The sequence below is a fragment of the Nocardioides cynanchi genome, assembly GCF_008761635.1.
Classification (GTDB): domain Bacteria; phylum Actinomycetota; class Actinomycetes; order Propionibacteriales; family Nocardioidaceae; genus Nocardioides; species Nocardioides cynanchi.
Genome location: NZ_CP044344.1, coordinates 1,970,881 through 2,083,211 on the forward strand (window position 1 = coordinate 1,970,881; position 112,331 = coordinate 2,083,211).

The following is a 112,331-nucleotide window of genomic DNA, read 5'->3' on the forward strand; positions in this document are numbered from 1 at the left end:
GCCCCGGGCAATGGGTCGGAGCGGGGCGCTGCAGCATCTGATGTACCGGTCAGCCGATGGTTCGCTCACCGGGTCGGGGATCTGGTCGCTCGCGGTCGGCACTCTCTTGGTGCTGAGCGCCATCGGCAATCTGGCAGGACGCGGGCCGCTGGGAAGACGCGCGGCGCAGAACTACCCGCGGTCCCTGGTGGTCGCCGGAGGCATCTTCGGGTTGCTTGTCGGCAGCTTCTTCCTCCTGGAACCTTTCCTGGCTAAGCCCGGCGTTCTGTACTGACCAGTTGAGCCCCGGACGGGGCTTGGTCTTTCGTTTTTCCTCGCGGGTCGCGGCCGGGACCGAGGGCTCAGCTGTAGGCCTTGATGAAGGCGTGCACGGCGTCGGCCACCAGCTGGACCGCGATCGCGCTCAGCAGCAGCCCGGCGATCCGGGTGACCAGCAGGATCCCGGACTCGCGCAGCAGCCGCAGGATCGGGATCGAGAACGTCATCGCCAGCCAGATACACAGGTGTACGGCGACCACGGCCGCGCCGACCGCCAGGAAGTCGCCGACGTTGTGAACGTGCTTGGAGAACACCATCGTCGCGACGATCGCGCCGGGCCCGGCCAGCAACGGCGTGCCGAGCGGCACCAGCGCGACGTTGGTGTCGCCCTGCGCCATCGGCTCGTCGCCGCGGCCGGTGAGGAGCTCGAGCGCGACCAGCAGCAGGAGGAGACCCCCGGCGCACTGGAGCGCGGGCAGCGAGACGTGCAGGTAGTCCAGGATGCTCTGGCCGAAGAAGGCGAACACCAGGATCACGACCAGCGAGACCAGGACGGCCTGCCGGGCCGCGCGCCGTACTCGCCGGGGCTCGTAGCCGCCGGTCAGCGACAGGAAGATCGGCACCGTGCCGACCGGGTCCATGATCACGAACAGCGTGACGAAGGCGCTGGTGAAGATCGAGGCGTCGAAGATCCGGTCCACGACGGCAGGCTAGCGACGTGTCGGGCCCGGGGCTCAGATCAGGTGTGGGCCACCGCCAGCGCGGGCCGGACCCGGGTGCCGCCGCGCCCGTCGACCAGCTCCGCGATGTCGCCCAGCGAGCCGATCACGGCCTCGTGACCGGTCTCCCGCACGAAGCGGCACGCGGCGCGGACCTTGGGACCCATCGAGCCGGCCGGCAACGCCATCGGCTCGAGCTCGTCGGGCGTGACCTGCTCCAGCCGACGCTGCCCCGGCGTGCCCCAGTAGGCGTAGACACCGTCGACGTCGGTCGCGATCACCAGCAGGTCGGCACCGAGCTCGCGCGCCAGCAGTCCGGAGGCGAGATCCTTGTCGATCACGGCCTCGACCCCGTGCAGGTGCCCGTGCTCGTCGTACACCGTCGGGATGCCGCCGCCACCGGCACAGATCACCACCGTGCCCATCTCGAGCAGCTGCCGGATCGGCCGCAGCTCGAAGACCCGGCGCGGCTCCGGGCTGGCCACCACGCGCCTGAAGTCGGCGCCGTCCGGGGCGATCGCCCACCCGTCGTCGCGGGCGTGCTTCTCCGCCGTCCAGCGGTCGTAGACCGGCCCGATCGGCTTGGTCGGGTGCGCGAACGCCGGGTCGCGCGGGTCCACCTCGATCATCGTGAGCACGGTCGCCAGGGGCGTCTCCACCGGCAGCAGGTTGCCGAGCTCCTGCTCGATCACATAGCCGATCATCGCCTCGGTCTCGGCGCCCAGCACGTCGAGGGGGTACGGCGCGACGTCGTGGTACGCCTCCGCCTGGAGGGCCAGCAACCCGACCTGCGGCCCGTTCCCGTGCGCGATCACCACCTCGTTGCCCGGCACCACCTGCGCGATCCGATCGGCGGCGGTCCGGATGTTGGCCCGCTGGTTGGCCGCCGTCATCGGCTGGCCACGCTGGAGCAGGGCGTTGCCGCCCAGGGCGATCACGATCCGCATCGACACCGCCCCCTCAGCCCAGCGCCGCGACGAGCAGCGCCTTGATCGTGTGCATCCGGTTCTCGGCCTGCTCGAAGGCGATGTTGGCCGGCGACTCGAAGACGTCCTCGGTGACCTCGATCCCGTTCTTCAGCAGGGGGTACTGCTCGGCCACCCGCGCCCCGACCACCGTCTCGGAGTTGTGGAAGGCGGGCAGGCAGTGCATGAACCGCACCCGCGGGTTGCCGGCGGCGGCCATCAGCTCGGCGTTGACCTGGAAGGGCAGCAGCAGGTCGACCCGCTCGCCCCAGCTCTCGACCGGCTCGCCCATCGACACCCACACGTCGGTGTGCACGAAGTCGACCCCGGAGACCGCGGCGACGGGGTCGTCGGTGACCGTGATCCGGGCACCCGACAGCTCAGCGAAGCCGCGGCACATCGCCACGTGCTCCTCGCTCGGCCACAGCTCGCGCGGTGCCCCGATCCGCACGTCCATGCCCAGCTTGGAGCCCACCAGCAGCAGCGAGTTCGCCACGTTGTTGCGGCCGTCGCCCACGAACGCGTAGGAGATCTGGTGGATCGGCTTGTCGGAGTGCTCGGTCATGGTCAGCACGTCGGCGAGCATCTGCGTCGGGTGGAACTCGTCGGTCAGCCCGTTGAAGACCGGCACCCCGGAGAACTCCGCCAGCGTCTCGACGTTGGCCTGGCTGGACCCGCGGTACTCGATCGCGTCGTACATCCGCCCCAGCACCCGGGCGGTGTCCTTCATGGACTCCTTGTGGCCGATCTGCGAGGACGACGGGTCGATGTAGGTGACGTGCGCCCCCTCGTCGTACGCCGCCACCTCGAACGCGCAACGGGTCCGCGTGGAGGTCTTCTCGAAGATCAGGGCGATGTTCTTGCCGCGCAGGTGCTGGTGCTCCACCCCGGCGTACTTCGCCCGCTTGAGGTCACGCGCCAGGTCGAGCAGGTAGTGCAGGTCCCGCTCGGAGTGGTGCACGAGGCTGAGCAGGTCGCGGTTGCGGTTGTTGAACGGCATCGGGGGTTCCTTCTCGTGAGGGGCGGGTCAGTAGACGGGGTCGCGCAGGATCGGGCAGGTCATGCATCGGCCGCCACCGCGACCGCGGCCGAGCTCGCCGGCCGGGATGGTGATCACCTCGACCCCGGCCTTGCGGAGCAGGGTGTTGGTGAAGGTGTTGCGGTCGTAGCCGACGACGACGCCGGGTTCGAGAGCGACGACGTTGTTGCCGTCGTCCCACTGCTCGCGCTCTGCGCCGAAGCGGTCGCCGCCGGTGTTGACGACCCGCAGGTCGATCCCGAGGGCCGCCGAGAGCGTTGGCACGAAACCGGACTTCTCCCGCCGGATGTCCAGCCCCGACGGGGACCCGTCGTCGGGCCGCAGCGTGAACGGCACGATCGCGTCCGTCATCGGGGCGAACGTCGTGACCAGGTCCGCGTCGCAGAAGGTGAACACCGTGTCGAGATGCATGGCCGACCGGGTGCGCGGCAGGCTGGCCACGATCACCTGCTCGGCCGCCCCCGCCTTGAACAGCCGCCGCGCGACCTGGGTGATCGCCTGCTGCGAGGTCCGCTCCCCCATGCCGATCGCCACGATCCCCTTGCCGATCGGCATCACGTCGCCGCCCTCGAGGGTGGCGAGTCCGTGGTCGTGGGGGTTCCCGTCCAGATCGCCGAGCCACACGTCGTACGCCGTGTCGGCGAAGGCCGGGTGGAACCGGTAGATCGCCGTGGTCAGCAGCGTCTCCTGGCGCCGCGCCGGCCAGTACATCGGGTTCAGCGTGACGCCACCGAAGATCCACGACGTGTTGTCGCGGGCGAACAGCGTGTTCGGCAGCGGCGGGAGCACGAACGCGGCCTGGTCGGTGCCGTCACGCAACGCGGTGACGAACGGCCCGCCGAGGTCGTCGGGCACGTCCCGCCAGGCCACGCCGCCGACCAGCAGGTCCGCGAGCCGGGCAGACGGGACCCCGTCGAGCCAGGCCCGGATCTCGTGGGTCAGCCCGGGGCCCACGAGGTCGTCGGTGATCTTGCGGTCCAGCACCCAGGAGCGGCCCTCCGGCGTCGCGACGACGTCGGAGAGCAGCTCGTGGGTCTCGAGGACCTCGACCCCGCGGTCGCGCATCTTCGTGACGAACTCAAAGTGGTCCCGCTTGGCGCGGTCCACCCAGATCACGTCGTCGAAGAGCAGGTCGTCGCACGTGTCCGGGGTGAGCCTCTGGTGCGCCAGTCCGGGCGCACACACGAGCACTCGCCGCAGGCGGCCGGCTTCCGACCACACACCGACACGGGGTCGTAGGTCCTCGATCATCGTCCTCACTCCCCTCAGACCGACACGTAGCCCTGGATGAAGCCGACGATCGCGGCCACGGACCCGATCGCGACCACACCGACCAGGACCTTCTCGATCGAGGTGAACACCAGCTCGCGGCTCTCCTTGCGGGCCCAGACGAAGAACGCCGTGCCCACGAGGTAGAACAGCGCCGCTACGAGCACGTACTGCCAGCCACCCGCGTAGACCAGCCACACGGCGTACGCGAGGCCGAGCGAACCGACGAGCAGGTCACGGGTCCGGCCCGCGCCGTGCTCGTAGGTCTCACCACGCAGGGCGAGCATGACCTGGTACGCCGCGGACCACAGGTAGGGCAGCAGGATCAGCGAGGTCGCGAGGTAGATCAGGTCGGTGTAGGTGCTGGAGTTGAACAGAGTCCAGACCAGCATCAGCTGGACACAGGCGTTGGTCAGCCACAGTGCGACGTGAGGCGCACCGTGGGTGTTCTCCTGGGCCAGCACCTTCGGGAGCACGTGCTCGTTGGCCGGCAGGCGCAGGATCTCCACGCTGAGCAGGATCCAGGCCAGCAGGGCTCCGAGCAGCGAGACCAGCAGCCCGATCGAGATGAAGCCGGCACCCCAGCTACCGACCTGGTCCTTCATCAGGGCCGCCATCGACGGGTCGGAGAGACCCGCGATCTTCGCCTGGGCCATCAGCCCGTAGGACAGCAGGTTGACCATGAGGAGCAGGGCGAGGACGCCCACGAAGCCCAAGATCGTCGCGCGTCCGACCTCGCTGCGCTTGGCCGCGCGCTGGGAGTAGACCGCCGCACCCTCGATGCCGATGAACACCCAGACGGTGACCAGCATCATGTTCTTGACCTGGTCGAGGGTGCTGCCGAGCGAGGCGCCGTCGATCTGGGTCGAGTGGCCCCAGATGTCGGCGTTGAAGATGCCGGCCTTGAAGCCGACGGCCGCGATCGCGATGAAGGTGACGATCGGGACGACCTTGGCGATGGTGACCACGGTGTTGACCAGGGCCGCGCTGTGCACGCCGCGCAGGGTCAGGGCATGGACCACCCACAGGACCACCGACGCCAGCAGGATCGGCCGCCAGGTGTTGCCGCCCTCGAACGACGGCCAGAAGTAGCCCAGCGTGGAGCCCATCAGGACCAGGTAGCCGACGTTGCCGACCCAGGCACTGACCCAGTACCCCCACGCGGAGGTGAAGCCGACGTAGTTGCCGAAACCGGCGCGGGCGTAGCCGTACACCCCGCCGTCGACGTCGGGCTTGCGGCTGACCAGGGTCTGGAAGACGAAGGCCAGCATCAACATCCCGAGTCCCGTGATGCCCCACCCGATGACCAGGGGCCCGGGGGCGGCGCTACCCGCCATCTGGGACGGCAGCGCGAAGATCCCGCTGCCGATCATGGATCCGACCACGAGGGCGGTCAGGGCCGCGAGACCCAGGCCGACGCGACGCTGCGGAGGCTGCTCTCCGGACGATGCCTGCTCGACATGCCGGGTGAGAACGTGACTCATCTCCAGCTCCTTAGACACTGCCGGACCGGAAGTCCGGCACTTCCGACGCTAAGGAGCGCCTGCGGGTGCGGTCAGAGTCGCTCGTCCCACCCGGGCCGCCACAGGTCACCGGGTCGTGTGATCCCGCTCACGCGGGGGTCACCACGTGGGCCGGGGGCCTCCGAACCCCAGCTCGACCAGCGGTGGACCGATGCCGGAGACGTCGCGCAGGATCCACTCGTCGCGGAGCAGCAGCATCGCCGGGGCCGGACGCAGGACCACCCACAGCCACCGGCCCCCGGCCTCGCCGACGAAGACCGAGCGGTCGAGCTCGGTGTCGGCGGACGCCGTCGACACCGGCCAGAGGGGTACCGCCTGGGTGCCGATCCGGACCCGCGCCTGAGGCGGCCCGGCGCCGACCTCCGGACCGGGATCCAGCTCCCGGATCCCCGCGCATCGCGCGCCGAGGCCCACGCCCGACTCCTCGCTGACCACGAACACGTCCACCGGGCCGTCGAGGGCGCTGGTGCCCGAGCTGCAGGTCATCGTGGCGCGGGCCGGCTGCTCACCGACGACCGCGAAGTCGCTGACGACCCAGCCCGGGCTCATCGGCCAGGGCAGCAGGGTGGGAAAGTCACCCGCGTCGGCGAGCATCACCACGAACTCGTCGTACGACGACTCGACCGGGCGGCGCAGCGCCGGCGTGGGGCCGTGCTCGGGGCAGGCCCAGCCGCCGCCCGGCACGGGTGCGACCGGAGCGGGGCAACGCGGGCACTCCGTCGGGAGCGGCATGGGGTCCACGGTCGCGGGCCGGCGCCACCGAGGTCAAGAGTTCCAGCGCTGGACCACCGGCGTCTCGCGCTCCCAGGCGAGCACCGAGACGGTGGCCGTGTCGAGCCGCAGGTGGCGGCCGTCGGTGACCGGCAGCTCCAGCCACCGCGCCGCCAGGGCCCGGAGCGAGTGTCCGTGCCCGAAGACCAGGACCCGCCCCTCCGCGGCCCGGCACCGGGCCACCACCCGGTCGAGCCGGACGCTGACGTCGTCGGCCGTCTCGCCGCCGGGCACCGGCCCGGACCAGATCGTCCAGCCCGGGTAGGTCGTCCGGATCTCCGGGGTGGTCTCTCCCTCGAGGTCGCCGTAGTCCCACTCCGCGAGGTCCGGGTCCACCTCGGCCTCGGGGTGCCCGGCCAGCCGGGCGGTCTCACGCGCCCGTCGCCGCGGCGAGGTGAGCACGAGGGAGAACTGGTCGTCGTCGAGCCGGTCACGCAGGCCCGTCGCCACGGCCTCGCCGTCCTCGGTGAGGGGGAGGTCGGTGGTCGAGGTGTGCCGCCCGTCGCGGCTCCACTCGGTCTCACCGTGCCGGATCAGCCACACCTCGTCGCATGCCATGGAGCCAACCTAAGCCAGCCTCCCGGCCGGTCGTGCCACGATGCCGGTCATGGTGTCGACCTCCGAGACGAGCACCGCCGAGGACCGGCGCGCCCGCTCCGCCGGCGCTGCCGGCTTCTTCACCCAGGGCTTCGTCTTCATCAGCCTGACCACCCGGCTGCCCACGGTGCAGGACCACTGGGGCTACAGCGACACCACGTTGTCGCTGCTGCTCCTGATGATGGTGCTGCTCGCGGGTCTGGGCACGGTCCTCGCCGAGACCGCCTGCAAGCGCGTCGACAGCGCCGTGATCCTGCGGGCCGGCCTGCTCGGCATCGCGGTCACCGTGCCGGTCTTCGCGCTCGCCGGCGACCAGGTGGTCTTCATCGCCTCGATGGCCGGGTACGGCGTGGCGCTGGGCGCCGTGGACGCCACCACCAACATGCAGGCGGTCGCGGTGGAGCACCTGTACGGCCGGCCGATCCTGCCGTCGTTCCACGGCGCGTGGACCCTCGGCGGCGCCACCGGCGCCGCGGTGGCGCTGGCGATGGGTCACCTGCCGCTCTCCGCGACCGCGGCCGTCGCCGTCGTACCCCTGGTGGTCTCCTTCGCCCCGTTCCTGCGGCGGGCGGAGCTCTCGGTCCAGCAGTCGGCCGGCGTCGAGGTGCCGTGGCGACCGATCATCCTGGTCGGGCTGGCGATGGTGCTCTTCTACATGGTCGACACGGCTGCGTTCACCTGGGGACCGCAGTTCCTCGACAAGGTGTTCACCACGCCGCACCAGCTGGTCGCCCTGGCCGTCTTCCCCTACCTCCTGGCCAGCGGCGCGTGCCGGCTGGCGGGCGACACCGTGGTCGCCCGGTTCGGCGCCGTGCCGGTGCTGCGCATCGGCGCCGTCGTGGCCAGCCTCGGCCTGGCCGTGACCGTCTTCTCGCCCTCGTGGCCGGTCGCGGTGGCCGGCTTCACGGTGATGGGCGCCGGCGTCGCCGTCGTCGCGCCCCTGAGCTTCTCGGCCGCGGCCCGGATCGCGGGCACCGGTTTCGAGGGCGAGGACGACCCGGCGCTCCGGCACGCGCGGGTCGACGCGGTGATCGCGCGGTTCAACCAGTTCAACTACGTCGGCGCACTGCTCGGCGCGGTGATGACCGGCCTGGTCGGTGCCGGCAACCTGCGGCTCGGCTTTGCCGTGCCCATGGTGCTGATCCTCGCCCTGATCCCCTTGGCCCGGGCCTTCGCACCGGTCAGGCCGGGCTAGTCCCCGGCCAGTTCTTGTCCGGCTGCGGAACCGGGCGACCGGGCTGCTCGCCGCCTCGTGCCTCGAGGTAGCTGTCCTTGGGCACCATCACCTTGCGGCGGAAGATGCAGACGACCTTGCCGTCCTGGTTGTAGCCGATCGTCTCGACGTGGACGACCCCGCGATCGTCCTTGCTGGTCGACTCCCACTTGTCGAGCACCGTGGTCTCGCCGTACAGCGTGTCGCCGTGGAACGTCGGTGCGACGTGGCGCAGCGACTCGATCTCGAGATTGGCGATCGCCTTGCCCGAGACGTCCGGGACGCTCATGCCGAGCAGGATCGAGTAGACGTAGTTGCCGACCACGACGTTCTTGCCGAACTGCGTGGTCTCCTCGGCGTAGTGCGCGTCGAGGTGCAAAGGGTGGTGGTTCATGGTGAGCAGGCAGAACAGGTGGTCGTCGTACTCCGTGACCGTCTTGCCCGGCCAGTGCCGGTACGTCGCGCCGACCTCGAACTCCTCATAGCTGCGTCCGAACTGCATGGCCCACATCCTGCCGCAGGCCAGGGCCGGGCTCGACCACGGCTGCCGTGGGATACCTCACGGCTCGGCCAGGGTCAGGACCCTCCGCCACCGGCCTTGCGGCGGTGCATCTTCGGGCCGGTGCCGCCGTGCACCTCGGAGCCGTGCGCCTTCTCCTTGAGCGGAGCATCCTCGGCGACGCCCTTGGCCTTGGCGTTCTTGCGGTCCAGGGCCTCGCGCATCTTGGCCTTCAGGTCGTCGTTGGCGTGGTTGTCCTGGTTCATGCCACCCACCATGCCACCCGACCGGTCGCGGGTCGAGCGGGTTCCCCGCGACGCCCTACTGGACGGGCTGACCGCCGCCGTAGGGGTCCTGCTGCGGCGCCTGCTGGGCGGGCTGCCCGGCCGGCTGGCCGTAGCCGAGGCGCTGCGCCGTCTCGCGGGCCGCGTCGGTGACGGGTACGGCGACCACGGCGGTGCCGTAGGCGCAGATCTCGGTCCAGGTGTCGCCCATCTCGGAGGTGTCGAAACGCATCGCGATCACCGCGTTGGCACCGCGGTTGCGGGCCTCGTCGATCATCCGCCCCATCACCTCGTTGCGGCTGTTCACGAGGTTGGACGTCATCCCCTTGAGCTCACCGCCGACCAGCGACTTGAAGCCCGCCCCCATCTGCGAGAAGGCGTTGCGCGACCGGACGGTCAGTCCGAACACCTCGCCACAGACCTGGCGGATCTCCCAACCTGGGATGTCGTTGCTGGTGACCACCAACATCGTGGACGCTCCTTCTGCGGGCCGGCCGCGCTCGCGGGCCCCCTTCGGGGCCGATCACGACAGAGCGTAGGGGACCCGGCAAGCGCTCACAGAAGGACGCGTCAGCCCGCTCACGATGGCGTATCCTCCGACCATGGGTATGCAGCGCACGCCGGCCCGGGCCCGACTGGCCGGACTCACGGCCGTGGCCGCGCTCGCGCTGTCCGCGTGCGGGTCCGCCAGCAGCACCACCGCCACCGACCCCGGCGCCGGCTCCGGCACCCCGACCGCCCCTGTCACCCACAGCCCGTCCCTCGACGTGGCACCCGCGAGCGGCCCGGTGCTCAGCGCCGGTCGCTTCTCGTTCCACGCCCCGCAGGGCTGGGCCGACGTCACCGACCGGGCCGAGACCGGCGTCGTGCTCTCCGCCGCGAACCCCACCGACGACAACCCCCTGATGATCATCGTCCGCCACCGCGCCCAGGCGCCGGGCTCCGTCACCGCCGCGGCGAAGGCCGCGGCCCGGCTGTTGGCGGCCGCCGGCGGCACCGACATCCGGACCCGCCCGGCCACGAACGTCGGCGGCAACCGAGCGGCCCACGTCGTGGCCACCCAGACCAAGCCCGGCAGCCACTACCAGCTCGACGCCTACTACGTGCTCACCGGCAAGGACGCGTGGGTGATCACGTTCGCGACCAACCAGTACACGACGCCCTCGCACCGCGACGCGATGCTCGCCTCCGTGCTGGCCACCTGCCACTGGGCCGGCGCCTGACCGAGGGCCACGTCACTCCACGGTGACCGGAAGTCCGTGCGGCGCCATCGTCCCAAGGATCCTGCGCCGGCCGCCCCCGGGCCAGCTGTGCGCACAGACGAGGAACTCGTGCGGCGAGTCCGGCGTCCGTCGGGTGGGCTCGGCGAACAGGTGGAGCAACGGCGAGTCCTCGTCGGCCGCGGCCCCGAGCTCGTCGAGGCGGGCCAGGATCCGCGCCCGCTCCTCGACCGCGACGTACTGCCACAGCACGCTGTGCCACAGGACCGTGGTCGTCCCGGCTTGAAGGGTCAGCGCGTCGACGAAGTCCCCGGCCGCCTGGCGTCGTACGTCGTACGCCGTGCCGGACGCGATCCGGAAGGCGCCGCGGAGCCGCTCGAAGCGGGCCACCTGGTCGGGCCAGACGTAGGCCGTCAGGGCCAGCCGACCCTCGGTGGACCGGACGTCGATCGGCATCACGTCGCTGCCCAGCCGCTCCACGACCCGGGGGACGACCCCCGGAGGAGGCGCGCCGGCCCAGGCCGGGTCGAGCACCACCGGCGCGTCGTCCGGCCCCAGCGCGCCGCCCTTCCCGACGTACCGGAACCGGTCGACGAGCAGGTTCAGGCCGCCGGACGAGCCGATCTCGAACAGTCGCACCGGCAGCGGCCGGCGCCTCCCGGCCTCGAGCAGACCGGTCATCAGCGCCGCGGACCGGCCCACGTCGTTGGTCTGGGGTGGGCGGTCGAGCCACTCGCGGACCGCCTCGGGCTGCTCGGCGAGGAGCTCCCGGAACACCGGCCAGCCGTGTTCGGGATCCCAGGTGCCGCCGACCGTCGGGTAGAACGCCGCCAGCGCACCGGCGCGACGCTCGAGCACCAGACGGTGCACGCTGCCCAGCAGCCGCAGCGCCAGCCCGGACGGACCCGGGTCGTGCTCGTGGCCGGAGAGCACCGCCACCGAGGGCCCACCGGCGTCGAGGTCGTCGGCGAGCCGGCGCAGGAGCCCGTCGTACATCCGCGAGCCGAGGTTGCGACAGCCGCGGGCCTGCTCCCGGAAGCGTTCGGCCTGGGGATGGCTCACGCTGCGACCCTCCCCCTCAGAGGCGGTAGTCCTCGAGCAGGCGGCGGCCGATGATCATCCGCTGGATGTCTGCGGTGCCTTCGCCGATCAGGAGCATCGGCGCCTCGCGGTAGAGCCGCTCGATCTCGTACTCCTTGGAGAAGCCGTAGCCGCCGTGGATCCGGAACGAGTCCTCCACGACCTCCTTGCAGTACTCGCTGGCGAGGTACTTCGCCATCCCGGCCTCGAGGTCGTTGCGCTCGCCCTTGTCCTTGGTCCGTGCGGCCCGGACCATCATCTGGTGCGCGGCCTCGACCTTGGTCGCCATCTCGGCCAGCCGGAACAGCACGGCCTGGTGCTCGGCGATCTTCTTGCCGAACGTCTCGCGCTGCTGGGCGTAGGCGACACCCAGCTCGAAGGCGCGGTTGGCGACGCCGCAGCCGCGGGCCGCGACGTTGACCCGGCCGACCTCGACGCCGTCCATCATCTGGTAGAAGCCCTTGCCGGGCGCACCACCCAGGATCTGGTCGGCGGAGATCCGGTGTCCCTCGAAGACCATCTCGGTGGTGTCGACGCCCTTGTAGCCCATCTTGTCGATCTTGCCGGGGATGGTGACGCCCTGGGCGGTCTCCCCGAAGCCCGGCTCCTTCTCCACGAGGAACGTCGTCATATTCCTGTACACCGAGTCGGCGCCCTCGTCGGTCTTGACGAGCACGGCGACCAGGTTGGCCGAGCCGCCGTTGGTCAGCCACATCTTCTGACCGTCGATGACGTAGTCCTCGCCGTCCCGCACCGCCTTGGTCGTGATCGCGCTGACGTCGGACCCGCAACCCGGCTCGCTCATCGAGAAGGCGCCACGCACCTCGCCGGCCGCCATCCGCGGCAGGTACTTCTGCTTCTGCTCCTCGGTGCCGTGCTGCAGGAGCATCCAGGCCACGATGAAGTGGGTGTTGATGATGCCGCTGACACTCATCCAGCCACGGGCGATCTCCTCCACCGCCAGGGCGTAGGTGAGCAGCGACTCCCCCAGGCCGTCGTACTCCTCGGGGATCATCAGACCGAACAGGCCCAGCTCCTTGAGCCCCTCGACGATCTCGGTGGGGTACTCGTCGGCGTGCTCGAGCTCGGTCGCGACGGGCAGGATCTCCTTCTCGACGAAGGTGCGCACCGCCTTGAGGATCTCCGTCTGGTCGTCGGTGAGCCCATCGGTGTGGCAGAGGCGACCCATGGCGTCGTCGCGTCCTTTCGGTCGGGAGCGTGGCGGCGACCAGTATGTCCGCGCCCGGGCGGGGGGCGGAACCGACTGTGACTTATTCGTGAAGGCGCGGGATCCGCCGGTCGTCGGTATGATCGGCCCCCTGAGAAGGCGCCTCTGGCGCGCGTCGACGGCTGGAGGCTCTCGTGGGACGGCATGCGGGATCCCGCAACACCGCGACCCCGGCCCCACGAGCCGCAACGCAGGGCAGGGCGACCGGGGGCCATGCCGACGGCCAGGCCCGCACCCCGGTCTGGCCCTTCGCGCTCCTCGCCACGATCGCCCTGGTCGCCTGCTCCCTGGCGCTCGTGCTCCGGGCCGGAGACCAGCCGGCGATGCCGAAGGTCGACCGCGCGGCCTCGTTGACGGGCATCAACCGTCCGGCCGCCGACACCGCCCGTGGCGCCGACCGCACCGCCGGTCGCTCGTACGCCGTACGCCACGGGGTGCGGCTGGCGCCGGTGCACCCGGCGTTCTACGCGATGAAGACCAAGATGGCCGCCCGAGGCTACGTCCTGCGCACGTCGGCGTCGGGCGCCACCGCGACCTTCGGGGTCAGCTCGTTCAACCTGCTCGGCGCCGGGCACACCGCCGGGGCGGGCGGCTACGCACCGGGTCCGGCCCGGATGGGCGGGGCGGTCAGCCTCCTGCGCGCCCACGACGTCAGCGTGGCCGGCCTCCAGGAGTTCCAGGCGGAGCAGTTCCACGCCTTCGAGGCGATGCTCGGCGGCACGTACGACGCCTACCCCGGCCTGTCGCTGGGCGTGCAGCCCGTGCAGAACTCCATCGTCTGGCGCCGCGCCGACTGGACCCTCGTCGAGGCCCACACGATCTCGATCCCCTACTTCCACGGCAACCGCGTGCCGATGCCCTACGTGCTGCTCCGCAACGTGCACTCCGGCCAGGACGTGTGGTTCTACAACTCCCACAACCCCGCCGACGCCCACGGCCCGGCCGGGCACTGGCGGGCCATCGCCACCTCGATCGAGGTCAACCTCGCCCGGCAGCTCACCGCCGACGGCACCCCGATGATCGTCACCGGCGACATGAACGACCGGGAGCCCTTCGCCTGCCCGTTCGCCGCAGGCTCGGGCTTCCACTCCGCCGACGGCGTCTACTCCGACGGGGCCGGTTGCCACTACGTCTCGCGGACCAACGTCGACTGGGTGTTCGGCTCACCCACCCTCGACTTCTCCGGCTTCGTCACCGACCGCTCCAGCCAGACCCGGCGGATCAGCGACCACCCCTTCGTCAGCGCCCGCGTCACCGTGCCGGCCACCGTCGACCCCCGCTGCCGCAAGGCACCCGGGTTCGGCTGGTTCTGCCCCCAGCACTGACCGGGACCATCCACCGACCGAGCGCACCGGACAAGGGACATTCATGGCACAACGCGTGGTCTTTCACATCGGCCTGATGAAGTCGGGCACGACCTTCATCCAGGGCCGGCTCAACGCCAACCGGGCCCGGCTGGCCGACCAGGGCATCCTCTTCCCCGGCCCGAGCTGGGCACGCCACGTCCGCGCCGTCTCGGACCTGATGCAGGCCAAGAACCGCAAGCCCGGCTCCTGGGCCAGCCTGACCGAGGAGATCAACGACCACCCCGGCACGGCCATCGTCTCGATGGAGTACCTCGCCCCGATGGGCGGGCCGCGGATCGCCGCCCTGCGCCGGGCCTTCCCCGACACCGAGGTCCGGGTCGCCGTCACCGTCCGCGACCTCGGCCGCAGCGTGCCTGCCATGTGGCAGGAGGCGATCAAGAACCGGCGTACCTGGGAGTGGCCGGAGTACGTCCGCTCGATCGAGACCGGCGGTGACGCGGGCGACCGCTTCTGGCGCCAGCAGCACTCCGCCAGGATCGTCCGTCGCTGGGCCTCCGGCGTCGGCGCGGAGAACGTCCACATCGTCACGGTCCCGCCGCCGGGTGCGCCCGGGGAGACCCTCTGGAACCGGTTCGGCGAGGTCGCCGGCATCACGCCCGACTCGTGGGACGAGGCGCCCCGGGCCAACGAGTCGCTCGGCGCGGCGTCCACCCTGGTGCTGCGCGAGCTCAATCTCGCCACCGAGGACCTCCCCCTGGCCGCCTACAAGAAGAAGGTCAAGGCCCTCGGGAAGCACGTCATGGGCAAGCGTCGCCGCGAGGAGGACCCGATCGGGTTCGTCGTCCCCGACTGGCTGCGCCAGGAGTCCCAGAAGATCCGCAACCAGCTCGAGCGCAGCGGGGCGCCCGTCGTGGGCGACCTCGACGACCTGCAGCCGCTCGACGTGGCCGGCATCGACCCGACCCAGGTCGACGACCGGGCCCAGCGGGACGCCGCCGTGGCCGCCCTCGCCGGTGCCCTGCGCCAGGTGCGCCGGATCAGCTGATCAGTCGTTCTCCCAGGCCGGTCCGCCGGCCTTCGGCTCGGCGGTCACCGTCGACTCCGGCTCGGTCGGCACGAGCACGCGCGCCCCGGGCCGGACCGTCGTGGTGGTCGGCGGCGGCGGCGAGGGTGGCCGGTTGGGGTAGGGGATGTAGGCGACCAGCTTGGAGTGCTTGGCCCACATGCTGTCGAAGTCGTTGATGTACTGGGCGTACGCGCGGGCCCGGCGCATCTCGAAGATCTCCTCGTCGCCCCGCAGGCCGTCGATGTTCCAGTTGCTGGAGCCGGTGACCACCATCTTGGTGCCGCGGTTCTTGCCGAAGTTCCCCGAGATCAGCAGTTCCTTCTGGTGGGTGTACAGGTCGATGAAGCCGTCCAGGTTGGTGTCGTATCCCGTGGTGTGCACCGGGATGTAGCCCCGCTGGGTCGAGTTCTTGAAGACGGCGCGCACCGAGGCACCCGAGATGCCGTACATCAGCTTCACGTCGCAGCCCGCGGCGTACAGCGCCCGGATCTTGCGCGCGAGGTAGGTGCCGCGCGGGTCGTTCCACGCGTGCATCACGACGCGTACGACGGTGTGGTGCACGGCGTTCCCGGTCCCCGGAGCAGCGTTGAGGCAGTGCACGTTGTCGAGGATCTTGATGATCGGGTCGTGGTGTGGCCCGCCGTTGGGGTACGGCGTCGCCTCCAGCTTGTAGTCCTTGCCGATGTTCTGGACCAGGAACGCGGGGTGCGCGGGCTTGTCACGGCGCATCTGCTTGAAGAGCAGCCGGAACGCCTTGGTCAGGCCACGGGTGTCGTTGCGCACCCACAGGTCGTTGTACTGGTTGATCGCCGAGTTGCCGGTCAGGTTCACCGAGCCGGTCATCACCGTCTGGTGGGCGGCACCGGTGTGGGAGAACAGGTAGAACTTGGTGTGGAGGTTCTCGCCGTGCGAGCGGCAGCCGTGGCTGCACTCGTAGGCGAAGCTCTTCTTGAAGCGGTTGGTGCCCAATGCCTTGTGCAGCATCCGCTGGGCCGGGGTCACCTGGTGGTCGTTGAGCAGCACCTGGACGTGCACGCCGCGGGCGTGGGCCTGGATCAGCTTCGACGCGACGTACTTGCGGTCGAAGGAGAACAGCGCGATCCGGATGAAGGACGTCGGCTTGGCGTGCTCGATCGCCGCCACGATCTGCCGGTGGAGGACCCACTCCTTGGAGCCGGCCCGCGGGGTGTTGAAGAACGCACCCTCGGCCGGCTTCCACTTCGGCTTCGGCTTCGGCTTCGCGGCCGCGGCCGTCACCGATGACTTCGTCGTGTCGGCGTGGGTCGGCACCGTGAGGCCGCCCGCCAGGACGACCGCCACGATGAGTATCAGAACCCGCTTCACGTTGGGCTGTCCTTCCTGACCTTCGACGCCACTCCCCGGGCAAACCGCGCCACGCTAACACGCGACCCTGAGGCTTCCATCTCTTTGCGCAGCGCGTTGCGCTGCCGTGTGAGCGTCCTCACCTGCACCATCAACGCGGCGATCACCCGGACCGCCGAGTCCAGCTGCTCGGCGTCGCTGACCTCGGACGGGTGGCGACGATCGCTGACGTCCGGCTGCTCGAGCAGGGCGAGGTCTCCGACCACGTCGTACTCGCCGGTGCGCAGCATCGCCAGGGCCTGCTCGCCGCGGGTGGTGAGCTCCTCGATCGTCTCGGCGTCCGGGCGGAACCTCTCGCCGCTGGTCGCCATGATCTGCGGTCCGGCCAGGAAGCCACGGATCCAGGTGCCGCGGTCGGTGGGCGCCGTGAAGCCGGTGAGCAACGGGTTGATCCGGCGCAGCAGCTCGGTCTCGACGATGCCCAGGGAGGTGTTGACCTTCTGCTGTGGCATCTCGACCGCCACGCCGGCGTGGCCGACGACGGTGAGGAGCCGGGTCAGGAGCTCGGTCGGGTCCGGGCCGCCGGGCGTCATCGGCAGCACGTGGATGCGCTCGTGTGGCACCACGGAGCCCCAGCGCGCCAGCACGTCCGCGAGGTCGAAGCTGGCCCAGCCCCACTCGTCGGCCGGGTCGTAGCGCTTGCGCGGAGGGTAGTCGTCGATCGGCTTGCGGCCGCCGTTGCGGACCCACTCCTGCCAGCGCGAGATGCCGAGGTCGAGCATCGCGCGCGCGGTGACGATGACGTGCACCTCTGCATCGGGGAACGACCCGACCGCGCGCCGCACCTGTCGGCGCGAGGCGGAGCCGAAGAACTCGTGGGTGATCAGTACGTCGCCGGGCCAGGCCCGTGACTCCGTGACCAGGTCGTCCCACGGAGAGTCGGTGTCGCCCGGGCGCTCGCTCAGGGTGGAGTGTCCCAAGATGTCGAGCGAGGCCAGGAGGTGGCGCCGCTGGTGACGACCCGGCAGCAGCAGCCCGGCGTCACCGAGCACGCCCTTGTTCAGCCACAGCGCCTTCTGGAGGTACGTCGTGCCGGTCTTGGGCAGGCCGATGTGCAAGAAGACCTTTCCGGTCACTGCTCAGTCACCGGTTCTCCAGCGCAGCGGCTCGTTCACGTCGGCACGGTAACGCGCCAGGATCGCCTCCACCGCCTCGTCGTCCCGGTCGGCCGCCGGCAGCAGCAGCTCCATCATCACGTCGCACAGCTCGGCCAGCCTCAGGTTGACCTGCCGGCACTCCTGAATCTCGGCCTCCATCTCGGCCAGCCGGTCGCCCAGCCGGGACAGGTCGCGGTAGTGCTTGGAGAGCTTGCTCATCGGTCCCATGTGACCACCCATCTGGAGAACGGCGTCGCGTCGGCGTGGCCCGCGACCGGTTGTTCGTGCTGGTCGAGCTGCTGCTCCTCGACGACCGTCCCGCCGAGCCGCTGCACCTGCTCGCGGAAGCGGTCGAGGGCCAGTGGGGGCAGCCCGGCTCGCCGGGACTCGGGGTCCGAGCTGCGCATCTGGAGGTAGAGCCGACCGGACCCACGGGTCACCATCTTGGCGAGCCTCAGGAGGTTGTCCCGGCCGACCGCGTCCGTGGCCTCGAGCACGTGCCGGGCCAGCACGACCCGGGGTCCCGGGGTGCGGCTCAAGGTCGCGCCGGTCAGCAGCACGGACCGGAGCTCGTCGAGGTTCAGCCACTCGAACGACGCAGTGAGTCCCTTGTTCCGGGCGCGCCGGTCGGCGGCGCGGAAGTCGCGCGGGAAGTAGTCGAGCCCCCAGGCGTCGACCCCGCGCCGGGCCAGCCACATCACGTCTCGTCCGGACCCGCAGCCGACGTCGACCGCGGTCCGGACGTCCGGCTCGCGCTCCAGCATCCACTTCACCAGAGCACTCGGCTCACGGTCGGGCACCTGCCCGCCGGTGCGCCGGAACCTCTCCCAGCGGGCGTCGAGACCGACCCGCGTGCCCCGGAACCAGCCGGTCAGGCGCCGGCGTACGGCCTCCGGGGTCTCGAACTTGTACGCCGGGTCGGGGACCCGCCAGCCGGGACCGTACATCGCCTCGAGGAGGTGCTCGGGGGCGTGCGGTGCCGGGAAGACCCGGCCGGCCAGGGTCACCTCGGAGCGCGGCTCGAGCCACTCCTCGGAGAACGGATGGCCCACCTCGCCCATCAGGTAGAGGGTGCCTTCCCGGATCAGGCCGCCGAAGACGTCCAGCCCCCGCGGCGAACCGTCGGACTCGCGGACGATCACCTTGAACGCCAGGCCGCTGTGCCGGACGACCTCGTAGCCCATCGCCAGCAGCCGGCGGTGCAGCCGGAACGACTCGAGGATCGCGTCGACCGGGTGCTGGTGGGCGCTCACGTAGGCGAGGTCGGCATCGGAGTCGTGCCCGATGAAGGTGCCGTCGCGGACCGCGCCGAGCAGTGTCCCGTAGGCCAGGAAGGGCTTCACGCCCGCCTCTTCGAGGGCGGACAGAACCGTGCCGATCGCATCGAGGAGAGGTTCGAGGTGCTCGGCGCTGCGGCTGGTGAACAGCCGGCTCAGCCGCATGCTCTTGTCCAGGCCCATCGGGTTGCCCTGGGGGTCCGCAACGGTGATCCGGCCGTCGCCCGAGCCGAGCCGGACGGTCTCGACGTACAGCGGATGGCCGCTCACGTGGTCGACCAGGGACAGCTCGGTGGTGCCGTCGAGGAAGCGGCGCAGGACCGGCGGCCAGGGGTGGACGACGTCAGCACCGCGCACCTCGGTGTCGCGCTGGAGCCAGAAGGAGAAGATCCGGCGGTCGTCGAACATCACGTCGATCGGGAAGTCCCCATCACCGCGCAGGGTCATTCCCTCGTCGGTGACCGTGACCGAGGTCAGGGCGTGCGGGGTCGTCGCGCCACCCTGCTCCGTCCCGCCCACGCGGACAGGTTAGCGACCCCAACGGTAGGCACGACGCAGCAGCCTGGCGCTGTCGGCCACGAGGTCGTCGAGGCCCTGGGGCGCCTGCCGCACGTCCTTTCCGAGCATCCGGGCGGCGTGCTCACGGGTGCACTCGGCAGCGCGACGGACCAGCTCGCTGGCGGGTGCTGCGGCCTGCTCGGGGTGGTCGAGCTCGACCGGGACCGGCAGGTCGTCGAGCGTGCCGACGACGTCGTACCCGCCGGTCCTCACCGCGTCGCGGATCCGCTGGTTCAGCCCGCGGGCGAACGCCGCACCCCTGCGGTCGAGCTCGGGCCGGCCCTCGGTCTCGCGCAGGGGCGCCAGCACGTCCCTCGCCAGTGGCCGCATGCCCTTGCGGTAGAGGCGGGGCTTGACGTCCTCGAGCAGGGGGTTGAGCCGGCGCAGGAAGTCGCACGACGCGTAGCCGAGCGACGTGTTCTCCTTCGCCTCCTCGAGCACCGCGTCGCCGACCGGCACCCGGGCAGCGGTGCAGAACCGGTGCCACAGCTCCTCGCGCGGAGCCTCCGGTCCGGGCAGCGTCACCACGGTCAGGCTGCCGACGCGCGGGTCCGCGGACCACCGGTCCAGCACTCCCACGACGTCCTGGGCCCGGGAGAAGGTGCGGGCCGCGCGGGACTTGCGGTCGGGGCTCCAGGGGGCGTGGTCGATCCGGCGCAGGTACGTCGCCCAGTCGTCGGTCCCGAAGTTCCGGGTGAAGGTCTGCCACTGGGCCGGGATCGCCCGGAACTGGTCGCGCACGGTCAGGACGACGTCGACCGGCAGGCCGGCGAACGGGTCGAGGAACAAGGAGAGCTGGTCGTCGGAGGCGAAGCCGAGGAACTCCATCGAGATGATGCCGGCCTCACCGTCGAAGTCGCGCGCCTCGTCCACCAGAGCCTGCCAGCGCTGGTGGCGTCGCGGTCGTGTCGGCCTGCGGTAGACGTCACGCACGGCCTTGGCCTGGCGGCCGAAGGTGCCACCGAGGTAGCGGGCGCCCGCCCGGTCGAGCACCTCCGGGCTCGACATCAGCGCGGACTGGACGAAGCTGGTGCCCGACTTCATGGTGCCGATGTGGAGAACGACCCGCTCGGCCACGCGCCGCCCCTCCTGACCTGGTGCCTTCGCTGACTTTCCGGTGCGAAGCGTCTGCGCGGACCGGACTGCCGGGTCATGCTAGCGGGAGGCACCACGGCCCCCGACGACCTGCGGCAAGCCGGAGCGTCGTGTTGCGTGAAGACGACACGCGGCGATCTCGGTAACGATCCGGTAACGGTTGGCCCACCCCGGGGTCAGTCCCGCCGACCCCACCTAGCGTGGGGCTGCTGTGACTTGCGTGACCAGTGTGATCCACCGGACCAGCCGTCGCCGAGCGAAGGACCCCCTCCCGTGCTTCCCCTTGCCACTCCCCCCCGACCCTGGACCCGCGCCCTGCGCTGGACCCTGGCCGGCGCGGTCGCCCTCGGGGTCGCTGCGACCCTGACGCCGGCGGCGGCCGGGCGGACGACCGTGACCGTGCCCACCGACGTCCCGACCCACGTCCGGTTGAGCAGCTTCAACCTCCTCGGCTACGGACACACCGCCCCCGGAGGCGACCGCAACGGCTGGGCGGACGGCGTGACCCGGATGAACTGGGCGGTCCGGATCATCACCAGCAACCACGCGCAGGTGATCGGCTTCCAGGAGATGCAGAAGCCGCAGTACCAGCGGTTCCACCAGCTCCTCGGCAGCCAGTACGGCACCTACCCCGGCAACCAGCTGACCACGGCCGCGATGGCCAACACGATCGCCTGGCAGCGCAGCACCTGGGAGCTGGTCGATGCGCGCACCATCCAGATCCCCTACTTCCACGGCAACCTGATCCGGATGCCCTACGTCCTCCTGCGCAACCGGCTGACTGGCCGTGAGGCGTGGTTCTACAACTCGCACAACCCCGCCGACGCGCACGGCCCTGCGCAGCGCTGGCGCAACGCCGCCGTCCGCATCGAGATCGGGCTGTTCAACCAGCTCCGCACCGACTACCCGACGACCCCGGTGATCAGCACCGGGGACGAGAACGACAAGGCGCAGTACTTCTGCCCGGTCGCCACCCAGACCGACATGCGCGCCAGCAACGGCGGCGGCGTGCTCGCGGGCACCTGCGTCGCACCGGCCGCCATGCACGTCGACTGGGTGATGGGCAGTACCGGGGTCTCGTTCACCTGGCACGACGCCCTGCACACCGCCCTGGTCCGCAAGACCACCGACCACTTCGTGGTGATGGCCGACGCGGTCCTGCCCTCCGACCCGGTGCTGACGACCCAGACCACGCACGCGGTCGTCCTGACGCTCGACGGGCTCACGTCCCGCGCCGTCAAGGGCGCCCTGGCCGGCGGTACGGCGCCGCACCTCGCAGCCCTGGCGGCCGGTGGCGCCTCGACCCTCAACGCCCGCACCGAGGCCGAGGGCACCGGGCTGCTGTCGACGCTGGGCGGCATCCTCACCGGCCGTCCGGTCGACCCGACCGTCGGCGGCACCGGTGTCGGCTGGCCCGGCGACCCGGGCGGCACCGTCGCGAACGCGGCCGGTCACTACGTGTCCAGCGTGTTCGACATCGTGCACAACGCCGGTAGGCACACAGCGCTCTACAGCAGCCGGAGCGCGGTCGGCCGGCTCGCGACCAGCTGGGACGCCGCCAACGGCGGCGTCGACCCGGTCGGCCTCGACAACGGGACCGCGAAGATCGGCCGGTACGTGCCGACCCGGACCGACGCCGAGCTCGTCGACTCGCTGGTCGCCCAGCTGTCGACCAAGCCGCCCACGCTCGCGGTCGCCCAGCTCTCCGCACTGAGCAACGCCGGCATCCACCACGGCTTCCGCAGCCCGGAGTACGCCGCGTCCCTGGCCGCGACGGACCGGCTCGTCGGGCGGGTCGTCGACGCGATCGCCGCGAATCCGGCACTGGCCGGTCACACCCTCCTGGTGGTCACCGCCAACCGCGGCGGCAGCCGCAAGACCAGCGACCCGACCACCCTGCCGTCGGTCTACCGCGTGCCGCTGCTGGTCTCCGGCCCCGGCGTCCTGCCGGGCGGCGACCTCTACGCCATGAACCCGCAGTACACCGACCCCGGCAGCGCCAACCCCGGGTACGACCTGCCGGCGCCGATCCGCAACACGCTGGTCGCCGACCTGGTCACCAAGCAGCTCGGACTGCCGCCGGTGCCGGGGTCGACCATGGGCTGGAGCCAGGACTTCACGGTCCTGGCGCCACCGGCACCGCCGCTGCCTCCGACCCCGTGAGCGAGGGCGGGTGGAGCTCCGGGTGACCGGTGCCGGGTGCTCCGGATGAGCGCGGGCCCCGACCTATACTGACCCGGACCTCCCCCGCCCGAACAGGACCTCCTCCATGCCGCTCGCCTCACTGGGCACGCGAGCGCTCGCCGTGGCAGCAGTGGTCAGTGCGGCCGGGCTCGGCCTCGGCGCCTGCGACAGCCAGGGCAAGCCGTCGGCCCACCACCGGCCGCACTACACCGCGCCGAGCGGCAAGGCACCGGTCGCCGGGCCGGGCGGGCACGGGCTGGGGCTCGGCAAGCCGCTGTCGCCCACGCCGTTCCACCAGCCGGTCGCCCGCCCCAACCTGTTGATGATCACCGCCGACGACGCGGCCTGGAACGACATGAAGTACATGCCCCACCTCCAGGCCCTGATGGCCGAGCAGGGCATCACCCTGCGCAACGGCATGGCCCCGACCCCGATCTGCGTCCCGGCCCGGGCCTCGTTGCTCTCGGGGCAGTACGCCCACAACCACGGTGCAGTCACCATCAACGGCACCGGCGGCGGCGTCTCGGCGTTCCCCGACACCCAGACCCTCCCGGTCTGGCTGCGCAGCTCCGGCTACCGCACGATGTTCGTCGGCAAGTACCTCAACGGGTACGGCGAGGCCGACGCGCCGACCTACGTGCCGCCCGGCTGGAGCGACTGGCACGGCACGGTCGACCCCTCGACGTACAACTACGTGATGCCGACGGTGAACAACAACGGTCATCTGACGCAGTACCACCGCTACAACTCCACCGTGATCAGCGACATCTCCAACCGGCTGCTCGCGCAGCCGCGGACCGCGCGCAAGCCCTGGTACATGTGGGTCAACTACGTGGCGCCGCACGTCGGCGGACCGACCGGCCCCGACGACCCGGCCCGCACCTTCCCGAACGACCCGCACCCGCTGAGCACCACGACCCCGGCGGCGCGGGACGCCGGCACGTTCTCGCAGCTGAAGCTGCCGACCAAGCCGGACATGTTCGAGAACACCGACGACAAGACCCTGATCCGGGTGATCCACCAGACGTGGTCCGCGGACCGCCGCCAGGAGCTGCTCGAGGCCTTCCAGCAGCGGGTCGAGGCCCTGCAGTCGGTGGATCGCGCCCTGGGCCGCACCATCCGCACGCTGCGGCGCACCCACCAGCTCAAGGACACCTACGTCGTGTTCACCTCCGACAACGGGTTCGTCCTCGGCGAGCACAACCTGACCGGCAAGCTGTGGTACTTCCGCGAGATCATCGGCGTGCCGATGTACATCCGCGGCCCCGGGCTGCCCGCGGGGCGCGTCAGCCGGGCCCCGGTGACCAACGCCGACTGGGCTCCGACGTTCGCGAAGCTGGCCGGCGCCACCCCGACCGACACCGTCGACGGGGTCGACGTGATGCCGTGGCTGACCTCGAAGGCGGCCGCCCGGATCGTCCCGGTGGAGGGCTATCCGGTCAAGGGCGGGCTCACGCCCCTCTACACCGGAGTGGTGGACGGACCGTGGACCTTCGTCGAGGGAAGGGGTGGCCGTGGCGAGCTTTACCGCCGCACCGTGGACCCCTGGCAGAACTCCAACCTGATCCGCGATCCGCGCTACCACGACCAGAAGGTGAAGCTGCGCCGACTGACCCATCGGTACGCCGACTGTGCCGGCGCGACGTGCCCCACGGACTTCTACCGGTGATCGGACGCTCCGGCCGGTAGCGTTGGGGGTTGTGAGCACCGCCCAGCCAGGGCCGGGCAAGCCCGGCCGCGTCTACGCCGCCCGGCTGGTCGGCCTGCCGATCTTCGACCCCCAGGGTGACCAGGTGGGCAAGGTCCGCGACCTCGTCGTCGCGATCCGGTCCGAGACCAGCCAGCCGCGCGTGCTCGGACTGGTGGCCGAGGTGTTCGGGCGACGCCGGATCTTCGTGCCGATGACCCGCGTGACCAACATCGACAGCGGGCAGGTCTACACCACCGGGCTGCTCAACATGCGCCGCTTCGAGCAGCGCACCACCGAGACCCTGGTGATCGGGCAGATGCTCGACCGGACCGTGACGATCGCCTCGAGCGGGATCCGTGGCACCGTCTACGACGTCGCGATGGAGCAGGCCCGGACCCGCGACTGGGTGCTGTGCCGGGTCGCGGTCCAGGAGCCCGGCAAGGGACTGCGGCGCAAGGGCCAGACCCACGTCGTCGAGTGGCACGACGTGGTCGGCCTGGTCGGGCGTGAGCCCACCCAGGGCGCCACCCACCTGATCGCCGCGCTCAACGAGATGCGACCGGCTGACGCCGCCAGCGTGATCCACGACCTCCCGCCCGAGCGTCGTACCGCCGTGGTGGCCGCGATGGACGACGAGCGCCTCGCGGACGTGCTCGAGGAGCTCCCCGAGGAGGACCAGGTCGAGATCCTGGGCCACCTCGACAGCGAGCGGGCCGCCGACGTGCTCGAGGAGATGTCGCCCGACGACGCCGCGGACCTGATCGCCGACCTGCCGCCCGAGACCGCTGCGACGCTGCTGGGCCTGATGGAGCCCGACGAGGCCGAGGACGTGCGGCGCCTGATGTCGTACGCCGAGGAGACCGCCGGGGCGATGATGACCCCCGAGCCGGTGATCCTCGGTCCCGACGCCACGATCGCCGACGCCCTGGCCCAGATCCGCCAGGCCGAGCTCCCGGTCTCGCTGGCCGCCATGGTCTACGTCTGCCGGCAGCCGCTCGAGACCCCCACCGGGCGCCTGCTCGGGGTCGCCCACTTCCAGCGGCTGCTCCGCGAGCCGCCGTCGACCCTGGTCGCCGCAGCGCTCGACCAGACCATGGACCCGCTGCACCCCGAGGCGACGATCGACGAGGTGGCCTCGCACCTGGCGACGTACAACCTGGTCGCCGCCCCCGTCGTCGACGAGGAGGGCCGCCTGCTCGGCGCGGTCACCGTCGACGACCTGCTCGACCACATGCTGCCGGAGAACTGGCGCGACCAGCCGGTGCGCACCCAGGAGGCGAGCCATGGCTGAGCGCCGGCCCCGCCTCGACACGCCCAAGGAGCAGCGCCGCCAGCTGATCCGCACGCCGAGCTACGACCGCGACGCGTTCGGCGTCTTCGCCGAGCAGTTCGCCCGCTTCATGGGCACCGCCCGGTTCCTGATGTGGATGACCGTGTTCGTGCTGTTCTGGGTGGGCTGGAACACCGTGGCGCCCGACCACCTGCGCTTCGACAACTACCCCTTCATCTTCCTGACTCTGATCCTCAGCCTCCAGGCGTCGTACGCCGCCCCGCTGATCCTGCTCGCCCAGAACCGCCAGGAGTCGCGCGACAAGGTGGTCGGCGAGCAGGACCGGCAGGCCAACGCGCGGGCCCACGCCGACATGGAGTTCCTGGCCCGCGAGGTCGCCTCCCTCCGGATGGCCGTCGGCGAGGTCGCCACCCGCGACTTCCTGCGCTCCGAGCTGCGCACGCTGCGCGACGACCTGGTCGACGCCGACGAGGACGAGGTGTCCACCGCCTGAGAGCGGGAACCACCCGCAACCTAGGATGGGCCCGTCATGGACTCTCCCGATGTCGCCCAGCTGACCGCCGCCCTCGCCACCGTCATCGACCCCGAGATCAAGCGGCCGATCACCGAGCTCGGCATGGTCGAGCACCTCGAAGTCGACGCCGCCGGCGTGGTCGCGGTCACGGTGCTGCTCACCGTGTCCGGCTGCCCGATGAAGGACACCATCGACCGCGACGTACGCCGTGCCCTGGGCGGGGTCGCCGGTGTCACCGCCGTCGAGCTGACCCTCGGCGCGATGACCGACGAGCAGCGCGCCGAGCTCCAGACCATGCTCCGTGGCGGCAAGCCCGCCAAGGAGATCCCCTTCGCCCAGCCCGGGTCGCTGACCAAGGTCTTCGCGATCGCCAGCGGCAAGGGCGGGGTCGGCAAGTCGTCGGTCACCGTCAACCTCGCGCTCGCGATGGCCAAGACCGGCCGCGCGGTCGGCATCGTCGACGCCGACATCTACGGCCACTCGATCCCGGCGATGCTCGGCATCGCCGACTCCCGGCCCACCCAGGTCAACGAGATGATCATGCCGGTGCCGACGGCGTCCGGCGTCTCGGTGATCTCGATCGGGATGCTGAAGCCGCGGCGCGAGCAGGTCGTCGCCTGGCGTGGGCCGATGCTCGACCGGGCCCTGGTGCAGATGCTGGCCGACGTCTACTGGGGCGACCTCGACGTGCTCCTGCTCGACCTGCCGCCGGGCACCGGCGACATGGCGATCTCGCTGGGCCAGCACCTGCCCGGTGCCGAGATCGTGGTCGTGACCACCCCGCAGGAGGCCGCCGCCGAGGTGGCCGAGCGCGCGGGCACGATGGCCAACATGCTCCACCAGAAGGTCGTCGGGGTGGTGGAGAACATGAGCTACCTGGTCTGCCCCCACTGCGGCCCCGAGCACCGGCTGGAGCTGTTCGGCAGCGGCGGCGGAGACCGGGTCGCGGCCACCCTGACCAGCCGGTTCGGCTACGACGTACCCGTGCTCTCGCGGATCCCGATCGAGGAGACGCTGCGCGAGGGCGGCGACTCCGGCAAGCCGGTGGTCGACTCCGATCCCACCTCGGAGTCCGCCCGGGTGCTGGTCGACCTGGCACAGCAGCTCGACTCACGGGGACGGGGTTTGGCAGGACGCCAGCTCGGACTCACTCCGAGCAGTAGATTCTGACCCATGTTCGGAGTCGGACTGCCGGAGCTGGCGGTGATCGCGTTCGTCGCCGTGCTCGTGTTCGGGCCCGACAAGCTGCCGGAGTTCGCCCGCCAGGCCGGCCGGTTCGCCAAGCAGATGCGCCAGTTCGCGCGCGAGGCGCGCGACGAGCTGCGTGAGGAGCTGGGTCCGGAGTACGCCGACCTCGAGCTGCGCGACCTCGACCCGCGAACGATCGTCCGCAAGCACATCGCCGAGGCGATGAGCGAGGCCATGGCCGACCCGCCGAAGGCCCGGGTCCCGGCGCTCGACGTCGACGAGATCCCGCCGTACGACCTGGAAGCGACCTAGCCGGTCATCCCCCGCGGCTCTGGACGGCCGCCACGCCGTCGAGTCCGAGCAGCACCGAGCGACCCTCCCCGACCACCGCCTCGACGAAGTCGCGGCCGACCCGCGTCAGCACGACGTCGCGGCTGCTGCCGTCCACTCCGTGCACGAGGCAGCGCTCGCCGCTGTCGGCAAGCCGGCGCAGCGCCGACCCGACTCCGAGCCCGGCCACGGCCGACCAGGCGACCTCCGGGACCGAGCGCTCCGACGCGCCCTCGACGGCGAGCACAGCCCCGAGCCGGACCACCCAGTCCTGGGTCGGCCCGTGCAGCAGGCACCAGTCCGCGCCCATCCGCTGGAGCACGCCCACCACCCGACCGGGTCCGTGCACGTCCAGGACCACCGCCTCCCCGACCGAGGCCATCAGCCGGCTCGCCAGCGTGACCGTCGCGTACTCCGCCCGGCTCCGGTCAGCCAGCTCGTCGGCCCGCTCGGCCGCGTAGAGCGCCTCGGCCTGGCCCTCGAGATCGTCGAGCAGCGCGAACAGCTGGTCGTTCCAGTCCACGCCGCCACCCTGCCACGGCGCGACGCCTCGGTCGGCCGTGGTTGTCCACAGCCGCGACGGACCACCACTTGCGATCAGACGCCAGTCGTCTTTTACTGATGCAAACAGACGCAAACGAAAGGTTCTAGCGCGTGACTCTCGGGAGCCGCGGCGGCCGTGGTCGCTGCTTCGTCGTGTGGTGCGGCGCCAGCACCGCGCTGGTCGGCGCGTTCCTCCTGGCCCGGCGGGGTGTCGCCGATGCCTCGGCGGCGGTGACGCGGCACGGTCTCGGCCGGCTCCCGTTCGACCGGGCCGTGTCCGACCTCGCTGCGGCCCTGCTCCTGGCCTGCGCCCTGTGGCTGTGGCTGCTGACGTCGTACGTCGCCCTCGAGGCGGCCCGCGGACACACCGGCCCGGGGCCTCGCTGGGTGCCCGGCGGCCTGCGACGCCTGGTGCTGTCGGCGTGCGGGGTCGCAGTGGTGGGTGCCCTGTCCTCCCCGGCCGTCGCTGCCACCGGGTCCGGCCCCCACGCCGGCCCGCGGCACCACCCGGCGTACGCAGTCGCACACGTCCCCGTCACCGGGCTGCCGCTCCCGGAGCGTGCCGCTGTGTCCCGGCGATCCGCACCGGCCCCGGTCGGCGCCGGACCACGCGGGCCGGCCGACGCGACGGTGGTGGTCGCACCGGGCGACACCCTGTGGTCGATCGCGGCGCGACAGGTGCCGGACGACGCCCCGGACGCCGTCGTGGCCGATCGCTGGCACGCGATCTATGCCGCCAACCGGAGCCGGATCGGCCCGGACCCCGACCTGATCCTCCCCGGCCTCCTGCTGCACGTCCCCGGAAAGGAACGCCCATGACCGAGCCGCACAACGTGGTCACCCTCAGGCAGTGGGAGCCGGAGACCCCGGTGGCCAGCGTCCAGGGCACCCTGGCCCTGGACCTCGGGCCGCTGGTGGAGGTGCCCGAGCCGCACCCACGTCGGCGCGACGACGCGGCCCTGCTCGACGTCGTACCCGTCGACCTGGTCCGGCGCCGCCGCTTCGAGCAGCACGCCGCCCGGATCGGCGCCGCGCTCGTCGAGATCGTCGGTGGCGACCGACCGGTCTCGCAGGTGCTGCGCTGGACGACGCCGGAGGTCTACCAGGACCTCGCCCGTCGGGCCCACCTGGTGGCCCGTGCGGTCGGGCGCCGCCCGGGCACCGGCGGCCTCCAGGCGGTACGCCCGCAGCTCGTCGCCGCGCACACCAGCTTCGTCTCCGAGAGCTCGGCCGAGGTCAGCCTGCACGTGCGGTACGGCGAGCGGTCGCGCGCCGTCGCCGCCCGCTTCGAGCTGATCCAGGGCCGCTGGCAGGTCAGCGCCCTGGAGTTCGCGTGACCGGCCGGCCGGGCTAGCTGATCCGCGCGGTCAGGCCGGTGGGGCCGCCGGGCGCGCCGTGGCACCTCTTGTACTTCTTGCCGGACCCGCAGGGGCACAGCGCGTTGCGCCCGACCCCGGCGAACTCGTCGTCGGCGTTGGTCACCGTGCGGCCCGGCGTCGGTGCCGGCTCGTCGCTGACGCCGCCGAAGACCGAGGCATCCTCCGAGGGAGCCGAGTAGGACAGGTTGGCCGGCCGCCGCTCCGGCTCCAGGCCCTTGGCCTGGATGTGCGGACGGTGATCGTGGTCACCGGGTGCCGGTGCCGACGGCAGCACCCTCGCCATCGGCTCCTCAGCCTGGTCCTCGTCGGCCACCGGCTCGTCGTCGTCGGCCTCGACCAGCTCGACCTCGAGGTTGAAGAGGAAGCCGACGGACTCCTCCTTGATGCCGTCCATGACCGCGGCGAACATGTCGAAGCCCTCGCGCTGGTACTCCACGAGCGGGTCGCGCTGGGCGTAGCCGCGCAGGCCGATGCCCTCGCGCAGGTAGTCCATCTCGTAGAGGTGCTCGCGCCACTTGCGGTCGAGCACCGAGAGCACCACGCGTCGTTCGAGCTCGCGCATCGCCTCGGACCCGATCTCGTCCTCACGGGCCTGGTAGGCGGCGTGGGCGTCCTGCTTCAGCGCCTCGATCAGCTCGTCGCGGTCGAGGCCGTCGACGCCACCGACCTCGTCGGCCATCGCCTGGAGGTCCAGCGACACCGGCCAGATCTGCTTGAGCTGGACGGTGAGGTTGTCGAGGTCCCACTCCTCCGCGAAGTCCTCGGTCGCGCCGAGCACGAAGCCCTCGACGACGTCGTCGATGAAGGTGCTGATCTGCTCCTGGAGGTCGGCGCCCTCCAGGACGCTGCGACGCTCGGCGTAGATCACGTGACGCTGGCGGTCCATCACGTCGTCGTACTTCAGGACGTTCTTGCGGGACTCGAAGTTCTGCGACTCGATCTGGCCCTGGGCGTTGGCGATCGCGCCGGTGACCCGCTTGTTCTCGATCGGGACGTCGTCGGGGATCTTCAGCACCTGGAGGATGCGGTCGACCCAGTCGGACTTGAACAACCGCATCAGCTCGTCCTCGAGCGAGAGGTAGAACCGGGACTCGCCCGGGTCGCCCTGGCGGCCGGAGCGACCACGCAGCTGGTTGTCGATCCGGCGCGACTCGTGGCGCTCGGTCCCGACGACGTAGAGGCCGCCGACCGCGCGGACGGCGTCGTGCTCGGTGGCGACCTGGGCCTTGATCGTCTCCAGGGTGCCGGGCCAGGCTGCTTCGTACTCCTCGGCGGTCTCACCGGTCGGCTCGAGACCACGCTTGCGGAGCTCGGCGTCGGCGAGGAACTCCACGGACCCACCGAGCATGATGTCGGTGCCGCGGCCGGCCATGTTGGTGGCCACCGTGACCGCACCCTTGTGCCCGGCCATGGCCACGATCTTCGCCTCGTCGGCATGGACCTTGGCGTTCAGCACCGAGTGCGGGATGCCGCGCTTGCGCAGCTTGTTGGACAGGTGCTCGGACTTCTCGACCGAGACGGTGCCGACCAGGATCGGCTGGCCCTTGGCGTGGCGCTCGGCGATGTCGTCGACGACCGCGTCGTACTTCGCCTCCTCGGTGCGGTAGACGAGGTCGGGCTGGTCGACGCGGCCGACCGGCTCGTTGGTGGGGATCGGCACCACGCCGAGCTTGTAGATCTTGTCGAACTCGCTGGCCTCGGTCATCGCCGTCCCGGTCATCCCGGACAGCTTCGTGTAGAGGCGGAAGTAGTTCTGGAGGGTGACGGTCGCGAGCGTCTGGTACTCCTCCTGGACCTCCACCCCCTCCTTGGCCTCGATCGCCTGGTGCAGGCCGTCGTTGTAGCGGCGACCCGCCAGCATCCGGCCGGTGTGCTCGTCGACGATGAGCACCTCGCCGTCCATGACGACGTACTCCTTGTCGTTGCGGAACAGCTCCTTGGCCTTGATCGAGTTGTTGAGGAACGAGATCAGCGGCGTGTTCGCCGACTCGTAGAGGTTGTCGATGCCGAGGTGGTCCTCGACCTTGGTGATGCCCGGCTCGAGCACCGAGATAGTGCGCTTCTTCTCGTCGACCTCGTAGTCGACGTCGCGGGTCAGGTTGCGGGTCAGCTTGGCGAACTCGGCATACCAGCGGACCTCGTCCTGCGTGGGGCCGCTGATGATCAGCGGGGTGCGCGCCTCGTCGATCAGGATCGAGTCGACCTCGTCGACGATGGCGTAATGGTGGGTCCGCTGCACGCACTCCTCGATGGAGCCGGCCATGTTGTCGCGGAGGTAGTCGAAGCCGAGCTCGTTGTTGGTGCCGTAGGTGACGTCGCAGGCGTAGGCCTCGCGGCGCTCGTCGGGCTTCATCGACGGCAGGATCACCCCGGTGGTCAGGCCGAGGAAGTGGTGGATCCGGCCCATCCACTCCGCGTGGTACTTCGCGAGGTAGTCGTTGACGGTGACGACGTGGACGCCCTTGCCCTCCAGTGCGTTGAGGTACGCCGGGAGCGTGGCGACCAGCGTCTTGCCCTCACCGGTCTTCATCTCCGCGATGTTGCCGAGGTGGAGCGCGGCCCCACCCATGATCTGGACGTCGTAGTGGCGCTGGCCGATCACCCGCTTCGCGGCCTCGCGCACGGTGGCGAACGCCTCGGGCATCAGGTCGTCGAGCGACTCGCCCGCGGCCAGCCGCTCCTTGAACTCGACGGTCTGCGCACGCAGCTCGTCGTCGGTCATGGCCACGAAGTCGTCCTCGATGGCGTTGACCGCGCGCGAGATCGCCTCCAGCTGACGCAGGATCTTGCCCTCGCCGATGCGGAGGAGCTTGTCGATGATGGCAGGCACGGGCTCTTGGACTCCCCGGTTCGAGGTGGACGGCTGGAACGCGTCAACTCTACCCAGCGCGCCGAATGTGACCGATTCGCCGCAGGTCAGAGCCCTGCCGTCACCGCGGCGACGGTGAGTGTGGCCGCCAGGTCGCCGCGGGGCTCGACCACGACCCGGTCGAGGCCCAGCCAGCCGGCCAGCCGGCCGAGCTCGGCCGCCAGCTCGGTGGCGGTGCCGGGCGGGGCGCACGGCTCGGTGTAGGCCGCCTTCACCAGCAACCTCCCGGTCCCCCGGTCGGCCTTGAGGTCCACCCGGCCCACGATCTGGTCGCCGAGCAGGAACGGCAGCACGTAGTAGCCGTGGACGCGCTTCTCGGGCGGGGTGTAGATCTCGATCCGGTAGTGGAAGTCGAAGAGGTGCTCGGCGCGCTCGCGCTCCCAGACCACGGGGTCGAACGGGCTCAGGAGCGCCCGGGCCCCGACCCGCCGCGGCAGCCGGGCGTCGCGGTGGAGATAGGCCGGCCGGCGCCAGCCCTGGATCGTCACCGGCTCGAGCTCACCCTCGGCCACCAGCTCGTCGATCGCGTCCTGCGCCGCCATCGTGCCGTCGACGCCGGGCTGCAGCCGCATCCGGTAGTAGTCGGCCAGGCAGCGCCCGGTCGCGACCCCGTGGGAGCGGGCCGCGCGCAGCACCAGCTCGCGACGCGCGTCGGCCAGGCTCGGCGTCGGTGCGTCGACGTACTCCCGCGGGACGACCCGCTCGGGCAGGTCGTAGCGGATCTCGAACTGGCTGTTGCGCCCTGCGATGGCGACGTCGCCGGTGACGAAGAGGTAGTCGAGGGCACGCCGCGTCGCCGACCAGTTCCAGCCCCAGTGCTCCTTGGAGCGGGGCAGGCCGTCGTCCAGGTCGCGGGCGGTCGACGCCCCCCGGTCGGCGATCTCGGCCAGCAGTCCGGCGGTGAGGTCCTCGGTGACGACCGTGCCCCACCACTTGTGCCGCTGGGTGCGGTACGACGCCATCCGGTGCCGCATCACCGGCCACAGGTCGACCGGCATGAACGCCTGCACGTGCGCCCAGTACTCCACCATCCGCCGCGGGGCCTGCTCGGACGCCCGCCTGACCAGGTCGACGTCGTAGGCGCCCATCCGGGAGTAGAGCGGCATGTAGTGGGCGCGTTGGAGCACGTTGACGGAGTCCACCTGGAGCACGCCGGTGCGGGCGAGGGTGCGGGTCAGGGTGCGCATCGTCGGCGCCGCGTGCGGCGGGTCGAGGAAGCCCTGGGCGGCCAGGGCGATCCGGCGGGCCTGGGCCTGGGTCAGCGAGCGCACGGGGGCGAACCTAGCGGCCGACGCCGACAGTGCCTCACAATCTCCGCATGGAGAACCGGGGGAAGAACGTCCAGGCTGTCGTCTGCACCGTCGCCGTGGGCGCGGCGCTCCTGCTGCTGTCGACGACGACCCCCTCGGCAGCCCTCGCTCCGACGGCGGCCGGGCCGCCGACGCCCGCCGCGGCCGTGCCCACCGCGACGATCACGATCGCCAACTTCCAGTTCCAGCCGGCGGTGGTCGCCCTCGACCAGGGCGGCACCCTGACGGTCACCAACAACGACGGCTTCCCCCACTCGTTCACCTCCGACGCGGTCGACGGGGCGGACAACCCCTTGTTCGACGTCAAGATCCCGGCCGGGGCGAGCAGGACGATCACCGCCGTCTCCGCCCTGGGCAACGGCACCTACGGGTTCCACTGCCGCTTCCACCCGGAGATGACCGGCACGCTGACCGTCGGCACCGGTGGGCCGGTGCCGACCCACGTGCCGGCGTTCGAGCAGCCGCTCGTCCAGCCACCGCGACTCAGCGGCAAGCACCTGCGGATCGTGATGCGCAAGCAGAAGGTGCGGGTGCTGCCCCACGGACCACGCACGCCGATGTGGACCTACGGCGGCTCGTTCCCCGGCCCGACCATCGTCCGCAGGACCGGCCGCGACACCCGGGTCACCTTCGTCAACCACCTGCCTCGCAAGGTCGGCGCGGTCACCGTGCACCAGCACGGCGGCCACCAGGCGGCGAAGTACGACGGCCAGCCGATGGACCACCTGATTCGGCACGGTCACCGGATGACCTACGACTACCCCCTCGTGGACGCCGGCAAGCCGCTGCCCGCGGCGCTGCGGTTCTACCACGACCACCGGATGGGTCGGACCGCCCGCAACAACTGGTTCGGGCTGCAGGGCATGTTCCTGACCACCGACCCCGGTGACGCCCGACGCGGTCTGCCGCACGGCAGGTTCGACCTGCCCCTGATGTTCACCGACCGGAGCTTCACCCAGGACAACCGCCTGCGCAACCCGTTCCGGAAGATGTCGATGCCGATGCCGGCTGCCCGGTCGATGCCGCCGATGGCCGGCATGTCAGGCCTCGCTGCGACCGACCCGTCGACCCTGCCCAGCGTCGGCACCAAGGTGCTCGTGAACGGGCGCTACGCGCCGTACAAGTACGTCGAGCCCGGCCGCTACCGGCTGCAGATCCTCAACGCCTCACCCTTCTCCAGCTACGACTTCTCGCTGTCCGACGGTCGGCCGTTCGTGCAGATCGGGACCGGCTCCGGCCTGCTGCCCGCGCCGGTGACCCGGCAGGACATCCTGCTCGGGCCGGCCCAGCGGGCCGACGTGGTGGTCGACTTCCGGCACCTCGAGGGCACCGACGTCCTGCTCTCCTCGATCCCCCGCACCGACGGCTCCACGACCGGCATCGGCACCCGTGACGCGGCCCTCATGCAGTTCCGGGTGCGTGGCACCACCCGGCAGACCGCTCGCGTCCCCGCGACGCTGGCCACCATCGCCCCGATGCGGATCCCGCACCACGTCGCCATGACGTGGACGTTCGGGGTCAGCCACGACCGGCACGGCGCCTACTGGTCGATCAACGGCAAGCGCTACGACCCGACCCGCGTCGACCACCGGGTGACGCTGGGCTCGACCGAGCTGTGGAGGCTGCGCAACACCAGCGACCTCACCCACTACGTCCACCTGCACGAGGAGCTCTGGCGCACGGTCAGCCGCGACGGCAGGCGCCCGCCACCGTGGGAGCGTGGCTACGAGGACACCTGGCGCCTCGACCCCGGCGAGACCGTGCTCGTGGCCGCGAGGTTCACCGACTTCACCGGCGACTTCATGGTGCACTGCCACATGCTCGACCACGAGGACGACGCCATGATGGCGACGTTCCGGGTGGTCCCGAAGAAGGGCTGAGCGGACGCCTCGCCCTACGGCAGCTCGACCAGCTTCTCGCGGACGGCGTACAGCACGGCCTCCATGCGCGAGTGCAGCTGGAGCTTCTCCAGCAGGTTGCGCACGTGGTTCTTCACGGTGTTCTCGCTGATGAACAGCCGCTTGGCGATGTCCTTGTTGTTCAGGCCCTGCGCGACCAGGCGCAGCACCTCGAGCTCGCGCTCGGTGAGCCGGAACGTCGTGACCGGACCGCGGTCGGGCTGGGACATCTGCTTGAACTCGTCGATCAGCTTGACCGCCATCGACGGGCTGATCAGGGACTGGCCGTCGGCCACGACCCGAACCGCCTGCGCGACCTCCTCGATCGAGGAGTCCTTGAGGAGATAGCCGCTCGCCCCGCTCTTGACCGCCTCGTAGAGGTCGGACTCCTCGTCGGAGACCGTCAGCATCAGGATCTTGGCGGCCGGCACGGCCTCCTTGATCGCGACGCAGGCCTCGATGCCGGAGACCTTGGGCATCCGCACGTCGAGGAGCACGACGTCGGGTGCCACGCTGCTGGCCAGCTCGATGCCGGTGGCGCCGTCGCCGGCCTCGCCGACGACGTCCAGGCCGGGCTCGGAGTCCATCAGCATGGTCAGGCCACGCCGGAACAGCTCCTGGTCGTCGACGATGATGACGCGGATGGGCTCGGGCTCGCTGCCGGGGGGGACTGGCACCGGGCTAGCATGCCACGATCGTCAGCCGGTATGGGCCGAAGGGGCGATATCCACCGCCCCGGAGGTGACCCGATCGGGCCATGCCCGTCTGGTCAGTCCGCGTCGCCGACCTCGAGCGAGATCACGCCGTAGTCGTAGCCGCGCCGCCGGTAGACCACCGACGGCCGGTGGCTCTCCTGGTCGACGTAGAGGTAGAAGTCGTGCCCGACCAGCTCCATCTCGTAGAGCGCCTGGTCGAGCGACATCGGCTGCGCGGCATGGCTCTTCTCGCGGACCACGAGCGGGCCGTCGCCGGTGACCGCGATCGGGCCCGCCTGACGGTCGACGACGTGCTCCTCCTCGGCCGCCGTTGCCTCGAGGGTGGGCGGCACGCCGTTCGCGGCCTGGCGGTTGCGGTGCGAGCGCGTCTTGCGGTCGTTCGCCCGGCGCATCTGGGCGGCCATCTTGTCGACGGCGAGGTCGAGCGCACCCATCTTGTCGACCGCGGCGGCCTCCGCCCGGATCACGGGGCCCTTGGAGTAGGCGGTCAGCTCGATCCGGACGGCCCGGTCGGCCTGCCGTGGGTTGCGTTCGTTCTCCACCTCGACCTGAACCCGCATGATCCGGTGGTCGTGCTTCTCGAGCCGGCCGAGCTTGTCGGCGACATGATCTCGGAAGCGATCTGACAGCTCGCAGTGCCGTCCGGTGACCACCACGTCCATGGAATCCTCCTGTTGTGCCGATTGTCGGCCCGATCGATGGTGCCGTCCTGCTGGGTGGAGCCCGCCCGGCCGACCTGATCTTCGTCCCCACACCCGCCTGCTGAGGGTCTCGCAGCTTCTCGGCCGCACGTTGCCGTCGGCCTGCCACTACTCCCCTTCTCCTCCGACTCCCCGTGTAGGACGAGGGTCGAAAGGCAGGACTTACATCTAAGCCGCACCGTGATCAGCGGACGCGCCGGAGCCGGAGCCCCGACCCGTGACGCCTTACGTGGACCGCTTCGCCTGCGACTGGCATCGGCTTGCCGCGGTGCGCCACCGGTGACCCGGGGCGCACGTACGACGCAACCACGGACCCAGGCGGACTCCATGCACCGACGCTAGCCCGTGCCGGGTGATCGCGGTACCTCAGGGGGGAACCGGCGGCGTGTGGCGGCGACGACGGCCACGGCGAGCGGGGCCAGGCCGACCGCGCGCAGCGACCGTTGCGCCTCGGCCGCGGTCGCTCCGGTGGTCAGCACGTCGTCGCAGACGACGACGTGCACGGCACGGCCCTGACGCGCGAGTCGACCCAGGGCGCGCGGGTCGCAGCGCAGGGCACCGCCGAGGTTGGCGGCCCGGGCAACGGCGTCCAGCCCGGACTGGTCGGCGATGCCCGGTCGGGTCCGCAGCAGGGGCACGCAGAGCGCGCCGAGACCGCGGCGCCGCAGCACAGCCGCGGCGCAGCGCGTGAGGGCGGTGGTCGGCTCGTGACCCCGCTGCCGCACCGTCGAGGGTCGCGAGGGCACGGGGACCAGCAGGACCGGCGCCGACAGCGGCCCGAGGTCGTCGACGGCGGCCGCGACGGCAGCCGCCAGGAGCCCGCCCAGCGGACGGGCCAGGGCCAGCAGGCGATGCTCCTTGTGACCGATCACGAGGTCGCGCACGGTGCCGTCGTACGACGTCGCGGCCCACGGCGAGACCAGACCGGCGGGGATCGGGGTCGGCCACGCCGGTGCCGGCACGACGTCGAGACCGTCGCGGCAGGGGTCGCAGAGGAGCCGCCCCGCCCGGCCGCAGCCGAGGCAGGAGGAGCCCAGGATCAGGTCGCGGGCGGCATCGAGCACCCCGCGAGCCGACCACCCGCCGAGACGACCGGCAAGCACCGTCGGCCGTTCCTGTGGACGACCTACCCGGCGTAGGTGAACTGCCGCACGTGCGAGTAGCGGACGGCCGGGTCGACCTGGGCGAGGTCCAGCAGGTTGCCCGGGAGCACGGCGTACGACGTCTCGTTCTCGACCGGCGAGGTGGCCAGGCCCTTGGCGCGTCCCGCGAACGGCGTGGTGACCGCCTCGCTCGCCGGCGTCGAGCCGTCGATCGCCAGGTCACGGACCTCCGAGACGTCGCGGGTCAGCAGATGGAGCACGGCGATCGAGGTCGGCGACAGCCAGCCGATGTCGCGGACCCGTGCGGTGCCCCCGGCCTGCCAGGGCAGCCGCTGGGCCCGGGTCGCCCCGACCACGCGGCCCCGGGTGGCATAGCGCAGCCGGCTCACGACGATCCGGTCGGACGCCGCACCGTGGATCACCGCCACGAGCCTGGAGCCGTCGCGCGAGACCAGGAAGCGTCGGACGTCGTGCCCCGAGACGCCGGGCACCCGGACCCGGTGCCGCTTGCCGTTGGTGATCACGTCGACGATCGCACCGCCGGGTGCGGCCTCGATGTCCCACAGCCGCCCCGCGAAGTCCCAGGCCGGCCGCAGGAGCGGCCCGGCGCCCTCGAGCACGGTGGTCGCGGAGCCGTTGTTCTGGACCGGCCCCACGAGCAGCGTGTCGGGGGTCGTCGCGGCCACGTCGACGCCGTTCAGACTCACCGCGAACGACGCGATGCCCTGGACGGCGGTGCCGAACGGGCCGTCCAGCTTGGTCAGCCCCTTGGCCTGGCCCGACACCAGGAGGCCGCGCCGCAGGGCGTAGACCAGGGCGCTGCCGCGACTGACGGACGGGTCGGCCCGCGCCGGCACGCCCACCGGGAAGACGGTGGCGCCGGTGCCGTCCGAGACCGGGGCGCCGGCGATGGTGAGCCGGAACGTCGCGATCCCCGGCACCTGCGCGAGGGTCGCCGCGAACTGGGTGACCATGCCCGCGGTGGACTGCTCGCTCAGCGGAGCCGGGGCCGGCCCCCGCATCACGATGTCGGCCAGGCCCCCGCCCTGCAGGGTGACCGTGAGCCCGGAGGCCAGGCCCGGTGGGATGTAGCTGCGGATCGCCCCGGTCAGCGAACGGGACGGGCCGAGCACGAGGGCCCGGACCAGCGCCGTCGTGAACTGGTCACCCGTCGGCACGTGCACCAGCTCGGGCACCAGGATCCGGCCCAAGGGGTCGAAGAAGTACACCGACACGGTGGCGAAGTGCTGCTCGAACCACAGCGAGGGCACCAGCAGGGCATCGGGCGCGCGGTTGATCCGCCACTCGCCGTGCTCGAGCCTCATCGGGAACGCCGTCCGGTGGGTGCCGGGGGCCAGGGCTCCGCGCCACATGCTGCGACCGTCGATGCGCTGGGCGCCGCGCAGGGTGACCGACACCGTGCTGCTGCCGCGCGGCAGCGTGGTGTCGTCGTAGACCACCATCCCGCGCTTGGGCTGCCACCGCGCCCGGCCGGCCGCGGTGAGGTACTGACGGGCCACCTGCGTCTGCAGGGGTACGGCGGTCATCGCGTTGAGGAAGCCGGTCACGATCTGACCCGGCGTGGCGTGCGCCTGGGGCCGGCGGGGGTCGCTGTAGGGCCCCTCGACCGGGCTGGTCAGCCCCTGCTGGTTGCTCACCACCACCGGGCCGGTCTCCGGCAGCCGGACGCACGAGCTCAGCAGCATGGCGAGGGTGAGGGCGGCCAGCATCCCGGCGACCGACGAGGTGGTCCGGCCCGGCCTCATGCCACCACCTCCGCGGCGTCCTCGGGGACCAGCGGCAGCGGGCTGTGCCGCAGCGGGTGGCCGGCGCGGCGCGGCAGCGTCAGCCGGAACTGCGCTCCCTCGTGCGGCTTGCCCCATGCCTGCAGCCAACCACCGTGCAGGTGTGTGTCCTCCAACGCGATGGCCAGGCCGAGTCCGGTCCCCCCGCTGGTACGGGCCCGGGCCGGGTCCGCTCGCCAGAAGCGGTTGAAGACCATCGCCGACTCCCCGACGGCCAGCCCCACCCCGTGGTCGCGCACCGCGACCGCGGCGGCCTGCTCGTCGGCCGCCACGGTGACCACGATCTCGCGGCTCTCGGCGTGGTCGATGGCGTTGGTGACCAGGTTGCGCACGATCCGCTCGACCCGTCGGACGTCGGCCTCGGCGACGCAGGGGTGGTCGGGAGCGCGCACCAGCACCCGCGTCTGGCGCTGGTCGGCCAGGGGCCGGGTGCTGTCGATGACCCGTCGTACGACGTCGGTGAGGTTGACGTCGTCGAGGTCGAGGGCCGCGGCGCCGGCGTCGAAGCGGCTGATCTCCAGCAGGTCCACGAGCAGGGTCTCGAAGCGGTCCAGCTCGGTCTGCAGCAGCTCGGCGGCCCGACGGGTCTGTGGGTCGAAGTCCGATCTGGCGTCGTGGAGGACCGAGCCGGCCAGCCGGACCGTGGTCAGCGGGGTGCGCAGCTCGTGGGAGACGTCGGAGACGAAACGCCGCTGGACCCGGCTCAGCTCCTCCAGCTGCCGGATCTGGCGTTGCAGGTTGGTCGCCATCTGGTTGAACGACGTGGCGAGACGCGCGAGGTCGTCCTCGCCGGTGACCCGGAGCCGCTCCTGGAGCTGGCCCGCCGCCAGCCGTTCGGCGACTCGCCGGGCCAGCCGGATCGGGGTGACGATCTGCCGGGTGAGCAGCCAGGTCAGAGCCGCGATCAGGAGGAGCAGCAGCACGCCCGCAGTCAGCAGCGCGCGGGTGACCAGGCTCAGCGTCTGGTCGAGGTCGTCGAGCGGGAACAGGTAGTAGAGCGTGTAGTTCTTGCCGTCGGCGGGCAGGTGCAGCTGCGTGCCGACCACGATCCCCGGGCTCGACGAGCTGTGCCCCGACGCCGTGGTGGTGATCGTGGTGAAGGTCCAGGCCGCACCCTGGGCGCTCCCGAAGTGGTCGACCAGCGACTGGGGAACGCTCGACGGCTCCAGGCGCGGCGTGTAGAGCAGGGCACCGCGCTGCGCGAGCGTCGTACCGCTCGCGCCGGGGCCGACGAACACCACGTCGAAGCCGCGTGCCTGCCCGCTCTCGATGATCGGGTTCACCAGCTCCTGCGCCTGGGCGTCGGGATCGGTCTCGGTGCCCGGTGCCGAGCGGAGCCCGGTGCGCAGCTGCGAGGTCTCGTTGGACACGTCGGCCAGCACCGAGGCGACCCGGTGGTCGACCAGCCCCTGCTCGACCTGCCGGAGCAGGAACCAGCCGACCGCTGCCACGACCACGGCCGAGAGCAGGAGCGTGCTGACCACCACCCGGGCCTGGATCGACCGGCGCCAGAAGGTGAGGCCGCGGCGCAGGGCCTGCGGCACGGTGCGGCCTCCTCCGGTCGGATCGCCGGTCACGGCACCGTCATCTCACTGCTGGCCGGAGGCGCCGGCCTTGTAGCCCACGCCCCGCACGGTCAGCACGATCTCGGGGTTCTCGGGATCGGTCTCGACCTTGGAGCGCAGGCGCTGCACGTGGACGTTGACCAGGCGGGTGTCGGCGGCGTGGCGGTAGCCCCAGACCTGCTCGAGCAGCACCTCGCGGGTGAACACCTGCCAGGGCTTGCGGGCCAGGCACACGAGCAGGTCGAACTCGAGCGGGGTCAGGTTGACGGGTACGCCGTCGCGGGTCACCGAGTGACCCGCGACGTCGATCGCGAGCGGGCCGATCGCCAGTGCGTCGGCGCCGGGGGTCTCGTTGCGGCGTACCCGCGCCCGGATCCGCGCGACCAGCTCCTTGGGCTTGAACGGCTTGACGACGTAGTCGTCGGCCCCGGACTCGAGGCCGACGACGATGTCGACGGTGTCGCCCTTCGCGGTCAGCATCACGATCGGCACGCCGGACTCGGCCCGGATCTCCTTGCACACGTCGATCCCGCCCTTGCCCGGCAGCATCAGGTCGAGCAGCACGACGTCGGGACGGTAGGCGCGGAACGCCTCCATCGCGTGGTCGCCCCGGTCGACCAGGTGGGCGTCGAAGCCCTCCTGGCGCAGCACGATCGACAGCATCTCCGACAACGACGCGTCGTCATCGACGACCAGCACCCGCGCACGGGAGTCCTCGACCTGGGTCACGCCGCCCATAGTGCCAGCCGCGCGGCCGAAATACGGTCAGTAGCGGTACTGGTCGGGCTTGTAGGGCCCCTCCGTCGACACGCCGAGGTACGACGCCTGGTCGTCGGTGAGCGTCGTCAGCTTCACGCCCAGGGCGCCGAGGTGCAGCCGCGCGACCTCCTCGTCGAGGTGCTTGGGGAGCACGTAGACGCCGACCGGGTAGGCCTCGGGCTTGGTGAACAGCTCGATCTGGGCCAGCACCTGGTTGGTGAAGGAGTTGGACATCACGAAGCTCGGGTGGCCCGTCGCGTTGCCGAGGTTCATCAGCCGGCCCTCGGACAGGACGATGATCGACCTGCCGCCCTGGTCGGCGGGGAAGGTCCAGACGTCGACCTGCGGCTTGACGTTCTTCCGCTCGGCGACACCGGGGGCCTCGAGGCCGGCCATGTCGATCTCGTTGTCGAAGTGGCCGATGTTGCCCAGGATCGCCTGGTGCTTCATCCGCGCCATCTGCTCGACGGTCACGACGTCCTTGTTGCCGGTCGCGGTGATGATGATGTCGGCGACGTCGAGCACGTCGTCGAGGGTCGAGACCTGGTAGCCGTCCATCGCAGCCTGCAGCGCGCAGATCGGGTCGATCTCGGTGACCACGACGCGGGCGCCCTGGCCGCGCAGGCTCTCGGCGCAGCCCTTGCCCACGTCGCCGTAGCCGCACACGACCGCGACCTTGCCGCCGATCAGGACGTCCGTGGCGCGGTTGATGCCGTCGATCAGCGAGTGGCGGCAGCCGTACTTGTTGTCGAACTTGGACTTGGTCACCGAGTCGTTGACGTTGATGGCGGGGAAGAGCAGCGAGCCTTCCTTCATCATCTCGTAGAGACGGTGGACACCGGTCGTGGTCTCCTCGGTGACGCCCTTGATCTCGGCGGCGATCGGGGTCCAGCGGTCGTGGCTCTCCTTCAGGGAGGCCTGCAGGACGTCGAAGATGACCTTCTGCTCGTGGCTGGCGGCGGTGGCCGGGTCGGGCGCCTCGCCCTTCTTCTCGGCCTCGACGCCGAGGTGGACCAGCAGGGTGGCGTCGCCACCGTCGTCGAGGATCATGTTGGGCCGCGTGTCACCGGGCCACAGCAGGATCTGCTGGGTGCACCACCAGTACTCCTCGAGGCTCTCGCCCTTCCAGGCGAAGACCGGGACACCCTTCGGGTCGTCGGCGGTGCCGTCGCGGCCGACCGCCACGGCGGCAGCGGCGTGGTCCTGGGTGGAGAAGATGTTGCAGGAGGCCCAACGCACCTCGGCGCCGAGGTCGACGAGTGTCTCGATCAGGACGGCCGTCTGGATCGTCATGTGCAGGGAACCCGCGATCCGGGCGCCGGCAAGCGGCTTGCTCGCGCCGTAGCGCTCGCGCATCGCCATCAGGCCGGGCATCTCGTGCTCGGCGAGGGTGATCTCGGTGCGGCCGTAGTCGGCCAGCGAGAGGTCCTTGACCTTGTAGTCCATGAAGTTCTCCTCGGCAGAGGTGGTGCGGCCTGCGCTGCGCATCTGCGCATCGTCGGGGTCTCCCGGCGCTGACCGGTGAAGCGTAAAACGACCCGGCTCGGAATCAGGAATCGTCGCGGGCCCCCGGCAGCCAGCGCCAGACGGCGACCGCGACGAGCACGGCGGGGATACCGAACAGCGCCACCAGCGTCGGGAACCCGAGCCACCGCGCCCCGATCGCGAAGACGCCGAAGGCGACCAGCGCCACGACCTCCTCCAGGAGGCCGAGGACGCTGGTCACCGTGGCCCGGGCGGGACCGGTGATCGTGTCCTGGAGCCGGGTCTCGCCCACCAGCATCGCGTTGTTGGCCAGGCCGTAGCCCACCCCGATGGCGACGAACCCGATGTACGGCGAGACCAGCACGCCGATCGTGACCAGCACGGCGCCGAGACCGAGCACCGTGGCGATGGTGCGCCGGCCGAACCGCGCCGACCACCCGGTGAGGGCCGTGCCGACCACCTGTCCGGCCACCGTGATCGCGACCAGGAGGGGGACGGTAGCGGTCGCGACCCCGTGCGCCCGGGCCACCAGCGGGAAGTACTCGTCGTACGTCGTGAGCCCGACCATCACGGCGGCCAGCAGCAGCACCCGCCGGACGTCGGGGTGGTGTCGCGACTCCGCCAGCCCCGCCCGGAGCATCCGGACGTACTGCGAGGCCGCCTGCTCGGCCTCGACCAGCGCGGACCCGTCGTCGGCGAGGCCGGGGCGGTCGTGGGCGTGCCGGGCCCGGTACGACACCGGCAGGGTGGCGGCGAGCAGGCCCTGGCAGACGGCGAACCCCACCGAGGTCCAGCCCACGAGGCCGTAGCCGGCGACGTGGATCAGCACCGCCGCTGAGGCGGTGGCGACCAGGTTGGCCACCATCGCGGTCGAGTGCGCCCAGCCGATCAGGCCCGGGTAGCGAGCCTGGTCGCCCCGCTCGACCAGCTCGTCGTACACCAGGGACTCGAAGGTGCCCGACATCAAGGCGCTCGAGAGACCCCAGCAGACGAAACCGGCCGCGAAGCCGGCGAACGTCTGCCACACGGTCCAGGTGGCGAAGCCCAGGGCGTAGATCCCCGCGGAGAGCACCAGCAGCCGGCGCCGGTCGAAGGAGTCCGCCCAGGCACCCGAGGGCACCTCGCACACGAAGCCCGTGACCGACCAGATGATGAACAGCAGCGAGATCTGGCCGGGACCGACGCCGCGGTCGGAGAACAGCAGCGGGTACACCGCGTAGAGCGGCACGAAGTCGCGCGAGGCGTGATAGGCCAGCACGCGCGGCACGAAGCCGTCGCGCCGGCTCTTACGCATGAGTCAGATGTGTCCGGAGAAGTGGCGCATGACGGCAGGCTAGGCGGTGCGGCTCAGCCCCGCCAGATGTCGGGCTCGAGGTAGATCACCCGGGCCGTCGGCTCGGCCGCCCGCACGGCAGCCTCGGCGGCGTCGATGGCGGAGGCGATGTCGGTCGCGGCAGCCGACGCCGGGACCGCGATCTTGGCGGCGACGAGGAGCTCCTCGGGGCCGAGGTGGAGGGTCTTGAGATGCACGATCCGGTCGATGCCGTCGGTGCCCTCGATGCCCGCCACGATCCTCTGCTCGGCCGCGCTGGAGGCCGACTCACCGAGGAGGAGGCTCTTGGTCTCGACGGCCAGGACCACGGCCACCACGACGAGCAGGAGACCGATCAGCCCGGTGCCGATCACGTCGAACCACAGGTTGCCGGTCAGCAGCGACAGCGAGACGCCGAGGAGCGCGAACGCCAGTCCGCACAGGGCGGCGAGGTCCTCGAGCAGGATCACCGGCAGCTCGGGCTGCTTGGCGTGACGCACGAAGGAGACGTACGACGCCTCGCCCTTGACCGCCGCGGTCTCGCGGATCGCGGTGCGGAACGACAACGACTCCATCACGATCGCCGCGAGCAGCACCACGATCGGCACCCAGGCCCAGCGACTGTCCAGGATCGAGTCGTCGAGGTGTCCGTGGGCCGCGTGCAGCTCGTGGCCCTTGTGGTAGGCCTCGTAGAGCGCGAACAGGCCACCGACCGTGAACAGCACGATCGAGACGATGAAGGCGTAGATGTAGCGCTCGCGGCCGAAGCCGAACGGGTGGCGGGCGGTCGGGTCCCGCTGGGAGCGCCGGCCTCCGAGCAGCAGCAGGCCCTGGTTGCCGGAGTCGGCCAGCGAGTGGATCGCCTCGGCGAGCATCGACGAGGCACCGGTCAGCAGGAAGGCCAGGAACTTGGTGACCGCGATGCCGGTGTTGGCCAGGAGGGCCGCCACGACCGCCTTGGTGCTGCCTTCGGTGGACATGGCCGAAGGCTAGCGGGCGGTAGGTCGGCCGCTCAGTCCTCGACCAGACCGAGCCGGAGGTACTCCGCGGCATAGCGCCCGTTGAGTACCAGCGAGGCGTAGCGGGCGATCTCGGTGTCGGCCTCGGTGGTCACCGTCTCCACCCGTACGCCGTGCGAGACCGCGGCGGCACGGAGCCGGCCGACGTCCTCGCGGACGACCGGGTCGTCGGCACCGTCGTCGAAGACCAGCAGCATCGGGCGCAGCTCGGCGGCGCCTTCGGCGAACGGGTCGTCGAACACGTCGCGTGGACGCGCCGCCTCGAGCAGGGGCAGGAGGTGCTCGGCGTCGCCGGCGATCGCCGACTGGCCGGACGCACGGCGGATCGTCTCGGCCACACGGCGCGCGGCCCGGGCGGCCAGGACCGAGCCGCCCCACACGACCGGGATCGTGTCGGCCAGGGCGATCGCCAGCATCTTGGCGGGGTTGACCGCGAGGTCGCGGTTCGGCGAGCAGGACATCGCCACCCGGTCGAGGGCGTCTGCGACGTCGGCGTGGTCGGCGCGGGGTCCGAGCCCGACCTGCTCGAGGTACTCCAGAGCGACCACCGCGGTGGCCAGCTGGTCGCGGGTGACGATCGGCAGGATCGTCGACCAGCGACCCTCGGCGTGCTGGGCGACAAGCGAGCCGTCGGGGCACGCGACCACCACCCGGCAGCCACGTCGTACCGCCTCGGCCACCGCACCGGCGGTGCCGCGGTCGGCGCCGTCGGGGGCGAGCACCACGACCAGGTCGAGGGCACCTGCCCAGCCGGGAAGGCCGGGACCGGGCCAGGCCACGAACGGCACCGGGCACCACGGCTCGAGCACGGCGCGCAGCAGCCGCGAGTCGGGGCCGGCGGCGACGATCGCCCGCGGCCGGGTCTCGTCCGGTCCGTCCGCCGAGGCCAGGATCACCGCGGCCGAGGCCTCGGTCGCCTCGCGGCGCACCCGAGCCCCCGACTCCGCCAACGCACGCAGCCGCGCGTCGGCGGACTCCAGCGCGCGCTCGTCGTCCAACCGCGACTCGTCGAACCAGGTGGCCATCGGTCGGTCAGCCGGGCCGACGGGCCTCGTCGACCAGCAGCACGGGGATGTCGTCGCGCACCGGGTAGGCCAGCCCGCACTGCTGGCAGACCAGCTCCTCACCCTCGGCGGCCAGCTGTCCGTGACAGTCGGGGCACACGATGATCTCCATCAGCTTCGGGTCGAGGTTCATGCGGGGGCTCCTGGTCTGGTCGGGCACCGCCGCGCGGCGTCGGTCGTGCTCACGCTCCGAGCCTAACGGCCCGGGTCGGGACGCCGTTGGTCACTCGGAGGTGAGCACCCGGAGGTGGCCGCGGCGGCCGGTCTCGCGGCCGGCACCCACGACCGGCTGCGGGTCTCCGGGGGACCGCGTCGCCGAGACCATCGGCCGGCCGGCCTCGCGGACGGCGTCGGCGAGCGCGAGGAGGTCGTCGTTCGAGGGAGCCAGGGTGCTCGGGTCGGGGGCGAGCCGCAGCACCTCCCAGCCCCGGGGCGCGGAGAGCCGCTCGCCGTGGGCCTCGCACAGGTCGTAGGAGTGCGGCTCGGCGTAGGTCGCCAGGGGACCCACCACCGCCGTCGAGTCGGCGTACACGTAGGTCAGGGTGAGCACGGCCGGACGCCCGCAGGCGGTGCGCGAACAGCGGCGGGTGGGACTCACGTCGCGAACGGTACCGCCGAGCCGCGTCAACGGCGCTGAGGCTCGCGGGGTCCACTACGCTCGCCTGCGTGACCGCGCCGACGCCCCCCGACGCCGTCCCGGAGGCCGCCCCGGCTCCGCGCAGGCGCACCCGCGACCGGCGCGGCCGGGGCATGCGCGGCCCCGCGATCACCCCGTCGCTCCCCGGCCGCCCCGAGCTGCCGACCCGCGGCGAGCGCTTCGACGAGCTGGTGCTCGAGACGGTGCGCGACGTCGACGCGCGGTGGCAGGAACGCCTCGGCTTGGTCGAGTACGCCGTCGAGGACACGCCGCAGCTGCCCGACGACTGGTCGGGCGAGACGGTGCCGCTGGCCTCCCTGGTGCGCGGGCACGGTGGCGAGCCGACCCGGCTCGTGCTCTTCCGCCGACCGATCGAGCACCGTTGCGAGACCCGGGCCGACCTCGAGGCGATGGTGCTCACGGTGGTCGTCGAGCAGGTCGCGGAGCTGCTCGGCATCGAGCCCGACGACGTCGACCCGCGCTACACCGGGGGCGACTGAGCGCCTCGGGCCGGTCAGTCCTGGCCCGGTGAGATCTGCGGCACCAGGCCCTTGACCAGCAGCTCGTGCAGCGGGATCACCGTGGCGCCCTGGCCGGTGACCACCACCGAGCCGTTCACGGTCGTGCCCTTGGGTACGACGTCCACGAGCGCTGCACCCGTCGGCAGGGTGATCGAGGCGACGCGGCCCTTCTGGGTCCCGACCGTGCGCTGCAGGATGCGCGTGCCGGAGGCGTCGTACGCCGTGACCGTGACCGAGCCCGACGCGTCGGCCGCGAGCAGCACCCGGGCACTGACCTGGTGCTGCTTGGCACCCGCACCGGTCGCGACCGGCAGCAGAGTGGCCGCCTCCTGACCGACCACCTGGTCGGGCACGGTCAGCACGCGGTCGCCCGCCAGGGTGGTCCGCAGGGAGGCGGTGACCGCGCCGGTGGCGTGGATCGCGACCCCCACGGCGCCGTCCCCCAGCGCCTTGCCGAGCGCCTGGGTGAGCGAGACCGCCACCGTGGACCCGGGTGCGATGGTCACCGGCTTCATCCCGGCCGGCACGAAGCTGGTGTCACCGGTGACGATCCGGATCTCGGCGCGCACCACGTCGGCCGTCGGGTTGGCGAGCTGGAGGGTGCGGCTCCCGGACCCGGTCGGCAGACCGAGCAGGAGGCTGTCCGGCTCGGGGGCGAGCTGGCGCGGGAGCCACTCACGCTGGACCTGCTTGCCGCCGACGGCGCTGAACATGTCGAGCACGCCGACCGCGAGCCGGCCGCGGGAGACGACGACGTGGGCGGTCAGCAGAGGACGCCGGGGCACCACCGAGCCGAGCTCGAGGGTGACCGTCTTGTGCCCCGGGATCGTGATCCCGCGGAGCCGGCGGACGCTGAACGTCTTGTGCGCCAGCAGCGAGATGTCGGCCACGGCCGGCCCCGAGTCGGGGTTGGTCAGCTCGATCACGGAGTCGTGGTCGGAGCGGGCGCCCACCCCGGTGAACCACTGGTCCGAGGCCGGGTTGGGGCAGTCCAGACCCGTCACCGGAGACGTGCCGGCGCGGGCGGCCAGCAGCCCCGGCGCCAGGGCGTCGGACCCCTTGACCGTCAGCGTCCCGGTGCCGGTCACCGGCGTCGACGCCCAGGGCCGGACGGCGACGTCGCGGGACGTCGTACCGGCCAGGACGGTGACGTTGCCGGCCGTGCCGTTGGTGGTCGAGACGGCCGCGTCGGGCGAGCCGGGTGCGGCCGAGGGACACACCACCAGCGACCGGGTCAGCTGGGTGAGCGCCGGCGGCTGGTCGGTCGTGTGCGTGGGTGGCTGGCGGACCAGCGCCAGCACCCCCACGGTCAACAGCGGCAGGACCACCGCCAGCACCGTGGTCGCGTCGATCCTGCGGGTGCGCTGGCGACGCGCCACCTCGGGGATCCGGATCCGCCGTCCGGACCGGCTCATGAGTCGTCCCTCCGTCGGCCGGTGCGCCAGGTCGGCAGGCACAAGATCAGCACGAGCACCAGGGCGACGCCCTGCACGACGAGCAGCACCACGCGCGGCACTGACCGGGGGCCGTCCATGGCATGCGGGTCGACCGGTACGCCGACCCGCCAGGCCCGGGTCGTCCGGCTCTCGGCGCTGGCCTGCACGAGCCCGTCGGTGGCGTCCAGGCCGGCGGCGACGTCGCCGTCGGCCGGCGCGGGCAGCACGATGTAGTGGATGCCGGCACCGGCGAGGTCGGAGACGACGGTCGGGGTCGGCCGCGAGACCAGCGCCCGGACGTCCGCGGTGAACGCGGGGTCCGGCTTCGAGGCGTACTGGATCTCGTTCTCCCCCACGGTGTCGCCGGCCCCCCGTCGGACGGTGAAGCGCAGGCCATGGGCGGTGTCGCCGGTGATCAGCAGGATGCCGTTCGCCGGCTCGGCGACGGCGTCGTCGGTCATGTACGCCGGGATCCCCGAGTTGTCGCTGTTGGCGAGGTCACCGGGGCCCTGCACCACGAACCACGCCAGGCCGACGGCCGGGACGATCGCCGCGACCACCGCCAGGCCCACGAGCAGCACCTCGTGGTGCTCGGCGCGTGAGCGCCGCAGGATCGTCACCAGCCCCTGAGCACCGAGCAGCGCCGCGAGCACGAAGCAGCCGTGCAGCACCACCATGTCGAAGGCGATGCCCGGGCGCACCGAGCCGCCGGGCAGCGGGAGCCGGATCACCGACAGCACGGTGGCCGTCACCGCCGCCACGACCGCCACCAACCACGTGACCAGCACCGGGATCCGGGTCGCCCGCGGGATCAGGGCCAGCACCGCCAGCACGACCAGGAGGGCCCCGAGCCAGCCCGGCGCGCCGGTGCCCGCCCCGAACCGGCCGAGCAGCAGGTCACTGGTCGAGAGCGGCGGATAGGGCTGCCGGCCGGTCTCCAGGAGCAGCAGCGATCCGGCCCCGTGCCAGATCGCGGGCAGCCACCACGGCGCCAGCAGCAGGGGTACGACGCCCAGGGTCACCGCGGGCGGGCCCCAGACGTCGCGGCCGCGCGGCAGCGAGCGGGTGACGGCGTACGCGATGATGAGGACGACCAGTGCCAGCACGATCGCGAAGACCCACGCGACGGGGGTGCACGCCGCACAGAGCGCCAGCAGCAGGCCGGAGCGCCAGGCGGCCCGCCACCGCCGGTCGACCTCCGGGTCCGCGAAGCCCAGGGCCGCATGTGCCAGCCACGGCAGCAGCGCGGCGGCGACGACCACGCCGAGCCGTCCGTCACCCCACGCGCCGGAGGTCACCGGCACGAGCGCGTACGTCGCCGCGCCGAGCGCCACCAGCCAGCGCGGCGAGCCGCCGGGGTCGACCAGGCGGCCGACGACCCGCAGCAGGCGCCAGGCGCCCCAGAGCGCGAGGGGCACGGCCAGCAGCAGCAGCGCCGAGATCGCCGCGGCCGCGCTGCCGCCGAGCAGGAAGCCGAGGAGGGCCAGCGGCAAGGCGTAGGCCGGCGCCGGGACCGGCGTGCCGGTCCCGAGGGCGTGCCAGGACTCGGTCCAGAGACGCCACAGGGCGGCCGCCGAGGTCGGCGCCGGGGCCAGGCCGCCACCGGTGACGTGCCCGAACGCCTCGCGGGCGCCGAAGACCGAGAGCCCGACGACGAGCGTCATCGAGATCGCGAGCGGGTTGGTCAGGAAGCGCGCGACCAGCCCGGAGTCCTCCTCCGGAGCGTCCTCGTCGACCACGCTCGGTCGCCGGATCGGCACCGGGGTCGGGGCCTCGGCCTCCTTGGCCGCCCGACGACGGTCGGCGACGTCCTGGGCCTGGTTGGTCGCCGCGGCGGCGATGTCGCCGACGAAGTCGAGACCGTGCCGGTAGGGCACCCACCACGGCGCCAGCAACGGTCGCGGGTCGTGGTCGCCGGCGCTGGAGGCCCGCGCCCGGCGTGCGCGTCGTACCTCACCCGGTCGCACGTAGACCGAGAACAGCGCACCGACCTCGTCGAACGCCTCACCGGCCGAGCGCACCACCAGGAACCCGACCATCCGCAGCAGCGTGCCGAAGAACAGCCGGACCAGCTGCCAGGGCAGGGCCCGGCCCGGGGTGTTGGCCAACAGCGTGAAGATCGCGGCCCGGCGCTCCTGGAAGTGCGTGTGCCGCCCGGTCAGCGGCGTGCGGCGCACCCCGCGGTGCGCGGCCTCGGCGTGGAAGACCACGGCCTGCGGCACCACGACGGTGCGCACCCCGGCCGCCGCGGCGCGCCAGCCGAAGTCGACGTCGTTGCCGAAGATCGGGAGGTTCTCGTCGAGGCCGCCGAGCCGGTCGAAGACCGCGCGCCGTACGAGCATGCCGGCGGTGTTGACCGCCAGGACCGGACGGACCTTGTCGTGCTGGCCCTGGTCGTACTCACCGGTCTCGAGGCCGGTCTCCCGCCGGCCGGTGCCGGAGATGGTCACGCCGACCTCGAGCAGCCGCTTCAGCGACGGCCACTCCCGCAGCTTGGGGCCGAGCACGTCGGCGTGGGAGTCCTCGGCCGCGGCGGCCAGCAACCACTCGAGGGCGTCGGGCGCCGGGTTGCTGTCGTCGTGGAGCAGCCAGATCCAGTCGGCGTCGTCCGGGTCGACCTGGGCCAGGGCGACCTGCACCGCCTCGGGGTACGACGTGCTGCCGGGCACCGTGACGACCTCGTCGAACGCCTCGAGCAGCAGGGCCGGACTCCCGTCACCGCTACCGGTGTCGACGCAGACGACCCCGGCGAGCGGGGCGGTCTGCGCGCGGATCCCGTCCACGACCGCCGGCAACCACCGGGACCCGTCGTGGCTCACCAGCACAGCCACGACCCTCGGATTCACGATCGACCACCCTAGCGGCGGGTGGCAGGACCCCCGAATTCGCCGGAGAGGGTCAGACCGCGCGCTTCTTCAGCTTGCGGCGCTCCCGCTCCGACAGCCCGCCCCAGATACCGAAGCGTTCGTCGTTCATCAGTGCGTACTCGAGGCAGTCGCCCCGCACGTCACATGTGAGGCAGACCTTCTTGGCCTCCCTGGTCGAGCCACCCTTTTCGGGGAAGAACGCCTCGGGGTCAGTCTGCGCACACAACGCACGCTCCTGCCATCCCGCTTCCTCGGCGTCCGCCTCGAGGAGAAACAGTTCCCTCACGGTCCTCGCCCTTTCGACCCTGGCTTTTCGGAGCCCACCTGCACACTCAGACGCCCATACCGTCCGAAGAACACTGTGGGAATTACACGCCTGTCGTACACCGAAAGTCAAGGCATGATCTGGTATTGACGATTCTGCTGCGCGACGAATGACACCTGTGTAACATCACCTGCTCGCATCCCACGAAGCAGGGTCCCCCCCACCGCGGGTCGCCGGTGCGGCAGGCTAGCCGCATGAGGCAGATCACCGTGCTCTCCGGTGGCGTGGGCGGCGCGACGTTCCTCCAGGGCCTGTGGCACGGCATCCGGGAGGGCCTGCTGCCCGGTGTCGACACGGACGCCACGATCACCGTGGTGGCCAACACCGCCGACGACATCTGGCTCCACGGCCTGAAGATCTGCCCGGACCTGGACACCGTCATGTACACCCTCGGCGACGGCATCGACCCCGAGCGCGGCTGGGGACGACGCGACGAGACCTGGGGTGCCAAGGAGGAGCTCGCGGCGTACGGCGTCGAGCCGACGTGGTTCGGGCTGGGCGACCGCGACCTGGCCACCCACCTCGTGCGCACCCAGATGCTCGACGCGGGCTACCCGCTCTCGGAGGTCACCGAGGCACTGTGCCGGCGCTGGCTGGCACCGGTCTTCGGCGACCGGGTCCGGCTGCTCCCGATGAGCGACGACCGGGTCGAGACCCACGTCGCCATCGCCGACACCGACAGCCCCAGCGGCAGGCGCGTCGTCCACTTCCAGGAGTACTGGGTGCGGCTGCACGCCGAGGTGCCGGTCGAGGCACTGGTCTTCGTCGGTCTCGACGACTCGACGCCGGGCCCCGGTGTGATCGACGCGATCACCGATGCCGACCTGGTGGTCCTGCCGCCCAGCAACCCCGTGGTCAGCATCGGCACGATCCTCGGGGTCCCCCGCGTCCGGGAGGCCCTGGTGGCCACCCGGGCGCCCGTGGTCGGCCTCTCCCCCATCATCGGTGGCAACCACGTCCGCGGCATGGCCCACCAGATGCTCACCGCGATCGGCGTCGAGGTCACCGCCGCCGGGGTCGGCCTCCACTACGGCGCCCGCTCGGCGGGCGGGATCCTCGACGGCTGGCTCGTGGACACCCAGGACGCCGACGACGCGGCGCGGGTGCGGGACGCCGGCCTGCCCTGCGACGCCGTACCCCTGCTGATGTCGTCGCCGGAGGCCACGGCGGCGATGGCGGCCGCCGCGGTCTCACTGGTCTCGTGATCACGCTCTGGGCGCCGGACGGCGTCGGCGAGGTACGCCGTGGTGACGACCTCGCGGACCTGTTGCTGGCCCTGGTCGAGCCGGTCGACGGTGACGTCGTCTGCGTGACCAGCAAGGTGGTGAGCAAGGCGGAGGGCCGGGTGCAGGCGGGCGACCGGGCCGACGCGGTGGCCCGCGAGACCGTCCGCCTGGTGGCCCGCCGCGGGCCGCTGGCGATCGTGGTGAACCGGCTCGGCCTGACCATGGCCGCGGCCGGGGTGGACGCCTCCAACGTCAAGCCCGGCCGGATCGTGCTGCTGCCCGAGGACCCCGACGCCTCCGCCCGTGCCCTGCGCTCCGCTGTCGCGGCACGCACCGGCGTCAACGTCGGCGTCGTGGTCACCGACACCGCCGGGCGCGCGTGGCGCGAGGGCCAGACCGACATCGCCATCGGGGCGGCCGGGCTGACGGTCGTCGACGACCATGCGGGGCGCACCGACCCCTACGGGAACGACCTGCTGGTCACCGCACCGGCGGTCGCCGACGAGCTCGCTGGGGCCGCAGAGCTCGCGGCCGGCAAGCTGCGCGGCCGCCCGTTCACCCTGGTCCGGGGCCGGGGCGATCTCGTGCTGCCACCCGGCGTGGACGGGCCGGGTGCGGCCGGGCTGCTCCGGCCGGCCGGTACCGACCTGTTCGGCCTCGGCTCCCGCGAGGCCGTCCTCGCCGCCCTCGCCGGCGGCGCCGGACACCGCCTCGCCTTCGGCTCGCCCGCGGACGCCGACGAGCTGGCCGGGATCCTCACCGGCCTGCTCGGAGCCGGCAGCGAGGTCGTCCGGGACGGCGAGGGCCTGTGCGTGACCGCGGCCGAGCCCCGGGCGCGCTGGGTGGCGGAGGTCGCGGCGTACGCCCACGGATGGCGCGCCGGCCGGTCCGCCGGCCCGACGCTGGTGCTCGCCCCCGCTGCAACCGAGGAGTCCTGATGACGACGTTCCCGCAGGTCCTGAGCGGGCTACTGGCCGCCGGCGGCGCCCGGCCACTGGTGACCTTCTACGACGACGCCACCGGCGAGCGGACCGAGCTGTCGGTGACGACGTACGCCAACTGGGTGGCCAAGGTCTCCTCGCTCCTGGTCGAGGAGCTCGACCTCGAACGCGGCGGACGGCTGCTGGTCGACCTCCCGGCGCACTGGCTCGGCACCGTCGCCCTCGGCGCCGCGTGGAACTGCGGGCTCGAGGTGGTCTGGGAGGGCGATGCCGACGCCGTGCTCACCGGGCCGGGCGGGCTCGACCGCTGGGCGGGCCTCGCGGGCGGGCGTCCGGTGGTCGCCACCGCCCTGCAGCCGCTGGCCGGCCGCTTCACGGAGCCCCTGCCTGCCGGTGTCCACGACCTCGGGGTCGAGGTGTGGTCGCAGCCGGACGCCTTCGTCCCGTGGAGCGTCCCCGAGCCCGGCGACGCAGCCGTCCCCGGCCTGAACCAGGCGGAGCTCTGGAGAGCGGCCGCCGCCGGTCAGACACGCGACGGCGGCCGCCTCCTGTCGGAGTCGAACCCGGCTTCCCCTTCCGGTCTCGTCTCCTTCACGGGACCGTTGCTGAGCAACGGGTCCCTGGTCCTGGTGGTCAACGCCTCCGTCGAACGGTCGGCGCGGATCGCGGCGGACGAGCGGGTCTCGGACCGATTCGACCCCGATCAGTCCGCGAGGTCATAGCCCTTCATCCCCTGACCGAGGTAGATCGGCGCCCGGAAGCCTCTGGCGGTGCCCGGTACGGCGTACAGGCGACCCGTGCCGCTCTGGCGGACCAGGAGGTCCGGGTGCCCGGTCAGTCGCAGGTCGCTGACGCCGATCACCCAGTCGTACGACGAGGTGTCGAGGCTCAGCTTCGTCGGGCTGTGCAGCCCGCCAGGCCCGTTGCCGTGGTAGAGCGTCAGCCGGCCCCGCCCGCTGCGGAAGATGCTGTCGGGCGCGCCGTCGCCGTCCCACCGGCCGACGCCGATCTGCTGCCCGGACAGGGAGCCCGCCGCCGGGTAGCCGTGCCGCAGCCCGGCGAGTCCCCGGCCGGGGTAGAGCGTCATCACGCCGCCCTTCGGCTGGCCGACGAGATCGGGGTAACCGTCACCGGTCATGTCACCGACCGCCGCGAGCTTCCCGACCTTGCCGAACCCGCTGGCGAGCAGGGTCGCCGGGCCGAGGTGGCCCCGACCGTCGCCGCGACGCAGGTAGAGGTCGCCGGTGGCGGCCCGGCGGTAGATCACGTCGCCGTAGCCGTCGCGGTCCCAGTCCCCCGCAGCCAGCAGCGTGTCGGCCCCGGGTGCCTTCGTGCCGGTGTCGATGGGCTTCCCGAGGTCGAAGGTGCCGGGGTTGGTCCAGACCTTCAGCCGGTCGCCGGACACCGCGACCAGGTCGGGAGCGCGCGAGCCCGCCGCGTCGCCGGCGGTCAGGTCGGTTGCGCCGGCGAGCTGCGGGAACGGCCCGAGCGGCCGCGAGAAGGTGCCGTCGCCCTTGCCGGGGAGCACCCACGAGTCGCCCGAGGCCCCCCTGACGAACAGGTCGTCGATCCCGTCGCCGGACCAGTCACCACCACCGGTGATCACGTCGTCGGCGCCGAAGCGCCCGGCGATCCGCACACCGGAGGCGAACTCCGGGCTCCCGTTGCCCGGGTAGAGCCAGAGCGCCCCGGATGCGTCGCGCGCCACCAGGTCGGCCTTGCCGTCGCCGGTCACGTCACCGACCGACGAGATCAGGTCGAAGCTGTTCCACCACGTGCCCAGGCCGACCGTCCGGAACGTGCCGTCCGGCTTCTGGAGGAACGCCAGGAGCCGACCGGTGGTGGGGTTGCGGGCCGCGAGGTCGTTGCGGCCGTCGCCGTTGAGGTCGCCGGGGGCCAGCACCTGGTCCTTGTGCCGGAAGCCCGGGACGGTCGCGCTGCCCGGGCCGAACCCGCCCCCGGAGAGCCCGGGGCGGAGCAGGAGCGAGCCGTCCGCCTGACGGACCAGCAGGTCGACGCGCCCGTCCCCGGTCAGGTCCGGCGAGAGCAGGACGGCTTGGGCGCCGGTCAGGCCGGTGGCCAGCGTCGTCGCCGCTGGGAACCGGATCAGCCCACCGGTCGGTACGACGAACAGCTCGCCGTCACCGGCCCGGCGTACGACGAGGTCGGGGTGGGGGGTGGACGCCAGGTTGGACTCGAGCTGCCGGCCGGCCCAGCCGCGCTGGTCGGCCGCGGCCATCCGCCGGATGTCGGGGATCCGGTTGTAGAGGTACTGCCCCGGGCACAGGGTGCTCTCGGCGTCCCGGTGGCCGTTGATCGCCTGGAACCAGCGCGACGTGACGTACTGGCTCTTCGAGGACGCCGTCACGCCGTGCAGCGAGAGCTTCCACGCGAACAGCGTCGCGTAGGCCTGGATCATGGCCTCGCTGGGCTTGGTGATCTGGTAGTTGCCGATCGCCGAGGCACCGAACGAGTCGTCGTTGTAGCCGAGGGTGTGGGCTCCGACCACGGGTCGGTCCACCCCGCCGTACCGGCCCTCCCAGATCCGGCCGAAGCGGTCGATCAGGTAGTTGTAGCCGATGTCGCTCCAGCCGCGGGAGAGCACGTGGTAGGCGTAGATGCTGCGCAGCAGCCCGGGCACCTCCGCGCGGGTGTAGTCGTTGGCGTTGACGGTGTGGTGGACGAAGCCGGCGTGCACGTCGCCGTAGTGGAGCGACGACTTGCCGCGGATCTTCTCGTTGGCCCCCCACTGGGCGCGCGAGTAGATCACCGGCTGCGGCGTGAACACGGCGGCGGCCAGCGACGCGGTGTCGTTGCCGGTGACCGGCTGCGGGTCGGCGGCGCGGTAGACCGAGTCCTGCCCGGTGCCGCCGTCCAGCTGGCTGGTGTCGATCGCGGCTCGCTCGGTGGTCGTGTGCCCGGCGTGGCCGGGCGCGATCACGGCGAGCTTCATGTCGGCCGGGAGCGGTCGGCTGGTGACGGCCCTGACCTGCACCCTGCCGACCTTGCCGACCAGCACCGGCTCGGTCCCCGGACGGGCCCTCCGCGCCTCCTGCGAGCCGGGGTCGGGGCCGTGGGCGGGGTCGTAGGGGATGTCGCTCCAGGCGGTCCACGCGCCGTGCGAGCGGGTCCGCGCCGCGAAGGTGATGCCCGTCTGCGGGATCGCGACGCCGTGCGCCCAGGTGACGCCCACCTCGCCGAAGCCGGTGACCTTCTGCGGGACGGTGGTCAGCCGGGTGTCCCCCGACCGCGCCCGGGTGACCGTGGCCATCGCGGTGGAGGGCACGGCCCGGCCGGCGACGCCCGAGGGCGCCGTCAGCTGCACCTCGCGCACGTGGGAGCGGACCGGGGCCGTCGGCACCCGCGAGGAGCGCACCGCCTCGGCGGTGTACGCCGCGGTGCGCGCCGTCGGCCGGGCCGGCGTCGTGCCGGCCTCCGGTGCGGAGCCGACCACGTCGAGCGTGACGATGCCGGCGGCGGGGGTCAGCGCGGCCAGCACCACCGCCAGGGCCAGCAGCTGCTGACAGGCGGTGACGAATCGCGCTCGTTTGGGGGACATGCGGTGGCTGCTCCAGCGTGCGGGGGAAGGTCACACGAGTAGCAACGGTCACACCAGTCACACGGCTCCGCAAGCAAAACCGAGTAACTACAAACTTGTAATTTCCAGTCGACACGCCGACCAGGTCGAGATCACCTCAGATGTCGGCGCCCATCTCCTCGTCCTGGGAGTCCTCGTCGCTCAACGGGTCGTCGCCGTCGTCGTCGTCGTAGTGGAGGTACTTGATGCCCTCGTCGACCGGACCGTCGTAGCCGAGCCGGCCCTTCTCCAGCACCAGCACGCGGGTGCACATCTTGCGCACGCTGCCGGCCGCATGGCTGACGTAGAACAACGTCGTGCCGCTCTCGCGGATCTCCTCCATCTTGGCCAGGCACTTCTTCTTGAACGGCCGGTCGCCCACGGCCAGCACCTCGTCGGCCAGGAAGACGTCGGCGTCCACGTGGATCGCGACCGCGAAGCCCAGCCGGGCGAACATGCCCGAGGAGTAGTGACCGACCGGCGAGTCCAGGAACTTGCCGATGTCGGCGAACTCGACGATGTCGTCGAACTTGCGCCGGGTCTCGGCCTCGGTCATGCCGAGGATGGCGGCGTTGAGGTAGACGTTGTCGCGCCCCGTGAGCTGCGGGTGGAAGCCGGCCCCGGTCGCGATCAGCCCGGCGATCCGGCCACGGGTCAGCACCTTGCCGGAGTCGGGCCGCATGATGCCGTTGATCATCTTCAGCAGCGTGCTCTTGCCCGAGCCGTTCAGACCCATCAGTCCGATCGACTCGCCCTGCTCGACGGTGAAGGAGACGTCGTCGACGGCCAGGAAGGAGTCCGAGAGCTCCTGGGCGCGCAACATCGCCACACTCATCTGCTTCAGCGTCCGGTGGTAGCGCAGCGTGAAGGTCTTGGAGACGTGCCGGACCACGATCGACTCCGTGCCGCTCTTCACGGCGTGACCTCCCCGCTCACAGCAGGCGCTCCGGGATCCGGCGCTCCAGGCGGGAGAACGTCGACTGGGCGAACGCCAGCACCACGAGGCTGATCAGCAGGGCGCGCAGGCTGAGCAGGGCCAGGTGGGGCGGCATGTCGTGGGCGATGGTGGCCTTGGGATGGGACGTCGCGCCGACCCAGAACGCGCGCTGGAAGTCCAGCACCGCCTCGGTGATCGGGTTGGCGAGGTAGATCCCGGTGTGGCCACGGAACTTCTGGGCGACCAGGGAGTAGGGGTACATCATCGGGACGCCGAAGCGCACGAAGTTGCTCAGCACGTTCACCGCGTTGGACACGTCGCGCAGGAACACGTTGGCCGCGCTGAACACCAGGGCCAGCGCGGTGCCGAGGGTCATGATGATCAGCAGGGCCATCACCCCGTAGACCATTCCCCAGGGATCGGGCCGCCAGCCGAACAGGAGGGTCGCGATCAGCAGGATGATCACCTGCGGGATGACGTGGAACAGCGAGACCAGCATCGAGGCGACCGGGAACATCTCGCGAGGCACGGCCATCTTCTGCACCAGCGACTTGTTGCGCACGATCGAGCGGGTGCCGGCGTTCATGGTCTCGATGAAGAAGTGGACGATGATCAGCCCGGCGAAGACGTGGATCGCGAACGCCTGGGTCTGCTGGGCCCGGCCGAAGAGGATGCCCATCACGAAGTAGTAGATGAAGAACTGCGTGAGCGGGTTGACGTAGGACCACACCAGACCGAGCACCGAGCCCTGGTAGCGGGCGGCGATCTCACGGCGCACCAGCAGGCTCAGGATGTAGCGGTGCCGGAACACCTCGAGCAGCCCCTGCTCGGCCCAGGGAGCGGCCAGCGGAGCGGCGACCACGCGGGTGCGGTGCGCCTGCACCTCACTCATCGGCAGGCTCGGTCCACGGCCGGAAGGTCTCCTCCCACGCCGCGGGCGAGGTGATGTCGCCCAGCGCCGCGCGGTACTCCGCGGCGAGCCGCGGCCACTCCCGCCGGAAGCGCTCGTGGATCTCGATCGTGCGCTTGAGCAGGTCGCGGAAGTGCGCCGGCTCGCGGCGGTAGAGCGCCGCCGACGTGCCGTCGTTCATCGACACGACCGCGGAGTCGTAGCGCGCCAGCCGGTACCACGTGGCGTCCATCGCGGGCAGCTCGGTCTCGGGGAAGTCCCGCGACATGGCCCGGACCGGCCGCAGCTGGCGGATCGGCAGCAGGCCCGCGGTGACCAGCTGGGACAGGCGGCCCGGGATCTCGGCGTCGTCCTTGCCCTTCTTCGGCGGCTTCTCGCGGCGGACCGGAGGCAGGACGTCGCGGTCGGCCTCCAGCTGCATGTCGCTGAACTGCTTGGCGAAGGCGTTGACCTCCGCGAGCTTGGTCGGGAGCTGGCCGTGCAGCGCGTAGGGGCCGGCCAGGACGTCCTCGAGGGCACGGTGGCGCAACTCGACCGTGGCGTACTGCATCGAGACCAGGTGCTTGATCTGGTGGTTGAGCGACTCCCGCACCATCCGCCCGCCGTTGGGGTACGGCGAGTGGAGCAGCGCCGCGACGAACCGGTTGCGCTGGTGGAAGTACGACTGCCAGTCGAGGGCGTCGTTCTTGTCGGTCCAGGGCACGTGCCACACCGCGGCACCCGGGAAGGACACCGTCGGGAAGCCTGCCTCCTTGGCCCGCAGGCCGAACTCGGAGTCGTCCCACTTGAGGAACAGCGGCAGCGACAGGCCGATCTGCTCGAGCACCAGCCGCGGGATCAGGCAGCTGAACCAGCCGTTGAAGTCGACGTCGGCGCGCTTGTGCAGCCACCGGGCAGAGCGCAGGTTGCGGGCGCCGAGGTCCCACTGGCTGTAGCCGTCCAGCCGGGTCTGCCACCAGAAGCGCCAGGGCTGCACCACCTCGCCGAAGCTGTGCAGCTGCGAGCGGTTGTAGATGTTGAACATGTGGCCGCCCACGATCGTGGGCCGCTTGGCCAGGTCGCCGAAGGTGACCGCCCGGATGATCCCCTCGGGCTCGCAGACCACGTCGTCGTCCATCATCAGGGCGTACGTCGCGGTGCCCTTCCGGACCGACTCGAGCTGACCGCGCGCGTAGCCGCCCGAGCCGCCGAGGTTGCCTTGCTCGATCACCCGCAGGACGTCTCCGAGCGACTTCTCCGCCGCCGGGAAGAACTGGGAGTCGCGCATCAGCTGGGTGCCCTGCTCCATCACCATGACCTGGTCGAGGTAAGGGCGCAGCTCGTCGGTGTCGGCGATCTGGCCGACCAGCTTGGCGACGTAGTCGGGGCGGTTCATGGTCGTGATCACGAGGTCGACGGTGCCGTGCTGGGCCCGGTCGGCCGGGACCTCGGCGGTCCACTCGGCCGAACCGATCACCAAGTCGTCGTCGCCGGCCACCACGTCGTACCAGTACCAGCCGCCGTCGATGAACGGCTTGAGCGGGAGCTCGAAGGTGAAGCGGGCCGGCTGGTCGTCCTCGGTGGTCGCCGCGGAGACTCGCTGCGAGTGGCCCTTGGCCATCGACTTGTAGACGATGATCGTGGCGCCGCCACCCTGCACCTCGACGGTCAGCGTGACGTCGTCGACGACCGTCCAGCGGCGCCAGTAGCTCGCGGGGAAGGCGTTGAAGTAGGTGCCGAACGACAGCCGCTCCCCCGACCTGACCCGGAACGCGGTCCGGGACTCGATCTGGTCGGGGTGGATGCTGTTGCCGACCGAGGTGGACTGACGGATGGCGGCGTTGTTGAGGTCCTTGGCCGCGCGGTTGCCACCGATCGTGTAGCGGTCGGCGTCGAGGCGGGCCTCCTCGGGGTCGACGTAGAGCGGCATCACGTCGAAGTCACGGTCCAGCGGCAGGATCTGCCGCTGGAGCAGGCGGGTCACGGTGTCGGTCATTCGTCCACTCCTCCGCTGGCCAGCGCGGCACCGTCGGTGAAGTGCGGCCGGAGCTTGTTGTCGAACATGGACAGGGCCGAGCCGATGGCCATGTGCATGTCGAGGTACTTGTAGGTGCCGAGCCTGCCTCCGAAGAGGACCATCGGTTCCTTCCTGGCGAGGTCGCGGTACTTCAGGAGCTTGGCGCGGTCCTCGGCGGTGTTGATCGGGTAGTACGGCTCGTCGCCCTCCTCGGCGAAACGGCTGTACTCGTGCACGATCACGGTCTTGCCCGAGATGTAGGTGCGCTCGGGATGGAAGTGCTTGAACTCGTGGATCCGGGTCCAGGGCACGTCCTGGTCGTTGTAGTTCATCACCGCGCAGCCCTGGAAGTCGTCGACGTGCTTGACCTCGGCCTCCAGGTCGACGGTGCGCCATGACAGCCGGCCCTCGGAGTTCCCGAAGTACTCGTCGACCGGGCCGGTGTAGACGATCGGCACCGAGCCCGTGAACTCGTCTCGGATTCCGTTGGCAGGGTCGAAGAAGTCGGTCTCGAGGCGGATCTCGATCTTCGGGTGGTCGGCCATCCGGGTCAGCCAGGCGGTGTAGCCGTCGGTGGGCAGGCCCTCGTGGGTGTCGTTGAACCACCGGTTGTCGAAGTTGTAGCGCACCGGGAGCCTGGTGATGATGTCGGCGCTGAGCTTGGTGGGGTCGGTCTGCCACTGCTTGGCGGTGTAGCCCTTGATGAACGCCTCGTAGAGGGGCCGGCCGATCAGGCTGATCGCCTTCTCCTCGAGGTTGGTCACCTCGGCGGTGTCGAACTCGCTGGCCTGCTCGGCGATCAGCCGACGCGCCTCGTCGGGGGTGTGGCTGTGACCGAAGAACTGGTTGATCAGCCCGAGGTTCATCGGCAGCGAGTAGACCTGGCCGTCGTACTGGCCGAAGACGCGGTGCTGGTAGTTGGTGAACGTCGTGAAGCGGTTGACGTACTCCCACACCCGCTCGTTGGAGGTGTGGAAGAGGTGGGCGCCGTACACGTGCATCTCGATGCCGGTCTCGGGGTCGGCCTCGCTGTAGGCGTTGCCACCGAGGTGGTGGCGACGCTCGAGGACGAGGACGTCGAGGCCGAGCTCGCTGGCACACCGCTCCGCAATGGTGAGGCCGAAGAAACCCGAGCCGACGACGACGAGGTCGGGCTTGCTCAAGGTCAGACTCCTGATCGGTCGTGGCCCGTCAGTCTAGCGAGGAGGGGTGCCCGAACCGGGAATCGAGCGCATGCCCCGGGCGTCCCGTACGGCGCGGATCACGTTGCTCGCCTCGGCGCGTCCTCCCCGGACCGGACTGATCGCGACCACGGCGGCGGCGATCGCCCAGGGCTTCGCCCGCACCAGCCGGCTCTCGCCGTACCGGAAGTGGACCGCGAACATGTTGCGGTACATGTAGTAGCCCTTCCAGCCGGAGAGGTCGTGCTGCTGGCTGAAGTCCAGCTGCCGCACCAGGACCGCGTCGCGGATCGCCCAGATCCGGTAGCCGGCGCGACGCGCCCGCACCGCGAAGTCGACGTCGTCGTAGAAGATGAAGAACGACGAGTCCGGCAGCCCGATCGTGGCCACCACCTCACGTCGGAACAGCGGGCCCTCGAACGCGATGTTGTGCAGCTCCACCCGCTCCGGCATCGCGTCGCGGTCGCCGAAGTCGGTCTCCACGGTGCTCCGCTTCGGGTGGACCGCCCAGGCCCGGGTGAGGTCGAAGTCGGTGGCCGCCTTCTCGACCAGGTGCCCGTGGGTGTCCTCGCGGACCGCCATCACGAACGCCTCGTCCTGCGCCATCAGCTCGGCGAGGCAGTCCGGCGCGGGTACGACGTCGTCGTCCATCAGCCAGATCCGGTCGAAGCCCTGGTCGAAGGCAGCCGCGACGCCGGCCCGGAAGCCCCCGGCGCCGCCGGTGTTCTCCTCGAGGTGGATGCGCTGGAGGTGCAGGCCACGGTGGGCGTCGAGCACCGCGCGGGTGTGGTCCTCGCTGGCGTTGTCGACCACGATCACCGAGTCGGGCTCGTGGGTCTGGGCGGCGAGCCCGTCGAGGGTCCGGCCCAGCAGGTCGGCGCGGTTGTGGGTCACGACCACGACGGCAACGGTCTCGCCGTCTCGGTGGTCGAGCGGAGTCGAGACCACGTCGTCGCCGCTCATCCCAGGAACCGCCGATGCCCGGTGAAGTCGCCACGCCGGGCCGCGCGCCAGGCCTCGATGCTGAGCCGGAGCCGGGCCGGGTCGCGGCGGGTGAAGGTGTAGAACCACAGGGTCTTGGCGACGAACGCGGCGGCGTGGGCCCGGCCGCCGTACTCCCGGAGGTTGAGCAGGTTGTTGCGGGCCATGCAGTAGTGCTTGAGGTCGCTCGGGGTGTCGTTGTACGTCGTGCGCCCGAACGCCATCCGGGTCCCCAGCGCGCCGACCGCGGGGTGCCGCACCCGCGCGTCGACGACGGTGCCCGTACGTGCGCCGGCGCGCCGCGCCCGCCAGAGGTACTCCACGTCGTCGCCCCAGATGAAGAACTCCGAGCGCGGCAACCCGATCCGCTCGACGAGCTCACGGGTCAAGAGAACCCCGTTGAAGGGGATCACCACGTCGGCGATCAGGCCCTCCCGGGCGGCGCCCTGTGCGCCCGTGAGGGCGTGCACCGCCGTGCTGGTGCCGGGCAGGCGGATCGGGAACACCAGCCGGCTCGCGTCGTCCTCGTCGACGACCACCGGGCCCCAGAAGTCGAGGCTTCCCGCGCGCTCGAGCAGGAGCTCCAGGCAGTCGGGGTCGGGGAGACCGTCGTCGTCCATCAGCCAGACCAGGTCGGCCCCACGTTCGAGCGCCCAGCCGAGCCCGTCGTGGAACCCACCCGCGCCGCCGATGTTCTCCGGCAGACGGCGCACGTGGACCGGCACGCCGCTCCCCTCCCGGTCGCGCAACCACTGCGCCGTACCGTCCGACGACGCGTTGTCGACGACCAGGATCTCGTCGAGCCCCGCGGTCTCCGCGAGGCGCCCGATCAGCCGCTGGAGGAGCTCGAGCCGGTTGAAGGTCACCACCACCGCGGCGATACGGCGGTCGGCGGAGCTCACCCGCACGACCCTAGTGGGCCGCCCCGCGGCTCAGACCAGCCAGGACGCGTAGAAGGTCCCGAGACCGACTGCCACGCAGATCCCGGCGATGATCCAGAACCGGATCACGACCGTGACCTCGTCCCAGCCCAGGTGCTCGAAGTGGTGGTGGATGGGGGCGATCCGGAAGATCCGGCGGCCGCGTCCGGTCACCCGCCGGGTCAGCTTGAAGTAGCCGCTCTGGAGCATCACCGACAAGGTCTCGATCACGAACAACCCCGCGACCACCGCCATCAGCAGCTCGGTCCGGGACATGATCGCCAGCCCGGCCAGGGCGCCCCCGAGCGCCAGGGACCCGACGTCGCCCATGATGATCCTGGCCGGCTTCGCGTTCCACCAGAGGAAGCCGATGCAGGCTGCGCAGATGGCCGCCGAGAGCACCGCGAGGTCGAGCGGATCGCGCACCTCGTAGCACTGGGACGCCACCACCGTGGGCCGGGAGGATCCGCACCGCTGGTTGTTCTGCCAGATGTTCACGATCGTGTAGGCACCGAAGATCATCGCGGACGTGCCGGCGAGCAGCCCGTCGGCCCCGTCGGTGAGGTTGGCGCCGTTCGAGGTGGCGGTGACGATCAGCCAGATCAGCAGCAGCACCACCACCAGCGGCAGGTGGATCCCCCAGTCGCGGGTCGTCGAGAGGTACGACGACGCCGGCCGGACGCCGCCCGCGTCGGCGAAGCAGCGCTCCGCCACGATCCCGAACCCGACCGCGACCAGGGCCTGGCCGACCAGCTTGGCTCGACCGCTCAGCCCCTGGTTGTTCTGGGTGTAGACCTTGATGTAGTCGTCCAGGAAGCCCACGGCTCCGCAGCCGAAGAAGAGCAGGAGAGCGAGCCAGGCGCTGGCGCTCGGCAGGCCACCGGTCGCGAGCGTCGCGGCCAGGTAGGCCGTGGTCGCACTCACCAGGATGACGAGTCCACCCATGGTCGGCGTACCACGCTTGACGTGGTGGGTGGTCGGGCCGTCGTCCCTGATCGGCTGGCCGAACCCGTGCCGGACGAACCAACCGATGGCGGCCCGCGTTCCCAGCAGCGAGAACAGCACGGCCAGCCCGCCGCTCAGCAGGATCGCGCGCATACAGGTGAGCCCTTCTCGGCCGTCCGGATGGTCAATCCCTTCGCAGCGTGAGGGACCCGTCTCCCCTCATTGTCGGACGAGGGACCCCGACAACCGGCGGCGGCTCACCGGCCGCGCCGCGGACTAGTCTGGCCGGCGATGCGGATCCTGTTCACGTTCATCGGTGGTCTCGGGCACTTCCTCCCGATGGAGCCGGTGGCTCGCGCCGCGGGGGCGGCGCGACACGAGGTTGCCGTCGCCTGCTCGGGCGGCGTCGTCGCCAGGGTCGAGGCAGCGGGCTTCCGCGCGCTGGCGACCAGTCCCCCGCGCCCCACCGGATCCCGGCCGCGCGACCTGACGCCCCTCCCTCCGGTCGACGCCCACGCCGCCGAGGTCGAGTTCGCCGAGAACTTCGCGGGCAAGGGCGCCCGCCGGCACGCCGGCGCCGTCCGGGAGCACCTGGGCGGATGGCGGCCGGACCTCGTCGTGCGTGACGAGGCCGACTTCGGGTCCGCGGTCGCCGCCGAGGTGCTCGGGGTCCCGGTCGCGACCGTGCTGGTCCTGGCGTCGGGCATGCTGATCCGGCCGGAGCTCGTCGCGGAGCCGTTGGCAGCCGTGCGGGCCGAGCACGGGCTCGCGCCGGACCCCGATCTGTCGATGCTCACCCGGGGCCTGCTGCTCTCGCCGTTCCCCCTCTCGTTCCGCAGCCCGGACTCACCCGTCGCTCTCCCGGAGCCGACGTTCGCCTTCCGCGGCGGTGACCTCGGCACCGGACCGCCACGCCGGGCTCGCGACGCGACCAGGCGGGTGTACGTGACCCTCGGGACCGTCTTCAACTCCGGCTCGGGTGACCTCTTCGAGCGCCTGCTCGCGGGCCTGGCCGGCGTCGACGCGGAGATCGTGGTGACGGTGGGCCGCGACGTCGACCCGGCCGACTTCGGGCCTCAGCCACCGCACCTGCGGGTCGAGAGGTTCGTCCCCCAGGCCGACCTGCTCCCCGACTCCGACCTCGTCGTCTCCCACGGCGGCTCGGGGACGCTGATGGCGACCCTGGCTCACGGCCTGCCGTCGCTCCTCCTGCCGCTCGGCGCCGACCAGCCGCACAACGCAGCGCGGGCCCGGGAGCTCGGGCTGGCCCGCACCCTGGACGCCGCCACGGCCACTCCCGACGAGATCCGGCGGGGCGTCGAGGACGCGCTCCACGACCAGGCGGCCGCCCGACGCGCCCGAGCAGTCGCCGACGAGATCAGCTCCCTGCCCGGCGTCGAGCGGGTGACGCCGCTGCTGGAGGCGTTCGCCGGCGCCGGATGAGCTGCGGCCGGCACCTCCTCAGAGGTGCTGGACCTTGATCGGGGACTGGCGACCCTGCGGGAACGAGCAGGCGTCGCCCCAGCTCGGTACGACGTTGTGGTTGCAGCCGACCCAGCCGGTCTCGTAGCGGACCGCCGAGCCGTTCACCCGCACGTCGAGCTCCTCGTCGGCGGCCGAGAGACCGTCGATCCGGTAGTAGCCCGCAGAGCCGCTCTTGTCCTGGCCGAGCAGGTTGTCGGTGTTGATCTCGAAGACCTTGACCGTGACGCCCTTGACCGGGTTCCCGGTCGCCGGGTTGATCAGCCGGCCGCCGAAGAACCCCGACAGCTTCGAGGCTCCCGGACGGCTGACCGCGGCATGCGTCGGCGACTGGAGCGACAGGGTCGTCAGCGCCAGCAGCAGGAGGCCGGTCAGCAGCGCGGCCAGCGGCCGCTTCGTCGTGATGTGCACCCGTCGAGGATAGGGAGGTACGACGCGTCGTGTGCGGCGTTCGGGCGAATCGGCCTCCCGCTCAACCCGACGCCCTCCTCGTGGACCGCAGGCGCGACCGGACCGCGCGCCGGGTGACCGGCCCGAGGTCGTTGACGACGTCCACGACGACGGCGAGGCGCTCCAGCGACTCCAGGGCCCGCGCGGTCGACGCCGGGTCGACGTCCTCATACAGCTGGAGTCCGATGAACGCCGCGCTCAGGGCCCGGGTCAGCCCTGGGCCGTCGACGATCTCCGCGAGCGGGCTGTCGGCGAGGAGCCGCTCGAGCACCGGCTCGAGCGTGGCCGCCCAGACGTCCATCGCGTAGCGGGCGGCCCGCGCCAGCACCGGGTCGTGAGCGGCACCGGACATCAGCTGCGCCATCATCGCGACGTTCCCGCTGGCACGCTCCCGGCGGTCGAGGGCACGGCCGACGTCGAGCAGCCCGGTCAACGAGGTGACCTCGTCGAGCTCCCGGCGGTACGAGCCGGCGGCCTCGTCCACGGCCAGGCCGCAGGCAGCCTCGACCAGCTCGCTGACGGTGCCGAAGTGGTAGAAGACCAGCGCCTGGTTCACACCGGCCCGGGCCGCGATGCTGCGCGCCGACGCGGCCGCTGCGCCGTCCTCGCGTACGGCGGTCGCAGCGGCCGCCAGGAGTCGCGCCCGGGTGTCGTTCACGGCAGTGCATGCAGCCGCGGCAGCACCGCGACCCCCGCCGCCAGGGTCGCCAGCACCAGCCCGCTGACCCCGCCCAGCACCCCGGCCTCGACCGCCGCGACCAGGACGGTCGGCGGATACCCGAGCCCGATCACCAGGCCCGTGACGACACCCGCCGAGGCGCCGAGCAGACCACCCCAGGCGAGGAACCTGGCGAGCGTCTCCACCGCCCAGTGGTCGCCGGGCCGACCATCCGGGCGGGGCCCGACCCCGAAGGCGATCACGGGTCCGAGGGCACCCGCGACCACCGCGCCGGCCAGGACCAGGGCCACCTCAGGTGTCCCGGGGACGTCGTACGCCCCCGAGCAGAGCGGGAGCACGACCGAGCCGACAGCCCCTGCCACCAGACCGCTGCCCAGCCGGGCGGCCCACCTCGAGCGGGTGACCCTGGCCAGACCGCCCAGCGCCAGCCCGACCGCGACCCCGGTGAGGCAGCCCAGGACGGCGCCCCACGCGGCACCGAAGAAGGTGCCCACGACCGGCCAGTCGACGGTGCCGGCGGCGCCGCCGAGCACGCCGCCCAGCCCGGTCATCAGCACCAGCGCGGAGCGGAGACTCGCCCTCATCGCCATCACCTCCGGGCTTTTGAGCAGTCGCTCAAATACCACGCTAGCACGTCCGGTACGCCGTCCCTGGTGCCGCGGGACAGGATGGGGGCGTGAGCATCGCCACCGAGACCCCGATCGCCGTCCTCGACGGCGGCCTCTCGACCGCGCTGGAGCAACAGGGCGCCGACCTCCGCGGAGCCCTGTGGACCGCGCGCCTCCTCGGGACGGCTCCCGAGCAGCTGGCCCGGGCCCATCGCGCGTACTACGACGCCGGGGCCGTGGTGGCGACCACGGCCAGCTACCAGGCCAGCGTCGAGGGCCTGGTCGCCGCGGGGTACGACGTCGCGGAGGCCCGGCGGCTGATCTCCCTGAGCGTCACGGTTGCCCGCGACGTCCGCGACGAGCTGGCCGACACTCGTCCCGGCCTCCTGGTCGCAGCCTCGGTCGGTCCGTACGGCGCGCACCTCGCCGACGGCTCGGAGTACCGCGGCCGGTACGGCGTACCGGCCGCGCGGCTGCGGGACTTCCACGCCCCGCGGCTCGAGCTGCTCGCGGCCGCGGGACCCGACCTGTTCGCCGTCGAGACCATCCCCGACGCCGCCGAGGCCGAGGTGCTCGTGCCCCTGCTCGACCAGCTCGGCGTGCCCGCGTGGTTCAGCTACTCCGTGCGTGACGGCACCACCAGCGCCGGCCAGCCGCTGGCCGAGGCCTACGCGGTGCTCGGCGGCAGCAGCAGCCTCGTGGCCGCGGGCGTGAACTGCTCCGAGCAGACCGACGTCTTGGGCGCCGTGCGCGCCGCCGTCGCGGCGACCGGCCTGCCGGCGGTCGCCTACCCCAACCGGGGCGGCCGGTGGGACGCCGAGACGAAGACCTGGCAGTACGCGGGGCCCCTCGACCTCGCGCTGGTGGACGGCTGGGTCGCTGCCGGCGTGCGGTACGTGGGTGGCTGCTGCGGCACCGGCCCGGCCGACATCGCCGACCTGGCGGCTCGGGTGGCCGGGATGTCCTCCGGGGAGGGTTGCCGTTCGTCCACGAGGTGACGGCGTCGCCCGACGCCGCGACCAGGAGGACGCACATGCTCCAGCCACACCCCACGACCACCGGGAGACCCGTGGTGCTGCAGATCTCCGCACTGTCGGTCGACGGTCGCATCTGCGAGTCCGGCAGCGAGTTCGAGCGCTGGGCGGACCCGATCGTCGATCCCGAGCGGGACGCCTGGATGGTCGACTCGCTGTGGCGGGCCGGCGTCCACATCATGGGCGGCACGACGTTCCAGGACATGTCCGACTGGTGGCCGAGCTCCACGGGCGTCTTCGCCGAGGTGATGAACAGCATTCCCAAGGTGGGCTTCTCGTCGACCCTGACCGAGCCCACCTGGGCGGACTCGCGGATCGTCAGCGGCGACCTCGGCCAGGAGATCCGGGAGCTCAAGGCCACCGGCGACGGCGAGATCATCGCCCACGGCGGCGCCGTCTTCGCCCGGGCTCTGGCGGCGGCCGACCTCGTCGACGAGTACCGACTGGTCGTCTACCCCTTCGCCGCCGCCCGCGGCGCGGCGTTGTTCGAGGCGGTCTCCCCCGGCCGCCCGCTGCACTTGCACTCGTGCACGCCGTTCCCGTCGGGGTGCGTCGCGATGGTCTACCGGCGATGAGCACCTACATCGTGATGATCTACGGCGACGAGGGCGTCTGGGAGGCGTGGAGCGAGGAGCAGGGTCGGGCCAACGCCGCGGCCCACGGGGCGTTCAACGCCCGGCACGGCGCGGCCGTGGTGGGCGGCCACGAGCTCGACCGGTCGTGGCGAGGACGCTCGATCCGTGCCGACACCGAGGGCCGGGTCCAGGTCACCGACGGAGCGTTCCTGCCCGGGTCGACGGTGCTCGGCGGCTACTACCTGATCGAGGCCGACGACCTGGAGCACGCCGTCCGGATCGCCGCCGACCTCCCGGAGGCGTCGGCGCCGTCGAGCGGCGTGGAGGTCCGCCCCATCGCCGCACCCTGAGGCGACGTCAGCAGACCGCGCCCAGGTTGCTCGCGTCGTTCGCCGCGTAGCCGGAGTTCATGGAGCCGATCGAGCCGCCGGTCACCGTCGTCGGCAGCCGCTTCCGGTGGTGGTGCGCTGCCGGCGGCCGGGTCGAGGCGGCGATGGCCTGGGCGACCTTGCGCCGGATCAGGGGGATGTCGGGGTTGCCGGTGTCGATCATCGGCGGCACCAGCGAGAGGGTGGAGACCGGCTGGGCCTTCGCCTTCAGGGCCAGCTGCATGAACCGGTCTACCTCGCTCGGTGGGATGTCGGTCGACACCATGGCCGAGGACGCCTTCGCGATCTTCTCGAAGTTGGTGAGCACGGTCTTCGGGCTGATCTGGTGGAGCATCGCGTTCATCACGCACTTCTGGCGCGCCATCCGGGAGTAGTCGTCGGATGAGTCCCGCGAGCGGGCGAACCACAGGGTGTCGAAGCCGTCGAGCTTGCGGACCCCGGGCTGGATGTAGCCGGTCACGTCGGCGCCGAGGCCGCCGACCGGGATCGGCTGCCGCACGTTGAGGGTGACCCCACCGACCGCGTCGACGAGCCCGCGGAAGCCGGCCAGGTTGACCATCGCCCAGTAGTTGATCTTCAGGCCGGTGATGCCCTCGATCGCCGAGATGGTGCCGTTCATGCCGGGGTTCTTGACGCCCTTGAACAGCGAGGTGTGGTCACCGACCCAGGTCGGGATGCCGTTCAGCTCGCAGTTGGGGTAGCCGCAGTTGAAGCCGTGCGGCCACGCCTTGTGCATGATCGAGCCTTTGGCGAACGGGAAGTCGGTCATGTTGCGCGGCAGCCCGATCAGCACGGACTTGCCGGTGGCCGCGTCGATGCTGGCCACGGTCATCGAGTCGGTGCGCATCCCCCAGCGGCCCGCCCCGGAGTCGCCGCCGACCAGCAGCACGTTGAAGCGGCCCGCGTGCGAGCCGGTCACCGTGTCGCCGGCGAACAGCGTCAGCACGAACGTCCGCTGGACGCCGACCAGATGGGCGCCGAACAGCAGCGCTCCGGCGACCGAGAAGCACAGCACGCCGTTCACCCCGACGACGGTCCGTCGGTGGTTCAGCGACAGCGTCAGCGGCTGGCCGAGCCGCCAGGCGTCCACGAACAGGGCGGCCCACCCGACGGCCAGCAGCATCAGCCCGAGCCGCAGGTAACCCAGCGCGGTGGTGTTGAACACCAGCCAGAAGGCGTACTCGTGCCACACGGCAGCCAGCACGAGGCTGCCCAGCGCCGCCACCAGGACGGCGGCCCAGATCCGGGTCGCGATCCGGCCGACCCGACGGTTGCCCGCGATCAGCTGGGCCGAGCCGGGGACGACCAGCGTCATCACCATCAGCATCAGCGCACGGCGGTAGCGCACACCGGCAGCGCGGTCGTCGGCGGTGGCCCGGTCGAGCGTGGACTCGAGCCGGCCCGGGGAAGTGGGCAGCCCCATGTGAGGTGTCCTTCGGTGCTGGGGAAGTAGCCTCGCCAGTATCACCAGCCACATCGGCCACAGGGCGGTACGACGCGCCGAATCCGGAGGTTTGGGTCGTGGCCGGTAATCTGCGCTCATGTCCGACGACTGGCTGTTCGGCGGCCGATCGGGCGGCTCCCCCGGCTCCGGGTCCGACGAGCGATCGGGAGCGGACGCCGACGCGACCCGCGCCGTACCCCGTGAGCCCGGCCCCGACGAGACCCGGGTGATGCCGACGATGCCGCGCACCCAGCCCACCGGGGCCTCCCGCCCACAGCCGCCGCGGCCGGTCCCGCCACCACCCAGGACCACCGCGGCGGGGACCGGGTCCACGAGCACCGCAGGCACGTCCGGAAGCAGGTTCGGCCGGATCGGACGGCCCCACTTCAAGCTGCGCTACCTCTGGCTCCTGCTCGTGCTGTGGCTGGTCTACCTGATCGCCGTCCCGTTCTTCGCGTGGTCGAAGGCCGACAAGATCAACGCCTTCCCGGCCGGCCATCGGCCCGCGGACCAGTCCGGCACCAACTACCTGCTCGTCGGCAGCGACTCACGCGCCGGGCTGACCGCCGCGCAGCGCAAGGCGTTGCACACCGGCAACGCCTCGGGCCAGCGCACCGACACGATCGTGCTGGTGCACACCGGCAGCGGACCGACGCTGACGATGTCGATCCCCCGTGACTCCAACGTGCCGGTGCCCGGTCACGGCACCACCAAGATCAACGCCGCCTTCGCCTACGGCGGCCCCAAGCTGCTGGTCCAGACCGTCGAGCAGGACACCGGCATCCACATCGACCACTACGTCGAGATCGGGCTGGGCGGCTTCGTCAACATCGTCGACTCCGTCGGCGGCATCACCATCTGCCCGAGCCACAACATGAACGACAAGCTGGCCAACCTGCACGTGAAGAAGGGCTGCCAGCACGCCGCCGGCCCGGTCGCGCTGGCGTATGCCCGCTCGCGGCACGCGGACCCCAAGCTCGGTGACATCGCCCGGGGCGGCCAGCAGCGCGAGGTGATGGCGGCGGTCGGCCACAAGGCGCTGTCGCCGTGGACGGTGGTCAACCCGTTCCGCTACTGGAACCTCTGGACCTCCGCCACCGACAACCTCACCGTCGACGACACCATGGGAGTCGTCGCGATGGGCCACTTCGGCTGGGCGATGACCCACTCCGACCTGACCTGCCCGGTGCCGATCAGCAACCTCGCGGTCACCTGGGACCCGACCCGGTCCAAGCAGATGTTCCACGACATCATCACCGACGACACCTCGGCGATCGGCAAGACGCTCTGCACGAAGTCCGGCCTGCCGGTCTCGGGCGGCTAGCCCCGCTGGTCGCTGATCCGCCTCGCCTTGCCCAGCGAGCGCTCCAGGCTGTGGGGGGCCACCACCTCGACCCGGGCGGTCACGCCGACCCGGGTCTTGATCCGCTCGGCGAGCTCGTTCCCGAGGCGGCCCGTCTCCTCGGCGCCGGGCTCACCCACCGACTCGACCCGCACCGTGAGCTCGTCGAGGTTGCCGGGCCGGGTCAGCACGCAGACGTAGTGCGGGGTCAGCCCGGCCATCGCCAGGATCTGCTCCTCCACCTGGGTCGGGAAGACGTTCACCCCGCGCACGATCATCATGTCGTCGGTACGGCCGGTGACCTTCTGCATCCGCCGGAAGGCCGGGTACGCCGTACCCGGGAGCAGGCGGGTCAGGTCGCGGGTGCGGTATCGGATCACCGGCATCGCCTGCTTGGTCAGGCTGGTGACGACCAGCTCGCCCTCCTCGCCGTCGGGCACCGGCTCGAGGGTGAGGGGGTCCACGATCTCGGGCAGGAAGTGGTCCTCCCAGACGTGCAGGCCGTCCTGCGTCTCCGCCGCCTCCTGACTGACCCCGGGCCCCATCACCTCGCTGAGGCCGTAGACGTCGACCGCCTTCAGCCGGGTCCTCGCCTCGACGGCGTGCCGCATCTCGTCGGTCCACGGCTCGGCCCCGAAGATCCCGACCTCGAGGCTGGTCTCGCGGGGGTCGACCCCCTGCGCCTCGAGCTCGTCGAGGATGCTCAGGAAGTACGACGGCGTCACCATGATCACCCGCGGCTCGAGATCCACGATCAGCTGCGCCTGCCGCTCGGTCATGCCACCACTGACCGGCACCACCGTGCAGCCCAGCCGCTCCGCGCCGTAGTGGGCGCCGAGGCCGCCGGTGAACAGCCCGTAGCCGTAGGCGACGTGGACGATGTCGCCCGGCCGGCCCCCGGCGGCCCGGATCGACCGGGCCATCAGCTCCGACCAGGTGTCGAGGTCGTCCGCGGTGTAGCCGACCACGGTGGGCTTGCCCGTCGTACCGCTGCTGGCGTGGATCCGGTTCACCTGCTCTCGCGGCACCGCGAACATGCCGTACGGGTAGTTGTCCCGCAGGTCGGCCTTGGTGGTGAACGGGAAGTGCCGCAGGTCGGACAGTGACGTCAGGTCGTCGTGGTGCACGCCGGCCGCGTCGAAGGACCGCCTGTAGTGCGGCACGTGGGCGTAGACCCGCCGCAGGGTGTCGCGCAGGCTGCCCAGCTGGTGCGCCTCGAGCTCGTCGCGGGTCAGCTCCGGGATCTCACCGCTCATGCAGGGAGACTAGATCGCCCGCATCCGGTTGTTGCGCGCCGCGTGCTCGACCTCGGCCAGGCCCAGCGCCTCGAGCACCGGCGGGACGTAGCTGCCGAAGCGTCCCCGCAGGCCCTTCTTCAGGCCGTACCAGCCGCCGACCGGGTTGGCGGCCGACCGACCCCAGGCCTCGACGGTGTCGGGCTTGGCCTCCTTCTGCTCGTCCGCGTTGCCGAGCAGCACCCAGTCGCCGCGCTCGGCGAGCATCGCGTGCAGGTCGTCGATGCACGACAGGTGGTAGCGCAGCTGCGTCGTGCCGACCTGGACCACGAGCGCGGGGGGCTCGGCGTCCGGGTCGCGGTAGGCCTCGTACTCCGACGTTCCGGGCGGCGTCGCCAGCACCCACGGGTCCTCGCGCGTTCCCGCACCCTCGACCTCGACCGCCATCACCGACCTCCTCCCGGCCGGGCTCCCTACCCGTCCGGGAGACACGCTACGACCAATTCCTGACATCTCTTGTCAGGATGCTTCGAACCCCCGATGCTGGGCCGGTGCGCGCCGGCCGACTGCTCAGCCTGGTCTCGATCCTGGGTCGCGAGGGTCGTACGACGGTGGCCGAGCTCGCTCGGCGGCTCGAGGTCAGCGAGCGGACGATCCTGCGCGACCTGGAGGTGCTCTCGGGCTCGGGCGTGCCCGTCCGGGCCACGCGCGGGGTGGGCGGCGGCGTCGAGCTGATCGAGGGCTACCAACCGGCCCTGCCGGGCCACGGGCTCCGCGGCGGTCCGCGTCGTGCCGGCACGGCCCGGATGACGGTCCGGATCAGCGACGAGGGCCGGCGGACGGCCGCGATCCTCGGCCACCTCCAGCCGCTCCGGCCGAGACCGGAGCCGCCGGAGGCGGACGGCTGGCTCACCGCGACCTGCCGGATGCGGTCGATGGAGACGATGGCCGTCGAGGTGCTCGCGCTGGGGCCCGAGGTCGAGGTGATCGCGCCACCGGAGCTCCGTGAGCTGGTCGCGGGCCTCAGCCGGAGCACCGCCCGGCTCTATCGCTGACCCGGCTCCGGTACGTCGAAGAGCGTGCCGTCGATCTCCCGGCTGTGCCCCACGAAGACGGCGACGACCTCGTCGCCCACGGTGACCAGCACGTCGTACACCCCGTCGCGGCCGTCGCGCTCGCGCTCGGTCGCGGTGGCGACCAGCCGGTCACCGAGCCTTGTCGGACGCCGGAACCGGATCTCGGCGCCGGCCGCGACGGTGGCCCGGTTGTAGGAGTTGCAGGCGAAGGCGAAGGCGCTGTCGGCGAGGGTGAAGGTGAGCCCACCGTGGCCGATCGCGTGCCCGTTGACCATGTCGTCGCGCAGGATCATCGACACGGTCGCGGTGCCCGGACCGATGCTGTCGAGGGTCATCCCGAGCCCCTGGCTGGCCCGGTCCCCGGCCCACATCGCCTCGGCGCTGCGGCGGGCGGTGTCGTCGGGCGTCACGGCAGCAGGCTAGCTCCGGCGGCTAGGAGGCCCGCTCCTCGGCGCGGTCGGGGGTGGGATCGAGGAAGACGTGGCGCACCTCGGGGAAGCGCCGGCGGATCCGGTCGTCGACCTCGTCGGCGGCGCGCTCGATGTCCTCGGGCGTGAGGTGGTCGGCCAGGTCGACGCGGGCCGCCACCAGCACCTGCTCGGGCGAGAGCCGCATCGTCAGGAGCTCGATCACCGAGTCGACGCCGTCGGCCTCCCGGATCGCGTCCACGATGCCGGCGCGCAGCTCGGGCGAGGCAGCCTTGCCGATCAGGTACTGCTGGTTCTGACGGCCCAGGCCGTAGGCCACCGAGACCAGCAGGCCGGCGATCAGCAGGGAGGCGACGCCGTCCCAGGTGCGGCCGCCGGTCAGCGTGTCCAGGGCCAGGCCACCGGCCGCCAGCAGCAGCCCCACCAGGGCCACCCCGTCCTCCCAGACCACCGCGCGCAGCGCCGGGTCGGCGTCGTGGCGCAGGTGGTGCAGCATCCCGGAGTCGGCCTGCGCCGCGTTGCGGCGCAGCTGGACCACGGCCTTGGCGAACGACGAGCCTTCGAAGAGGAACGACGCCCCGAGCACGATGAAGGGCCATGTCGGCGAGCCGGACTCCCCGGGGCTGGTCAGGGCCGAGATCCCTTCGTACGCCGAGAACCCGGCGCCGAGCACGAAGATCCCGACCGCGGCGAGCAGCGACCAGAAGTAGCGCTCCATCCCGTAGCCGAAGGGGTGCTCCTCGTCGGCGGCCCGCTGGCTCTTGCGCAGGGAGGCCATCAGGAACACCTGGTTGAGGGTGTCGCCGAAGGAGTGCGCGGCCTCGGACAGCATCGCCGACGACCCCGAGACCAGTCCCGCGACGAGCTTGGCAACCGCGATCAGCAGGTTGGCGCCACCGGCCACCAGCACAGTGGAGGTCGACTCGTCATCCGCCATGCCCTGTGTCTACCCGATGCCGCGCCGGAGCGACCCACCCCCAGGGTGGGTCAGGAGACGCCGCCGAGCTCGTCGCGCAACCGGGCCAGCAGCGCCGACAACAGGCGTGAGACCTGCATCTGGGTGATGCCGAGCACCTCACCGATCTCGGACTGGGTGGCGCCCTTGAAGAAGCGCATCTCCAGCATGATCCGCTCGCGCCGGTCGAGGTGCTCGAGCAGCGGCTTGAGGGCCACCCGCGCCTCGGCGCTCTCGAAGCCGGGGTCGTCGTCGCCGAGCTTCTCGCCGATCCCGGCGTCGGCATCCGCCGCCGAGGTGTCGAGCGACGTCGGGACGAAGCAGCCGTTGGCCGCCAGGGCCTCCACCACGAGGTCGAGGTCCAGGTCGAGCCGCTCGGCGATCTCGGAGGGCCGGGGGGAGCGCCCGAGCTCCTGGCACAGGTCGGTCTCGACGGCGGTGATCCGGGACTGGGCCTGCTGGACCGAGCGCGGGGGCCGGACCGCCCAGCCGTGGTCGCGGAAGTACCGACGCACCTCGCCGCGGATGGTGGGGACGGCGTAGCTGAGGAAGTCAGTCGCGCGCTCGGCGTCGAAGCCCCGCACCGCCTTCACCAGACCGAGGTAGGCGACCTGCTCGAGGTCCTCGATGGCGACTCCGCGCGAGCGGTAGCGACGCGCCACGTCGACCGCGACCTGCATGTTCAGCTCGACGACGCGGTCCTGGTAGTAGGAGCGTCCGGCGTCGTCCGCGGCATGGGCCAGCAGGAGGAGGCGCTGGGTCGCCTCACGTCGAGGCAGCCGGTCCAGCTCGTGGTCGAGCAGGTCGGGAGCATCGGTGGGGCGTTCGAGAAGACTTGTCACAATCGCGCACCTTCCGGGGATAGTGCGAGTTCGTGGCAGGTGTGTTCGACCACTGGGTACTGGTCTACCACCCGGTCGGACAGGGGCAAAACCCCCGTAGGGGGGGGTGAACCCACCCCTAAGTCGCGGTCACCCGGTCATCGGGCCCCACCACGACGAGTCCGTCGGCCACCGCGAAGGCCAGCGCCCGGTCGAACCGACCGCTCTCCCAGTACGACGCGCCGACCAGCTCCTGGAGACCGTCGGGGGTCTGTGGACCCTGCGCCTCCAGGGCCCGGACGAGCTGACCCATCTCGTGGAACACCTGTCGGTCGCGAGGACCCTCGGTGCTGGCCTTCGGTGGCGGCATCGGCATCTTCTGCTCCTCCTCGTACGAGTGGTGGGTTGTGTCGGGTCAGGCGTTGGCGTCGGCGTGCTGCTGGCCGCCGGTCTCGGCGTCCTCGGCGGTCAGCGGCTTGGCGATGTCCTCGAGGGACATGCCCTCGGCCTTGACGCCCAGGAAGGCCTCCACGATGCCGCCGGCGATCATCAGTCCGGCGCCCAGGAAGTAGCCGGGGGCGATCCCGGTGATGTCCTTGCTCGCCGAGGCGGCGTCGATGAGGTGGCCGAACAGGAGCGGGCCGCTGATGCCGCCGGCCGCGGTGCCGATGGCGTAGAAGAACGCGATGCACAGGGCCCGCGTCTCCATCGGGAAGACCTCACTGGCGGTGAGGTACGCCGCGCTGGCACCGGCCGAGGCGAAGAAGAAGATCACCATCCCGAAGATGGTCAGGCTCATCGCGGTGAGGTTGCCGAGCATGAAGCCCGCGATCGCGAGCAGCACCCCGGACAGCACGTAGCAGCCGGTGATCATCCGGACTCGGCCGATGGAGTCGAACAACGGACTCAGCAGCAGGGCACCGAGGAAGTTGCTGACCGCGAACGCGGCGAGGTACCACCCGGTCTGGCCGACGCCCAGGAACGTGGTCAGGGTGTCGCCGTAGGTGAAGAAGAACGCGTTGTAGAGGAACGCCTGGCCGACGAACAGCGAGAAGCAGAGGATGGTCCGCTTGGGGTACATCGTGAAGACGGTCTTGGCGATCAGCACGAGCCCGATGGTCTTGCGCTGGCGGATCGTGATCTTGTCCTTGACCCCCGGGAGCTCCTTGCCCGACTCCTCCTGGACGGTGCGCTCGATGTCGCGGACGATCTGCTCGCCCTCGTCCTCGCGGCCGTGGATGAAGAGCCAGCGCGGGCTCTCGGGGACGTTGCGGCGCACCAGCAGGATGCCCACGGCGAGGACCGCGCCGAGGCCGAACGCCAGGCGCCAGCCCAGGGAGGCGCTGACGATCGTCGGGTCGAGCAGCGGGATGGTCAGCAGAGATCCGGCAGCGGCGCCGACCCAGAACGAGCCGTTGATCGCGACGTCGACGCGGCCGCGGTACTTCGCCGGGATCAGCTCGTCGATGGCGGAGTTGATGGCGGCGTACTCGCCACCGATGCCGGCCCCGGTCAGGAAGCGGGCGCCGAAGTACCACAGCGGGCTCATCGAGAACGCCGTGAGCACGGTGGCGACGATGTAGAAGCCCAGGGTCAGCATGAACAGCTTCTTGCGGCCGAAGCGGTCGGTGAGCTGACCGAAGAACAGCGCACCGACACACGCTCCGGCGACGTACATCGCGCCGGCCGTGCCGATGTCGCTGCTGCTCAGCCCCAGGCCGGTGCTCGTGGGCTTCAAGGCGTCGGACATCGAGCCGACGATCGTCACCTCGAGCCCGTCCAGGATCCAGACGGTGCCCAGACCGATCACGATCAGCCAGTGCCACCGCACCCACGGCAGCCGGTCCATCCGGGCCGGGATGTCAGTGGTGATCTGACCGGTTTCGACGCCGCTCGCCATGGGTCCTCCTCAGGTCCGGGTGATGCGCCGGTTGCCGTACCCCGAGCGGGAGGAGGCATGCGTCACAGCCCGACACCGACCGGACGCGGAGCTGTCGGCCTACCGCGTGACGACGATCGTGAGCACCTGTCGGGCGTTGCCCAGGAGGTTCGTGGCCCGGAGGGTCACCCGGTGGCGGCCCGTCCCGGACCGCTTCGCCTTGCCGGACACCGTGGCCGTGCCCTTGCCGGCGTGGAACGTCAGCCCGGCGGGCAGCCTGCCTTTGACCAGGGTGATCCGCACGCCGGGCGCGCCGGAGGCGTGCACCGTGAAGGTCCTGCTCGTCCCGACCACGAACGTCGTGTGCCCGGCCGACGTGAAGGCCGGCTTCGTCCCGACCCTGATCGTCCGGGTGGCGGAGAGGCTGGCGTGCAGCGTGCTGCCGGTCGCCGGGGTGAACGCCGCCGTCACCGGGTGGCTCCCCGCGGCCAGACCCGACGTCGTGCAGCCCGCGGTGCCGTCCGGTTGCACGGGGGCGGTGCACAGGGTCTGTCCGCCGGAGGAGAACGTCACGTGGCCGGACGGCGACTCGAGCCCGGCGATCACCTGGGGCTCGACCACGGTGGAGCCGAGGTCCACGTCCGCGTGCGGCTTGGCCGTGGTGGGTGCGGTGAGGGTCGTGGTCGTCCCGGCCATCTCGTACGAACCGGCGTCGCAGGCCCCACCGGCGGGTCGCGGCACCCCCCTCAGGTCCGTGGAGCCGGAGGCGGGGCACAGCGGCGTCGCGGAGGCGCCGTACGTCGCGCCGCCCGGGATCGCGTCGACGGCGACGCTCGGGTTCAGCAGGGCGACCGTCGGCACCGGACCACCGCGGTCGGCGAGACCGGAGTCGAGATCCAGGCCGGTCACGTTCTGCCGGCTGGTCCCGGAGAACCCGCAGCTGGCATCCGTGGCCAGGTTGTAGCCGAGGTCGGTGATCGTTCCGTTGCACTCCTGGATGCCGGTCAGGGGTGGGCCTCCGATCAGCGAACCCAGCACCGAGCCCACGACCGACACCGTCCCCTGGACCGAGGCCAGCTCGTCCTGGAAGGTGCTGCGGACCACCGTGGCGGTCCCGGTTTCGACGTTGACGCCGACCAGGTTGCCCTGGAACGTGTCGTCGGCGAGCACCGCGGCTCCACCCGCGACCCTCACCCCCTGGAAACCCCAGCCGTGGAAGGAGGATCGGGTGACCGTGGCCGTCCCGCCGATGACCTTCAGCCCGCTGGAGTCGTTCTGCACGACGTCGTGGGCCGAGTCGTCGAAGGTCGACTGGTCGGCGGTGAAGGTGCCTCCGGTCATCTCGACGCCGGACACGTTCACGGCGGCATCGAGGAGGTGGGTGCGCACCAGGGCGACGCTGCCGCCGCTGATGGCGATCACGGCGGACGGGGTCGGCGTGCTGCAGCCCGGTGACCCACCCTCCTGCACCGTCGAGTCGGTCAAGGACGCCGTCGCCCCGGGCTCGACGACGAGGTTGCAGCCGGCATGGTCCAGCACCACATGGTTCGCGACCAGGGCCCCGGTGCCGTCGACCAGGGCGTCGATGAACGAGCCTCCCCGGATCCGCAGGCCGGTGAGCGTCGTGGTCTCCTCCCCCACCTCCAGCACGAACCCGTCGGCGCTCGAGTCCGCTGTCAGGAGCGTGCCGGACGCACCGCCCGACGAGCCGGCGCCCGCGAGGGTGACGGACTTGTGCGCGGCGCCGGGGCGGAGCTCACCGTCGAAGGTGCCGGCCCCGATGTGGACGGTCCCCTCGGAGGCGACGGCCGCGATGCCGGCGCCAACGGTCGCGCAGGGGTTGGCCAGCGAGCAGTCGTGCGCGTCGTCGCCACCGTTGGCCGGCATCTCGACGTAGACGTCGGTCGGCCCCGCGGCGTACGCCGGCAGGGCCGGGAGGGCGAGACCGAAGGCGACCGCGGCACCTCCGAGGATCGCGACGACGCGGCTGACCACCATGGCGGGCTCCCTCCCCGGGACGTCGGCGGGAGGCCGCGTCGGGGACATTCTGAGACAGCTCTCCCCACCGTGTCAGCAGAACCGGGCCGGGTCCGGGCAGTTCACGGACGAGCGCGTACGACGTGGCCGGCCGGGGTACAGGACCAAGGACAGACGAGGACGAGACGAGGAGTCAGCATGACGGACCTGAACGGACGCACGATCGCCTTCCTGGTGGCCGCCGAGGGCATCGAGCAGGTGGAGCTGACCGAGCCCTGGGCGGCCGTGGAGAAGGCCGGGGGCACGCCGCGGCTGCTCTCGCTCGAGAGTGGCGAGGTGCAGGCCTTCAACCATCTCGACCGGGGCGACACGTTCCCGGTGGACGCCGTCGTCTCCGACGCCGACCCGGCGTCGTACGACGGGCTGGTGCTGCCGGGCGGGGTCGCCAACCCGGACGCCCTGCGGATGGACGAGGACGCCGTGGCGTTCATCAAGGAGTTCGTGGAGTCGGGCCGACCCGTGGCCGCGATCTGCCACGCCCCGTGGACGCTCGCCGAGGCCGACGTCCTGCGCGGTCGCCGGCTGACCTCGTGGCCCAGCCTCCAGACCGACCTGCGCAACGCGGGTGCGGAGTGGGTCGACGAGGAGGTCGTCGTCGACGGCAACCTGGTCACGAGCCGCAAGCCGGACGACCTGCCGGCGTTCAACGACGCGATGCTCGAGCTGTTCGCGGGCTGAACGTCGACGCGCGGTCGGGGCCGAGGTTCAGCCCCGGCCGCGCAGCATGGTCAACATCAGTTGACGGACCGTGCGCCGCAGCTGGCGCGCGGTCGGGGCGGATGCGTCGCGGTGGGCGAGCATCTCCCGCTCGACCACCGGCGCCGCCAGCCCGGCGAACTCGTCCGGGCCGTCGGGGTCGAAGTCGCGGAGCGCCTGGGCGAGCGCCTCGAGGGCGACGTGCTCGACGCGGGTCCGCTCGGGAGCCGTCAGACCCAGCCGGTCGGCGGCCTCCGCGACGAGCGGCAGGTTCAGGTGGAGGGCGCGGAACTGGAGGGCGCGGCTCTCGCCGGGCTGCGCCCGAGCGGCCCGCATCAGCAGGTCGCGGGTCAGCACCCGTCGGGTCTGGGTCGCCCAGTCCGTGGTGCCGTCGAAGACCGGCGCGGTCCGGCTCCGCGGCTCCGCACCCACCTGCTGCTCACTGACCTGCATCGGACTTCCCGGACTCGACTCGTGATGGCTGGCGGCAGCTGCCGCCCACGTGGTCGGCTCCGGCCCGAGAACTGCGCGACGCGCGCCCGGACCGGGCCGCAGGGCTCTTGTACCCCCGCAGCGATCCGGTCATGCATGGAGCCCCGGACCGGGGTCCGTGGGTCAGCGCAGGGTGCGGGCGAGCAGGGCCTCGAGCGCGTCGAAGGAGCGCTCGGCGCCGGGCTCGTCGTACATCGAGGTGTCGGCCATCGAGTAACCGTGCGGCGAGCCCGGGTAGATCTCGTTGGTCGCGGTCAGGCCGGCGGCGGCCAGCGCCTGCCCCAGCCGCTCGACGTGCTCCGGGGTCATCCCGCGGTCGTTGTCGGCGTGGCCGAAGACGAACTCCGCACGAGCGCTGGAGAGCGCCAGGTGCGGGCTGTCGGGCTCCTCGGTCACCAGCCCACCACCGTGGAAGCCGGCCGCCGCCACGACCGCCGGGTCGAGGCCCGCGGCGCGGACCGCGAGCCGCGCGCCCATGCAGTAGCCGACCACCCCGACCAGTCCGCCCGGGCCGCCCTCGCTGTGCTCGCGGAGCGCCGCGAGGTACGCCGGGAGGTCGCGCATCACGGCGTCGCTCGTGAGGGCCGCGAGCCGGGGGCCGACCAGCTCGAAGTACGCCTCCCGGGCACCCGGCGCGCGGAGATCGCCGGTGGGCGAGGTCTGCGCGGCGGTGCCGGAGCGGTACAGCACGTTGGGCGCCAGCACCGTGTAGCCCCAGCCGGCGATGCGGTCGCACATCTGCTCGATCTGGGGCCGCAGCCCGATCGCGTCGATGAAGAACAGGACGCCCGGGCCCTCACCGGTCAGGTAGGCCTCGGCGGTGCCGTCGGGCGTCTCGATGTCGAGGGAGGTCACGCGGGTCAGGCTAGCCAGCCGGTCCAGAGCGTCGACCTCAGGCGGCGTCGACGTCCTTGCCGTTGATCCGCCCGTCGAGCTTGGACTGGTCCAGGTCGTCGCTGGAGAGTCGCTTGAAGCCACTGCGATGGAAGACCAGGGGCGAGCCGTCCCCACCGTCGGTGACGGTATGCAGCGACAGCACCACGATCACGTGGTCACCCGCCTCGACCTCCTGGTGGATCGTGCAGTCGAAGGTCGCCACGGCCTCGTCGAGGAGCACCGCGCCGTCCTCGGTCGAGCGGAACGGCAGGCCCACGAACCGCGACTCGGGGGGACCCGCCAGCTGCCGGCACACGTCGTCGTGGTGGTCGGCCAGAACGCTGACGCCGAGGTGGCTCGCCTCCCGCAGCACCGGCCAGGTGTTGCTGGTCGTGGCCACCGAGAAGGACACGAGCGGCGGGTCGACGCTGACCGAGGTGAACGAGCTCGCCGCGATGCCGGTCAGCCGGCCGCGCACCTGGGCCGCGACCGCCACCACCCCGCTGGGGAAGGCGCCGAACGCACCCCGGAGGGTGTGCGGGTCCAGGGCGGGCAGGGCGACGGCGGCGGTCATGAGGGGACTCCTTCGAGGAGGGGAGGCTGGAGCATCGACCGGACGACCGGCCGGGCGGCGGCCAGCCACGCGTCGTACGCCGTGGGGTCGGCGTACCGGGCGTCGAGGACGTAGAGCGCCGGGACGGGCACCACGGCCCCGAGCTCGGCGAGCAGCGGGCGGAGGAAGACCTCGGGGGCCAGTGCATGCGCCGGGCCCGCGCCCAGCATGAGGGGTACGGCGACGCCGCCGAGGCCGGTGCCGGCCGCGAAGCGCTCGAGGAAGAGCTTCAGCAGCCCGGTGTAGGTCGCCTTGTACGTCGGACTGGCCACGACCACCAGGTCGGCGTCGCCGACCTCGGCGACCAGCCGGCCGACCTCGCCGTCGGACCAGTCGAGCAGCCGGGCGCCGAGCTCCGCGAGGTCGACAACCAGACCGGGCTCCTCTCCGCTGAGCTCGCGGGCGACGTGGACGGCCGAGGCCAGGGTGCGTGAACCGGGCTTGGGGTTCCCGACCACGACCGCCACCCGGGTGCTCACCGCGCTGCTCCGGCGACCGCGAAGGGCACCGCCGAGCGGTGGGGGCCGACCGGCGCCGGGTGCTCCCAGCGGCCCCGGGCGGCCAGGATCGGAAGCACTCCCTCGCCGAACCAGTAGGCACTCTCGAGGTGGGGATATCCGGAGAGGACGAACTCGTCGATGCCGAGGGCGGCGTACTCCTCGATCCGGTCGGCGACCTCCTCGTGGCTGCCGACGAGGGCCGTGCCGGCGCCACCGCGGACCAGACCGATCCCGGCCCAGACGTTGGGGTGGATCTCGAGGTGGGTCGGGTCCCCGCCGTGCAGGTCCAGCATCCGCCGCTGTCCTTCCGACTCGCTGCGCCGCAGCCCGGCCTGGACCCTGGCCACGGCCTCGGGGTCGATGCCCGCGAGCAGCCGGTCGGCCTCGGCCCAGGCCTCCGCGGAGGTGTCGCGGTTGATCACGTGCATCCGGATCCCGAACCGGATCTCGCGCCCCCGGCGCTCGGGGGCGTCGGCCGCCAGCTTGCGGATCCACGCGAGCTTCTCGCGCACGGCGTCGGGCGCCTCGCCCCACGTGAGGTAGACATCGGCGTGGCGAGCCGCGACGTCGCCGGCGGCCGCGGACGACCCACCGAAGTAGACGTCCGGCACCGGGTCGGGGACCTGCCCCAACCGGGCGGCCTCGACCCGGAGATGGTCCCCGGCGAAGTCGACGGTCTCGCCACGCCAGAGCGCGCGGACGACGGTGAGGAACTCGTCGCAGCGTGCGTAACGTGCGTCCTTGTCCTCGAAGTCGCCGTACATCCGCTGCTCGGTGCTCTCTCCCCCGGTGACCACGTTGAGCAGGAGGCGGCCCCCGGTGAGGTTCTGGAAGGTCCCGGCCATCTGCGCGGCCAGGAACGGCGACGTGAGACCAGGGCGGAAGGCGACCAGGAACTTCAGTCGCTGCGAGACCTGGCTCAGCATCGCGGTCGACAGCCAGGCGTCGTCGCACCAGGCGCCGGTCGGGGTGAGGGCCGCCTCGAAGCCGAGGTCCTCCGCGGCGCGGGCGACCTGGCCGAGGTAGGACACGCTGGGCGGACGCCCCGCGGGGCCGGCCCCGACGCCGTGGCCACCGCCGACGACGTGCCTGCCGTCCCCGCCGTTGGTCGGCAGGAACCAGTGGAACGTCAGCGTGCTCATGCGGCCTCCTCGGAGTCGGGGTGTCACCAGGCAGCTGTCGGGTGGGACCGGCTAATCTTCTTAATGTCAATTGACATACATGACTTTACGAGATGGTCGGGCGAACCCCAACTGCGCCACGACAGGTTCTTCCTGCCGCGGCGCGAGGGTGCTCCTGCCAGGGGGTCCCACATGCGTCTGGAACAGCTGGAGTACCTCGCCGCGGTGGTGCAGCACGGCTCGCTGCGCCGGGCCAGCGAGCATCTCCACATCTCGCAGCCGGCCCTGAGCGAGGCCGTCGGCAAGCTCGAGCGGGAGCTCGGCCTGAAGCTGCTCGACCGGCACCGGTCCGGAGCCCGGATCAACCGGTCGGGCCGGGAGCTGCTCGACCACATGACCGCGGTGCTGGAGTCCGTCGACCGGCTCCGCGCCGCGGCCGGGGACCAGAACGGCGTGGCCCGAACGGTCCGGGTCGGCACCGTCAACACCGGTACGTCGTCGGTCGTCGCACCCGCCGTCCTGGCCTTCCAGACCGGGCGGCTCTCGACCACGGTCGAGGTCGTCGACCTGCAGCACCGGCAGGTGCTGGACGGCGTGGTCGAGGGGACGCTCGACCTCGGCCTGGTCAACCTGCTGGGCGGCGACGAGGTGCAGCCCGACCTCGACAGCACCGTGCTGGTCCGCGGCCGGCCCGTCGTGGTCCTCCCGAGCGGTCACCGTCTCGCGGCCCACGACTCGGTGAGCGTGGCCGACCTGCGCGACGAGCACTTCGTGGCGATGCGGTCGGGCTACGTGATGCACCGGTTCGCGCAACGGCTCTTCGGCGACCGGCCGCCCGCCACGACGTACCGTGCCGACGGCGCAGCGATGGGCAAGCTGCTTGTCGCGGACGGCCTCGGCCTGACCGTGCTGCCCGACTACAGCGTCGCCCTCGACCCGCTGTGCCGGGCCGGGCTGGTGACCTGCCGGCCGGTCACCGGCGACCGGACCACGGTCAGCCTGGTGCTCCTCCAGCGCCGAGGCCAGCGCGCACCGGTGTCGGTGAGCGAGCTGCGCGGCGCGCTGGTGGCCCGGGCCGCGGCGTACCGCAGTGGCGGCGCCACCGAACGCGAAATGCACACGGAGTCGGCCCGTACAGGTTCCTGACAGAATCGGGCCGGGACCATGGAGGGTCCCCGTTCGGCTTCCGGAAGGTCCACGCGTGCATCACCTCAGCTGGCTGGAGGCCGCCGTCGTCGGCCTGCTCCAGGGTGTCTCCGAGCTGTTCCCGATCTCGAGCCTGGGCCACAGCGTGCTGCTCCCTGCGGTGATCGGTGGGAGCTGGGCGCACGACCTCGACGTCTCGGCGATCGAGTCGCCGTACCTCGCGTTCATCGTCGGCACCCACGTGGCGACCGCGCTCGCCCTGATCGCGTTCTACTGGCGCGACTGGCTGCGGCTGATGAACGGTCTGGTCACCAGCGTGCGGCACCGCCGCCTGAGCAACCCCGACGAGCGGCTGATCTGGCAGCTGATCGTCGCCACCATCCCGGTGGGCCTGACCGGGCTGCTCTTCGAGCACTGGCTGCGCACCCACCTGGGCCGCCCGGTCCCGGCCGCCTGTTTCCTGGTCGTCAACGGCATCGTGCTGCTCGCGATCGAGTCGTACGCCGCCCGGTCTCCGGTGCCGGAGACGGTGCCCGCCGAGGTCCCGTCCGACCCCGTCGCCGACGGGGTGGCCGCCGACGCCCGTCTCTCGCTGATGTCGGTGCGCCGGTCCCTGGCGATCGGGAGCGTCCAGATCCTGGCACTGGCCCCCGGCATCTCGCGCTCGGGCATCACCACCGCGGCCGGCATGAGAGCCGGGCTGCGGCGCGAGGACGCGCTCCGGTTCTCGTTCCTGCTGGCCACGCCGGTGATCCTGGCGGCCGGGGTGCTCAAGCTGCCCGACCTCTTCGGCCCGCTCGGCGCCGGGGTGCGCCCCCAGATCCTGTTCGGGTCGGTGCTGGCCGGGATCGGCGCCTACATCTCGGTGCGCTGGCTGACCCGCTGGGTGCACACCAACACCCTGCGCCCCTTCGGGGTCTACTGCGTCGTGGCCGGGCTCGCCTGCCTGACCCTCTTCGCCGTGCGCTGACCCCGGTCCGGCACCTGGCGATCCGCATGACGACCGACCCGTCGGCGCGGTAGTTTCGGCTCTCCGCGCACGTATCAGGCAACGGGGACGTGCCTCCTGTGGGGGTGTGATGACCATGCACGAAGCGCCGGGAGGCCCGACCTCCTCGGCGCTCTACGACGTCGCGACGGATGCGTTCCGTCGCTGGCGCGCGGGCGACGAGTCGGCGCTCGACGACCTGGTCCGGGTGATGAGCCCGGTGCTCTGGCACGTCGTGCGCGCCTGCGGTCTCGACCGCGAGGCCAGCGAGGACGTCGTACAGACCACCTGGGTGGCCCTGGTCAAGAGCGCGGACTCGGTCCGCGACCCGCAGGCCATCACCCGCTGGCTCTGCACCGGCGCACGACGCGAGGCGTGGCGGGTCAGCAAGCTCGCGACCCGCACCCGTCCGGTCGAGGACGACGTCCTGGACGCCCGGATGCCCGTGCAGACCTCGCCCGAGGCCGAGGTGGTCACCAACGACGAGAGCTCCCTGCTCTGGCAGGCGCTCGGCCGGCTCCCGGAGCGCTGCCAGAAGCTGCTCCGGATCGTGGCGTGGGAGCCCCGCCCCGACTACACCGCCGTGGCGGCCGGCCTCCAGATGCCGGTCGGCAGCATCGGCCCGACGCGCCGCCGTTGCCTCGACAAGCTCCGCGTCGAGCTCGGAGGTGCCTCATGAAGCTCTCGGACGACCAGCTGCTGGAGGCCGTGGCCCGGTTGTACGCCGACCACGACCCCGCGCCCGACGACCTCGCCGACGGGGTGCTCGCCCGTCTCGCCGTGGAGGACCTCGAGGACGAGTGGGAGCTGCTCACGCTCGTGGAGCGGGTCGACCTCGCGGCCGGGGTCCGCAGCGCGGAGGACGCCGTCGCCGAGGACGGCGACGACGCGACGGTCGCGCTGGAGTTCGCCGGTACGTCGTACCGCGTCCTGGTGCGGATCAGCACCGTCGACGGCCATCGCCGGATCGACGGCTGGGTGGTGCCGGCGGTGCCGATGAAGGTCTTCCTCGGGCCTCCGGGCGATGCCCTCGCCCACAGCCGGCAGTCGGCGGTCTCCGACGAGGACGGCCGCTTCGAGTTCACCGCGCCGCACTCCGGCGAGGCCCGGCTGTGGCTGCTGCCCCAGACGGGTGACCAGCCCGACGACTCAGCGGCGCCGCCGTTCGTGACTCCCCCGTTCCTGATCTAGGAGACCCCCGATGACCACCCCCGCTGACGACCGAGCGCAGCGCCGCACCACCCGTCCCTCCGCTCAGCGGGACCCCGCGACACCGCCTCCCCACGTGCTGCAGCAGGTGAACGGCCGGGTGCTCGACCCCGGCACGGCGCTCGTCGTGAAGGGCGTCTCCCCCGGCTCGACGGTCTACGTCGGTCCCCGGCTCACGATCAGCCGCACCCTCGACGTGCCCCGGGTCCTCGCCCAGCTGCGCGAGGTCGCCGACGAGCTGGGCTGGGACCTCGAGAGCGAGGACGCCGAGCGCGAGCTCGCCGAGCACCGCAAGCGTTACGGCCTGGTCCGGGTGGGCATCGGCGTCAAGGACCAGCGGGCCGCGCTGGCTCCCGACGGGTGGGTGCTGCTCCAGCAGGCGCGTGCGCGCTTCGGGATCGAGGCCATGCGAGGCGTCGGGCTCGATCACATCGTCACCCTGCGCAGCGGCCACGGGGCGGAGCCCACGGACCCGTCGAGTCGCCCCATCCACGAGCCGGACACGGTCGAACCCGACCCCATCCACGAACCGGACCCCATCCACGAACCGGACCCCATCCACGAGCCCGACCCCATCCACGAACCGGACCCGATCCACGAGCCCGACCCGAGCGGGGCCACCTCCTCGGCGGCCGTCGCGTCGTACGGCCGCCAGGGCAGCGGTGGCCGTCAGCCCGTGACCTACGTCGGCCCGGCTCCCCTGCGACGTCCCGACTGCGAGTTCGAGACCAGCCGGCGACCCGTCGTGGCGGTGATCGACACCGGCTGCGGGGAGCACGCCTGGCTCGACGGCATCGTGCACATGGACGTGACCCTCGACGGGAACCCCATCGGCTACACCGACGACTCCACCGACCCCGAGCGCTGGCCCGACCAGGTCGGCGCGCTCGACGGCGGGATCGACCCCTATGCCGGCCACGGCACGTTCATCTGCGGTCTGGTCCGGCAGGGATGTCCCGACGCGGACATCGTGGCGTGGCGCATCGTGAGCTCGTCGGGACCGATCATCGAGAGCGACCTGGTCGACGCGCTGTCCGACATCGCCGAGGTCGCCCGCCGCTACCGCGACGGCGAGGAGGGCGGGCACCCGATCGACGTGCTGAGCCTCTCGATGGGTTACTACCACGAGACGCCCGAGGACGAGCTGTTCGACCCGACGATGTCCGACATCCTGCGGCTGCTCGGCGAGTGCGGCACGATCGTCGTCTGCTCCGCCGGCAACGACGCGACCGCGCGGCCGATGTTCCCCGCCGCGTTCGCGCCCTGGGCCGACGGTCACGGCACGGTTCAGCCGGACGCGAGCTGTGTCCCGGTCGTCTCCGTGGGCGCCCTCAACCCGAACGGCACCGACGCCTTGTTCACCAACACCGGTCCGTGGGTGCGCTGCTACGCCCCCGGGGCCGCCGTGCTGAGCACCTTGCCGCCGTTCCAGGGCGGGCTGCAGCCGATCGCCCGGACCGTCGCCTACCAGCGGGTCCGTGAGTCCCTCGACCCCGACGACTACACCGGCCACTTCGCGGTCTGGAGCGGTACGTCGTTCGCCGCCCCCTTCTTCGCCGGGTTGCTGGCCGCCGACCTCCTGGGCAGCCTCGGGTCAGCCGGATCGCCGGCCTCCCGTGCGGACGCCGTGTCGCGGGGCTGGAACGCGGTGGCTGGTCGGACCGACTTGACGCCATGATGAGCGGATGCCGACAGCGGAGGACCTGCGCCAGCGGGCGATGACCGCTGTCCGTGCCGGGAACTTCACCGGGGCACGGTCGATGCTCGAGCGGGCCAGGGAACGCGCCGGCTCCGACCGTGACCAGCGGGCCCTGATCGGGCTCTCCGACGCCTACGTCGAGGCCGAGCTGCACGGCGCCGAGGCGGGGCTGCAACGATGTGCGGCCCTGCTCGGGACCACCGGGCTGTCGCCGGCGACGCGGGGCCGGATCCTCTCCCAGCTCGCGCTCCTCCACCTGCGCGCAGGCGACGCCGGGGCCGCCGAGACGTCGATCTCCCAGGCCATCCCCCTGCTCGGAGGCGAGCCGGAGCACCTGGGCCGGGCCTACCTCACCCGCGGCAACCTGCACCTGCACCGTCGCGAGCCCCTGGCCGCGGTCTCCGACTTCGAGGCCGCGCGGGACCACTACGCCCAGGCCGACATGGCGGAGTCGTCGGGCAAGGCCGAGCACAACATCGGGTACGCCCACCTCCTCCTGGGAGACCTGGTCACCGCCCTGCGCCACATGGACGACGCCAAGGGCACCCTGAGCCCGATGACGTTGGTGATGCAGTCCACCACCAACCAGGACCGTGCCGAGGTGATGCTCGCGGCCGGCCGTCCGCGCGAGGCCGCGCGAGCGCTGGAGGCGGCCGCCGCGGCGTACGGCGCGCAGGGTCTGCGCCGGTTCCAGGCGGAGTCCGAGCTGGTGCTCGCCAAGACCCTGCTGCGCCAGGACCCTGCCCGGGCCCGGGTCATCGCCCGGCGCGCCGCTCGCCGCTTCACGGGGCATGGGAGCCCGACCTGGGCGCTGCGCGCCGACGCGCTCGCGATCGTCGCCGAGATCGAGGCCGGCGGCACCGGCCGGGCGCTCCTGACGCGCGCGGACGAGCTGGTCGAGGTGCTGCGGCTCAACGACCTGCGCGAGGAGGCCGACCAGCTGAGCCTGGTCGCCTGCCGACTCGTGCTGCGCAGGGGAGACACGGGTGGCGCGGCCGCCCGCCTGTCGCGGCTGCGGGTGACCCGTCGTCACTCGATCGCCCATCGGCTGCTCAGCCACGAGGTCCGGGCCGACCTCGCCCTGGCCAACGGTCAGCACAGCCGGGCCCGCCGCGAGGTCACCTCGGGGCTGGCGGCGGTCCACGCCTGGCAGTCGTCCTTCGGCAGCCTCGACCTGCAGAGCACCCTGGTCGGTCACGGCCGCGGGCTGGCCGGCCGCGGACTCGACTCCGCACTCGGGGACGGTCGCCCGCACGTGGTCTACGAGTGGTCCGAGCGGGCCCGGGCCCTGGTGAGCCGGGTGGCGCCGGTCCGGCCGCCACCGGACGAGGCGATCGCTGCCGACCTGAGCCTGCTCCGCCAGCTCCCCGAGGGCGACCGGACGCGGGTCGAGGTGGCCGAACGGATCGCCCGGCACAGCTGGTCGGCGCCCGGTGGCGGAGAGATCGGTGAACCGGCGGCGCTCGACGAGCTGATGGCCGGGCTCGGCTCGGACTCGGCGCTGGTCGCCTACGTCGTCCGCCCCCACCGCACGGCCGCCCTCGTCGTCACCGACGGTCGGGCGACCGTCGTACCACTGGGTGACGGCGCAGGCCTGCGGAACCGGCTGGACTCCATCGCGGCCGACCTCGACATGGCGGCCTCACGCACCGAGGGTCCGATGGCCGAGGCCATCCGGAACTCCCTCGCCCGCAACCTCGCCTGGGTCGGTACGACGCTGGTGGAGCCCGTGCTGCCGCTGCTCGGCGACCGTCGCGTCGTCCTGACTCCGTCGGGAGTGCTGGCCGGGACGCCGTGGACGCTCCTGCCCGGACTGGTCGGGCGCCCGCTCACGATCGCCCCCTCCGCGACGCGCTGGCTGCAGCTCCACGCGGAGGCCGAGGTCGGCACCCGGGTCGGACTGGTCGCCGGGCCGCGGGTGGCGCGTGCCGAGGAGGAGGTGACGCGCGCCTGCCACGCCTGGACGGGAGCCGAGGTCCTGACCGGGCCGGCGGCCTCGTCGGCGCAGGTGGCCCAGCTGGCGCAGCGGGTCGACCTGCTGCATCTCGCGGGCCACGGCCGGCACTCCGGGGAGAACCCGCTCTTCTCCGCCGTGGAGCTGGCCGACGGGCCGTGGTTCGGCTACGACATCGACGCCCTCGCGCACACCCCCGAGACCGTCGTGCTGTCGGCCTGTGAGCTCGGCCGGGTCTCGGTGCGCTCCGGCGAGGAGGCCGTGGGCATGACCGCCGCGTGGCTGCACGCCGGGGCGCGGCACGTGCTGTCCTCGCCCGCCCTGGTCGCCGACGAGGTGGCCTGCGAGGCGCTGGCCCGCTGGCACGTGCTGGTCGCCGGTGGGGCCGCCCCCGCGGTGGCTCTCGCCGAGGTCGGCGCGGAGCCGCGGGACGGCCCGCCCCTGCCGTTCCTGTGCTTCGGCGCCGGCTGGTGAGGAGTTTTTCCAGCCGCCACGTATCACCGGAGCGTCGGGCGACTCTTTGTACGTCAGAGGCCGGGGGACGCTGATTCGGGGGGACAGCGTGCCCCGGCCCCGCGGGGAGAGCCGCTGTTCGAGAGCCTGGCTCACGGACCGGGTCGCAGGTGTTCGGGGGGGCACCGCGACCCGGCCTCCCGCGTCGCGGGGGCTGACCCGTTCGCGCCGGAATATGCTGTGCGCAGGCTGTGCATCCTCGCGCCCGCACACAGTTGCCGCACAGAAGGCCTCCCTAATCTCCGGCGGATGACCATCAACGGCATCCCCCTGCACCCCCTCGTCGTCCACGCGGCCGTCGTCCTCGTGCCGCTCGCTGCCCTGTTCGCGATCGCGTACGCCGTGTTGCCCTCGCGGCGCTGGCAGACCCGCACGCCGGCGGTCGTCCTCGCGGTCGTGGCCGCGGTCTCGGTGTGGCTCGCGGCGGCCACCGGCGACAACCTCAAGAGCCGCCTCCACGAGGACACCTCCCTGATCCAGACCCACGAGCACTGGGCCGGCCTGCTCCAGGCCGCCACGTGGGTCCTGGCGGCCCTGGTCGTCGTGGCCTGGTGGTCGCTCCCCCACCACAACCCCCTCCCCGACAAGGACCACAAGGAGGGCGTGACCACGCTGGCCAAGCCGCTCGTCGTTCTCCTGCCGGTCGCGGCCGTGACCGTGCTGGTGCTGGTCGTGCTGACCGGTGACGCCGGCGCCCGTGCCGTGTGGGGCACCGGCGGCCGCAACAGCGGCGCGTCGGCTCCGCCCGCTGCCGCGGTGAGCGGGACCCGCTAGTCCCCCTGGGCGTCGATCAGCCGCTGGACGTACGGCGTCCAGTGGCCGGCGTACCTCCGCTGGAGCTGCGGGATCCGCCAGTCGGTGCCCTCGACCATCTGCCGGCAGCGGTAGCTCTGGCAGTGGCAGCGCAGCACGAAGTCGGGATCGACGACGCTCATGGCGTAGTCGTGCAGCAGCTCGGCACCGTCGGGCACGTCGACCAGCGTGGCCAGGGAGTAGGCGTCGACCCAGCCCAGGTCGGGATCGCAGGCGTGGTTGGCGAAACGGTTGTCGCTTCCGGGCGCCAGCAGCAGATGCAGGTCGTCGTCGACCACCACGCTGTCCACCGACGACGTGCCGGCGGCGAGCAGCCCGCGCAGCTCGGCGGTGTCCACGAGCCTGCCGCCGAGCCGCGAGACCACCGTGCCGGCCGGCAGGTCGGCGGTGGCGAACAGGCCCCGCCCGGCGACCTCGGAGGGCCTCACCTCGACGGCGGGGTGGAGCCAGCTCTCGGGCATCGGGTCGGGCACCCTGCGAACCTAGCCCGAGGTGCTGGTCACGTCGTACGCCGGGCGGCGTAGCCGTCGAGCACGGCGTCGAGGTCGCCGGGCGAGACCCCCGTCGCGAGGGCCTCTGCAGCCAGCTCGGCCTGCGAGGCGGGCGTCATGCCGCCGACCGGCTGGTCGAGGTCGAGGTTGGTCGGGAACGGGTAGCCCTCGGCGGCCGCGGCCAGCGCGTGACCGAGCGCGTCCGCCGACCAGCCGGCGGCTCGGCGCTCGAGCAGCACCGGGTAGATCGCCCGCAGCACGCGGTCCCGGTCCACCGCCTCCATCGCCCGGCCGAACGGTGAGGACACCTGGAGCAGGTTCGCCACCCGCTGGATGTCGGCGGAGACGTTGGTGCCGGCGCCGTGGAAGAGCGCCGGGTTGAAGAAGGCGGCGTCGCCCTTGGCCAGCGCGAGCTGCACATGGTGCGACGCGAAGTGGTCGCGGAACTCCGGGAGGCGCCAGGCGAGGTAGCCCGGCACGTACTGGTGGGAGTAGGGCAGGTACATCGTGGGGCCGCTCTCGACCGGCATGTCGGAGTGCGCGACCGCGCCCTGCAGGGTCAGCACCGGCGAGAGCAGGTGGACGTGGGCGGGGTAGCCCTCGACCACCGTGTTCTCGAGGAAGCCGAGGTGGTAGTCGCGGTGCGGGTCCTGTGCCTGTCCTCCTGGTCGTACGACGTTGACCTGCGAGGTGACCTGGTAGCCCGGACCGAGCCACGCCCGGGCCACGAGCGCGACGACGTCGTTGGCGTAGTAGTCCACGAACGTCCCGGGGTCGCGGACGGCGAGCTTCTCCAGCGCGTTCCACACCCGGTCGTTGGCGCCGGCCTTGGCGAAGTGGTCGCCCTTCGCGCCGCCCACGGCTCTCTCGTCGGCGATCATCGCGTCGAAGGCGGCGGTGGCCCGGTCGACCACCGAGGTGTCGGGGAAGGCGCCGCGGATCGCGACCACCCCCGGCCCGTCGGTGAGGGCGCGGACCAGCTCAGCGGCGACGGTGTCCTCCCCGTCGGGGCCCGCCACCTCCGCGCGCAGCCGCGCCGCGTCGTACACCAGGACGCGGTCGACCACCTCGGCGGCGAGCGGAAACTGCTCCGGATCGGTCGCTCGCTCGACCAGGGTGGCGAAGTCGTCGAGCCGGCAGTCCGCGGTACGCAGGCGGGCGGGTCGGTGCGTCAGGACGGGCGGTACGGACATCGACGTCTCCTGGGCGGGGTCCGGCGGCGAGCGGTGCCCCCAGACTAGGCCGCACCGGAGCGGACGCTCAGGTGGAGCGTCGGTGGTCCCGTCTGCGCTCGCCATCATCTTCCAGTGGGGCGTTCTGGGCGTGGTTGTGCGCGTTCGGTGCTCCCAGGGAGCGACTTGGTGTAAAGTGAACGCGAGATGAACGCCGCGTGAACAACCGTGGCCAGAGCTGACGGAGCCCGAGCATGCAGCACGACGACCGCCCCACCCTGATCCAGACCTGGATCCTCGTGTCCGACGAGCGCGGAGAGCGACTCGAGGCTCGCTGGGTCGTGGAGAGCAGCGTCGACTCCGGCCCGCTGCACGAGGCCGCCTGACCCGGACCGCGATCCGGGCCGTCCGGCTCAGAGCTCCGACTGCACCCCGGCCAACAGCTGGCGGGCGATCACGATCCGCTGCACCTGGTTGGTGCCCTCGTAGATCTGGGTGATCTTGGCGTCGCGCATCATCCGCTCGACCGGGTAGTCGCGGGTGTAGCCGTAGCCGCCGAGCACCTGGACGGCGTTGGTCGTGACCTCCATCGCGACGTCCGAGGCGAAGCACTTGGCGGCGGCGCCGAAGAACGTGAGGTCATCATCGCCCCGCTCGGAGCGACCCGCCGCGGCGTAGGTGAGCTGCCGGGCGGCCTCGACCTTCATGCCCATGTCGGCGAGCAGGAACTGCAGGCCCTGGAACTCCGCGATCGACTTCCCGAACTGCTGGCGCTCCCGGGCGTAGCCGAGGGCGAAGTCCAGCGCGCCCTGGGCCACCCCGACCGCCTGGGCGGCGATCGTGATCCGGGTGTGGTCGAGGGTCTTCATCGCGGTCTCGAAGCCGGTGCCCTCCGCCCCGATCATGCGGTCGCCGGGGATCCGCACCCGGTCGAGGTACACCTCGCGGGTCGGGCTCCCCTTGATGCCGAGCTTCTTCTCCTTGGCGCCGAAGCTGACTCCCTCGTCGGACTTCTCCACGACGAAGGCCGAGATGCCGCGCGCCCCCTTCTCCGGGTCGGTCACCGCCATCACCGTGTAGAACTCGCTGACCCCCGCGTTGGTGATCCACCTCTTCACGCCGTCGAGCACCCAGTCGTCGCCGTCGCGGACCGCGCGACACTTCATCGCCGCCGCGTCCGAGCCGGCCTCGGGCTCGGACAGGCAGTAGGAGAAGCCTCCCTCCCCCGCCGCGAGCCGGGTCAGGTACTTCTTGCGCAGCTCCTCCGAGCCGCTCAGCATCACCGGCAGCGAGCCCAGCTTGTTCACCGCGGGGATCAGGCTGCTGCTCATGCAGACCCGGGCGATCTCCTCGATCACCAGCACCGTGGCCAGGGCGTCGGCCCCGGCGCCGCCGTACTCCTCGGGCACGTGGGGCGCGTGGAAGTCGGCCGCCTGGAGCGCCTGGGCGGCCTCCTCGGGGTAGCGCGAGTCCTCGTCGACCTCCGCGGCGTACGGCGCGACCTTGGCCGCGCACACGTCACGGACCGCCTCCCGGATCGCCTGGTGCTCCTCGGACAGCGCAAACATCGGGAAGTCGGCCATGGCCCCAGATTCTACGGTCGCTGAGGGACCCGGTCCGGCCGCGAGCACGAGGGATTGGTCACGCACTCCTAGGCTGGATCCATGGACGACTGGCAGCGCACGGAGTGGGTCGACCTGATGCTGGACGAGTGCCGGACCTGGGCCGTGGTGGGCCTGTCCGGCAACCCGGACCGTACGGCGTACGAGATCGCCGCCCTGCTGCAGCGCCGGGGCAAGACGATCGTGCCGGTCCACCCGCGGTTCGCCGACGACGGGGTCGACCCGGCGGGCGAGGTGCTCGGCGAGCGCGGCTACGCGACCCTGGCCGACGTGCCGTTCCCGGTCGGCGTGGTCGATGTCTTCCGCCGCTCCGAGGCGGCCGGTGAGTTCGCCGACCAGGCCGTCGCGATCGGAGCGCGCGGGGTCTGGCTGCAGCTCGGTGTGGTGGACCCCGACGCGTTCCGTCGTACGACGGCGGCCGGCGTGCCGATGGTGATGGACGCCTGCCCGGCGATCGAGTGGCGCCGGCGCACCGGCTGACCGGTTCACCGGTCGGAGAGGTCTGGTCCCGGGGTACCGCACGTCGGCACCTGCGACGGAGGCGGCTGGCGCCCGCGCCTCCCTAGCGTCGGAGCATGACGATCCAGATCTCCGAGCCGCGGTCGCAAGCAGGAACGGCCGGGCCGCACCTGGACATCGACCTGGGGGCGGTCGCGGCGAACACCCGCCTCCTGGCGGCCCGCGCGAGCGGAGCCCTGATGGCGGTGGTCAAGGCCGACGGCTTCGGGCACGGCGCACTCGACGTGGCCCGGACCGCGCTCGCCCACGGCGCCACCTCGCTCGGCGTCACCTCGCTGACCGAGGCCTGGCCGCTGCGTGAGGCCGGGCTCACGGCTCCGGTGCTGAGCTGGCTCAACCCGCTGGATGCCGACTTCGCCGAGGCGGTCCGCTGCGAGGTGGACGTCGCCGTCCCCGGTCTCGAGCACCTGGCGGCCGTGGCCGCGGCTCCGGGACGCGCCCGGATCCACCTGCACCTCGACGCCGGCATGGCCCGGGACGGCGCGGCGCCGGCGGCGTGGCCCCGGCTGTGCCGGGCGGCGCGACGGGCCGAGCAGCGCGGTGAGGTCGAGGTGGTCGGCCTGATGGGGCACCTCGGCTGCAGCGACGACCCCGGCGACACCTGCAACGCCCTCGGCCGGAGCCGGTTCGCCTGGGCGCTGGAGATCGCCCGGGCCTGCGGCCTCCGACCCGCCCAGCGCCACCTCGCCGCCACCGCAGCGACGCTGACCGACCCGCTGAGCCACCACACGATGAGCCGGGTCGGCGCCGGACTGGTCGGGATCGACCCCAGCCGGACCACGTCGTTGCGCCAGCCGATGACCCTGACCGCCCCGCTGGTCTCGGTGCGCCGCGTCCGCGCCGGCACGCCGGTCGGCTACGGCCATGCCTACCGGACCCCGCTCGGGACCCATCTCGGGCTGGTGCCGCTGGGCTATGCCGACGGCCTGCCGCGGACGGCGTCCGGCCGGGCCCAGGTGCAGCTCCGGGGCCGGCGGCTGCCGGTGGTCGGCCGGCTCTCGATGGACCAGCTCGTCATCGACCTGGGTGACACCGGCGGCGAGCCCGGCGAAACCGTCACCGTGTTCGGCCCCGGGTCCGCGGGCGAGCCGACGGTCGCCGACTGGGCGGGCTGGGCCGGCACCATCGAGCACGAGATCGTCACCGGCCTCGGCGGGCGGATCGCCCGGCGGACCCGACCGGTCGCCCACCTGCGGAGCGTGTGATGACGACCCGGGTCGCCGTCATCGGGGGCGGCCAGAGCTGTGAGCACGAGGTCTCGCTCGCCTCGGCGGCCGGCGTGGCCGCCGGGCTCGACCCCACGTCGTACGACGTCGTGCCGCTCACCATCGGCCGCGACGGCACCTGGCGTGACCGTGGCTGGAGGCCGATGGGACTGTCGGGCGTCGCCCAGATCCTGCGCGGCTGCGAGGTCGTGTTCCCCCTGGTCCACGGTCCGCGTGGCGAGGACGGGACGCTCGCCGCCCTCTGCGAGCTGGCGGGGCTGCGCTACGTCGGCTCCGGGGTCGGCGCGGGGGCGCTGGCGATGGACAAGTGGGCGACCAAGCTGGTCGCGAACGCGCTCGGCATCGCCACGGCTCCCGGGCGCCTGGTCACGGTGCCTGGAGCGCCGATCGAGCCGTGGACCGGGCCCGTGGTGGTCAAGCCGGTGGCGGCCGGGTCGAGCCGTGGCGTGAGCAAGGTCTGCGAGCCCGACGGCCTGCGACCTGCACTCGAGGCCGCACTCGCACTCGACTCGCGGGCCCTGGTCGAGGACGTGATCGCCGGCCGCGAGATCGACGTGGCCGTGCTGCGCTGCGCCGACGGCGCCCTGGTCGCCGCTCCCCCGCTCGAGATCGTCGGCGACGGGGTCTTCGACTACGACGCGAAGTACGGCGGCGCGGCCGACTTCCGGGTGCCGGCCGTGCTGGAGGAGCGTGACGCCAAGGCCCTCGAGGATGCCGCCCTGACGGTGTACGCCGCCCTCGGCTGCTCGGGCGTCGCCCGGGTCGACTTCTTCCTGACCGACGCCGGCCCGGTGCTCAACGAGGTCAACACCACGCCCGGGATGACCGAGCACTCCCAGGTGCCCCGGATGTTCGCCGCCGCCGGCCTCGGTTACTCCGACCTGCTCGACGAGCTGGTCCGCGGCGCCCACCGGTGACGTCTGGCGTGGTTCGATGACCCGCATGACCTCGCCGCCCGACGCCTGGCGACGCTGGAAGCCGTGGGTGCCGGACGCCGCGGCGGGCCTGGCGGTGCTCGTGGTCGGGCTCTGGGAGAACGACCACGACCTGACCCGGACCTCCACCTGGGGCCCGGTGCTCGTGGTGCTCGGTCTGGCAGTGGCCGTGGCCCTGACCCGCGCGGCGCCCGGGCCCGCGCTCGCCGTCGCCTGGGCCGTCGGCGCGGTCCACCTGGTCACCGGCACGGGTCCGCTGGTGATCGAGGTGATGCTGGCCTACGTCGCCTTCGGCTGCGCGCGCTGGGGCAGCACGACCGTGGTCTGGCTGAGCGGGCTCTCGATCCCGTTCGGCGCGACGATCGCGGTGCTCTGGCTGGACCAGAGCGTCTTCTACCAGGCGCTCGACGTGGCGGGCGTCAAGGTGCTGGCCCGGACGGCGTACCCCGGAGGCAACGGCTGGCGGCTCCCGGCCGGGCTGCTCGGGACCGCCATCCTGATGGCGCCGTGGCTGCTCGGGCTCGCGCTCCGCTTCTCGGACCGCTCGCGGGTGTCGCGTCGCTCGCAGGTGGTGGCCGAGGCCGAGCGTGACCAGGCCGCCGAGATCGCCCGGCTCCGCGACGAGCAGACCCGGCTCGCGCACGACGTGCACGACGTGGTCGGCCACTCGCTCGCGGTGATCCTGGCGCAGGCCGAGTCGGCACAGTTCCGCGACGACCACGACACGGTGGCGCTCAAGCAGACGATGGCCAACATCGCGACGTCGGCCCGGACCTCGCTGGAGGACGTCCGTCAGGTGCTCGCCGCGACCTCCGGCACCGCGGTCGCGACGGCCCGGCAGGCCGACATCGAGAGCCTGATCGAGGGGGTCCGGGCCAGCGGCCACGAGGTGGAGTCGACCCTGGTCGGGATGCCCCAGCCGATGCCCCCCGAGCTCGAGGTCGTCGCCTTCCGGGTGCTCCAGGAGATGCTGACAAACGCGATCAAGCACGGCCGGCGAGACCTCCCCGTCCAGGTCGAGCGTCACTGGGAGGGCGACCTGCGGATCGAGGTGCGCAACGCCCTGAGCGCCGGCCCGGACGAGACCCAGCCCATCGCGCCGGCCCCGTCGTCGCCGGGCGGCGGGCAGGGCGTGGCCGGCATGCGGCGCCGCCTGGAGGCCGTCGGCGGCCGGCTCGACGTACGCCGTCGCAGCGACCCGCCGACGTTCACCGCGACGGCCTGGGTGCCGGTCCGGACGCCCCGATGAGCGAGCGCATCCGGGTGCTCCTGGTCGACGACCAGGAGCTCTTCCGCGAGGGCGTGCGGGTGATCGTGGACGCCCAGGACGGCCTCGAGGTCGTGGGCTCGGCCGCGGACGGCGTGGAGGCGGTGCGGCTGGTCGACGACCTGGCGCCGGACGTCGTGCTGATGGACGTCCGGATGCCCGAGATGGACGGCGTCGAGGCGACCCGGCAGATCTTCCTGCCCGACCGGGTGGCGCGCCGGGAGCGGCCGGTACGGGTGATCGTGCTGACGACCTTCAACCTCGACGACCGCGCGGCCACCGCGATCCGCTCCGGCGCCAGCGGCTTCCTGCTGAAGGGGACCACGCCCGCGATGCTGCGCGACGCGATCCGCACGGTGTACGCCGGCAACGCCGTGCTCGCCCCCCAGGACCTCGCCACCCTGCTGGACGGCCAGTTCCAGGCCCGCACCCCGCCTCCCCCGTCGTACCTCTCGCTGACCGACAAGGAGCGCGAGGTCTTCGGAGCCGTGGCACAGGGGCTGTCGAACAGCGAGATCGGCGGCCAGATCTTCGCCAGCGAGTCGACGGTGAAGACCCACGTCGGTGCGATCCTGCGCAAGCTCGGCCTGCGCGACCGTGTGCAGATCGTGGTCTTCGGCCACGAGCACGGCCTCGTGGACGGCTGAGCGGCTCTCAGAAGCCGAGTGTGCGACCCCACTGCCAGCCCTCGCTGTACCGTCGCAGGACAGGCATCGACGAAGGAGCGCGCTATGAGCATGCCGTCAGGTGGCAGCGGAGCTCCCGGCCACGGCGGCTTCACCGCCTTCTCGCCGGGAGCACACTCGGGAGTTGACCCCGATGCGGACGCCCACGTCGCCGAGGGCTCCATCGACACTCGGGCCCGGAACGCGCTCACCCTCGGTCTGCTGAGCCTCGTCCTCAACGTCCTGACCGGCATCCCGGCGATCCTGGTCGGACGCCACGCGCTCGCCCACATCGCCGCCGCCGACGGTGCCCTGAAGGGGCGCTGGGCGGCCTGGACCGGGATCGCGCTCGGGTGCCTCAGCGTCGTCGCCTTCGTCGGGGTCGTGATCTACCTCAACCAGCACCCCTGACCCAGGCTCGGCGCGGCTCTCAGAAGCCGAGCTTGCGCGCCCCCGCCGACGAGCGGACCTTCTTGCCCTTCTCCTGCGCGGTGGTGCGCAGGTCGGCCTGGAAGTCGAGCATCCGCTGCCGCAGGTCGGCGTCGGAGGCGGCCAGGATCCGCACGGCCAGCAGCCCCGCGTTGCGGGCGTTGCCGACCCCGACGGTGGCCACCGGTACACCGGCCGGCATCTGCACGATCGAGAGCAGCGAGTCCATCCCGTCGAGGTGCTTGAGCGGCACGGGTACGCCGATCACCGGGAGTGGGGTGACCGCGGCGAGCATCCCGGGCAGGTGAGCGGCCCCGCCGGCGCCGGCGATGATCACCGACAGCCCGCGCTCGGCCGCCCCGCGGCCGTAGCCGAGCATCTCGTCGGGCATCCGGTGGGCCGAGACCACGTCGGCCTCGTAGGCGACGTCGAACTCCTTGAGCGCCTCGGCCGCGGCCTCCATCACCGGCCAGTCGGAGTCCGAACCCATCACGATCCCGACGCGGGCTGCTTCACTCATTCGCTCTCATCCCCCAGGTCTCCGGCGAACCACGCCGCCGCGTGGCGGGCGCGCTCCAGACAATCTTGCAGGTCGTCGCCGTAGGCGTTCACGTGCCCGACCTTGCGGCCCGGACGCGGCTCCTTGCCGTACAGGTGCACGCGCAGCCTCGGGTCGCGGGCCAGGGCGTGCGGGTAGCCGTCGTACAGACGGCCCCCGGAGTCGGCAGGGCCGCCGAGGATGTTGACCATCACCGTCCAGGGGGCGCGCGCCAGGGGTGAGCCCAGCGGCAGGTCGAGGACGGCACGCAGGTGGTTCTCGAACTGCGAGGTGACCGCGCCGTCCTGGGTCCAGTGACCGGTGTTGTGCGGTCGCATCGCCAGCTCGTTGACCAGGACGCCGTCGGCGGTCTCGAACAGCTCGACGGCCAGGATCCCGGTCACGTCGAGGTCGCGGGCGATCCGCAGCGCGAGCTCCTGGGCCTGCGCGGCGTGGGCAGGGTCCAGGCCGGGGGCCGGAGCCACCACCTCGGCACAGATCCCGTCCCGCTGGGTCGACTGCACCACGGGGTACGCCGCCGCCTGGCCGCTGGGGCTGCGGGCCACCAGGGCCGAGAGCTCGCGGTCGAAGTCCACCCGCTCCTCCGCGAGGATCCGCACCCCGGTCCGGGCCGCGACCTCGAACGCCGGCCCGCACTCGTCCGGCGTACCGACGAACCAGACGCCCTTGCCGTCGTAGCCGCCGCGTGCGGTCTTGAGCACGCACGGGAAGCCGAAGTCGGCGACGTCGGCGACGTCGGCGACCTCCCGGTGCCGGGGCTGCGGGATGCCGAGCCGGTCGACGGCGGCGCGCATCACCAGCTTGTCCTGAGCGTGGACCAACGCCTCCGGCCCGGGACGTACGGCGACCCCGTCGGCGGCGAGGGCGTGCAGGTGGTCGGTCGGGACGTGCTCGTGGTCGAAGGTGACCACCCGGCAGCCGGAGACGACGCGATGCAGGGTGGCCAGGTCGGTGTAGTCGCCCACCAGGTGGTCGGGGATCACCTGGCTCGCGGAGACTCCGGGCGCCTCGGCCAGGAGCCGCAGCGGGATGCCCAGGGCGGCGGCGGGCTCGGCCATCATCCGGGCCAGCTGACCGCCTCCGATGACGGCGATCGTGGGCGCACTCTCGGACCCGGGGCTCACGCGGGACAGCGTAAGGGCTGACGCGCTGGCGTCAGACTGCGGCCGCCTGCGCGGGCATGGTGGCGCTGTACGCGGGTGCGTCCGACTCGAAGCGGAGCCCGGCGCCACGCACCGTGGTGATCAGGGTCGGCTGGCTCGGGTCGTCGCCGAGCTTGCGGCGGACCCACCCGAGGTGGACGTCGATGGTCTTCGACGAGGTCCAGAAGGTGGTGTTCCAGACGGTCAGCATCAGGTCGTCGCGCGAGACGACCTCACCTGCGTGCGCCATCAGGTAGTGGAGCAGGTCGAACTCCTTGCGCGAGAACACGATCTCGCGATCATCGCGCCAGACCCGCCTGGTAACGGGGTCGACGGTGACGTCCTGGACCTTGAGCACACACTTAAAATAGGTACCCAACACCCCTTCGCGCCGGGGAATGGCTCAACTCGCATGGTTCCGAAGGTAAAATCTCCCCCAGCGGTCAATGACGTCGGACGGCCACGGGTTCGACCAGACCGAAGCCTCGCACCGGTCTCGCCGGCAGCGGACGCGTCTCGAACTGGTCCTCCGGCAGCAGCTCCGCGGTCGCCCGGTCGACGATCACCCGGTTGCGCCGCGCCACCGCCGTGAGCCGTGCCGCCATGTTCACCGGCGGCCCGAACACGTCCCCGAGGCGCATCGCCACGGATCCGGTGGCCAGCCCCACTCGGACGTCGGGCATCCGGTGGTCGCGCCCGACCACGGTGATGATCCCCTCGGCGGTGTCGTAGGCCCGGATCGGGTCCTCGTTCACGAACAGCACGGCGTCCCCGATGCTCTTGATCACCCGCCCGCGCTGCCCGGCCACGACGTCCGCGCACCGCGACTCGAACACCTCCACCAGGTCACCGAGACGGTCGTGGTCGAGCTGGTTGGAGAGCGCGGTGAAGGCGACGATGTCGGCGAACCCGACGGTCACCTCGGTGGTCTGGAGGTCCTCCTCGTTGGCGCCGAGGGTCTCGATCCGACCCACCGCCGCCGCGAGGTGCCGGCGCCAGACGTAGACCAGAAGCTCCTCGAAGGGCTCGTTGAGCTGCTCGACCATCTGCAGCGCCGCCGTGGCCCGCGAGCCGGTGGCGTCGTCACCCGCCTCGAGCTCCTGGACGCGGTGCACGAGCGTGCCGACCTCCCAGTCGGCGAGCCGGGCCATCGTCTGGCCGACCGCACGGGTCAGGTTGACCGCCATGTCGAAGTCGATGACGCCCGCGTCGACCAGCCGCAGCAGCGTCGAGACCGCGTCGGCGTCGGCCTGGGTGAACGCGCGGTCCACCCCGTGGTCGGGGAAGCCGAGGGCCCGCCAGAGCCGTCGCGCCTGCTCGATCGTGGCACCGGTCTCCGCGGCCACCTCGAGGGCGTTGAAGCTGACCTCCTCGCCCAGGATGGCGCGTTCGAGGCGATGTCCCGGACTGGGCTCAGGCTCCGTCATCGGTCCTTGGGTCGGCGGCGGGCGCGCCGGCGTCGAGCAGCTCGGTGAGTCGGCGCTGGACGCTCTCGACGTGGGGGATGTCGTGCAGTCGCACCGAGCCGTGGGTGCTGGCGTCGCTGATCACGAGCGTGCCGCACCCGAGCATCCGGTCGAGCACGCCCATGTCGTAGGCGACGTCGCTGATCCGGTGCAGCGGGATGTCGTGACCGCGGCGCGAGATCACGCCCTCGCGGGTGATCAGCCGCTTGGTCGTGATCGTGTACGTCGAGGTCAGCCAGTCCAGGAACGGCCGCAGGGTGAACCACACGACGACGAGCAGCGCCAGGATCCACACGATCAGGCTGACCACGCCGTTGCCGATGTGCCGGTCGAGGAAGATCGCCACCGCCAGGGTCACGAGGAGCACCAGGACCGGGACGATCAGTGCCTTGGGATGGGTGCGTGTGTCGACGACGACGGACTCGCCGTCGGTCAACAGCTTGGGAGAGATGGCCACGGGCCCGAGTGTCTCACCCCGCGGGGCGAAGGTGAACGACATCGCCCGCGCTCAGGGTGAGCGTCTCGCCGGCCGTCCGGAGCAGCAGCCGGCCGTGGTCGTCCACGTCGACGACGCGACCCTCGACGGTCCGGTCGTCGGGCAGGTCGACCCGCACGTCCTGGCCCAGGGTCGCGCTGCGGTCGCGGTACTGGTTCAGGAAGAGGTCCGGATGCGCTGCGGCGTGGCGCAGGGAGGCACGCAGGGAGGCGAGCACATCGCCGAACAGGGCGGTCCGGTCGACCGGGTGCCCGGCCAGGGTCAGCGAGGTGGCGGTCGGCACCGGCAGCTCCGCGGCGGTCTGGTCGACGTTGATCCCCACCCCGATCACCGCCACCGGTGGCTGTCCCGACGACGGGCCCGTCACCCGCTCGACCAGGATCCCGCAGACCTTCAGGCCGTCCACCAGCACGTCGTTGGGCCACTTCACGGCGGCGTACCCGCCCAGCGCCCGGGACACGGCGTACCCGGTGACGAGCGGGACCAGCGGCCACCACTCGAGGTCCATCCCGGGGTCGACGACCGCGGAGAAGGTGAGGGCCGCGCCCGGTGGGGTCACCCAGTCGCGGTCGAGCCGGCCCCGGCCCGCCTGCTGGTGGTCGGCGACCACGACCAGGTCGGGCACCGGGTCGGTGGCGGCGAGGACGTTGGTCGAGCCGGCCTCGGCGTGCAGCTGCACGGTCCACGACGGGCCGGCCGCGGCCTGGAGGGCGGTCGGGTCGAGCGGCGACCGGGCGGAGCGGGAGGAGTCCATGGCACTACATTGGCCCCGCAGACGCGAGGAGGCCACCACACGTGAGCGCCCAACCCAAGAACCAGCCGACGATGAAGCCCGGTGAGGGCACCGATGTCCCCGCCGACATCGACATCCACACCACGGCCGGCAAGCTCGAGGACCTCGAGCGCCGGCTCGACGCCGCGGTCCACGCCGGCTCCGAGAAGGCGATCGAGAAGCAGCACGCCAAGGGCCGCAAGACCGCCCGCGAGCGGATCGAGCTGCTCTTCGACGAGGGCTCGTTCGTCGAGCTCGACGAGCTCGCCCGGCACCGCTCCACGGCGTTCGGGCTGGAGAAGCGGCGCCCGTACGGCGACGGCGTGATCACCGGCTACGGCACCATCGAGGGTCGCCAGACCTGCGTGTTCAGCCAGGACTTCACGATCTTCGGCGGCTCGCTCGGCGAGGTGTACGGCGAGAAGATCACCAAGGTGATGGACCTCGCGATGAAGACCGGCTGCCCGATCATCGGCATCAACGAGGGCGCCGGTGCGCGGATCCAGGAGGGGGTGGTCTCGCTCGGCCTGTACGGCGAGATCTTCCGCCGCAACGTGCACGCCTCCGGGGTGATCCCGCAGATCAGCCTGATCATGGGCTCCTGCGCCGGTGGCCACGTCTACTCCCCCGCGGTCACCGACTTCACGGTGATGGTCGACGGCACCTCCAACATGTTCATCACCGGACCCGACGTGATCAAGACCGTCACCGGTGAGGACGTCACGATGGAGGAGCTCGGCGGGGCCCGGACCCACAACACCAAGTCCGGCAACGCCCACTACATGGGCTCCGACGAGGACGACGCGCTCGACTACGTCAAGGCGCTGCTGTCGTTCCTGCCGCAGAACAACCTCGACCCCTCGCCGTCCTACGACGCCCCCGCGGACCTGGCCGTCACCGACCTCGACCGCACGCTGGACGTCGTGATCCCCGACGGCGCCAACCAGCCCTACGACATGCACGAGGTGATCTCCGCCGTCGTCGACGACGAGGAGTTCCTCGAGGTGATGGCGATGTTCGCCCCCAACATCCTGATCGGCTTCGGCCGGGTCGAGGGGAGGTCGGTGGGCATCGTCGCCAACCAGCCGATGCAGTTCGCGGGCACGCTCGACATCGACGCCTCGGAGAAGGCCGCCCGCTTCGTGCGCACCTGCGACGCCTTCAACATCCCGGTGCTGACGTTCGTCGACGTGCCGGGCTTCCTGCCCGGCACCGACCAGGAGTGGAACGGCATCATCCGCCGTGGCGCCAAGCTGATCTACGCCTACGCCGAGGCCACCGTGCCCCTGGTCACCGTGATCACCCGCAAGGCCTACGGCGGCGCCTACGACGTGATGGGGTCCAAGCACCTCGGCGCCGACATCAACCTGGCCTGGCCGACCGCCCAGATCGCGGTGATGGGCGCCCAGGGTGCGGTGAACATCCTCTACCGCGGCGAGCTCAAGGACGCTCCCGACCCGGAGGCCCGGCGCGCGGAGCTGATCACGGCGTACGACGACACGCTGGCCAACCCCTACATCGCCGCCGAGCGCGGCTACGTCGACGCCGTGATCGCCCCCCACGAGACCCGGCTCGAGGTGGTCAAGGCGCTGCGGCTCCTCGAGACCAAGCGGGAGTCGCTGCCGCCCAAGAAGCACGGGAACATCCCACTGTGAGCGACGAGACCTCGCCCGCCCCGCTCCTGCGGGTCGTCTCGGGCGACCCCTCACCGGAGGAGCTGGCAGCGCTGGTCGCGGTGGTCGCCTCGCTGGGCAGCCCCGCCGCCGCTCCTGCTCGTCGTACGCCTGCCTGGAACGCGCCGCGCCGGCTGGTGCGGTCCACCCATCGGCACGGCGCCGGCGCCTGGCGGATGTCCGGTCTTCCTCGCTGAGCCCGGCGGCTTCACCCGCCGGGCGTGGCGAGGAACGCCCGCACCTCGGCCTCGACGCCGGCCCGGTCGGCGCCGAACCAGATCAGGTGCCACGGGGCGCTGGACTCGTACAGGCGCGCCCCTGGAATGGTGGTGGCGAAGGCTTGTGCGTGGGTCCACGCGACGCTGCCGTCGGCTCGGCTGGCCATCACCAACGTGGGGCAGGCGACGGCTGTCAGGGTGCGCCGCGCCTCGACCGGATCGAGGCGGGCGAAGTCCTGCAGGTCGTTGGCGAAGCCGGTGCCCGACGACATCTCACAGAACAGACGCAACACGGCCGTCCGCTCGGGAGTGGTCAGCTGGCGCAGGCAGGACCTGGCCGATCCGGTGGTGAGCGGGCCGATGACGGCCCGCAGGCCCAGCTCCGGGGCGCGGGTCAGCAGCAGCCGGGTCGCGGCCCAGGTCCACGTCCCGGCGCGTGGACCGAACAGCACCGGTGCGGCCCGGCGCTGGAGCCGGGAGTCCGGCCACGGGCCCACCGCGGGCGCGGCGCTCTGCAGGACCAGCCGTCGTACCAACGAGGGGTGACGCGCGGCGAGCTCCACCGCGGTCCGGCCGCCGGCCGAGATGCCCACCACCGCCTCGACGGTGGTGTGGCCCAGTCTGTCGCAGAGCTCGGCGACGACCGCCGCGAAGTCCCGGGCGCCCAGCGGTCCGACCCGGGTACGCCCGTACCCGGGTCGGGAGACGACGAGGAGCGCGGAGCCCGAGGCGCGCAACGACTCCTCGCCGAGTGCGAGCCCGGCATGCATGTGACCGCCTGGAAGCACCACGACCGGCGGTCGAGTTCCCGGCTCCGACCGGAACTCGACGGTGCCGGCGGTGAGCGTCACCGTCCGGGTCGGCAGCGACCTGCGAGGCCCGGCAGCCACGTCAGCCGAGCCCACGCCGCTGGGTTGCGGTCTCACGCCGATGGCGTCTCCGCCCGACCAACCGGTAGCCGAGACGTGCCGGTGCCGGCACGTGCGCCAGGAAGGCCGCGCGTTCGTCGGGGTCCGCGTCCTCGAGGATGTGGCCCAGGATCACCAGGAGCCGCGGCTTCCGCATCGCCGCCATGCCACGCCGGGCCAGCTCCTCCCACTCGGCGACGGTGAGGGTCTGTGCCACCACCGGCAGGATCGACGCCTCCTCCTCGTCGAGGTGCTCGACGAGGGCGTCCGACAACCGGTCCAGCAGTGAGGCGAGCTCCCGACGCTCCGTCGGGCCGGCCGTGCCCGCGAACCTCGCGATGCCTTCGTCCAGGCCGCCGAGCAGCCCGTCGACCGCCTCGTGCTGGGTCTCCATGCGCTCCACCAACCACAGGTCGAGCGTGGCCCGTTCCCGCAGAACGGGCCACACCATCTCGTCCTCAGCAGTGTGGTGGTGATGCAGCAGGGATGTCATCTCGCGTGCGTGGGTGGCGATCACCGCGGCCCGGGCGACGTCGCCGTCCGGCACCGCGCGGACCATGCGTGGCAGCAGCGCGAACTCCCGCCGGAAGACCCGGTGGACCACCACCATGTCGTGGGTGTCGCATCCGGGCAGGGCGTTGGTGGTACTCATCGTCGTTCCTCTCGTTGACATCTGCGGTGGTCAGGGGCGTCGGGCGCTGACGACGAGCGCGAGCCCGGGTAGGTGGTAGCCGTGCTCGGTCACGCGGTCGGCCAGCGAGGCACGGGCCCGCTCCCGGATCGCCGTCGTCGCCTGCTCGTCGAGAGAGCTGAGGATCTTGGTCAGCGGCCCGGCGAGCCGGGTCGTCCACGTCCACCAGCCGTCGAAGTCGGCGGCGGTCAGCGGCTCGGAGATCTCGCTCACCGCCACCCGGGCGAGCCCGGCAGCCTCCAGCAAGCCGGCCAGGTGGCCGGCCTGCGACAGCGCGAAGGGGCCCGGGATCCCGGGCGGCGGCACCGGTCTGCCCAGCACACTCTGGACGGCCTCCATCACCACCGACAGCCACGGGTTCGCGGCCGCCGGTCCCCAGACGCTCGCCGCCAGCCGACCCCCGGGGCGCAGCACGCGGGCGATCTCCCTGGACGCGGCCGACGGGTCGACCGC

At 71.9% G+C, this 112,331-nt stretch carries 113 protein-coding genes (1 of these 113 running past the window's edge); 41 read left to right on the forward strand and 72 right to left on the reverse strand.

Annotated elements, in window-relative coordinates:
• Positions 1–40: 40 nt before the first annotated feature.
• On the forward strand, positions 41–274 hold the full coding sequence (locus E3N83_RS09625; RefSeq protein ID WP_151083058.1) for a hypothetical protein: 234 nt from the start codon (positions 41–43) through the stop codon (positions 272–274).
• Between the two features lie 67 nt (positions 275–341).
• Here the strand turns inward: E3N83_RS09625 and E3N83_RS09630 are convergent, their stop codons facing one another.
• The 7 genes from E3N83_RS09630 to E3N83_RS09660 all read right to left on the reverse strand — a co-directional run bounded on the left by E3N83_RS09630 (position 342) and on the right by E3N83_RS09660 (position 7,102).
• Positions 342–959 (reverse strand): MarC family protein, encoded by a 618-nt coding sequence (locus E3N83_RS09630; protein ID WP_151083059.1) that lies wholly within the window; start codon positions 957–959, stop codon positions 342–344.
• Between the two features lie 38 nt (positions 960–997).
• Positions 998–1,924, reverse strand: coding sequence for a carbamate kinase (gene arcC, locus E3N83_RS09635; RefSeq protein ID WP_151083060.1), 927 nt, complete (start codon positions 1,922–1,924; stop codon positions 998–1,000).
• A gap of 13 nt (positions 1,925–1,937) precedes the next feature.
• Positions 1,938–2,942, reverse strand: coding sequence for an ornithine carbamoyltransferase (locus E3N83_RS09640; RefSeq protein WP_151083061.1), 1,005 nt, complete (start codon positions 2,940–2,942; stop codon positions 1,938–1,940).
• Between the two features lie 27 nt (positions 2,943–2,969).
• Positions 2,970–4,232: an arginine deiminase gene (locus tag E3N83_RS09645; protein WP_151083062.1), complete on the reverse strand. Its 1,263-nt coding sequence runs from the start codon at positions 4,230–4,232 to the stop codon at positions 2,970–2,972.
• Between the two features lie 14 nt (positions 4,233–4,246).
• Positions 4,247–5,734 (reverse strand): arginine-ornithine antiporter, encoded by a 1,488-nt coding sequence (gene arcD, locus E3N83_RS09650; protein WP_151083063.1) that lies wholly within the window; start codon positions 5,732–5,734, stop codon positions 4,247–4,249.
• Between the two features lie 138 nt (positions 5,735–5,872).
• Positions 5,873–6,505, reverse strand: coding sequence for a DUF6758 family protein (locus tag E3N83_RS09655; RefSeq protein WP_151083064.1), 633 nt, complete (start codon positions 6,503–6,505; stop codon positions 5,873–5,875).
• Positions 6,506–6,538: 33 nt separating this feature from the next.
• Positions 6,539–7,102 carry a histidine phosphatase family protein gene (locus E3N83_RS09660; RefSeq protein WP_151083065.1) on the reverse strand — a complete coding sequence of 188 codons (564 nt, stop codon included), beginning with the start codon at positions 7,100–7,102 and terminating at the stop codon, positions 6,539–6,541.
• A 49-nt stretch (positions 7,103–7,151) separates the two neighbouring features.
• Here E3N83_RS09660 and E3N83_RS09665 point away from each other — a divergent pair, with 49 nt between their 5' ends.
• Positions 7,152–8,336: an MFS transporter gene (locus tag E3N83_RS09665; RefSeq protein ID WP_151083066.1), complete on the forward strand. Its 1,185-nt coding sequence runs from the start codon at positions 7,152–7,154 to the stop codon at positions 8,334–8,336.
• On the opposite strand, the gene E3N83_RS09670 is transcribed toward E3N83_RS09665, so the two are convergent.
• The 3 genes from E3N83_RS09670 to E3N83_RS09680 form a co-directional block, all read right to left on the reverse strand.
• Positions 8,323–8,856 (reverse strand): MaoC family dehydratase, encoded by a 534-nt coding sequence (locus E3N83_RS09670; protein WP_151083067.1) that lies wholly within the window; start codon positions 8,854–8,856, stop codon positions 8,323–8,325. The two genes, E3N83_RS09665 and E3N83_RS09670, sit on opposite strands and share 14 nt — an antisense overlap.
• Positions 8,857–8,930: 74 nt before the next feature.
• Positions 8,931–9,119 (reverse strand): DUF5302 domain-containing protein, encoded by a 189-nt coding sequence (locus E3N83_RS09675; protein ID WP_151083068.1) that lies wholly within the window; start codon positions 9,117–9,119, stop codon positions 8,931–8,933.
• 55 nt (positions 9,120–9,174) lie between these two features.
• The gene (locus E3N83_RS09680; RefSeq protein ID WP_151083069.1) at positions 9,175–9,606 is read right to left on the reverse strand and encodes a YbjQ family protein; all 432 of its coding nucleotides are present in this window, start codon (positions 9,604–9,606) and stop codon (positions 9,175–9,177) included.
• Between the two features lie 133 nt (positions 9,607–9,739).
• Here E3N83_RS09680 and E3N83_RS09685 point away from each other — a divergent pair, with 133 nt between their 5' ends.
• On the forward strand, positions 9,740–10,360 hold the full coding sequence (locus E3N83_RS09685) for a hypothetical protein (RefSeq protein ID WP_151083070.1): 621 nt from the start codon (positions 9,740–9,742) through the stop codon (positions 10,358–10,360).
• 12 nt (positions 10,361–10,372) lie between these two features.
• Here E3N83_RS09685 and E3N83_RS09690 read toward each other — a convergent pair whose 3' ends face one another.
• Positions 10,373–11,419, reverse strand: coding sequence for a DUF2332 domain-containing protein (locus E3N83_RS09690; RefSeq protein WP_151083071.1), 1,047 nt, complete (start codon positions 11,417–11,419; stop codon positions 10,373–10,375).
• 16 nt (positions 11,420–11,435) lie between these two features.
• A complete protein-coding gene (locus E3N83_RS09695) occupies positions 11,436–12,626 on the reverse strand; it encodes an acyl-CoA dehydrogenase family protein (RefSeq protein ID WP_151083072.1) in 1,191 nt (396 codons plus the stop codon).
• 173 nt (positions 12,627–12,799) lie between these two features.
• Between E3N83_RS09695 and E3N83_RS09700 the strand changes: the two genes are divergently transcribed.
• Both E3N83_RS09700 and E3N83_RS09705 read left to right on the forward strand, forming a co-directional pair.
• Positions 12,800–13,990 (forward strand): endonuclease/exonuclease/phosphatase family protein, encoded by a 1,191-nt coding sequence (locus tag E3N83_RS09700; RefSeq protein WP_151083073.1) that lies wholly within the window; start codon positions 12,800–12,802, stop codon positions 13,988–13,990.
• A 43-nt stretch (positions 13,991–14,033) separates the two neighbouring features.
• Positions 14,034–15,017: a hypothetical protein gene (locus tag E3N83_RS09705; RefSeq protein WP_151083074.1), complete on the forward strand. Its 984-nt coding sequence runs from the start codon at positions 14,034–14,036 to the stop codon at positions 15,015–15,017.
• Here E3N83_RS09705 and E3N83_RS09710 read toward each other — a convergent pair whose 3' ends face one another.
• From E3N83_RS09710 to E3N83_RS09730, 5 genes are read right to left on the reverse strand one after another with little or no spacing between them, the layout of a single operon-like run.
• Entirely contained in the window at positions 15,018–16,358 is a 1,341-nt protein-coding gene (locus E3N83_RS09710) for a phospholipase D-like domain-containing protein (protein WP_191908038.1), read from the reverse strand. It abuts the gene before it with no gap.
• Between the two features lie 20 nt (positions 16,359–16,378).
• A complete protein-coding gene (locus E3N83_RS09715) occupies positions 16,379–17,497 on the reverse strand; it encodes a hypothetical protein (protein WP_151083076.1) in 1,119 nt (372 codons plus the stop codon).
• A gap of 3 nt (positions 17,498–17,500) precedes the next feature.
• Positions 17,501–17,737, reverse strand: coding sequence for a DUF6752 domain-containing protein (locus E3N83_RS09720; RefSeq protein WP_238343143.1), 237 nt, complete (start codon positions 17,735–17,737; stop codon positions 17,501–17,503).
• On the reverse strand, positions 17,734–19,314 hold the full coding sequence (locus tag E3N83_RS09725; RefSeq protein WP_151083078.1) for a class I SAM-dependent methyltransferase: 1,581 nt from the start codon (positions 19,312–19,314) through the stop codon (positions 17,734–17,736). The genes E3N83_RS09720 and E3N83_RS09725 overlap by 4 nt, the downstream gene beginning before the upstream one ends.
• A gap of 9 nt (positions 19,315–19,323) precedes the next feature.
• Complete coding sequence (locus tag E3N83_RS09730; protein WP_151083079.1) at positions 19,324–20,430, reverse strand: hypothetical protein; 1,107 nt, start codon at positions 20,428–20,430, stop codon at positions 19,324–19,326.
• A 291-nt stretch (positions 20,431–20,721) separates the two neighbouring features.
• On the opposite strand from E3N83_RS09730, the gene E3N83_RS09735 reads away from it, so the two are divergent.
• The 6 genes from E3N83_RS09735 (at position 20,722) to E3N83_RS09760 (ending at position 27,627) form a co-directional block, all read left to right on the forward strand.
• Positions 20,722–22,611 carry an alkaline phosphatase family protein gene (locus tag E3N83_RS09735; protein WP_191908039.1) on the forward strand — a complete coding sequence of 630 codons (1,890 nt, stop codon included), beginning with the start codon at positions 20,722–20,724 and terminating at the stop codon, positions 22,609–22,611.
• Positions 22,612–22,717: 106 nt separating this feature from the next.
• The gene (locus E3N83_RS09740; protein WP_151083081.1) at positions 22,718–24,301 is read left to right on the forward strand and encodes a sulfatase family protein; all 1,584 of its coding nucleotides are present in this window, start codon (positions 22,718–22,720) and stop codon (positions 24,299–24,301) included.
• A 31-nt stretch (positions 24,302–24,332) separates the two neighbouring features.
• Positions 24,333–25,613, forward strand: coding sequence for a magnesium transporter MgtE N-terminal domain-containing protein (locus tag E3N83_RS09745; protein WP_151083082.1), 1,281 nt, complete (start codon positions 24,333–24,335; stop codon positions 25,611–25,613).
• Positions 25,606–26,106, forward strand: coding sequence for a DUF1003 domain-containing protein (locus E3N83_RS09750; RefSeq protein WP_151083083.1), 501 nt, complete (start codon positions 25,606–25,608; stop codon positions 26,104–26,106). The genes E3N83_RS09745 and E3N83_RS09750 overlap by 8 nt, the downstream gene beginning before the upstream one ends.
• Positions 26,107–26,142: 36 nt before the next feature.
• Positions 26,143–27,297, forward strand: a complete 1,155-nt coding sequence (locus E3N83_RS09755; RefSeq protein ID WP_151083084.1) for an Mrp/NBP35 family ATP-binding protein — start codon at positions 26,143–26,145, stop codon at positions 27,295–27,297.
• A gap of 3 nt (positions 27,298–27,300) precedes the next feature.
• Positions 27,301–27,627: a sec-independent translocase gene (locus E3N83_RS09760; protein ID WP_151083085.1), complete on the forward strand. Its 327-nt coding sequence runs from the start codon at positions 27,301–27,303 to the stop codon at positions 27,625–27,627.
• A 4-nt stretch (positions 27,628–27,631) separates the two neighbouring features.
• Here E3N83_RS09760 and E3N83_RS09765 read toward each other — a convergent pair whose 3' ends face one another.
• The gene (locus tag E3N83_RS09765) at positions 27,632–28,168 is read right to left on the reverse strand and encodes a hypothetical protein (protein WP_151083086.1); all 537 of its coding nucleotides are present in this window, start codon (positions 28,166–28,168) and stop codon (positions 27,632–27,634) included.
• Positions 28,169–28,299: 131 nt separating this feature from the next.
• Here E3N83_RS09765 and E3N83_RS09770 point away from each other — a divergent pair, with 131 nt between their 5' ends.
• Positions 28,300–29,007: a LysM peptidoglycan-binding domain-containing protein gene (locus tag E3N83_RS09770; RefSeq protein ID WP_151083087.1), complete on the forward strand. Its 708-nt coding sequence runs from the start codon at positions 28,300–28,302 to the stop codon at positions 29,005–29,007.
• Positions 29,004–29,525: an Rv3235 family protein gene (locus E3N83_RS09775; RefSeq protein ID WP_151083088.1), complete on the forward strand. Its 522-nt coding sequence runs from the start codon at positions 29,004–29,006 to the stop codon at positions 29,523–29,525. The genes E3N83_RS09770 and E3N83_RS09775 overlap by 4 nt, the downstream gene beginning before the upstream one ends.
• A gap of 13 nt (positions 29,526–29,538) precedes the next feature.
• Here E3N83_RS09775 and secA read toward each other — a convergent pair whose 3' ends face one another.
• Positions 29,539–32,397, reverse strand: a complete 2,859-nt coding sequence (gene secA, locus E3N83_RS09780; protein WP_151083089.1) for a preprotein translocase subunit SecA — start codon at positions 32,395–32,397, stop codon at positions 29,539–29,541.
• An 86-nt stretch (positions 32,398–32,483) separates the two neighbouring features.
• Positions 32,484–33,707, reverse strand: coding sequence for a winged helix-turn-helix domain-containing protein (locus E3N83_RS09785; protein ID WP_151083090.1), 1,224 nt, complete (start codon positions 33,705–33,707; stop codon positions 32,484–32,486).
• 47 nt (positions 33,708–33,754) lie between these two features.
• Between E3N83_RS09785 and E3N83_RS09790 the strand changes: the two genes are divergently transcribed.
• Positions 33,755–35,626 carry a multicopper oxidase domain-containing protein gene (locus E3N83_RS09790; RefSeq protein ID WP_151083091.1) on the forward strand — a complete coding sequence of 624 codons (1,872 nt, stop codon included), beginning with the start codon at positions 33,755–33,757 and terminating at the stop codon, positions 35,624–35,626.
• 14 nt (positions 35,627–35,640) lie between these two features.
• On the opposite strand, the gene E3N83_RS09795 is transcribed toward E3N83_RS09790, so the two are convergent.
• From E3N83_RS09795 to E3N83_RS09850, 12 genes are all read right to left on the reverse strand, one after another.
• On the reverse strand, positions 35,641–36,321 hold the full coding sequence (locus E3N83_RS09795) for a response regulator (protein WP_238342846.1): 681 nt from the start codon (positions 36,319–36,321) through the stop codon (positions 35,641–35,643).
• A 92-nt stretch (positions 36,322–36,413) separates the two neighbouring features.
• Entirely contained in the window at positions 36,414–37,022 is a 609-nt protein-coding gene (gene hpf / locus E3N83_RS09800; protein ID WP_151083092.1) for a ribosome hibernation-promoting factor, HPF/YfiA family, read from the reverse strand.
• 377 nt (positions 37,023–37,399) lie between these two features.
• On the reverse strand, positions 37,400–38,125 hold the full coding sequence (locus E3N83_RS09805) for a ComF family protein (protein WP_238342847.1): 726 nt from the start codon (positions 38,123–38,125) through the stop codon (positions 37,400–37,402).
• Positions 38,126–38,187: 62 nt separating this feature from the next.
• Positions 38,188–39,930 carry an LpqB family beta-propeller domain-containing protein gene (locus E3N83_RS09810; protein ID WP_151083094.1) on the reverse strand — a complete coding sequence of 581 codons (1,743 nt, stop codon included), beginning with the start codon at positions 39,928–39,930 and terminating at the stop codon, positions 38,188–38,190.
• Positions 39,927–41,546 carry an MtrAB system histidine kinase MtrB gene (gene mtrB / locus E3N83_RS09815; RefSeq protein ID WP_151083095.1) on the reverse strand — a complete coding sequence of 540 codons (1,620 nt, stop codon included), beginning with the start codon at positions 41,544–41,546 and terminating at the stop codon, positions 39,927–39,929. The genes E3N83_RS09810 and mtrB overlap by 4 nt, the downstream gene beginning before the upstream one ends.
• 12 nt (positions 41,547–41,558) lie before the next feature.
• Positions 41,559–42,263 carry an MtrAB system response regulator MtrA gene (gene mtrA / locus E3N83_RS09820; protein ID WP_420371826.1) on the reverse strand — a complete coding sequence of 235 codons (705 nt, stop codon included), beginning with the start codon at positions 42,261–42,263 and terminating at the stop codon, positions 41,559–41,561.
• Between the two features lie 36 nt (positions 42,264–42,299).
• Positions 42,300–43,739 (reverse strand): adenosylhomocysteinase, encoded by a 1,440-nt coding sequence (gene ahcY, locus E3N83_RS09825; RefSeq protein WP_238343175.1) that lies wholly within the window; start codon positions 43,737–43,739, stop codon positions 42,300–42,302.
• A 103-nt stretch (positions 43,740–43,842) separates the two neighbouring features.
• A complete protein-coding gene (locus tag E3N83_RS09830; RefSeq protein ID WP_202879189.1) occupies positions 43,843–45,072 on the reverse strand; it encodes an MFS transporter in 1,230 nt (409 codons plus the stop codon).
• Positions 45,073–45,125: 53 nt separating this feature from the next.
• A complete protein-coding gene (locus E3N83_RS09835) occupies positions 45,126–46,070 on the reverse strand; it encodes a cation diffusion facilitator family transporter (RefSeq protein ID WP_151083098.1) in 945 nt (314 codons plus the stop codon).
• Positions 46,071–46,102: 32 nt separating this feature from the next.
• Positions 46,103–47,134 (reverse strand): SIS domain-containing protein, encoded by a 1,032-nt coding sequence (locus E3N83_RS09840; RefSeq protein ID WP_151083099.1) that lies wholly within the window; start codon positions 47,132–47,134, stop codon positions 46,103–46,105.
• Positions 47,135–47,141: 7 nt separating this feature from the next.
• Positions 47,142–47,306 (reverse strand): Trm112 family protein, encoded by a 165-nt coding sequence (locus tag E3N83_RS09845; RefSeq protein ID WP_151083100.1) that lies wholly within the window; start codon positions 47,304–47,306, stop codon positions 47,142–47,144.
• A 90-nt stretch (positions 47,307–47,396) separates the two neighbouring features.
• Positions 47,397–47,771 carry a DUF3499 domain-containing protein gene (locus E3N83_RS09850; protein ID WP_151083101.1) on the reverse strand — a complete coding sequence of 125 codons (375 nt, stop codon included), beginning with the start codon at positions 47,769–47,771 and terminating at the stop codon, positions 47,397–47,399.
• Positions 47,772–47,839: 68 nt separating this feature from the next.
• Between E3N83_RS09850 and E3N83_RS09855 the strand changes: the two genes are divergently transcribed.
• Positions 47,840–48,310: a metallopeptidase family protein gene (locus E3N83_RS09855; protein WP_238342848.1), complete on the forward strand. Its 471-nt coding sequence runs from the start codon at positions 47,840–47,842 to the stop codon at positions 48,308–48,310.
• 14 nt (positions 48,311–48,324) lie between these two features.
• On the opposite strand, the gene E3N83_RS09860 is transcribed toward E3N83_RS09855, so the two are convergent.
• The 3 genes from E3N83_RS09860 to E3N83_RS09870 are packed head-to-tail and all read right to left on the reverse strand — an operon-like array spanning position 48,325 to position 52,920.
• The gene (locus tag E3N83_RS09860) at positions 48,325–49,746 is read right to left on the reverse strand and encodes a DUF5719 family protein (protein ID WP_151083102.1); all 1,422 of its coding nucleotides are present in this window, start codon (positions 49,744–49,746) and stop codon (positions 48,325–48,327) included.
• The gene (locus E3N83_RS09865; protein WP_151083103.1) at positions 49,743–52,613 is read right to left on the reverse strand and encodes a glycosyltransferase family 2 protein; all 2,871 of its coding nucleotides are present in this window, start codon (positions 52,611–52,613) and stop codon (positions 49,743–49,745) included. Before E3N83_RS09865 ends, E3N83_RS09860 begins: the two co-directional genes overlap by 4 nt.
• A 52-nt stretch (positions 52,614–52,665) precedes the next feature.
• Entirely contained in the window at positions 52,666–52,920 is a 255-nt protein-coding gene (locus E3N83_RS09870; protein WP_151083104.1) for a WhiB family transcriptional regulator, read from the reverse strand.
• A 233-nt stretch (positions 52,921–53,153) separates the two neighbouring features.
• Between E3N83_RS09870 and cofD the strand changes: the two genes are divergently transcribed.
• Genes cofD through E3N83_RS09885 form a run of 3 tightly spaced genes read left to right on the forward strand, consistent with a single transcriptional unit; the run spans position 53,154 to position 55,848 of the window.
• Complete coding sequence (gene cofD / locus E3N83_RS09875) at positions 53,154–54,164, forward strand: 2-phospho-L-lactate transferase (RefSeq protein ID WP_151083105.1); 1,011 nt, start codon at positions 53,154–53,156, stop codon at positions 54,162–54,164.
• Positions 54,161–55,123, forward strand: coding sequence for a coenzyme F420-0:L-glutamate ligase (gene cofE, locus E3N83_RS09880; protein ID WP_151083106.1), 963 nt, complete (start codon positions 54,161–54,163; stop codon positions 55,121–55,123). Before cofD ends, cofE begins: the two co-directional genes overlap by 4 nt.
• A complete protein-coding gene (locus tag E3N83_RS09885) occupies positions 55,123–55,848 on the forward strand; it encodes a TIGR03089 family protein (protein WP_151083107.1) in 726 nt (241 codons plus the stop codon). Before cofE ends, E3N83_RS09885 begins: the two co-directional genes overlap by 1 nt.
• Here the strand turns inward: E3N83_RS09885 and E3N83_RS09890 are convergent.
• The 8 genes from E3N83_RS09890 to mraY form a co-directional block, all read right to left on the reverse strand.
• Entirely contained in the window at positions 55,830–58,685 is a 2,856-nt protein-coding gene (locus tag E3N83_RS09890; protein WP_151083108.1) for an FG-GAP-like repeat-containing protein, read from the reverse strand. The genes E3N83_RS09885 and E3N83_RS09890 overlap by 19 nt on opposite strands.
• 136 nt (positions 58,686–58,821) lie before the next feature.
• Positions 58,822–59,619 carry an ABC transporter ATP-binding protein gene (locus tag E3N83_RS09895; RefSeq protein WP_238342849.1) on the reverse strand — a complete coding sequence of 266 codons (798 nt, stop codon included), beginning with the start codon at positions 59,617–59,619 and terminating at the stop codon, positions 58,822–58,824.
• 16 nt (positions 59,620–59,635) lie between these two features.
• Complete coding sequence (locus E3N83_RS09900; RefSeq protein ID WP_151083109.1) at positions 59,636–60,532, reverse strand: ABC transporter permease; 897 nt, start codon at positions 60,530–60,532, stop codon at positions 59,636–59,638.
• The gene (locus E3N83_RS09905) at positions 60,525–62,525 is read right to left on the reverse strand and encodes a glycosyltransferase (protein WP_151083110.1); all 2,001 of its coding nucleotides are present in this window, start codon (positions 62,523–62,525) and stop codon (positions 60,525–60,527) included. Before E3N83_RS09905 ends, E3N83_RS09900 begins: the two co-directional genes overlap by 8 nt.
• Entirely contained in the window at positions 62,522–63,715 is a 1,194-nt protein-coding gene (gene glf / locus E3N83_RS09910) for a UDP-galactopyranose mutase (RefSeq protein ID WP_151083111.1), read from the reverse strand. Before glf ends, E3N83_RS09905 begins: the two co-directional genes overlap by 4 nt.
• 27 nt (positions 63,716–63,742) lie before the next feature.
• Complete coding sequence (locus tag E3N83_RS09915) at positions 63,743–64,690, reverse strand: glycosyltransferase family 2 protein (RefSeq protein ID WP_151083112.1); 948 nt, start codon at positions 64,688–64,690, stop codon at positions 63,743–63,745.
• Complete coding sequence (locus E3N83_RS09920; protein ID WP_151083113.1) at positions 64,687–65,610, reverse strand: glycosyltransferase family 2 protein; 924 nt, start codon at positions 65,608–65,610, stop codon at positions 64,687–64,689. The genes E3N83_RS09915 and E3N83_RS09920 overlap by 4 nt, the downstream gene beginning before the upstream one ends.
• Positions 65,611–65,640: 30 nt before the next feature.
• Positions 65,641–66,726, reverse strand: a complete 1,086-nt coding sequence (gene mraY / locus E3N83_RS09925) for a phospho-N-acetylmuramoyl-pentapeptide-transferase (protein ID WP_151083114.1) — start codon at positions 66,724–66,726, stop codon at positions 65,641–65,643.
• Positions 66,727–66,864: 138 nt separating this feature from the next.
• Here mraY and E3N83_RS09930 point away from each other — a divergent pair, with 138 nt between their 5' ends.
• Complete coding sequence (locus E3N83_RS09930) at positions 66,865–68,016, forward strand: glycosyltransferase (RefSeq protein WP_151083115.1); 1,152 nt, start codon at positions 66,865–66,867, stop codon at positions 68,014–68,016.
• An 18-nt stretch (positions 68,017–68,034) separates the two neighbouring features.
• Here E3N83_RS09930 and E3N83_RS09935 read toward each other — a convergent pair whose 3' ends face one another.
• The 3 genes from E3N83_RS09935 to E3N83_RS09945 all read right to left on the reverse strand — a co-directional run bounded on the left by E3N83_RS09935 (position 68,035) and on the right by E3N83_RS09945 (position 69,768).
• Positions 68,035–68,466 carry a peptidase associated/transthyretin-like domain-containing protein gene (locus E3N83_RS09935; RefSeq protein WP_151083116.1) on the reverse strand — a complete coding sequence of 144 codons (432 nt, stop codon included), beginning with the start codon at positions 68,464–68,466 and terminating at the stop codon, positions 68,035–68,037.
• A 61-nt stretch (positions 68,467–68,527) separates the two neighbouring features.
• Complete coding sequence (locus E3N83_RS09940; protein WP_151083117.1) at positions 68,528–69,163, reverse strand: TetR family transcriptional regulator; 636 nt, start codon at positions 69,161–69,163, stop codon at positions 68,528–68,530.
• Complete coding sequence (locus tag E3N83_RS09945) at positions 69,160–69,768, reverse strand: hypothetical protein (protein WP_151083118.1); 609 nt, start codon at positions 69,766–69,768, stop codon at positions 69,160–69,162. The genes E3N83_RS09940 and E3N83_RS09945 overlap by 4 nt, the downstream gene beginning before the upstream one ends.
• Positions 69,769–69,860: 92 nt before the next feature.
• On the opposite strand from E3N83_RS09945, the gene mmuM reads away from it, so the two are divergent.
• From mmuM to E3N83_RS09960, 3 genes are read left to right on the forward strand one after another with little or no spacing between them, the layout of a single operon-like run.
• Positions 69,861–70,790, forward strand: coding sequence for a homocysteine S-methyltransferase (gene mmuM / locus E3N83_RS09950; RefSeq protein WP_238342850.1), 930 nt, complete (start codon positions 69,861–69,863; stop codon positions 70,788–70,790).
• 35 nt (positions 70,791–70,825) lie between these two features.
• Positions 70,826–71,401, forward strand: coding sequence for a dihydrofolate reductase family protein (locus E3N83_RS09955; protein WP_151083119.1), 576 nt, complete (start codon positions 70,826–70,828; stop codon positions 71,399–71,401).
• Positions 71,398–71,751 carry a YciI family protein gene (locus E3N83_RS09960; protein WP_151083120.1) on the forward strand — a complete coding sequence of 118 codons (354 nt, stop codon included), beginning with the start codon at positions 71,398–71,400 and terminating at the stop codon, positions 71,749–71,751. The genes E3N83_RS09955 and E3N83_RS09960 overlap by 4 nt, the downstream gene beginning before the upstream one ends.
• 7 nt (positions 71,752–71,758) lie before the next feature.
• On the opposite strand, the gene E3N83_RS09965 is transcribed toward E3N83_RS09960, so the two are convergent.
• Positions 71,759–73,213 carry an LCP family protein gene (locus tag E3N83_RS09965; protein WP_151083121.1) on the reverse strand — a complete coding sequence of 485 codons (1,455 nt, stop codon included), beginning with the start codon at positions 73,211–73,213 and terminating at the stop codon, positions 71,759–71,761.
• A gap of 118 nt (positions 73,214–73,331) precedes the next feature.
• Between E3N83_RS09965 and E3N83_RS09970 the strand changes: the two genes are divergently transcribed.
• Positions 73,332–74,558: an LCP family protein gene (locus E3N83_RS09970; protein WP_151083122.1), complete on the forward strand. Its 1,227-nt coding sequence runs from the start codon at positions 73,332–73,334 to the stop codon at positions 74,556–74,558.
• On the opposite strand, the gene paaK is transcribed toward E3N83_RS09970, so the two are convergent.
• Positions 74,555–75,832: a phenylacetate--CoA ligase PaaK gene (paaK, locus tag E3N83_RS09975; RefSeq protein ID WP_151083123.1), complete on the reverse strand. Its 1,278-nt coding sequence runs from the start codon at positions 75,830–75,832 to the stop codon at positions 74,555–74,557. The genes E3N83_RS09970 and paaK overlap by 4 nt on opposite strands.
• A gap of 9 nt (positions 75,833–75,841) precedes the next feature.
• Entirely contained in the window at positions 75,842–76,258 is a 417-nt protein-coding gene (locus tag E3N83_RS09980; RefSeq protein WP_151083124.1) for a DUF6855 family protein, read from the reverse strand.
• Positions 76,259–76,362: 104 nt separating this feature from the next.
• On the opposite strand from E3N83_RS09980, the gene E3N83_RS09985 reads away from it, so the two are divergent.
• Entirely contained in the window at positions 76,363–76,866 is a 504-nt protein-coding gene (locus E3N83_RS09985) for a WCX domain-containing protein (RefSeq protein WP_151083125.1), read from the forward strand.
• Here E3N83_RS09985 and paaI read toward each other — a convergent pair.
• The 6 genes from paaI to E3N83_RS20220 all read right to left on the reverse strand — a co-directional run bounded on the left by paaI (position 76,857) and on the right by E3N83_RS20220 (position 82,968).
• Complete coding sequence (gene paaI / locus E3N83_RS09990; RefSeq protein WP_238342851.1) at positions 76,857–77,297, reverse strand: hydroxyphenylacetyl-CoA thioesterase PaaI; 441 nt, start codon at positions 77,295–77,297, stop codon at positions 76,857–76,859. The two genes, E3N83_RS09985 and paaI, sit on opposite strands and share 10 nt — an antisense overlap.
• 22 nt (positions 77,298–77,319) lie before the next feature.
• Positions 77,320–78,252, reverse strand: a complete 933-nt coding sequence (locus E3N83_RS09995; RefSeq protein ID WP_151083126.1) for a cation diffusion facilitator family transporter — start codon at positions 78,250–78,252, stop codon at positions 77,320–77,322.
• Positions 78,253–78,302: 50 nt separating this feature from the next.
• Positions 78,303–79,112 (reverse strand): SigB/SigF/SigG family RNA polymerase sigma factor, encoded by an 810-nt coding sequence (locus E3N83_RS10000; protein WP_151083127.1) that lies wholly within the window; start codon positions 79,110–79,112, stop codon positions 78,303–78,305.
• Positions 79,113–79,230: 118 nt separating this feature from the next.
• Positions 79,231–79,467, reverse strand: coding sequence for a hypothetical protein (locus E3N83_RS10005; protein ID WP_151083128.1), 237 nt, complete (start codon positions 79,465–79,467; stop codon positions 79,231–79,233).
• A gap of 39 nt (positions 79,468–79,506) precedes the next feature.
• Entirely contained in the window at positions 79,507–80,991 is a 1,485-nt protein-coding gene (locus E3N83_RS10010; RefSeq protein ID WP_151083129.1) for an MFS transporter, read from the reverse strand.
• A 99-nt stretch (positions 80,992–81,090) separates the two neighbouring features.
• Complete coding sequence (locus E3N83_RS20220) at positions 81,091–82,968, reverse strand: Ig-like domain-containing protein (RefSeq protein WP_151083130.1); 1,878 nt, start codon at positions 82,966–82,968, stop codon at positions 81,091–81,093.
• A gap of 177 nt (positions 82,969–83,145) precedes the next feature.
• Here E3N83_RS20220 and E3N83_RS10020 point away from each other — a divergent pair, with 177 nt between their 5' ends.
• Positions 83,146–83,685 (forward strand): type 1 glutamine amidotransferase domain-containing protein, encoded by a 540-nt coding sequence (locus E3N83_RS10020; protein ID WP_151083131.1) that lies wholly within the window; start codon positions 83,146–83,148, stop codon positions 83,683–83,685.
• Between the two features lie 27 nt (positions 83,686–83,712).
• On the opposite strand, the gene E3N83_RS10025 is transcribed toward E3N83_RS10020, so the two are convergent.
• The 5 genes from E3N83_RS10025 to E3N83_RS10045 all read right to left on the reverse strand — a co-directional run bounded on the left by E3N83_RS10025 (position 83,713) and on the right by E3N83_RS10045 (position 87,326).
• Positions 83,713–84,156 carry a hypothetical protein gene (locus E3N83_RS10025; RefSeq protein ID WP_151083132.1) on the reverse strand — a complete coding sequence of 148 codons (444 nt, stop codon included), beginning with the start codon at positions 84,154–84,156 and terminating at the stop codon, positions 83,713–83,715.
• 162 nt (positions 84,157–84,318) lie between these two features.
• Positions 84,319–85,050, reverse strand: a complete 732-nt coding sequence (locus E3N83_RS10030; RefSeq protein ID WP_151083133.1) for a dienelactone hydrolase family protein — start codon at positions 85,048–85,050, stop codon at positions 84,319–84,321.
• A 37-nt stretch (positions 85,051–85,087) separates the two neighbouring features.
• Positions 85,088–85,645 carry a flavin reductase family protein gene (locus tag E3N83_RS10035; protein WP_151083134.1) on the reverse strand — a complete coding sequence of 186 codons (558 nt, stop codon included), beginning with the start codon at positions 85,643–85,645 and terminating at the stop codon, positions 85,088–85,090.
• On the reverse strand, positions 85,642–86,163 hold the full coding sequence (locus E3N83_RS10040; RefSeq protein ID WP_202879190.1) for an NADPH-dependent FMN reductase: 522 nt from the start codon (positions 86,161–86,163) through the stop codon (positions 85,642–85,644). Before E3N83_RS10040 ends, E3N83_RS10035 begins: the two co-directional genes overlap by 4 nt.
• Positions 86,160–87,326, reverse strand: coding sequence for an LLM class flavin-dependent oxidoreductase (locus tag E3N83_RS10045; protein ID WP_151083135.1), 1,167 nt, complete (start codon positions 87,324–87,326; stop codon positions 86,160–86,162). Before E3N83_RS10045 ends, E3N83_RS10040 begins: the two co-directional genes overlap by 4 nt.
• Positions 87,327–87,497: 171 nt before the next feature.
• Here E3N83_RS10045 and E3N83_RS10050 point away from each other — a divergent pair, with 171 nt between their 5' ends.
• From E3N83_RS10050 to E3N83_RS10080, 7 genes are all read left to right on the forward strand, one after another.
• Complete coding sequence (locus E3N83_RS10050) at positions 87,498–88,451, forward strand: LysR family transcriptional regulator (RefSeq protein WP_151083136.1); 954 nt, start codon at positions 87,498–87,500, stop codon at positions 88,449–88,451.
• Between the two features lie 55 nt (positions 88,452–88,506).
• Complete coding sequence (locus E3N83_RS10055; RefSeq protein WP_151083137.1) at positions 88,507–89,421, forward strand: undecaprenyl-diphosphate phosphatase; 915 nt, start codon at positions 88,507–88,509, stop codon at positions 89,419–89,421.
• Positions 89,422–89,530: 109 nt separating this feature from the next.
• Positions 89,531–90,118, forward strand: a complete 588-nt coding sequence (locus E3N83_RS10060; RefSeq protein WP_151083138.1) for an RNA polymerase sigma factor — start codon at positions 89,531–89,533, stop codon at positions 90,116–90,118.
• Entirely contained in the window at positions 90,115–90,630 is a 516-nt protein-coding gene (locus tag E3N83_RS10065; RefSeq protein ID WP_151083139.1) for a hypothetical protein, read from the forward strand. Before E3N83_RS10060 ends, E3N83_RS10065 begins: the two co-directional genes overlap by 4 nt.
• Before the next feature lie 10 nt (positions 90,631–90,640).
• Positions 90,641–92,326: a S8 family peptidase gene (locus tag E3N83_RS10070; protein WP_151083140.1), complete on the forward strand. Its 1,686-nt coding sequence runs from the start codon at positions 90,641–90,643 to the stop codon at positions 92,324–92,326.
• Between the two features lie 7 nt (positions 92,327–92,333).
• Entirely contained in the window at positions 92,334–94,775 is a 2,442-nt protein-coding gene (locus E3N83_RS10075) for a CHAT domain-containing protein (RefSeq protein ID WP_151083141.1), read from the forward strand.
• A 288-nt stretch (positions 94,776–95,063) separates the two neighbouring features.
• A complete protein-coding gene (locus E3N83_RS10080) occupies positions 95,064–95,588 on the forward strand; it encodes a DUF2231 domain-containing protein (RefSeq protein ID WP_151083142.1) in 525 nt (174 codons plus the stop codon).
• Here the strand turns inward: E3N83_RS10080 and E3N83_RS10085 are convergent.
• Together E3N83_RS10085 and E3N83_RS10090 are read right to left on the reverse strand one after the other, a co-directional pair.
• Entirely contained in the window at positions 95,585–96,100 is a 516-nt protein-coding gene (locus E3N83_RS10085; protein ID WP_151083143.1) for an SET domain-containing protein, read from the reverse strand. The two genes, E3N83_RS10080 and E3N83_RS10085, sit on opposite strands and share 4 nt — an antisense overlap.
• A 26-nt stretch (positions 96,101–96,126) precedes the next feature.
• Positions 96,127–97,311: a phytanoyl-CoA dioxygenase family protein gene (locus tag E3N83_RS10090; protein ID WP_151083144.1), complete on the reverse strand. Its 1,185-nt coding sequence runs from the start codon at positions 97,309–97,311 to the stop codon at positions 96,127–96,129.
• Between the two features lie 233 nt (positions 97,312–97,544).
• Here E3N83_RS10090 and E3N83_RS20225 point away from each other — a divergent pair, with 233 nt between their 5' ends.
• Positions 97,545–97,676 (forward strand): hypothetical protein, encoded by a 132-nt coding sequence (locus E3N83_RS20225; protein WP_272950251.1) that lies wholly within the window; start codon positions 97,545–97,547, stop codon positions 97,674–97,676.
• Positions 97,677–97,703: 27 nt separating this feature from the next.
• Here the strand turns inward: E3N83_RS20225 and E3N83_RS10095 are convergent, their stop codons facing one another.
• A complete protein-coding gene (locus E3N83_RS10095) occupies positions 97,704–98,873 on the reverse strand; it encodes an acyl-CoA dehydrogenase family protein (protein ID WP_151083145.1) in 1,170 nt (389 codons plus the stop codon).
• An 81-nt stretch (positions 98,874–98,954) separates the two neighbouring features.
• Between E3N83_RS10095 and E3N83_RS10100 the strand changes: the two genes are divergently transcribed.
• The 6 genes from E3N83_RS10100 (at position 98,955) to E3N83_RS10125 (ending at position 103,935) form a co-directional block, all read left to right on the forward strand.
• Positions 98,955–99,392: a CoA-binding protein gene (locus tag E3N83_RS10100; RefSeq protein WP_151083146.1), complete on the forward strand. Its 438-nt coding sequence runs from the start codon at positions 98,955–98,957 to the stop codon at positions 99,390–99,392.
• A 95-nt stretch (positions 99,393–99,487) separates the two neighbouring features.
• On the forward strand, positions 99,488–100,636 hold the full coding sequence (gene alr, locus E3N83_RS10105; RefSeq protein ID WP_151083147.1) for an alanine racemase: 1,149 nt from the start codon (positions 99,488–99,490) through the stop codon (positions 100,634–100,636).
• Positions 100,636–101,574: a D-alanine--D-alanine ligase family protein gene (locus E3N83_RS10110; protein WP_151083148.1), complete on the forward strand. Its 939-nt coding sequence runs from the start codon at positions 100,636–100,638 to the stop codon at positions 101,572–101,574. Before alr ends, E3N83_RS10110 begins: the two co-directional genes overlap by 1 nt.
• A gap of 25 nt (positions 101,575–101,599) precedes the next feature.
• Positions 101,600–102,841: a sensor histidine kinase gene (locus E3N83_RS10115; protein ID WP_151083149.1), complete on the forward strand. Its 1,242-nt coding sequence runs from the start codon at positions 101,600–101,602 to the stop codon at positions 102,839–102,841.
• Positions 102,838–103,506: a response regulator gene (locus E3N83_RS10120; protein ID WP_151083150.1), complete on the forward strand. Its 669-nt coding sequence runs from the start codon at positions 102,838–102,840 to the stop codon at positions 103,504–103,506. Before E3N83_RS10115 ends, E3N83_RS10120 begins: the two co-directional genes overlap by 4 nt.
• An 84-nt stretch (positions 103,507–103,590) precedes the next feature.
• Complete coding sequence (locus tag E3N83_RS10125) at positions 103,591–103,935, forward strand: hypothetical protein (RefSeq protein ID WP_151083151.1); 345 nt, start codon at positions 103,591–103,593, stop codon at positions 103,933–103,935.
• A gap of 19 nt (positions 103,936–103,954) precedes the next feature.
• On the opposite strand, the gene purE is transcribed toward E3N83_RS10125, so the two are convergent.
• The 6 genes from purE to E3N83_RS10155 all read right to left on the reverse strand — a co-directional run bounded on the left by purE (position 103,955) and on the right by E3N83_RS10155 (position 108,370).
• Complete coding sequence (gene purE / locus E3N83_RS10130; protein ID WP_151083152.1) at positions 103,955–104,473, reverse strand: 5-(carboxyamino)imidazole ribonucleotide mutase; 519 nt, start codon at positions 104,471–104,473, stop codon at positions 103,955–103,957.
• On the reverse strand, positions 104,470–105,636 hold the full coding sequence (locus E3N83_RS10135) for a 5-(carboxyamino)imidazole ribonucleotide synthase (RefSeq protein ID WP_202879191.1): 1,167 nt from the start codon (positions 105,634–105,636) through the stop codon (positions 104,470–104,472). Before E3N83_RS10135 ends, purE begins: the two co-directional genes overlap by 4 nt.
• A 31-nt stretch (positions 105,637–105,667) precedes the next feature.
• Positions 105,668–106,012: a winged helix-turn-helix domain-containing protein gene (locus E3N83_RS10140; protein ID WP_151083153.1), complete on the reverse strand. Its 345-nt coding sequence runs from the start codon at positions 106,010–106,012 to the stop codon at positions 105,668–105,670.
• An 85-nt stretch (positions 106,013–106,097) separates the two neighbouring features.
• Entirely contained in the window at positions 106,098–107,081 is a 984-nt protein-coding gene (locus E3N83_RS10145) for an adenylate/guanylate cyclase domain-containing protein (protein ID WP_151083154.1), read from the reverse strand.
• Positions 107,068–107,577 carry a PH domain-containing protein gene (locus E3N83_RS10150; protein WP_151083155.1) on the reverse strand — a complete coding sequence of 170 codons (510 nt, stop codon included), beginning with the start codon at positions 107,575–107,577 and terminating at the stop codon, positions 107,068–107,070. Before E3N83_RS10150 ends, E3N83_RS10145 begins: the two co-directional genes overlap by 14 nt.
• Positions 107,578–107,590: 13 nt before the next feature.
• A complete protein-coding gene (locus tag E3N83_RS10155; RefSeq protein ID WP_151083156.1) occupies positions 107,591–108,370 on the reverse strand; it encodes a biotin--[acetyl-CoA-carboxylase] ligase in 780 nt (259 codons plus the stop codon).
• A gap of 71 nt (positions 108,371–108,441) precedes the next feature.
• Between E3N83_RS10155 and E3N83_RS10160 the strand changes: the two genes are divergently transcribed.
• Together E3N83_RS10160 and E3N83_RS10165 are read left to right on the forward strand one after the other, a co-directional pair.
• The gene (locus E3N83_RS10160; RefSeq protein ID WP_151085118.1) at positions 108,442–110,043 is read left to right on the forward strand and encodes an acyl-CoA carboxylase subunit beta; all 1,602 of its coding nucleotides are present in this window, start codon (positions 108,442–108,444) and stop codon (positions 110,041–110,043) included.
• Positions 110,040–110,258, forward strand: coding sequence for an acyl-CoA carboxylase subunit epsilon (locus tag E3N83_RS10165; RefSeq protein WP_151083157.1), 219 nt, complete (start codon positions 110,040–110,042; stop codon positions 110,256–110,258). Before E3N83_RS10160 ends, E3N83_RS10165 begins: the two co-directional genes overlap by 4 nt.
• An 11-nt stretch (positions 110,259–110,269) precedes the next feature.
• Here E3N83_RS10165 and E3N83_RS10170 read toward each other — a convergent pair whose 3' ends face one another.
• The 3 genes in view from E3N83_RS10170 to E3N83_RS10180 are tightly spaced (at most 30 nt apart) and all read right to left on the reverse strand, a layout consistent with a single transcriptional unit that may run on beyond the window.
• Positions 110,270–111,169, reverse strand: coding sequence for an alpha/beta fold hydrolase (locus E3N83_RS10170; RefSeq protein WP_202879192.1), 900 nt, complete (start codon positions 111,167–111,169; stop codon positions 110,270–110,272).
• A gap of 1 nt (position 111,170) precedes the next feature.
• Positions 111,171–111,839 (reverse strand): hemerythrin domain-containing protein, encoded by a 669-nt coding sequence (locus tag E3N83_RS10175; RefSeq protein WP_202879193.1) that lies wholly within the window; start codon positions 111,837–111,839, stop codon positions 111,171–111,173.
• 30 nt (positions 111,840–111,869) lie between these two features.
• Positions 111,870–112,331 carry the 3' portion of a class I SAM-dependent methyltransferase gene (locus E3N83_RS10180; RefSeq protein WP_238342852.1) on the reverse strand. The gene runs 342 nt beyond the window's last position, so only the last 462 of its 804 coding nucleotides appear in the window; the start codon falls outside the window, past its right edge — the gene reads right to left on this strand; it ends in the stop codon at positions 111,870–111,872.

Bases quoted from the DNA above. Each gene is read 5' to 3' on its own strand.
- E3N83_RS09625 (WP_151083058.1), top strand. From the start codon at position 41: ATGTACCGGTCAGCCGATGGTTCGCTCACCGGGTCGGGGATCTGGTCG.
- arcC (WP_151083060.1), bottom strand. From the start codon at position 1,924: ATGCGGATCGTGATCGCCCTGGGCGGCAACGCCCTGCTCCAGCGTGGC.
- E3N83_RS09640 (WP_151083061.1), bottom strand. From the start codon at position 2,942: ATGCCGTTCAACAACCGCAACCGCGACCTGCTCAGCCTCGTGCACCAC.
- E3N83_RS09645 (WP_151083062.1), bottom strand. From the start codon at position 4,232: ATGATCGAGGACCTACGACCCCGTGTCGGTGTGTGGTCGGAAGCCGGC.
- arcD (WP_151083063.1), bottom strand. From the start codon at position 5,734: ATGAGTCACGTTCTCACCCGGCATGTCGAGCAGGCATCGTCCGGAGAG.
- E3N83_RS09655 (WP_151083064.1), bottom strand. From the start codon at position 6,505: ATGCCGCTCCCGACGGAGTGCCCGCGTTGCCCCGCTCCGGTCGCACCC.
- E3N83_RS09660 (WP_151083065.1), bottom strand. From the start codon at position 7,102: ATGGCATGCGACGAGGTGTGGCTGATCCGGCACGGTGAGACCGAGTGG.
- E3N83_RS09665 (WP_151083066.1), top strand. From the start codon at position 7,152: ATGGTGTCGACCTCCGAGACGAGCACCGCCGAGGACCGGCGCGCCCGC.
- E3N83_RS09670 (WP_151083067.1), bottom strand. From the start codon at position 8,856: ATGCAGTTCGGACGCAGCTATGAGGAGTTCGAGGTCGGCGCGACGTAC.
- E3N83_RS09675 (WP_151083068.1), bottom strand. From the start codon at position 9,119: ATGAACCAGGACAACCACGCCAACGACGACCTGAAGGCCAAGATGCGC.
- E3N83_RS09680 (WP_151083069.1), bottom strand. From the start codon at position 9,606: ATGTTGGTGGTCACCAGCAACGACATCCCAGGTTGGGAGATCCGCCAG.
- E3N83_RS09685 (WP_151083070.1), top strand. From the start codon at position 9,740: ATGGGTATGCAGCGCACGCCGGCCCGGGCCCGACTGGCCGGACTCACG.
- E3N83_RS09695 (WP_151083072.1), bottom strand. From the start codon at position 12,626: ATGGGTCGCCTCTGCCACACCGATGGGCTCACCGACGACCAGACGGAG.
- E3N83_RS09705 (WP_151083074.1), top strand. From the start codon at position 14,034: ATGGCACAACGCGTGGTCTTTCACATCGGCCTGATGAAGTCGGGCACG.
- E3N83_RS09720 (WP_238343143.1), bottom strand. From the start codon at position 17,737: ATGAGCAAGCTCTCCAAGCACTACCGCGACCTGTCCCGGCTGGGCGAC.
- E3N83_RS09740 (WP_151083081.1), top strand. From the start codon at position 22,718: ATGCCGCTCGCCTCACTGGGCACGCGAGCGCTCGCCGTGGCAGCAGTG.
- E3N83_RS09750 (WP_151083083.1), top strand. From the start codon at position 25,606: ATGGCTGAGCGCCGGCCCCGCCTCGACACGCCCAAGGAGCAGCGCCGC.
- E3N83_RS09755 (WP_151083084.1), top strand. From the start codon at position 26,143: ATGGACTCTCCCGATGTCGCCCAGCTGACCGCCGCCCTCGCCACCGTC.
- E3N83_RS09760 (WP_151083085.1), top strand. From the start codon at position 27,301: ATGTTCGGAGTCGGACTGCCGGAGCTGGCGGTGATCGCGTTCGTCGCC.
- E3N83_RS09775 (WP_151083088.1), top strand. From the start codon at position 29,004: ATGACCGAGCCGCACAACGTGGTCACCCTCAGGCAGTGGGAGCCGGAG.
- E3N83_RS09790 (WP_151083091.1), top strand. From the start codon at position 33,755: ATGGAGAACCGGGGGAAGAACGTCCAGGCTGTCGTCTGCACCGTCGCC.
- hpf (WP_151083092.1), bottom strand. From the start codon at position 37,022: ATGGACGTGGTGGTCACCGGACGGCACTGCGAGCTGTCAGATCGCTTC.
- E3N83_RS09810 (WP_151083094.1), bottom strand. From the start codon at position 39,930: ATGAGGCCGGGCCGGACCACCTCGTCGGTCGCCGGGATGCTGGCCGCC.
- ahcY (WP_238343175.1), bottom strand. From the start codon at position 43,739: ATGGACTACAAGGTCAAGGACCTCTCGCTGGCCGACTACGGCCGCACC.
- E3N83_RS09830 (WP_202879189.1), bottom strand. From the start codon at position 45,072: ATGCGTAAGAGCCGGCGCGACGGCTTCGTGCCGCGCGTGCTGGCCTAT.
- E3N83_RS09835 (WP_151083098.1), bottom strand. From the start codon at position 46,070: ATGTCCACCGAAGGCAGCACCAAGGCGGTCGTGGCGGCCCTCCTGGCC.
- E3N83_RS09840 (WP_151083099.1), bottom strand. From the start codon at position 47,134: ATGGCCACCTGGTTCGACGAGTCGCGGTTGGACGACGAGCGCGCGCTG.
- E3N83_RS09845 (WP_151083100.1), bottom strand. From the start codon at position 47,306: ATGAACCTCGACCCGAAGCTGATGGAGATCATCGTGTGCCCCGACTGT.
- E3N83_RS09860 (WP_151083102.1), bottom strand. From the start codon at position 49,746: ATGAGCCGGTCCGGACGGCGGATCCGGATCCCCGAGGTGGCGCGTCGC.
- cofD (WP_151083105.1), top strand. From the start codon at position 53,154: ATGAGGCAGATCACCGTGCTCTCCGGTGGCGTGGGCGGCGCGACGTTC.
- E3N83_RS09885 (WP_151083107.1), top strand. From the start codon at position 55,123: ATGACGACGTTCCCGCAGGTCCTGAGCGGGCTACTGGCCGCCGGCGGC.
- E3N83_RS09890 (WP_151083108.1), bottom strand. From the start codon at position 58,685: ATGTCCCCCAAACGAGCGCGATTCGTCACCGCCTGTCAGCAGCTGCTG.
- E3N83_RS09900 (WP_151083109.1), bottom strand. From the start codon at position 60,532: ATGAGTGAGGTGCAGGCGCACCGCACCCGCGTGGTCGCCGCTCCGCTG.
- E3N83_RS09905 (WP_151083110.1), bottom strand. From the start codon at position 62,525: ATGACCGACACCGTGACCCGCCTGCTCCAGCGGCAGATCCTGCCGCTG.
- E3N83_RS09915 (WP_151083112.1), bottom strand. From the start codon at position 64,690: ATGAGCGGCGACGACGTGGTCTCGACTCCGCTCGACCACCGAGACGGC.
- mraY (WP_151083114.1), bottom strand. From the start codon at position 66,726: ATGCGCGCGATCCTGCTGAGCGGCGGGCTGGCCGTGCTGTTCTCGCTG.
- E3N83_RS09930 (WP_151083115.1), top strand. From the start codon at position 66,865: ATGCGGATCCTGTTCACGTTCATCGGTGGTCTCGGGCACTTCCTCCCG.
- E3N83_RS09945 (WP_151083118.1), bottom strand. From the start codon at position 69,768: ATGAGGGCGAGTCTCCGCTCCGCGCTGGTGCTGATGACCGGGCTGGGC.
- E3N83_RS09955 (WP_151083119.1), top strand. From the start codon at position 70,826: ATGCTCCAGCCACACCCCACGACCACCGGGAGACCCGTGGTGCTGCAG.
- E3N83_RS09960 (WP_151083120.1), top strand. From the start codon at position 71,398: ATGAGCACCTACATCGTGATGATCTACGGCGACGAGGGCGTCTGGGAG.
- E3N83_RS09965 (WP_151083121.1), bottom strand. From the start codon at position 73,213: ATGGGGCTGCCCACTTCCCCGGGCCGGCTCGAGTCCACGCTCGACCGG.
- E3N83_RS09970 (WP_151083122.1), top strand. From the start codon at position 73,332: ATGTCCGACGACTGGCTGTTCGGCGGCCGATCGGGCGGCTCCCCCGGC.
- paaK (WP_151083123.1), bottom strand. From the start codon at position 75,832: ATGAGCGGTGAGATCCCGGAGCTGACCCGCGACGAGCTCGAGGCGCAC.
- E3N83_RS09980 (WP_151083124.1), bottom strand. From the start codon at position 76,258: ATGGCGGTCGAGGTCGAGGGTGCGGGAACGCGCGAGGACCCGTGGGTG.
- E3N83_RS09995 (WP_151083126.1), bottom strand. From the start codon at position 78,252: ATGGCGGATGACGAGTCGACCTCCACTGTGCTGGTGGCCGGTGGCGCC.
- E3N83_RS10005 (WP_151083128.1), bottom strand. From the start codon at position 79,467: ATGCCGATGCCGCCACCGAAGGCCAGCACCGAGGGTCCTCGCGACCGA.
- E3N83_RS10010 (WP_151083129.1), bottom strand. From the start codon at position 80,991: ATGGCGAGCGGCGTCGAAACCGGTCAGATCACCACTGACATCCCGGCC.
- E3N83_RS20220 (WP_151083130.1), bottom strand. From the start codon at position 82,968: ATGGTGGTCAGCCGCGTCGTCGCGATCCTCGGAGGTGCCGCGGTCGCC.
- E3N83_RS10020 (WP_151083131.1), top strand. From the start codon at position 83,146: ATGACGGACCTGAACGGACGCACGATCGCCTTCCTGGTGGCCGCCGAG.
- E3N83_RS10025 (WP_151083132.1), bottom strand. From the start codon at position 84,156: ATGCAGGTCAGTGAGCAGCAGGTGGGTGCGGAGCCGCGGAGCCGGACC.
- E3N83_RS10035 (WP_151083134.1), bottom strand. From the start codon at position 85,645: ATGACCGCCGCCGTCGCCCTGCCCGCCCTGGACCCGCACACCCTCCGG.
- E3N83_RS10045 (WP_151083135.1), bottom strand. From the start codon at position 87,326: ATGAGCACGCTGACGTTCCACTGGTTCCTGCCGACCAACGGCGGGGAC.
- E3N83_RS10050 (WP_151083136.1), top strand. From the start codon at position 87,498: ATGCGTCTGGAACAGCTGGAGTACCTCGCCGCGGTGGTGCAGCACGGC.
- E3N83_RS10060 (WP_151083138.1), top strand. From the start codon at position 89,531: ATGACCATGCACGAAGCGCCGGGAGGCCCGACCTCCTCGGCGCTCTAC.
- E3N83_RS10065 (WP_151083139.1), top strand. From the start codon at position 90,115: ATGAAGCTCTCGGACGACCAGCTGCTGGAGGCCGTGGCCCGGTTGTAC.
- E3N83_RS10070 (WP_151083140.1), top strand. From the start codon at position 90,641: ATGACCACCCCCGCTGACGACCGAGCGCAGCGCCGCACCACCCGTCCC.
- E3N83_RS10075 (WP_151083141.1), top strand. From the start codon at position 92,334: ATGCCGACAGCGGAGGACCTGCGCCAGCGGGCGATGACCGCTGTCCGT.
- E3N83_RS10080 (WP_151083142.1), top strand. From the start codon at position 95,064: ATGACCATCAACGGCATCCCCCTGCACCCCCTCGTCGTCCACGCGGCC.
- E3N83_RS10090 (WP_151083144.1), bottom strand. From the start codon at position 97,311: ATGTCCGTACCGCCCGTCCTGACGCACCGACCCGCCCGCCTGCGTACC.
- E3N83_RS20225 (WP_272950251.1), top strand. From the start codon at position 97,545: ATGCAGCACGACGACCGCCCCACCCTGATCCAGACCTGGATCCTCGTG.
- E3N83_RS10095 (WP_151083145.1), bottom strand. From the start codon at position 98,873: ATGGCCGACTTCCCGATGTTTGCGCTGTCCGAGGAGCACCAGGCGATC.
- E3N83_RS10100 (WP_151083146.1), top strand. From the start codon at position 98,955: ATGGACGACTGGCAGCGCACGGAGTGGGTCGACCTGATGCTGGACGAG.
- alr (WP_151083147.1), top strand. From the start codon at position 99,488: ATGACGATCCAGATCTCCGAGCCGCGGTCGCAAGCAGGAACGGCCGGG.
- E3N83_RS10110 (WP_151083148.1), top strand. From the start codon at position 100,636: ATGACGACCCGGGTCGCCGTCATCGGGGGCGGCCAGAGCTGTGAGCAC.
- E3N83_RS10115 (WP_151083149.1), top strand. From the start codon at position 101,600: ATGACCTCGCCGCCCGACGCCTGGCGACGCTGGAAGCCGTGGGTGCCG.
- E3N83_RS10120 (WP_151083150.1), top strand. From the start codon at position 102,838: ATGAGCGAGCGCATCCGGGTGCTCCTGGTCGACGACCAGGAGCTCTTC.
- E3N83_RS10125 (WP_151083151.1), top strand. From the start codon at position 103,591: ATGAGCATGCCGTCAGGTGGCAGCGGAGCTCCCGGCCACGGCGGCTTC.
- purE (WP_151083152.1), bottom strand. From the start codon at position 104,473: ATGAGTGAAGCAGCCCGCGTCGGGATCGTGATGGGTTCGGACTCCGAC.
- E3N83_RS10145 (WP_151083154.1), bottom strand. From the start codon at position 107,081: ATGACGGAGCCTGAGCCCAGTCCGGGACATCGCCTCGAACGCGCCATC.
- E3N83_RS10155 (WP_151083156.1), bottom strand. From the start codon at position 108,370: ATGGACTCCTCCCGCTCCGCCCGGTCGCCGCTCGACCCGACCGCCCTC.
- E3N83_RS10160 (WP_151085118.1), top strand. From the start codon at position 108,442: ATGAAGCCCGGTGAGGGCACCGATGTCCCCGCCGACATCGACATCCAC.
- E3N83_RS10175 (WP_202879193.1), bottom strand. From the start codon at position 111,839: ATGAGTACCACCAACGCCCTGCCCGGATGCGACACCCACGACATGGTG.